We start from the raw sequence: 110436 nt of genomic DNA on the forward strand, positions 1-110436 counted from the left end.
GCAATGGCTCTGGACTTACAACAATGAGCGCCCCAACATGGGCATCGGCGGCATAACACCCGCTATGAAACTGAAAACAGCTGCGTGATTTCTACGGCTGGACCCCATTGAAAATGGGGGGATTACCGCGGCACCTTAGGTTAAGGGTCTGAGGAAATTGGAGAATACAATGGCCATCCGAGCAAAAACACCCGATCATGTGACCGTGAAACCGGCTGAGGCGCTGCCAGAGTGGGTGACGGCCTATTTCACACCCTCGGCCCCCGCAAACCGGGCTGAACCACCACATCAGAGCGCGCTGGAGCAGATGTACGCCTATTACGAGGCCTGAGCGCCGTCACACCCCCGGCCAAAACGCCGGGGGGTTCGCGTTTTATGGGCTTTCCATTTGGTGTGCGCTGCTTGAGGATTGCGCAACCCTGAAGGAGCCTTGCCATGCTGATCGTTGTCGGAGTGATCATTGCCTTTATTCTGGTGCTGATCCTGTCAAACCGGCGCACGCGGTCGTGCCGGTGGCGGGCGGATCGGCGTCAGGATGGCGAGGCGGGGTCTTGTTTCAACTGTATGACCTGCGGCGCGCAGGTCTTTACATCGACGGGAAAACCGCCTTTGGATTGCGTGGCGAACACGCCGAAATCCTGAGAGGCCCAAGATGACCCAACCCGCCGATGCCGATGTCCGCCGCGCTGTGCGCCCGGTGATCTGTTACCCCAATGACACCCTGCCACGCCCCGACATGGCGCTTTACGGCGCTGCACGGGCAGGGGCCAGGAAGGTGTCAGAGGTGATCGTGCCGGCGCGCGAGGCGGCGTGCTTTCGCGCCGATGCGGGGCAGTTCTTTCGCATCTCAAGCGTTGAGGGCTCGCAGGTGGGCGATCTTAACCTGTGGAACGCGCGCGACCTTTCAGAGCGATTTTATTCCGGCAAATCGCGCGCCCTGCACGGCACGCATCTGAGTGTGGGCGAGAGGATGTGGTCAAGTTTCCCCTATCTGCGCCCGATGGCGACGATCACCGGCGATACTCTTGGCTGGTATGGCATCGACGAATTTGGCGGCTCGGTGCATGACGTGATCGGCACGCGCTGCGATCCCTATACCGGCAATCTTCTGGCGGGCACGCAGTATCACCATTGCTGTCATTCCAACCTGGCCCGCGCGCTCGCCGATGAAACCGGCCTTACCCTCGCCAAGGCCGAAGCCCACGTGCATGACGTTCTGAACGTGTTCATGTGCACCGGATTTACCCGCGACACCGGGCAGTATTTCATGAAGGCCAGCCCGGTGCGCCCCGGTGATTACCTTGAGTTCTTCGCCGAAATCGACCTGCTTGGCGCGCTAAGTGCCTGTCCGGGCGGGGATTGCTCGACTGAGCATTCCAGCGACAGCGCGGCGTGCTATCCGATGCTGATCGAGGTCTTTGCGCCCGACCCCGCCGCTCTGTCGGGGTGGCAGAGCCCGCCGGTGAACGGCTATGACCAAAGCCACGGGCGCTAGAGCATGTCGCATGTTCGAGAAGCTCAAAACCGGTCCCCACTTTTGAGCAACATGCTCTAGATACAAAAACGCCCCCCTGCGCAAACAGAGGGGCGTTTTCTTAGGCTTGGGCCGGGGTTAATGAACCACGGCATCCTGTGGCGGTTCCTGCCGGGTGGTGCCGACACGATCCCCGATGATAAGCCCTTCGGCACCGGCCGTGACCGGCACGGTGGAGCCGTCAAGGATATCACCGGCCAAAAGCGACTCGGCCAGAGGATCCTGCAAGGCGCGCTGGATCACCCGCTTGAGCGGGCGGGCACCGAACACCGGATCATAGCCTTCATCGGCCAGCCATTTGCGGGCATCTGCATCCACATCCAGCGTGATCTTGCGCCCCGCCAGACGTTTCATCAAAAGACCAAGCTGAATGTCGACGATGGCCCCCATATCGCCCCGGCTGAGGCGGTCAAAGATGATCGTTTCATCCAGACGGTTGAGGAATTCAGGCCGGAAGTGGGCCCGCACCGCATCCATCACGTCACGCTTGGCGTCCGACGCATCGGCGCCTTCGGGCAGTTGGCTTAGCGCCTGTGCCCCAAGGTTTGACGTCAGGATGATCAGCGTCTGCTTGAAGTCGACGCGATGCCCCTGACCGTCGGTCAGAACGCCATCGTCAAGCACCTGCAACAGCACGTTGAACACATCCGCATGGGCCTTTTCGACCTCGTCGAACAGGATCACCTGATAGGGGCGGCGACGTACCGCCTCGGTCAGAACCCCGCCTTCGTCATAGCCGACATAGCCCGGAGGCGCACCGATCAGACGCGAGACCGAGTGTTTCTCCATGAATTCCGACATGTCGATCCGCACCATGGCGTTGTCGTCGTCAAAGAGGTACTCGGCCACCGCCTTGGTCAGCTCTGTTTTACCCACGCCGGTCGGCCCGAGGAACAGGAACGATCCCAGCGGGCGGTTCTCGTCGTTAAGACCCGCACGCGCCCGGCGCACGGCGTTGGCCACGGCCTTGACCGCAAGGTTCTGACCGATCACCCGCTTGTGCAGGTTTTCTTCCATCCCAAGCAGCTTTTCGCGGTCACCTTCGAGCATCTTCGAGGTCGGGATGCCGGTCCAGCGTTCGACCACCTGCGCGATCTGTTCGGGGCGCACGGCCTCTTCGACCATGACGCCTTTGTCCTCGGCCTTTTCGGCCTCGGCCAGCTTTTTCTCAAGCCCCGGAATGACGCCATAAGACAGCTCGCCGGCCTTGGCGAGGTTGCCTTCGCGTTTGGCGTGATCGAGTTCAATCCGCGCGCGATCAAGCTGTTCCTTGAGATCGCGGGCCCCGGCAAGCACATCGCGTTCGGCCTGCCATTGGGCGGTCATCTCGGAGGAGCGTTCCTGCAACTCGGCCAGCTCTTTTTCCAGCTTTTCAAGCCGGTCCTTGCTTGCCGCATCGTCTTCTTTCTTGAGGGCTTCTGCCTCGATCTGCTTTTGCAGGATATCGCGGTCAAGCGTGTCGAGTTCCTCGGGCTTGCTGTCGACTTCCATGCGCAGACGGCTTGCGGCCTCGTCCATAAGGTCGATCGCCTTGTCGGGCAAAAAGCGGTCGGTGATATAGCGATGGCTCAGCGTCGCCGCCGTCACCAGCGCCGAATCCGAGATGCGAACGCCGTGGTGAACCTCGTATTTTTCCTTAATGCCGCGCAGGATCGAAATCGTGTCCTCGACCGTGGGTTCTTCGACCAAAAGTGGTTGGAACCGACGGGCAAGGGCCGCGTCTTTTTCGACGTGCTTGCGGTATTCATCAAGCGTGGTCGCGCCGATACAATGCAATTCGCCGCGCGCAAGCGCCGGTTTGATCAGGTTGGCGGCATCCATCGCGCCGTCGCCTTTACCGGCGCCAATCAGGGTGTGCATCTCGTCGATAAAGAGGATGATTTCACCGGCGGCGGCGGTTACTTCGTTAAGCACGCCCTTGAGGCGTTCCTCGAATTCGCCGCGATATTTCGCGCCGGCAATCAGCGCGCCCATGTCGAGCGACAACAGCTTTTTGTTGCGCAGGCTTTCGGGCACGTCGCCATTGATGATGCGCAGCGCAAGACCCTCGGCAATCGCGGTTTTACCGACGCCGGGCTCGCCGATCAGAACGGGGTTGTTCTTGGTGCGGCGGCTCAGGATCTGCATGGCGCGGCGGATTTCATCGTCGCGGCCAATGATCGGGTCGATCTTGCCTTCTTCGGCGGCCTTCGTCAGGTCGCGCGCGTATTTCTCAAGTGCCTCATAGGTATCCTCGGCGCTCGCGCTGTCAGCGGTGCGGCCCTTGCGGATATCGTTGATCGCCTCGTTGAGTTTCTGCGCGGTAACGGCACCGGCCTCAAGCGCGTCCTTGGCGGGCGATTTGACAAGCGCGAGCGCGGTCAGAATGCGTTCCACCGGCACAAAGCTGTCACCGGCCTTTTCGGCCAGCTTTTCGGCCTCGGCCAGAACCTTGCCGGTTTGCTGGTCCATGTAGGTCTGTCCGGCATCACCAGAGACCTGCGGGATTTTGCCAATTGCCAGATCAAGCGCCTGCACCACACGCTCGGGCGCGCCACCGGCCCGGCGGATCAGGTTGCTGGCAAGCCCCTCGGGGTCATCCATCAGCGCCTTCAGGATATGTTCGGGGGCAAGTTTTTGATGGCTTTCGCGCATCGCGATGGTCTGGGCGGCCTGAATGAAACCGCGGGACCGTTCCGTGAACTTGTTGAAGTCCATGGGTCTTCTCCTTTTGTTGCAAGCGTTACCCCGCTTGCGCACCCAGCATTAGGCATGCGCGATTGGGAACCTCATGACCGAGATGGGTTTGTTGCGCCACCTATTCAAGCCCAAGGGTCACCGATTCGTCACAGGGATGCGATGATTTGCGTCAATTCCGCACATTTTCGTGACCAGCCCTTGGCGTAAGCCGTTGGGATCCCGATCTGTATCAAAGTTATCCACAGGGCCCAAATGGCCCCGAGCACAAAGGATGCAGGCAATGGAAACCCGGAAACTGACACTGGACGACATCAGATATAACCCCGAGCGCGGCGCATTTGAGGCGCAGGTTCGTATCCGGCAGGGCGATGATTGGTTCAGCTATCCGGCGCAGGTCAGCGCGCCGATTCATGCGGATTACGCGCATGTAATGCGCGGGTTGGTCGAGGATGCCGAGGCCGCACATCGCGGCAAGGGCGCCGGTCTGCGTCTTCGCCTCGCGGCAGGAAATGCGGCCTCTGCGGCGCGGGCGAGCACCATGGTGCAGGTGCAACGATTGTTGCGCGGCATCGCCGCCTGAAGGTTCGGCGGGTCGATTTTGAGCGATCAACCGCCGATTGAATCGCTGATTCAGGCGAGCCCCTGCTTATGGGAGCGGTCGGGGTATTTTCACCCTAGTCGACCAATAGTTTACGCCTACATGCTGTCCGATAGTTAAATAGTAAAACGGTTGAGCCAATGAATATTACGAAAGTAACTGTGTGTGCTTTGAAAAGTGAGGTGGTCAAGCGCTGCCATAGCGCCGTCTTCCTGCTTGAAAATGAGGGTGGTCGGGTCACCATGCAGTCCACCGTTACCGCCGAAGAGGGCGTTGATCCGGCGGCCCTTGCCGAGGCCCTGCTTGCGGATGCCATCCGGCAATTGGCGCGCCTGCCAGAGTATCGGACTGGCGAAACGCCGATCACCGTGGCCGACGGCGCACTTGAAGGCGCCTTGCAGGGGGCTTGACGTCACGCCACGGCACCGCGACAAGGGCGCAGGTTTTTCCTGTCCTCAAGCCCCGGAGCGCCCCCATGACCGATGACCGTCTGATTGTTGCCCTTGATGTGCCAAACGCCATTGCCGGGCTTGAGCTGGCCCAAAAGTTGGGTGATCAGGTGTCGTTCTACAAGATCGGCCTTGGTATGCTGACCGGCGGCGGGCTTGCGCTTGCGGATGAGTTGAAGCGCGAGCATGGCAAGCGCATTTTCCTTGATATGAAGCTTTTCGATATCGGCGCGACGATCGAGGCGGCGGTGCGCGGGCTTGCGCAGTTCGACCTTGATTTCCTGACGGTGCATGGCGATCCGCACGTTGTACGTGCCGCGAAAGAGGGCGCATCGGGCAAGCCGCTCAAGATCCTGGCGGTGACGATCCTGACCTCGCTGGACCGCGCCGATCTTGATGCCGGATTGATCCGGGCGGGGGATATCCCCGATCTGGTGGCCGAACGCGCGGGGCGGGCCTTTGATGCCGGCGCCGATGGTGTGATCGCCAGCCCGCAAGAGGCCGCGATGATCCGGGCGCTGCCGAATGCGGCGGGCAAGTTGATCGTGACGCCGGGCGTGCGCCCGGTTGGCGCGGCGCTTGGCGACCAAAAGCGCGTGGCCACCCCGGCGCAGGCGATTGCCGATGGCGCCGATCACATCGTCGTCGGCCGACCCGTCTGGGCCGCTCCCGACCCCAAGGCCGCTGCCGCCGCGATCCTCGACGAATTGCGCGGCTAGATCAGCAAGGTTTCCGGCGGCCAGTCCAGTGGCATGCCATGCGCGCGGGCGATATCGACCTCGGCCTCGGTTCCGGGGCGATAGGACACGAACTCGCTTGCCGAGCAGGGCGGCAGGCCAAGCGCGTCGATCAACGGCCCGTCAAAATGGCCGGACAAAAGCAAAATCCCCTCGCGCGCCAAAAGATCGCGCGTGCCGCGCCCGTTGTCCGAGCGAATGCGGCGCATGAAGTCGTGTTGCTGGGCCACCGCCTCGACCACATCGCGGGTAATGGCCAGCTGTTGCAGCTCGCGAAACAGCGTGGCCATGCGTCGGTTGCCCGATGCCCCGGCAAAGATGCGCTCGACGACCTCGGGCGCCACACCGCGCCAGAAATTCGCCGGATAGAGGTGATCGCGCAGCAGCCAAAGGATGTGCGCAAAGCCGCTGGCAGAGACTGTTTTCTTGGCATCCTTGTTCTGGCCCAGGGTCAGATATTCAGGCCGCGCCATGATCAGCCCAAGGTAACAGCGCGCCCGCGCCTCGTCGGCGGCGACAAGAATGCAAGGGTGATCAACCGCCTCGGTCGGGATCATCCAATTGCTGCCCATGGTGTTCTTGATGTCGACGTCATGGCCCAGAATAAGCGTATCAAGCCGCCCTTTGGGCAGGTTCAAAAGCGCGCGCAACTCGATCTCGACCCGCGTGCCGATATAGGTCTTTTCGGTCTTTTCAAGCTCGTCATAAGAGCGCCGTCCGGTCTTGGGCGTCATGATCACATCGTCGATGCAGTGCCGGAGCATCGCCGGAAAGTTGGTGGCCAGAGCCTCGGCCCCGCCCGCGCGCTTGGTGATCTCATCGGCGAGGGCCGCGAGCAGCGGGTGATCGGGGTGCCCGGTCTCGACAATGCTGTCTGGAATGGTCTTTTTCAAATGCGCCGCCCCGGCAAACCGCTGTGTCGTCTCTCCCTGTCACGGGAGGGCTGATTTGAAAAGTTCAGGCGCTCACCGCACGCAGCACGCGCTTGCGCAGCGCCTTGGCGATTTGCGCCGAGACCGCCTGTGCCACGGGGGGCGGAAAGGCGTTGCCAACCTGGCGATAGGCGTTGGTTTTCGCGCCGGTAAAGTGCCAGTCATCGGGAAAGCCCTGAATGCGCGCCACCATCGGCACGGTCAGGCGCGGCATGCCGTTGTGGCCCGGATCGGGCGCCTCGGGGGCAAGGGTGCGCCCCTCAACGCCCAAAGTGGCCCATGCGGCGCGCGCACGGGTCGGGCCAAGATCGGGGCCACCGTGCTTTTTCGACCCACCAACGATGGTCGGAGCAATTTCATCGGCCTTTGCGGCCCAATCCTCGGCCCCGCGCCAGCCGCGCGCCGCCATCAGGTCGCGCAGGGTTTCGCCGACGGTCGGCGGGTTGTGCGGGTGCGCCTCGGGCCAGTCAAACAGGTCGGCGCGCTCCTTTTGCACGGCGACGATCACCACGCGCGGGCGCAGTTGCGGCACGCCAAAGTCGGAAGCGTTCAACAGCCGCCAGTCGGTCTTGTAGCCCAGCTTGTCGAGCTGCGTCTTGAGCCGCTCGCGGTAATCGTGGAACACCGCATCGAGAAAGCCGCGCACGTTTTCGATCATCACCGCGCGGGGGCGGGCGGCGTCGATAATGTCGAGGGCGTCATTGAACAGGTTGCGTTCGTCCTGTTCGCCAAGCTGCTTGCCGGCCACCGAGAACGGCGGACAGGGCAGACCGCCGGCGAAAAGGTCCATGCCCCTGTAATCAGCCGCGCGCTCTTTGAAGAGGCGCATATCTTCTTCCAGCACGTTCCATTCGGGGCGGTTATGGCGCAGGGTGTTGCAGCAATGCTTGTCGATCTCGACAAGCGCGGTATGGGCGAATCCGGCCTTCTCAAGCCCAAGCGCCTGACCGCCGGCACCGGCACAAACCTCCACTGATGTCAGCATCTCATCCGCCCCATTTTTGAACATAAAACCCCGTCCGCCCGCCCGGATCAACGCCAGAGTTGGGGGGCGGATTTGTTCTTAATATGTTCTTACAGAGCCTCGGCTTTTCGATCAAGCCTGAACCTGCGCGGCTCGTTCGCTGTTCTGGCTGTTGGGGAGTGTCTGGAGCGGGTAACGGGAATCGAACCCGTAACTGAAGCTTGGGAAGCTTTCGTGATACCTTTTCACCATACCCGCGTCTGAGCCGGTGAAATATGGCTTTGCAGCGGCGCGGTCAAGGGCCGATGCGCGGCCGACATGCGATTCCGTCAAGGGCAGGCGTAGGGTGGGTGAAACCCACGCTGGTAAAGCGCGGCAAAAGAAAACGCCGCCGACCCGGGGGGCAGCGGCGCTTCATGTCGTCCCTCGCAGGCGACCGGCTTATTGTGCCAGTGCGTTTTGCGCCTGGGCTACGATCGCGCCAAAGGCGGCAGGCTCGTGTACGGCCAGATCGGCCAGAACCTTGCGGTCCACTTCCACACCGGCCAGGTTCAGCCCGTTGATGAAGCGCGAATATGTCAGCGCCTCGTCGTGGCTGCGCACGGCGGCGTTAATCCGCTGGATCCACAGCGCGCGGAAATTGCGCTTGCGGTTCTTGCGGTCGCGTGTGGCGTATTGGTTAGCCTTGTCGACGGCCTGTGCGGCCACCTTGAAGGTATTCTTGCGGCGGCCATAGTAACCTTTGGCGGCCTTGATGACTTTCTTGTGACGGGCGTGGGTAACTACCCCACTTTTAACGCGTGACATTGATCAGATCCTCCTTAGCGCGCGTAGGGCATCATTGGCTTGATGATACCTTCATCAGCCTTTGACAGCGTTGTCGTACCGCGAGCGTTACGAAGGAATTTGTTGCTGCGTTTGATCATGCCATGGCGCTTGCCTGCCTGACCGGCAACAACACGGCCGCTGGCCGTCACTTTGAACCGCTTTTTGCAGCTCGATTTGGTCTTCATCTTGGGCATTTCCGGCTCCTCTTAGATCGGACGGTAAAGGCGCGACTCGGCATGCCACTTTCGGCCGGTCGCGCATTGAGAGGCGCCGTATACGCGCCCCATAGTGAAATCGCAAGGGGTCTTGGCGCGGTTTGATCCGCTTTAGGTAAGATAGCGCGCGATCACCCGCACAAGAACGTCGGGCAAGTCGCTGAAGTTATACCCGCCCGGCTTGTTGGTCAGCGCCCACAGGATAAGAGCACCGGCGGCGATGATGGTAAAGGCGGCGACACGCGGCGCGCGCCCGTCAGAGATGGCCGACATGATCGACGGAACGGTAAACACGCCGAGCACGACGCCAATCGCCATGGCAAGATCAGGGTCCATTACATGTCTCCGGTAAACCCATAAGGGCAAAACTATTCGAGTTTAGCCCGGATCGGTGGCGTAAATCAAACTTTCCTGACAGGGTGCAACCCTAAGGATGTTGGTGGACCCGGGCACGTTGAACGGCACGCCGGCAATCACCACGATCTGATCGGATTCTTCGGTGTACCCCTGCGCACAGGCGGCGCGGGCGGCGTTGATCACGGCAAGCTTGAAGCGGGTCAGCTCGCCCGTCATCACACAATTCACCCCCCAGGTCAGCGCAAGTCGGCGGGCGGTGCCGCGCAGGCTCGTCAAGGCGATGATCGGCACGCGCGGGCGTTCGCGCGCAGTCAAAAGCGCCGTGGTGCCCGATTGGGTGTAACAGCAGATCGCCTTGATATCGGTGGTTTCGGCGATTTCACGGGCGGCGGCAACGATGCCGTCAGCGACGGTTTGGCGGTCGGCGCGCCGACTTGCCTCGATCACCTCGCGATAGGTCGGATCGCTTTCCACCTCGATGGCGACGTTGTTCATCGTGCTCACGGCCTCGACCGGGTAATCGCCGGCCGCTGATTCTGCCGACAGCATGATCGCATCGGCGCCTTCATAAATCGCCGTGGCCACGTCGGAAACTTCGGCGCGGGTTGGCATCGGCGATTCGATCATCGATTCAAGCATCTGCGTCGCCACGATCACCGGCTTGGCCACGGCGCGACACCGCCGCACAAGACGTTTCTGGATCGGCGGCACGTTCTGCACCGGAAGCTCGACCCCAAGATCGCCCCGCGCCACCATGATGCCGTCGCTGACCGCCAGAATGTCGTCAAAGCATTTCACCGCAGCGGGCTTCTCGATCTTCGACAGGATCGCTGCCCGGCCACGGGCGAGGGTGCGTGCCTCGTTCACATCCTCGGGGCGCTGCACAAAGCTGAGCGCAAGCCAGTCGATGCCAAGCTCGCAGACAAACTCAAGATCGGCGCGGTCCTTGTCCGACAGCGCCGCCAGCGGCAGCACCACGTCGGGCACGTTCACACCCTTGCGATTCGAGATCGTACCGCCGGTCACCACCGTGCAATTGGCGAAATCCTTGCCGCAATCGGTGACGGCCAGACGGATTTTGCCATCGTTGACCAAAAGGTTCGCGCCCGGTTCGAGCGCCGCGAAAATCTCGGGGTGGGGCAGGCAGACGCGACTCGCGCTGCCCTCGGTCTTGTCGAGGTCAAGCCGGAACGCCGCGCCCTCCTCAAGCTCTTCCTCGCCATTGGCAAAGACACCGACCCGCAATTTCGGCCCCTGAAGGTCAGCCAGAATGGCAATCGGGCTATCGAGGTCTTCTTCGATCTGGCGAATGATGCGATGGCGTTCGGCGATCTCTTCATGGGCACCATGGCTCATGTTGAGGCGAAACACATCTGCGCCGGCCTCATGCAGGGCACGGATCGTCTTGTAATCCGACGATGCGGGGCCAAGGGTGGCTACGATCTTGACGTTGCGGTGGCGTCTCATGTGGTCGTCCTTATCTCTTCGCGGCATATTGTGAGTGTTATCGCTAACAAAACTCTTGCTCGCCTTATTGCGTAATTCACATCCCGTCGCAACTGTCCTAGAGGAAGTTCAGAGGAAAAACCAACCCGATGATGTATCAGCCATATGACATAGAAGGGGCCACGCGCCCGGGCCGCTGGCTTGTGACCTGCGATCACGCCACCAATACCGTGCCGCCGTTCGTGAATGGCGGGACGCTTGGTCTCGGGGCCGAGGATATGAACCGCCATATCGCCTATGATGTCGGCGCGGCCGGGGTGTCGCGGGCGCTGGCGGCGGCGCTTGACGCGCCTGCGATTCTGTCGAACTTTTCGCGCCTGGTGATTGATCCCAACCGGGGCGAAGACGACCCGACCCTGTTGATGAAGCTTTATGACGGCACGATCATTCCCGGCAACCGCCACGCCGGGCCCGAGGCGCTGCAAGAGCGGCTGAACCGCTGTCATCGGCCCTATCACACGGCGCTCTCCGAATTGGCGGCGCGGCGCTCCGATACGGTGATCGTGTCGGTCCACAGCTTTACGCCGCGACTAAAGACCGGCCCGGCGCGGCCCTGGCATATCGGTCTGCTTTACGCGGCGGACGCGCGGCTGGCGCGCCCGCTTCTGACCCGGCTGCACGCCGAGCCCGATCTTTGCGTCGGTGAGAACGAGCCCTACGGTGGCCATTTGCCCGGCGATGCGATTGCGCGCCATGCGATCGCCCATGAGCGGCTCAATATCCTGATCGAGTTGCGCAACGATCTGATCGAGACGCCGGAACAACAGAGCGCCTGGGCCGCCCGGCTTGCGCCGATCCTGCAAGCGGGGCTGGCCGACACCGGCCTGTGACGCCCGCCCCTTGCGCCGCGCGCGCCGCCATCACATCTTGACCCCAGACGAAGGAGACACGCCATGGATGACCAAACCCGGATCGAACTCGAGGCCGCCGCTTTTCGCGCCCTGCGCCACCACCTGATGGAAAAGCGCACCGATGTGCAGAACATCGACATGATGAACCTGACTGGCTTTTGCCGCAACTGCCTGTCGCGCTGGTATCAGGAGGCCGCCAATGAACGCGGCATCGAGATGACCAAGGACGAAGCGCGCGAGATTTATTACGGCATGCCCTTTGACGACTGGAAAGCCCAGAATCAGACCGAAGCCAGCCCCGACAAACAGGCCGCCTTCAAGACCGCCTTTGCCGAGAATGTCGGCGACAAGAGCTAGGCCCGCCTGACCTTTCATCGTTCTCTAAATACTCATCCGCGATGCAGCCTCCGGATGCGCATCAGAAGTGTGCCATGACAAAGACCTATCGTCTGCACTACGCGCCCGACAACGCCTCGCTGATCATCCGGCTGGCGCTGGAAGAGCTGGGCCTGCCCTATACTTGCGTGCTGGTTGATCGCGCCGGGGCGGCGCATAAATCGCCCGCCTATCTGGCGCTCAATCCGAACGGGTTGATTCCGGTGCTGGAAACGCCTGAGGGGGTGATGTTTGAAACCGGCGCGATCCTGCTCTGGCTGGCGGATCGGCATGGGCGGCTTGCCCCGCCGGTCGATAGCCCGGAGCGGGGCGATTTCCTGAAATGGCTGTTCTTTGTCGCCAACACGCTGCACCCGGCACTTCGGATGACGTTTTACCCGGCTCAGTATGTGGGCGACGAGCCCGGCGCGCATCTCGCCCTGCGCCGTCACATGCAGGTCGAGATTGCCCGCCACCTTGATGCGCTGAACCGGTTGGCCGCCTCTGGACCGGCGTATTTTTGCGCGTCCAAGGCGTCGGTTCTTGATCTCTATCTGGCGCCGCTGTTGCGCTGGATGGTGCTTTACCCGGCGCCCGAGGGCGGGGCGGGGTGGTTTTCGCTCGCCCGCTGGCCGCACCTGCGCGATATGGCGATCCGGCTTGAACAAAGCCCATGCGTCGCAGCTGCGATCCGGGCCGAGGGCCTCAATACCGCGCCCTTCACCGCCCCGGAATACGCCAATCCCCCCGAAGGAAGCGCCACGTGACGGCCCCGCCGGAAGGCAACTCGGCCTGAGCAATTCTCTGTCTGCACTGGCAACTGGCCGCGCATGCGCGATTTCACGACGCGTCTGGACCATTGTTGGGCTATGCTAGCTGCGATAAGGGCCAAAAGCCGGGGCAATCCACCCGGTTCGGCCCGACAAACCCCAAGCCACCAGAAGGTAGTGCCCCCTGATGTTTCTTTCGGTTTTTGACATGTTCAAAGTGGGCATCGGCCCGTCATCCTCGCATACCATGGGGCCGATGGTGGCCGCGGCGCGGTTTCTGGACAAGATGCGCGCGGCGCCGTTTCACTATGGCGGTTTGCGCGGTTCGCTGCACGGCTCGCTGGCCTTTACCGGGGTTGGCCATGCCACTGACCGGGCTACCATTCTGGGGCTGGCCGGGTTTTTGCCCGACACCTATGACAACGAAAAGGCCGAGGCGGTGCTGGCGCAGATCCGCGAGACCGAGACCGTGACGCCGCCGGGCCTGCCCGAGCTCAAGTTTCACCCCAAGGATGATCTCATCTTTGATTTCGGTCCCAACCTGCCGGGCCATGCCAATGGCATGATCCTGATGGCGACCGACCTTCAGGGCGACGTGATCCTTCAGGATACCTATTATTCCATCGGTGGCGGTTTCGTGATGACCGAGGCCGAGCTTGCGGCCGGCAAGAACACCGACGAGGGCGATCCTGTACCCTATCCGTTCAAATCCGCCGCCGAGATGCTTGAGATGGCCGAGACCAGCGGCAAGACCATTGCCCAGATGAAAAAGGCCAACGAGATTGCGCGCGGCGGGCCGGAAAACCTGCGCTCGGGCGTGGCGCGGATCTGGCAGGTGATGGATGATTGCATCGAGCGCGGCCTTAGCACCGATGGCATCCTGCCCGGTGGCCTGAACGTCAAGCGCCGTGCCAAGGGCATCCGCGATGCGCTGATCGACGAGCGCGGCACCAACCTGAATGCGCCGCATAAGATCAACGACTGGATGAGCGCCTATGCTATGGCGGTGAACGAGGAAAACGCCGCCGGCGGGCAGGTGGTGACCGCCCCTACCAACGGTGCGGCCGGCGTCGTGCCCTCGGTGATCAAATACTGGCTCGAGCATGTGCCGGGCGCCAGCGAAGACCGGATCGAGGATTTCCTTCTGACCGCCGCCGCGATTGGCGGGCTGGTCAAGTTCAACGCCTCGATTTCGGGTGCCGAGGCGGGATGTCAGGCCGAGGTCGGCTCGGCCGCGGCGATGGGCGCGGCGGGGCTTTGCGCGGTTTTGGGTGGCACCCCGGCGCAGATCGAGAACGCGGCGGAAATCGCGCTTGAGCATCACCTCGGCATGACCTGCGATCCGGTAAAGGGCCTTGTTCAGGTGCCCTGCATCGAGCGCAACGGGCTTGGCGCGATCAAGGCGGTTTCGGCGGCGTCATTGGCGCTGCGCGGCGATGGCACGCATCTTGTGCCGCTTGATGCCTGCATCGAGACCATGCGCCAGACCGGCGCCGACATGAGCGAGAAATACAAGGAAACCTCACTCGGCGGTCTGGCCGTCAATGTGCCGAACTGCTGATCGCGCTTGATGGATAGCCCGGCGCGCACCAGCCTTGGAATTCTGCTGATGGTGGGGTTCGCCATCATCGCGCCGATGATGGATGCCTGCGCCAAGCTGATTGGCGATGCTTTGGCGGTGGGGCAGGTGGCGGCGACCCGTTTTGCCGTGCAGGTGGCGCTTTTGATGCCCCTGGCGGCGTTGGCGGGGTGGCTGCATCGGCCGCGCTTGGGCGAACTCGGGCTTCATCTGGTGCGTTCGGGGCTGATGCTTGTGGCAACGGGTTGCTTTTTCACGGCGCTCAGGGCGATGCCGATTGCCGATGCTATCGCGATCTTTTTCGTCGAGCCGTTCATCCTGACCATTCTTGGCGGGCTTTTGCTGGGCGAGCCGATCGGCCCGCGCCGCTATATCGCCTGCGCCATCGGTTTTGTCGGCGCGATGATGATCATCCGCCCCAGTTTTCAGGATGTCGGAGCGGTGGCCCTCTTGCCCTTGGTGACGGCGGGGTGTTTCGCGGTCTACATGATCCTGACGCGAAAGATGGCGACGCGGATGCATCCGATCACCCTACAGGCCTATACCGGGCTTGCGGCGCTGGGTCTTGCCTTGCCGGTGCTCTGGATATTCAACGGCTCGGGCGTTGGTCCGCTTGATCCGTCCTGGCCCGAGGCAAGAGAGTTGCGCCTGTTGATGGTCCTCGGGCTGTTTGCCACGCTGAGCCATGTCTGCATCAGCTATGCGCTGTCGTTTGCGCCTGCGTCTCTGCTTGCCCCGCTGCAATACCTCGAGATCGTGGCGGCGACGGTGCTTGGGTTCTACATCTTTGACGACCTGCCCGATGGCACAAGCTTTGCCGGGATCGCGCTGATCGTGGCCTCGGGGCTTTTCGTGTTCCTGCGCGAACGTCACCTTGGGCGGCGGCCGCGCCGTCCGGTGCCGCCGGTCTAGCAACTAGAGCAGGTCAAGCACCTGTTCGGGGGGGCGGCCAAGGACGGCGCGGGTCGTGGTGATCGCGATGGGCCGCTCGATCAGGATGGGATTGTCGACCATCGCCGCCAAAAGCGTCTCGGCGTCGCTGTCGCGGGTCAGGCCAAGCTCTTTGAAGCGCGCCTCACCGGGGCGCATCATGTCGATCACATCCCCGCCCAAGAGGGCCTGCACGCGCCGGAGTTCGGCCAGATCGGGGGTGTCTTCGAGATAACGACGCAGGCTAAGCGGCGCGCCCGCCTCTTGCAAAAGCGCAAGCGCGGCGCGCGATTTTGAACAGCGCGGATTGTGCCAGAGCGTGATCATAGCCAGTCGCCCCGCTTGCTGCCAACTGCCTCTGCGACGCTGGCGAAGCCATCCTTGGCAAGCAGGGCATCAAGCCCTTGGGCAATCTCGCCCGCCAGCGACAGGCCCTGATAGACCAATGCCGAATAAAGCTGAACCGCGCTCGCCCCGGCGCAAATCTTGGCATAGGCTTGGTCAGCGCTGGCAATGCCGCCGACGCCGATCAGGGGCATTTCGCCGCCCGTCAGCTCTGACAGCCGCGCCAGAACGCGGGTGGATTTTTCAAACAGCGGCTGACCAGAGAGCCCGCCCGCCTGATCCCTCATCGGGCTTTGAAGCCCGTCTCGGGAAAGCGTGGTATTGGTGGCAATGATCCCGCTCAGCCCCGAGGCGCGCGCCACATCGGCGATCTCGGACAGCTCGCTGTCGTCAAGATCAGGCGCGATCTTGAGGAAGATCGGGATCGGATTGGGCAGCCAGTCGCGGGTTTCCATCACCCCTTTTAGAAGCGCGGCGAGCGCTTCGGCCCCTTGCAGATCGCGCAGCTTTTCGGTGTTCGGGCTTGAGACATTGACCGTGGCAAAATCCAGATGCGCGCCGCAATGGCCAAGCACGCGGGCGAAATCTTCGGCGCGGTCATCGCTGTCCTTGTTGGCGCCAAGGTTAAGGCCGATCACCGCATCCTTGGGGCGCATCGCCAGACGGGTGGCGGCGGCCTCCATCCCGAGGTTGTTAAAGCCGAAACGGTTGATCACCGCGCGGTCTTCGCTCAGGCGGAACAGGCGCGGCTTGGGGTTGCCCGGCTGCGGGCGGGGGGTGACGGCGCCGACCTCGATAAAGCCGAAACCCGCACGCGAGAGCGGGGTGAGGGCCTCGGCGTTCTTGTCAAACCCCGCGGCCAGTCCCACCGGGTTGGGCAGGGCGATCCCCGCCAGATCGGTCCTGAGCCGCGCCGAGGTGACCGGGCCGGGCTGGGGCGCAAGCCCTAGGCGCAGCGCCTTGATCGCAAGGCCATGCGCGGTCTCGGGATCGCACCGGTGCAGGGCCGCAAGGCCGATCCGCTCCAGCGGTGTCATGCGAGACCTGCGGGAAACTGATGCGCGCCGCCCACAAGTGGAAGCGGCTGCGCCCAGGCCACATCGCTAAGGCGCAGGTTGCGGTATAGATGCGGAAACAGAGCCCCGCCGCGCGATTCTTCCCATTTTAGGTCATCGCCAAGCCGGTCCACCTCGATCGCGACAAGCATCAAGCCGTCTTCGTCGGCGAAATGCTTGGCGGCGGTCTCAGGCGCCTGTTCAATCGTCGAGAAATGCACAAAGCCATCGGCCACATCCACCGGCGCGCCGGGCGTTTCGCCCTTGGCGCGCAGGTCGGCCCACTCGGGGGCGCGGAAAATCTTGTAAATCTGCATGGCCGTGGTGATGCCTTGCCAATCCATCCGGGTCAAGCGTCAAGCGATGCTTGAGCCTTTGGCGGCAATCGGCTAGCTAGATGGCCCGGGAAAAAGAGGATGGCACCGATGGCCTTTACCATTGCGATAGACGGGCCTGCGGCGGCGGGCAAAGGCACGATTGGCCGGGCCGTGGCGGCGCATTTCGGCTTTGCCCATCTTGATACCGGGCTTTTGTACCGCGCCACCGGTCGGCGGATGGTGCAGGGGCTGGATGCGGTCGAGGCCGCGCAAAGCCTTCAGGCGGCGGACCTTGAGGCCGATGATCTGCGCACCCCCGAGGTCGGACAGGCCGCCAGCCGCGTCGCCGCCATCCCCGAGGTGCGCGCCGCGCTGGTGGATTTTCAGCGCGCCTTTGCCCGGCGTTCCGGCGGGGCTGTGCTTGACGGGCGCGACATCGGCACGGTGATTTGCCCGGACGCCGAGGTCAAACTCTATGTCACCGCAGGCGACGACGAACGCGCGCGCCGCCGCCACAAGGAGTTATGCGAAAAGGGGCACGAGATCACGGTCGAAGAGGTGCTGAACGACCTGCGCACCCGCGACGCCCGCGACAGCGCCCGCGCCACCGCGCCCTTGAAACCCGCCGATGACGCGATCCTTCTGGATACCTCCGCCATGTCGATCGAGGCAGCCGTGCAAGCCGCGATTGATCTTGTCACCAAAGGCCTTGCCGCAGCCGATCAGGCGCAACATGGCACAGAATCCGGTCAAACGTGAGAAAATACGCGCCGTTAGCTCAACCCCATATTGTAAAATAGCCTTGCAGAGCAACTGGGCGTAGGCAATCATCTGGCAGTAATATTTTGCCAAAGAGTTATTTAGATGAATGCAACTTTACCGCTGGACCCTTGGAGTGAAGACCTTCTGGGCTACACGGCAATCGGCGAGACGTTCGGCAACCTCATCGCGTCGATAGACGAGGCCAAAGTCATCTCGATTGAAGCGGGCTTTGGGCGCGGTAAGACATTCTTCCGCAAGGCTTGGGCCGAGCATCTGCGCCAGATGGGCGAGATTGTTGTCGAGATTGATGCACAGCAATCCGATCACTCCGGCGATCCGGTCGTTAGCTTTGTCGGCGCTCTCATCAATGTGTTGCCTGTTGAAGACAAGACAGCGCGGCAAGATGCCTTTGAACGCGGCAAAAAGATTGCGGGCCTCGGCGCGCGGACCGTTGCGCGCATGCTTGCGCGCAGTGCTGCGGATGAGGTGATTGAATATGTCACGGACACTGCCGCAGATCAGGTGGAAGGCATTTCAGCGCTGGAGAACGTGGTAGAGGATGTCGGCAATGGCATGTCAAAGCTTGCCGGTGATTTGATTGCCGCACAGCTTGCCTCTGAACAGGTGCGCCAAAAAGAGCTTCCGGAACAGCTTTCTGCCTTGCATGCCGCTTTGACCAACGACAGCGACACAAAACGCATCGTGATCCTCATCGACGAATTGGATCGCTGTCACCCGGAGTATGCAATTGCCTTGCTTGAGGCGATGAAGCTGGTGTTTGATCATAAGGGCTTTGTGTTCTGCCTCATGGTGAATGCCGATTACCTTGAAAACGTGGCCGCCAAGAGATTTGGGTCATTTGTCGAGGGCGAGCGCTATCTCGACAAGTTCGTCGATATTCGTCTGCAGCTGCCGCAGACAGATGCAGCGATAGCGGCGGCGACCAAGCACCTTGTGGCGCAATTGCCGTTGGAAATTCCTTATGGCGTGCATCAGGAGTTCAGCGTGGCGCGGGCCGCCGATCTTGCCGGAGAATTGGCCCCGGTCAGCAAACTGTCGATGCGCCAGATCAAGCGGGTGTTGTTGAAGGTTGAACTGGCATTGCGGTGTTATCGCCATGAACCTCTGGATTGTGCGCTATTGGTTTTCTTGGCTTTCAAGGATGCATCTGGACGTCAGCCTAATGGCCGGGAATTGATTTCAGAAAGGTTTCTCTCGCGTGTTAGACTTACGCCTGATGTAGCACAAAATTTCTCAGAGCCGTTTGATATTGGCGATGATCACGCTGAAAGAAGGCGGGGCCATCAAGCGAACAAGTTCATTGATGACAACTGCCAAGAACTTCGCGGTTTACTTGAGGATAGATATAAATCGCCGCCTTTGGGAAATGGCCGAACCTATTTCAAGTGGGTTCCGGTCTGCGTTCATTTGGCAGAACACTATGTTCCGGGTCATCAGGCGATACTGGACGCTGTGCACCGGTTAGAGGTCACTGAGCCGCCCGCTGCTTAGGCGCAGGAATGGCTTGATTGTCGCTCTGCCAGGCGCTATAGACGCCTCGTCGAGAAGGTGGAAACCACCGCAGCACATTGAGATTGAGCAGGGTCGGGACAACCGGCCCTCTTTGTTTTGCGTTCCGTCTTTGACCAATGAAACACCAAGACCTGCGGAGACAACCGCGCGGCCAGAAAAATTTTGTAAAGGAAACCAGAGACCACATGGCTCAGAACACAACGATGGAGGAATTCGAAGCCCTCCTGAACGAAAGCTTCGAAATGGACACGCCCGACGAAGGGTCCGTTGTCAAAGGTAAGGTCATCGCAATCGAAGCGGGCCAGGCCATCATCGACGTAGGCTACAAGATGGAAGGTCGCGTCGATCTTAAAGAATTCGCAAATCCCGGTGAAGCCCCTGAAATCGCCGTTGGCGACGAGGTAGAAGTCTTCCTGCGCTCGGCCGAAAACTCGCGTGGCGAAGCTGTCATTTCGCGTGAAATGGCCCGCCGCGAAGAGGCCTGGGATCGTCTCGAAAAAGCCTATGCCGACGAAGAGCGCGTTGAAGGCGCGATCTTTGGCCGTGTCAAAGGTGGCTTTACTGTTGATCTGGGCGGCGCTGTTGCGTTCCTTCCCGGTTCGCAGGTTGATGTGCGCCCCGTGCGCGATGCCGGCCCGCTGATGGGGCTCAAGCAGCCCTTCCAGATCCTGAAAATGGACCGTCGCCGTGGCAACATCGTTGTGTCGCGTCGCGCCATCCTGGAAGAAAGCCGCGCCGAACAGCGCGCCGAAGTCATTGGCAACCTGACCGAGGGTCAGAACGTCGAGGGCGTGGTCAAGAACATCACCGAATACGGTGCGTTCGTTGATCTGGGCGGTGTTGACGGCCTGCTGCACGTGACTGACATGGCATGGCGCCGTGTGAACCACCCCAGCGAGATCCTGGCGATTGGCGAAACCGTCAAGGTTCAGGTCATCAAGATCAACAAGGAAACCCACCGTATCAGCCTTGGTATGAAGCAGTTGCAGGAAGATCCGTGGGATCTGGTTGCTGCCAAGTATCCGCTGGAATCGGTGCACACCGGCCGCGTGACCAACATCACCGATTACGGTGCATTTGTTGAGCTTGAGCCCGGCGTTGAAGGCCTTGTTCACGTTTCGGAAATGTCCTGGACCAAGAAGAACGTACATCCCGGCAAGATCGTTTCGACGAGCCAGGAAGTCGAAGTCATGGTTCTGGAAATCGACGGTGCCAAGCGCCGCGTCAGCCTTGGTCTCAAGCAGACCATGCGCAACCCGTGGGAAGTGTTTGCAGAAACACACCCCGAGGGCACCGAGGTCGAAGGCGAAGTCAAGAACATCACCGAATTCGGTCTGTTCATTGGCCTCGAAGGCGAAATCGACGGCATGGTTCACCTTTCGGACCTGAGCTGGGACGAGCGCGGAGAAGAGGCCATCCAGAACTATCGCAAGGGCGATATGGTTCAGGCGGTTGTCTCGGAAGTCGATATCGAGAAAGAGCGTATTTCGCTGTCGATCAAAGCGCTTGGCGGTGACAAGTTCGCCGAAGCCGTTGGTGGCGTGAAGCGTGGCTCGATCATCACCGTTGCCGTGACCGCGATCGAAGATGGCGGGATCGAAGTGGAATATGAAGGCATGAAATCCTTCATCCGCCGCTCCGACCTCAGCCGTGACCGTGCCGAACAGCGCCCCGAGCGTTTCTCGGTCGGTGACAAGATCGACGCCCGCGTGACCAATGTCGACGCCAAGACCCGTCGTCTTGGCCTGTCGATCAAGGCGCGTGAGATTGCCGAAGAAAAAGAAGCAGTCGAACAGTATGGCTCGTCCGATTCGGGCGCCTCGCTGGGCGATATTCTTGGCGCGGCCCTGAAGGCCGACAAAGACTAAGGCCACCCGGCTTTGGTCAGAGATTGGACGGTCCCGCCTTGATTGGCGGGGCCGTTTTTCTTTGCGAACCCGGCGCATCGGTCCAAGCGCGTTGACTTTTGCCTGTCGCTCGCCAAGCTGGGGCAAAAGCGGGGCAAAGGCGGGCAGATGGACAAGCGGAAAACAGGGCAGATGGCCGGGATCGACGTCGGCGGCACCTTTACCGATCTGGTCCAGCTCGACCCAAAGACCGGCACCGTGCGTCTTGCCAAGGTGCCAAGCACCACCGACAATCAGGCCCATGGCGTGATCGAGGCGCTTGCCGCCGCTGACTGTGATCTGGGCACGCTCGACCTTATCGTGCATGGCACGACCACCACCACCAACGCTGTGCTTGAACGCAAGCTAAGCCGCACCGGCATGATCACCACCGCCGGGTTTCGCGATGTGCTTGAACTGGGCCGTCGCACCCGACCACAGCCCTATGGCATGACCGGGCAGTTCACCCCGATCATCCCGCGCGACCTGCGCCTTGAGGTGCCCGAGCGTGTCGATGCGGCCGGTGCGGTCGTGACGCCGCTTGATGAGGCCGCGGTTCTGGCCGCCGGGCAACAGCTGCTGGATCAGGGCTGTATCTCGGTGGTGGTGCATTTCCTGCACGCCTATGCCAACCCCGATCACGAACGTCACGCTGCCGAAATTCTTGCGACGATCTGGCCGAATGATCACATCACCATGGGCCATGCGATCCTGTCGGAAAGCCGCGAGTTTGAACGCGGCGTGACGGCGGCGGTCAATGCCAGCGTCCAGCCCATCCTTGCGCGTTACCTGACCCGGCTCACGAATGAGCTGGCGGCAGGGGGCTATGCCCGCGATGTGTTGGTGATGAACGGCAATGGCGGCATGGTGTCGGCGCGCACCGTCGCGCGCGAGGCGGCCAAGACGGTGATGTCGGGTCCGGCCTCTGGCGTGATGGCGGCGGCCTATACCGGGCGATTGGCGGGGATGGAGAACCTGATCACCTATGACATGGGCGGCACCTCGACCGATGTGGCGCTGATCCGGGGGGCGGAACCGGCCGTGTCAAACGAGATCGAGATCGAATATGCCATGCCGATCCATGTGCCGATGGTCGATGTGCGCACCGTTGGCGCGGGCGGCGGATCAATCGCGCGCGTGAATGCCGCCGGTCTGCTTGAGGTCGGTCCCGAGAGTGCCGGCGCACAGCCCGGCCCGATCTGTTACGGGCGCGGCGGCAAAGAGCCGACGATTTCGGATGCCAATCTGATCCTCGGGCGGCTTAATCCGGCGCAGCTTGCCAAAACCGGGGCTATCGCGCCCGATGCGGTGGCGCGGGTCTTCGCGGCCCGCCTTGGCGATCCCCTGGGCCTTGACGTAACCGCCGCCGCCGAGGCGGTGATCCGTATCGCCAACACCAAGATGGCCGGGGCCATTCGCATGGTGTCGCTGTCGCTTGGGGCCGATCCGCGCGATTTTGCGCTGTTTGCCTTTGGCGGCGCCGGGCCCTTGCATGCCGCCGCCCTTGCGCGGGAATTGGGGCTGCCGCGCGTGCTTGTGCCTGCGCGCCCCGGCATCACCAACGCCATCGGCTGTGTCGTGGCCGATCTGCGCCATGATTTCGTGCGCACGCTGAACACGCCGCTTGATGCCCTGCCAAAGGGCGCCTTGGCCGAGGTCTTTGCCACGCAGGCCGCCGAGGGGGACCGGTTGATCGACCGCGAGACAATTGATCTCAGCGGGCGGCGCTATCTCTATTCGGTGGATATGCAGTTTATCGGCCAGACGCATTTGCTCCGGGTCGATCTGCCGGGGCCTTCGGTGGACAATGCGACGCTTCATGCACTGTTCGAGGCGGCCTATTTCAACCGCTTCCGGGTCAGGCTTGCCGACATCCGCGCCAACCTTGTCAACGCCAACTGCTCGGTGATCGGCGCGCGCGCGCCGCTGGACCTCTCGACGCTGATCGACCCGACGAGCCGCCGCGCCACGATGCAAGAGGCCGAGACCGGGCGGCGGCAGGTCTATTTTGACGCCGCTTGGCACGAGGCGCCGATTTATTGGCGCGATCACCTGCCGCTGGCGTTTCAGATGCCCGGCCCGGCGGTGATCGAGCAGATGGACACCACCACCCTGATCGAGCCGGGCGATGTGGCCACCGGCGACGCGCATGGCAATATCATCATTCATATCGGGGGGCAGCGTCATGACGCTTGATCCGATCACCCTGTCGGTCATTCAGGCCGGATTGCAGCAGGTCTGCGACGAGATGGATCTCGCGTTTTCGCGCGCCGCCTTTTCGCCGGTGATCGCCGAGGCGAATGACCGCTCTGACGGGATTTATGACGCGGTTGATGGCGCGTTGATTGCCCAGGGGGTGGGCGGCTTGCCGGTCTTTGTCGGGACGATGCAATATTCTACCCGCACCCTGATCTCGATGATCAAGGAGGGCCGCGCCGGTGCGCCGGAACCGGGCGATATCTATATCGTCAACGACCCTTACCTTGGCGGCACACATCTGATGGATGTGCGTTTTGCGCGGCCCTATTACCGCGATGGCGCGCTGTTTTGCTGGCTGTCCAATACCGGGCACTGGCCCGATACCGGGGGCGCTGTGCCCGGCGGGTTTTCGGCCTCGGCCACGTCGGTCGAACAAGAGGGGCTGCGCCTGCCGCCCGTAAAGCTGTTCAAGCGCGGGGTGATGGACGCCGAGATTTACGCCATCATCTGCTCCAACATCCGCGTCGCCGATCAGAGGATTGGCGACGTCACGGCGCAGGCGGCGGCGCTTGATCTTGGCGCGGCGCGGCTTGATGCGCTTTTGGATCGCTATGGCGATGATGTGGTTGCGGCGGCGATTGCCGAATTGCGCAGCCGCGCGGCGGCGCAGATGCGCAGCTTTATTGACGGGATCGCGCCGGGAACGCACCGTGCAACCGCCTATGTCGATAGCGACGGCGTGGTGAACGAACCGCTTGAAATCCAGCTCACCGTGACCCGCGAGGGCGAGGATCTGTTGTTTGATTTCACCGGCTCAAGCGCGCCCTGCCGGGGGCCGATGAATTCGGTGCGCGCGACGACGCTTAGCTCGGTTTACCTGGCGATGCGCCATATCTTCCCCGAGGTCCCGATCAGTGCCGGCGCGTTCGAGCCACTGCGCGTGACGGGGATCGAGGGCACCTTTCTCGACGCGCGTTATCCGCGCCCGGTCTCTGGCTGTGCCGCCGAGGTCAGCCAGCGGATCGCCGAGGCGGTCTTTGCCGCGCTTGTGGCCGCTTTGCCGGAGCGGGTCACTGCCGCCCCTGCGGGCACCAGCGGCAATTTCGCGCTTGGCGGGCATGACCCCGAAAAAGGCCGCGATTTCGTGATGTATCAGCTGTCTGGCGGCGGCTATGGCGGCTCTGTCATGGGCGACGGGCTTAGCAATGGCTGCTCGACGATCGGCATATCCAAGGCGCCGCCGGTCGAGGTGATGGAACAGGCCTTTCCGGTGCTCTATCACCGCTACGCGCTGCGCGAAGGATCGGGAGGGGCGGGGAAGCATCGCGGCGGTTTCGGCCTTGAATACGAGGTCGAGTTGCGCCGGGGGGCCGCGCAGGCCAGTTTCGTGATGGATCACGGGCGCTTCGGGCCGCAGGGCGCGCTTGGCGGGTCTGATGGCGCGGTCAATGAGGTGACCGTCTGGCAGGCGGGTGCGCCGCATGTGCCGGTGCACCTTTCGAAGGAACAGGATATTCCGCTGGCGCCGGGTGACAGGGTCTGCGTGCGTACCCCCGGCGGAGGCGGCTATGGCAACCCCTTTGCCCGCGATCCATCGGCGGTGTCCGAAGATGTCAGGCTTGGGCGGTATACCCGGGCCGAGGGCGAGGCCTTGTTTGGCGTGGTGTTGCAGGATGGCCCTGCCTGCGCCGTTGATGTTGAGGCAACGCGAGTGCTGCGATCTGGCCGGTCGGGTTAAGGCGTAGAGTGGGTGAAACCCACGTCTGCTCTGATGACACAGACGCAGCTCTTGTTGGCGAGGCGACCGCCCGGGATAAAGACGGCGAAGGTGAGTGGTTGGATTGGTCTGTGTATGAGCCCCTGAAATCTCAGTATTCGTTGTCCAAAGGTCTGTTGTAATACGAAACTAAATACGGCGAGGTGACCGTTGAAGTGCCAGATCGGGGCAGCGATTTTCTGATGGTCGAGCGCAACCAGTGGAAAGGCTACAAGTGGTTGATCGTTGTCGAGCCGGACGAGCAGATACCGCATCGGTTCAGCTTTGTGGTCCATTCGGTCAGTCGACATACTTATACCAAGAATATCGAAGGATGCCGTTTGCTGGCAAAGCAGGGCGAAGTCTGGCAGTTGACGCACAGGCTGGAAAATGGCGAGAGCGTGAAGAGGTCAAAATATATGCTCTAGACCAGAGCCACGCCGAATGATGAAGCAGAGTATGCGGTTGTTCGGCAGGGCATCGCCAGAACGGTGTTCAGTTGCAAACTCCCTGAGAAAAAACATGTGTGGGTAGTGCGAAATTGGGCCAAGCTTTGCTTCGCGTATATGCGCAGGAAAACGCTATTTCCGCCTGGCCTGCGATAGAAGGCCGGATTGCCGATCGTCTGAAAAATATTTTTCAGTTTGAAGTGTATGGGGTGAGATAATGGCGGATTTCAAAAAATCGAAAGATGGCTGCCCGTCGTCAGAGTTTTTGGCACCACTGGCGGCCTAAACTAAGAGAGGGTTCGGCTCATCTGGTTGGTTGGGATTAAGGGGTTAATTTGTAATGGAGTATTATTTCAACAGGCTGAGATCAGGTCGGCCTGTTAGCGGACCAGCCGTTTCATTCGATATGCGACGCGTTTTGTCGCAAGGCTGGCGGCATGATGCGCGGGCCGTTCAAGGCGCTGAGCGCAAGTATGATGTGCGCGGTGAGGCGGTTGTCGCCGATCTGGGTGACGGCCGATACCTGTTTGCACTTATCGGCAGCAATGAGATGGCCGAGCGCGCCTATTGGGATCTGATGGGCGATGACCATGATCGCGGCGCGCTGCTGCGGGCAATCCGCCGACAAAAGGGACTGTGCTTTCCTACCGCGGCACCGACAGCGGCATCGACCTCCTGCGCGGCTGGTTTGTTGGTACAGGCGATATCCTAACTGGCACTCAGGCCGGTCACGCGCTGGATTTCTATAACCGGATCGCTGCCAATCACGACGAAAATGGCCCGGATAACAACCTCGTCCTTACAGGCCATTGCCCTCGGCAACGAACTGGCCGAGCTGACACACGCGCTTTTTGTGCCGCGATACCTATCCTGCTAATGTAGGGTGGGTGAAACCCACGCGCATTGGCGGTCAGATAGGGACAGGTCAGATCGCGGTTTTGACGGCGCTCACGACATCGTTGATCACCCGGTCAAGCAGGGCCGGGTCAATCGCCTCGGCCATCACCCGGATCAGCGGCTCGGTCCCGGATTTGCGGATAAGAAGGCGGCCGTCGCGCCCCAGATCCTTTTCGGCCTTCGCAATCGCGGTCTGCACGACGTCGGTTTCCAGCGGCGCGGTGCTGGCGGAATAGCGCAGGTTGATGAGCTTTTGGGGAACCGGCTGAAACACGCGGGCAAGTGCGCTTGCCTTTTCGCCGGTTTCCACCATGCAGGCCAGAAATTGCAGCGCTCCGATCAGGCCGTCGCCGGTGGTGGCGTAATCGGTCATCACGATGTGGCCCGATTGTTCCCCGCCCAGGTTGTGCCCGTCGGCGCGCATGGCCTCGACAACATAGCGGTCGCCCACGGCGGTGCGCTTGAGGCCAACGCCCTGACCCTCAAGATAGCGCTCAAGCCCGAGGTTGGACATCACCGTGGCCACCAGAGTATTGCCCGCAAGCCGCCCCTCCTGCGCCCAGCGGCTGGCGATCAGGCCCATGATCTGATCGCCGTCGGCGACGCGCCCGGTTTCGTCGATAAGGACCACGCGATCCGCGTCGCCATCCAGACAGATGCCGATATCTGCGCGGGTTTCCACAACCTTGCGCGCTGCCGTTTCCGGGTGGGTCGAGCCGCAATCGAGATTGATGTTGCGCCCGTTTGGCTCAACCCCGATGGCAATGACCTCGGCGCCCAGCTCCCAGAGGACCTCGGGGGCGGTGCGATAGGCCGCGCCATTGGCACAATCCAGAACGATGCGCAGCCCATCCAGACGCTTGCGCTGCGGGAAGGTGGTTTTGGCATATTCCACATAGCGCCCGCGCGCGTCCTCGATGCGCTTGGCGCGACCGATGTTGTCGGGGACGGCAGGGGTGACACCCGTGTCCAACAGCGCCTCGATGCCGGCCTCTGCCTCGTCGCTAAGCTTGAAGCCGTCGGGACCGAACAGCTTGATTCCATTGTCGCTTGCGGGGTTGTGGCTTGCAGAGATCATCACGCCGACATCGGCGCGCATGCTATGGGTGAGATACCCGATTGCGGGGGTGGGCACCGGGCCAAGCAACAGGACGTTCACACCGGTCGAGGCGAAACCTGCGGTCAGCGCGTATTCGATCATATAGCCGGAAAGCCGCGTATCCTTGCCGATCACGACGCGGTGCTCGTGCTGGTCGCGGCGAAAATAGCGCCCCGCCGCAGCGCCAAGACGCAGCGCCATATCGGCGGTCATCGGCCAGCTGTTCGCGCGTCCGCGCACGCCATCTGTCCCAAAGAGTTTCTGACCCATAAATCCGCTCCTGAGCAATGTTTTGATAGGGCCAGTGGCCCGGCGCTAGTCTTGCCCTCTTACAACGCCGCGCCTGTTCTGTCCAATAGCTGCGTCCTTGGCGATTTGCCGCGTCCTGTCGTCGTTGACACTTTTGCCAGTGCACCGCATTACAGGCCAATATCAGCGGCGAAAGCGAGGGGTGGTAAACATGAAAATTGCAATGATCGGGACCGGTTATGTCGGGCTTGTGTCCGGGGTTTGTTTTTCGGATTTCGGGCATGATGTGGTTTGCGTCGACAAGAACCCTGAAAAGATCGCCATGCTGGAGCGCGGCGAAGTGCCGATTTTCGAGCCGGGCCTTGATACGCTCATGGCCAAGAATGTCGAGGCGGGGCGGCTGACCTTTACCACCGATCTTGCGGCGGCCATTGACGGCGCCGAGGCGGTTTTCATCGCCGTGGGCACGCCGACGCGGCGCGGCGACGGGCATGCTGATCTGACCTATGTGATGGCCGCTGCCGAAGAGATCGCCCATGCGGCGAAGGATTACGTAGTGATCGTCACCAAATCCACCGTGCCCGTCGGTACCAATCGCCAGGTCAAGCAGGTGATCAAAAAGGCCCGTCCGGACCTTGATTTTGATGTGGCCAGCAACCCCGAATTCCTACGCGAAGGGGCCGCGATCGACGACTTCATGAAGCCCGACCGCGTGGTTGTCGGCGTGCAGACAGAGCGCGCCGCAGAGGTGATGGCCGATATCTATCGCCCGCTGTACCTGCGCGAATTTCCGATCCTGACCACCGATCTGGAAAGCGCCGAGATGGTCAAATATGCCGCCAATGCGTTTCTGGCGGTCAAGATCACCTTTATCAACGAGATTGCGGCGCTGTGCGAACGCACCGGCGCGGATGTGAAACAGGTCAGCAAGGGCATGGGCCTTGATGGTCGCATCGGCAATAAATTCCTGCATGCCGGGCCCGGTTATGGCGGGTCGTGCTTTCCCAAGGATACCAAGGCCCTTGCCCGGATCGGACAGGACCACGGGCTTCCGATGCAGATCACCGAAACGGTCATCAAGGTCAACGAAGAGGTCAAGCGCCGGATGATCGACAAGCTTCTCGATCTCTGCAACGGAAGCTTTAACGGCAAGACCATCGCCGTGCTTGGCGTGACCTTCAAGCCCAACACCGACGACATGCGCGACGCGCCCAGCCTGACGATCATTCCCGCCTTGGTGGGGGCCGGCGCCAAGGTGCGGGTCGCCGACCCGCAGGGGCAGCGCGAAGGCGAGGCGCTTTTGCCCGGTGTGGTCTGGCAGGAAGATCCCTATAAATGCGCGCATAACGCCGACCTTCTGGTGATCCTGACCGAGTGGAACGAATTTCGCGCGCTCGACCTCAAACGCATTGCGCGCAAGATGAACACCCCCTGCCTTGCCGATTTGCGCAATATCTATTCGATTCAGGATGCCAAGCGCGCCGGTTTTGAAGCCTATGAAAGCATCGGTCGCGCAGGGTTTGCCCGCAAACCGGCAGAGGGCGATAGCTGATTTCGGCGGGTCACCGCAAAGGTGGCGGTAACGTCTGAAAACCGCGCGTTGCCGCCCCCGAGGCCGGATGTCAAAGGATGACATCCTCGATCGTCTTGGGATGCTCGGTGATCTGTTCATAGCCGTCTTCGGTGATGATAAAGCTATCACCCACCTGCGCGCGGAAATCCGCGACGCTGACCGAGCCATCGACCGCAAGAACCATGCCCGGTTGCAGGATCGTGCTATCGCCGGTCACAAGCTGTGGCTTTTCGAGAAAGCTGTACCCTGTCGCGCGCCCGCAGCGGAAGGGATAGTCGTAGCCCGCGCCCTGAATGACCTCGCCATAGGCGGCATGCACGCTTTCGGCGCTTACGCCGGGGCGCAGGGCGGCAAGCGCGGCCTGTTGGCTGGCAAGGGCGACCTCATAGACGGCGGCCTGTGATTTATCCGCGATCTCGCCGATCCAGAAGGTCCGGTCAAAGCCAAGCTTGAAGCGGTGAAAATTGGTCATCCCGCAAAAGCACAAAAATACCGGCTCGCCGCGTTGCATCACCCGCGTGCTGGCGCGGTGGTGGGTTTTGGTGATCTCGGGACCAGAGGCCATGATCTGGAGGAAATGCGTGTTGGGCGACATATCGGCATCATCGTAATGCGCGGCGAGCAAGGCGGCGGCGGTGCGCGTGCCTGCCTCTGTGGTGGCAAGGGCGACCTCGAATTCCGCCACGCCTGCGCCAATCGCGGCGCGCCCGGCGGCCATCATCGCGGTAGCGACTTCTCCGGCGTGGCGGGCAAGTTGTAACTCCTGCGGTGTCTTGATCATCCGCATGTCGGCCAGCAAGGGAGTGACATTGCCCAGCGTTGCGCCCTCGACCAGCGTGTCGACATAACCGCGCACAAGCGGCGGCATTTGATCGGGCTCGATTCCCACGCGCGTCGCGCCGCGCAGGGCCGCGGGCAGTTCGGCGCGCCACTCGTCGCCCGCGCCATCGTTCCAGGCGGCAATCCGGTCGACCTTGGCGGCGGCTTCGGCCATCACAAGATCAATCACCGGCGTGATCAAAAGCGTGTCGCCCTCGCGCGGCACCACGAGGATCGTCGGGCGGCCAAATTCCATATGCAGGTAATCGTAATACCCGGTGAGGTAATAAACGTTGTCATCGTCCGTGATCAGCGCCACGTCGATCCCGGCGGTTTTCATCCGCGCACGCAGCGCATTCATGCGGGCATCATACATCGGCCTCACCTTTCAATTGCTGCTCGACCAGGGCGACCCAAAAGGATGATCCGGGCACAAGGGCGGCATCGTTGAAATCATAATCCGCCGAGTGCAGCGGTTGCGCATGGCTGCCCTCAACCCCGTTGCCCATCAGCACGAAAGCCCCCGGCACGGCCGCTGCCATATGCGCGAAATCCTCTGAGAAAAGCTTGGGCGGGCAATCGCCGTCCACCACATTTGCGATCCTCTTTGCGGCCTCGGTGGCGGCGCGGGCCGCTTGCGGCGCGTTGATGGTGGGCGGAAACAGCGTGTTATAGCTCACCGTGGCGGTGACGCCATGCGCGGCCGCGATGCCCGCCGCGATCTGGCGCATCGCCGCCTCGATCGCGGTGTTGGTGTCGGGGGTCAGGGCGCGGCAATCCCCGCGTAGTGTGGCACGGCCGGGCAAGACATTGCGCCGCCCGTCGGTGACGAATTCGGTGACCGAAACAACGCCATTCTGTGCCGGGTCAAGCTTGCGCGCGACGATGGTTTGCAGCGCGCCAACAAGCTCGGCCCCCACGGTGATCGCATCGACCCCCATATGCGGCAGGGCGGCATGACCACCGCGCGCGGTGATTTCGATCTCAAACAGCGATTCCGCGGCGGTGATCGGCCCGGCACGGGTCGCGAAGGAGCCGACCGCCAGCCCCGGAATATTGTGGATGCCAAAAACCTCATCCACCGGGAAACGGTCAAAAAGCCCATCGGCGATCATTGCGGCGGCGCCTTCGCCAAATTCTTCGTTCGGCTGAAAGACGAACACGGCGCGCCCGCTGAAATCCCCTGTTTCGGCAAGGTGTTTCGCCGCCCCAAGCGCCATCGTCATATGCCCGTCATGGCCGCAGGCATGCATCTTGCCGGGGTTGGCCGAGCGATGCGCAAAGCCGTTCGCCTCGGCGATCGGCAGGGCATCCATATCGGCGCGAATGGCAATGCTGCGCGGGCCATTGCCCTTCTGCAGCACGCCGACAACGCCGGTCTGGCCAATCGCGGTATGCACCTCAAGGCCAAAGCCTCGAAGCAACTCCGCGACCCGCGCGGAGGTATGGTCGAGATCGAACTCCAGCTCTGGATGACGGTGAAAATCATGCCGCCAGCCGATCATCTCATCACGCAGGTTTTCGGTTTTATGCATCACGGGGCCGCCCTTTTTCCCGCCACCCTGTCGGATTTCGCAATTCCGCTCAAGCCTTATGGTCAAGACCTGCAAATCCGGCGTAAGCTCCGGGGCAATGAGACCACCGGAGGGGCCAGTCATGAAAACCGTCATCGTCACAGGGGCCGCCCGTGGGATCGGCCTTGCCACCACAAAGCAGTTTCTCGACCAGGGCTGGCGTGTGGTCATGGTCGACCGCGACGAACCGGCGCTTGAACAAGCCGCCCTTGGGCTTGTGGGCGTCGATCCGGTGGTTTGCGACGTGTCACAGCCCGATCAGGTGGCGCAGATGGCGGCGCATGTCATGGCAACAAGCGAGAGCGTTGATGCGCTTGTGAATAACGCAGGGGTTGCCGATTTCGGCCCCATCGCCGAGACCGATTTTGCCCGCTGGCGGACGGTCATGGAGACCAACCTTGATGGTGTGTTCCTGACAAGTCAGGCCCTGCGCGAGGGGCTATGTGCCGCGCGCGGCGCGATCGTGAATATCGCCTCGATTTCGGGTCTGCGGGCCTCGACCCTCAGGGTGGCCTATGGCACCTCGAAGGCCGCCGTTAAGCATCTGACCCAACAGCAGGCGGCGGAATTGGGCGAGTTTGGCGTGCGCGCCAATTGCGTCTGTCCGGGGCCGGTGGCGACCAAGCTTGCTATGGCGGTGCACAGCCCGGCGATCATCGCGGCCTATCACGACGCCATTCCTTTGAACCGCTATGGCACTGAGGATGAAATCGCCTCGATGATTACCTTCCTTTGCTCAGAAAAGGCCAGCTATGTCACCGGTCAGATCATCGCCGTCGATGGCGGCTTCGAGTCGACCGGTATCGGCCTGCCCGACCTGCGCTAGGGGCGGATCTTCGCGCCTGACAGCGCGTCTCGCGGCGGTGTCACCATTCGATCTGTTTGCCCGTCAGGACCTCGAAGGTTTCAAGCCGGTCACCGTTGACCCAAGCATAGCTGCCGTCATCGGTGTGCACCAAAAGATAGGGCGTCCAGCCGGTGCTGCGCCACCAGCTCTCGTATTCGTTGGTGTCCGGATTGACCCGCCAGCGGCCATCATCAGAGCGCCCGCCTTCGGTTGAATAGGTGGTGGTCCCATTGGCATCGAAATACTGGCGATAGCGGGTGCCCGACCAAGTGCCGACAATCGTATTGCCGGTCAGAAGGCTGGCAATTTCCTCTGCCGTGGCAGAGGTAGGAGCCGCCGCGACAGGCAGGCAGGGCGCCAGCGTGGTGGCCAAAACAGCGGCGACGAAACATCTGCGGCGCATGGGTGGTCCTCTTGCTTAGACTGCCTCAGTGTTGCAAATCCCGCAGCGGGACGCGACTCAATTTTACCGGGTCGCGCGCCAAGCGCCCCAACGTCAGGTCGGCGAAATCAGGATGGCCCTAAAATCGTTGACATTGGTCAGGGTCGGGCCGGTCACCACCTGATCGCCAATCGCGCCGAAAAATCCGTGCGCGTCATTGGCCGCAAGCGCCTTTTGCGCATCGCATCCCACCCCGCGCGCCTTGCTTAGCGTATCAGGCCCGATCATCGCCCCGGCCACCTCTGCGGCGCCATCAACGCCGTCGGTGTCACAGGCAATCGCGTGAATGCCCGGCGCGCCGTCAAGCGCGAGGGCCAATGCCAGCGCGTATTCGGCGTTCGGCCCGCCGATCCCGTTGCCGCGCCGGGTTACGGTCAACTCGCCGCCAGAGAGCAAAAGCACCGGCGTGGCCCCTGCGCCAAAGCCTGCCTGTATTTTCAACGCCTCTGCGGCATGCGCGCGCGCCACGTCGCGGGCTTCACCCTCAAGCGCGTCGCCGAGACTCTGCGCCGTGATCCCGTGCTCGCGCGCCAGATCGGCGGCGGCGGCAAGAGATTGCGACGGCGCGGCGTAAATCACGTTCTTCACCTTGCTCAGGCGGATGTCATCCGGCGCGATCACTCCGCTTTGCCCCGCGAGAGCCACCTGCGCCGCCTCTGGTACTTCGATCTTGAACCGCTCAAGAATGGCGCGGGCGTCGGCGGGGGTGCTGGTCTCGCCCACGGTCGGGCCCGATCCGATCTGACCCGGATCGTCGCCCGGCACATCCGAAATCATCAAGGCCATCAGCCGCGCAGGATAGGCCGCCGCGGCCAACTGCCCGCCCTTGACCCGGCTCAGATGTTTGCGCACCACGTTCATCTGGCCAATCGGCGCGCCGGAGGATAGAAGTGCTGCGTTCACCGCCTGCTTTTCGGCCAATGTCATCTCGCCCGCAGGTTGCACCAAAAGCGCCGAGGCCCCGCCAGAGATCAGCGCAAGCACCATGTCGCCCTCGCCAAGCCTCGCCACCAGATCAAGCATCCTTGCGGTCGCGCCAAGTCCTGCCTCGTCCGGCACCGGATGCGCGGCCTCGACGATCTCAATGCCCTGACAGGGGCGCGCGTAACCATAACGCGTGATCACCAACCCCTCGCAGGGGCCATAGACCGCCTCGACCGCCTCGGCCATGCGCGCGCTTGCCTTGCCGGCGCCGATCACCACCAGCCGCCCCTCGGGGCGTGGCGGCAGGGCGTGGTGCAGGCTCTGCATCGGGTCGGCCACCGCCACGGCTCGGTCAAACAGGTCGCGCAAAAAGGTCAGCGGCTCAGGCAGCTTGGTCATGTTCATATCCTCAAAGGCATCTCTCCGGGCGCACCCTAGCGGCCTTGGATCATGGGCAAAAGGCCCCGCTCGTCCGGCGCGCGCATTTTCATCGTTCCAGAAGTACTCCCGCCGGAGGCATCCTGCCCTTGCCATGCGCGCGCCGCAGACGCAGAGCGCGTTCAGCTTGACAATCAAGGGCGCGCGCGCGACAGACGCGGCCATGATGACAAGCTTTCTTCAGGTGGCGATTGGCGGTGCGTTCGGCGCCAGCCTGCGCTATGGTGCGACCCTTGCGCTGTTGCGCGTGAACGGGCCCGGCTTTCCCTTGGGCGTGATCACTGTCAATGTTCTGGGCTCTTTCCTGATGGGGGTTTTCATGGTCCTTTCTTTCCACCGCGATCTTGGTTATCTCAATCCGCTTGTGATGACCGGAATTCTTGGCGGTTTCACGACGTTTTCCGCCTTTTCACTTGAGGCCTATACCCTTTTCGAGCGGGGACAGTTCGGCGCGGCGGCGGCCTATGTGCTGTTGTCGGTCACACTGTCTCTGGCGGCGCTCGTTCTCGGGGTCTGGCTGGCACGGATGGTATGGGCATGAGCAGCGTACAGATATTGACGGTCGCGGTGGATGATGGCGATCAGCGGCTGGATCGCTGGTTGCGGCGCATATTCCCGCATCTCGGGCAGGTTCAGATCGAAAAGCTTTGCCGCAAGGGCGAGTTCCGCGTCGATGGCGGGCGGGTCAAACCGGCCACGCGCCTTGTCGCGGGCCAGCAGGTGCGCATTCCGCCGCTGCCAAGACCGGGCGACAAGCCCGAGGTTTATACCTCGCGGGTCAGTGCCGCCGACGCGCGCATGATCCAGTCCTGCGTGATTTACCGCGACGATCACATTATCGCGCTGAACAAACCCCCCGGCCTGCCGGTGCAGGGCGGCAGCAAGCAGTCGCGCCATGTCGATGGCATGGCCGAGGCGCTGACCTTCGGGATGGAGGAAAAGCCGAAACTGGTGCATCGGCTCGACAAGGACACATCGGGCGTCTTGCTTCTGGCGCGCACCCGCGAGGCGGCGCGCGGGTTGACGGCGGCGTTCCGGCATCGCGCCACGCGCAAGATCTACTGGGCCGCTGTCGCAGGCGTGCCCAACCCGCGGATCGGCACGATCCGCTATGCCCTGGTCAAGGCGCCAGGGCATGGCGCCAAGGGCGAGGGGGAAAAGATGATCTGCGTGCATCCGCGCGATGTCGACGCCACCCCCGGCGCCAAGACAGCCACTACCGATTACGCGGTGATCGAGGCCGCAGGCGGGCGCACCGCCTGGATGGCGCTTATTCCGGTCACCGGGCGCACCCATCAGCTTCGCGCGCATATGGCCGAGATCGGGCATCCGATCATCGGCGACGGCAAATACGGCGGCTCGGGGCAGGAAAACCTTGGCGATGGCTGGGGCGCACAGCTTGGCGGCGATATCAGCCGCAAATTGCACCTGCATGCCCGCTCGCTCACCATCGAGCACCCGGTCAGCAAGGCGGTACTGCATATCACGGCGCCCTTGCCCGAGCATATGCAGCGCACCTGGGACATGTTCCAATGGATCCCGAGCGAGGCCCCCGATGACCCGCTTGAGGATATGGCATGACGGCACCGCTGCGGCTTGTCATCTTTGATGTCGACGGCACGCTGGTCGATAGCCAGGGCGATATCGTGGCGGCGATGACCCATGCTTTTGAACGCGCGGATCACCCGGCGCCGGATCATTCGGCGGTTCTGGGGATTGTCGGGCTGTCGCTTGACGTGGCGATCCCGCGTCTGGCGCCGGATTTGCCCGCGACGATCCATGCCGAGATCGTGCAGGCCTATAAGGATGCCTATATGGGCCTTCGGGCGCAATCGGGCGTGGCGGTCTCTTCGCCGCTTTATCCACATGCGCGCGACACGCTTGAGGCGCTGCATGCTGTGCCCGAAACCCTGCTTGGCGTGGCCACGGGGAAATCCATGCGCGGGCTGGACAAGCTTTTGGACGGGCATGACCTGCGGCATCTTTTCGTCACCCGCCAGGTCAGCGACCACCATCCATCAAAACCGCATCCCTCGATGATTCAAGCCGCCCTCTCGGAGACCGGGGTTGCGCCTGAAAACGCGGTGATGATTGGCGATACCAGCTTTGACATGGAAATGGCGCGCGCCGCCGGGGTGCGGGGGATCGGGGTCACCTGGGGCTATCACGCCCCCGAGGCGCTTGGCGCAGCGAGCACGATCCTGAGCGATTTTCGCGATTTGCCCGGCGTGCTTGACCAGCTTTGGAGATAACGAGATGAGCGCATGGAAAGCCAAGCGGTTCTGGAAGACCGCAACCGTGACCGAGGCACCGGGCGGTTTTGCCGTGCATCTTGACGCGCGCCCCGTGCGGACCCCCGCCAAGGCGCCGCTGGTGGTGCCAACCCGCGCGTTGGCCGAAGAAATCGCGCGTGAATGGGATGCGGTGGACGAGAAGATCGACCCGTCGAAAATGCCCTATACCCGCTCGGCCAATGCGGCGATCGACAAGGTCGCGCACCAGCACGCCGAAGTGGCCCAGATGATTGCCGATTACGGCGATGCCGATCTTGTATGTTACCGGGCTGAAACGCCCCAGGAATTGACCGAGCGTCAGGCCGAGGCCTGGGACCCGCTCTTGGATTGGGCCGATTCGGTCCTTAAGGTTAAACTCCTTCCGGTTGTGGGTGTTGTGCATTCTCCCCAGGATCCGATCGCGCTTGCGCATCTGCATCACCGGGTGGAAGCGCTGGATTCTTGGGCACTTACCGCGTTTCACGATCTCGTGAGCCTCAGCGGATCACTGGTGATTGGCTTTGCCGCTTTGCATGATCTGCACCCGGCTGAAACGCTCTGGGGGCTGTCCCGGGTGGACGAAACCTGGCAACAAGAGCAATGGGGTAGCGATGAAGAGGCGCTATTCATGGCGTCGCGGAAAGAAAGTGACTTTCTGCACGCCAAGCGCTTTTATGACATTTCGCGGGCCGGTGCCGCGCCACGCCAGTCTAGGTTTACCTAGGGGAAACACTTGGTTTTGCCAGTGTTTTTCGTGAACTATGACTTGACGTTTCGTGATGAATCCACACAAACTTGCGGGCACTGATAGGGGCACTCACCCCTTTAACAGTATGACACCGGCCAATCGGGGCCGAACGAACCACCCTTTAAGGGTGGAAAATCAGGAAGAGGTAAACATGAAAAAAACCGTATTTTTGGGTGCGCTGACTGTCGCTGGCCTTGCGGCTGGCGCTGCTGCTGCCGGCACGTTGGATGACGTGAAAGCGCGCGGCAAGCTGAACTGCGGCGTGACCACAGGTCTGGTTGGCTTCGCAGCCCCCGACGCCAACGGCGTTTGGGAAGGCTTTGACGTTGGCGTATGCCGCGCCGTTGCCGCCGCCGTTCTGGGCGATGCCACAGCCGTCGAATTCGTGCCGACAACCGGCAAGACCCGCTTTACCGCTCTGGCGTCGGGTGAAATCGACATGCTGGCGCGTAACACCACCTGGACATTCTCGCGCGATACCGATCTCAAGTTCGATTTCGTCGGCGTGAACTATTACGACGGCCAGGGCTTTATGGTTCCAAAGGCGCTTGGCGTGACATCGGCCAAGGATCTGAACGGCGCGACCGTTTGTATCCAGACCGGCACCACAACCGAGCTTAACCTTGCGGACTTCTTCCGTAAGAACAACATGGAATACGAGCCCGTTCCGATCGAAACAAATGCTGAAGGCCAGCAGCAGTACCTTGCCGGTGCCTGCGACACCTACACGACAGACGCGTCGGGCCTTGCCTCGACCCGTGCGGCATTTGAAAACCCGACCGAGCACGTCATTCTGCCCGAAATCATCTCGAAAGAGCCGCTTGGCCCGCTCGTGCGCCATGGCGACAACGAATGGGGTGATATCGCGCGTTGGACTTTGAACGCTCTGATCGCGGCCGAAGAACTGGGTATCACCAGCGCGAATGTTGCTGAACTCGGCGCAGCCGCTGGCGGCAGCCCGGAAGTGAACCGTATCCTTGGCACCGAGGGCAACCTTGGCGAGATGATCGGCCTTGACGCCCAGTGGGCCATGCGCGCGATTGCCGCTGGTGGCAACTATGGCGAACTGTTCGAAAAGAACATCGGTGAGAAAACCCCGATCGGTCTGGCCCGTGGCCTGAACGCTCAGTGGACCGATGGCGGCATTCTCTACACACCGCCGTTCCGCTAAAACCTGACCACAAGAGGGCGCGGACATTCCGCGCCCTCTGCATTTCATGGCAATGCAGTGCGGTGCCTCTAGCAAGACGACCAAAATGAACCGGACATGCATCACCAAGATGCGCCTATAAAAAGTTCGGGACACAGGGAACATTTCAATGACAACTCTCACCGACCCTCCTCAGGAGTCGTTCAAGCTCTCTATGCTGCTGAACGATTCGCGTTACAGGTCCATCACGATGCAAGTCATCGCGTTGATCCTTTTGATCACGGCGTTCTGGTATTTGGGTTCAAACCTGATGGCGAACCTACGGGCGCAGGGTCTGAACATTTCTTACGAGTTTCTGAACAGCGCGGCTGGATATGACATCAACCAGACGCTTATCCCCTACACAAGTCAGTCGACCAACCTTCAAGCTGCGCTTGTCGGGATAATCAACACGCTGCTTGTTGCCTTCCTCGCCTGTATTACGGCGACGGTGTTCGGGGTTCTGGCCGGTGTTCTGCGCCTGTCCAACAACTGGCTCGTGCGCAAGCTGATGTCGGTTTACGTCGAGATTTTCCGTAATATTCCCGTGCTGATCTGGATCCTGATCATCTATACGGTCATGACAGTGTCGATGCCGGCCCCGAATGCGTTTCGCGGCGAGACCCCGACAGCCACGATGCTGTTTGACGCCGTGGCGTTTACTAACCGTGGCGTCTATATTCCCGCGCCCATCTGGGGCGCAGGGTCTATGGTGGTCGTTGCGACCTTCTTTGCCTCGCTGATCGGTGTCTTCGCCTATCGGCGCTACGCGACCAAGCTGCTTTTCGATACCGGCCGCCTTCTGCCGATGCTGTGGCCGTCCATCGCGATCCTGATCGTACCGACAGTTCTGATGTTTTTCATCATGGGCTCGCCGATTGGGTTGGAATATCCTGCGCTCAAGGGTTTTAACTTTCGCGGTGGCACACAGATCGGCGCGCCGCTGATTGCGCTCTGGTTCGCTCTGTCGATCTATACCGGGGCCTTCATTGCCGAAAACGTCCGCGCCGGCATCATGGCCGTCAGCCGCGGGCAGACCGAAGCCGCCTCGGCCCTTGGTCTGAGGCCCGGTCGCGTCATGAACCTTGTGGTCCTGCCGCAGGCACTTCGCGTGATCATCCCGCCGCTGATTTCACAATACCTCAACATCACCAAGAACTCGTCTCTGGCGATCCTTGTCGGATACGCCGATATCACCGCGACCCTGGGGGGCATCACCCTCAACCAGACCGGCCGGGCGATTGAATGCGTGCTGTTGCTGATGTTGTTCTATCTCATCATCTCGCTGCTTATTTCGGCGGTGATGAATGTCTACAACAATGCCACCAGGCTGAAGGAGCGCTGAGCGATGTCAGATACACACGCAAAATCCGTTGCCTTCGTGCGCGAAACGACGATCCCGCAATCCGCGCCGCCAATGGCCGCCAGTGGCCCTGTGCTCTGGATGCGGACCAACCTCTTTGCCACGTGGTCAAATACGCTTTTGACCATTGCGGCGCTTTACGTTCTCTATCTGGTGCTGACGGCGACGATGCCCTGGATGCTGAACGGTGTCTGGAACACCGAGAGCCTGCGGGCCTGTCGCGAAGTGCTGGACGGCACCAGCGGCGCCTGTTTCTCGGTCCTGACCGAACGATGGAACCAGTTGTTGTTCGGCTTCACCTATCCGAGCGAACTCTACTGGCGTCCGGGATTGGCCTTTGCGCTGTTGTTTGTTGCGGCGGCGCCGGTGCTGTTTTTCGATCTGCCGCGCAAGTTGTTGTTCTTTACGGCGATATATCCGTTCCTGGCCTACTGGCTGATCTGGGGCGGCAGCGTGCTTTATCCGCTGTTGGCATTGGCTGGCGTGGTCGTGGGCTACCTGGTCTATAGCAAACTTGTCGCTCGCAACTTTGCGGCAGGTTTCTTTGGGGGCATTGCCGCAGCTGTGGCTTTCATTTGGATCGGCGGGCTTCTTATCCCCGAAACCGCATCCGACAACGCGATGCTCGAGGCCGTGCCAAGCCGCGACCTCGGGGGCTTCATGCTCAACATGATGTTGGGCGTGACCTGTGTGTCGCTGTCTGTGCCGATCGGCATTGCGCTGGCTTTGGGGCGGCAATCGGATCTGCCGATCGTCAAGATGATCTGCGTGGTTTTCATCGAGTTCATCCGTGGCGTGCCGCTGATTACCTTGCTGTTCGTGGCAAGCGTGATGCTGGCGTATTTCTTTCCGCCTGAATCCACCGTCGACCTTTTCCTGCGGGTTGTGATCATGATCACCATGTTCTCTTCGGCCTATATCGCCGAGGTGATCCGCGGGGGTCTGGCCGCTCTGCCCAAGGGGCAGTACGAGGCGGGCGATTCACTGGGGCTCGATTATCCGCAAAAGATGCGGCTGATCGTTTTGCCGCAGGCCTTGAAGATTTCGATCCCCGGCATCGTGAACATCGCAGTGGGCCTGTTCAAGGACACGACCCTGGTCTCGGTGATTTCGCTCTTTGATATCATCGGCATGATCCGCGGGCCGATCCTTGCCTCGACCGATTGGGCCGGGGTGTACTGGGAGTTGTTCATGTTCGCCGGCGCGTTGTTCTTCATCGTGTGCTACGGCATTTCGCAATATTCGCAGTGGCTGGAACGCCGCCTCGCGACAGATCATCGTTAAGAAAGGGCTAAGACATGGCCAAGGCTGCAGAGATGAAAGTATCGGACGAGGTCGCGATCTCGATCCAGAAAATGAACAAATGGTACGGCACCTTCCACGTGCTGCGTGATATTGACCTGACGGTTTATCGCGGCGAGCGGATCGTGATCTGCGGGCCGTCGGGGTCGGGTAAATCGACGCTGATCCGCTGTATCAATGCGCTGGAAGAGCATCAGAAAGGTTCGATCGAGGTGGATGGCACGGTTCTGTCGTCGGACCTCAAGAACATCGACAAGATCCGCTCCGAGGTCGGGATGTGCTTTCAGCATTTCAACCTGTTTCCGCATTTGACGATCCTCGAAAACTGTACGCTGGCCCCGATCTGGGTGCGCAAGACGCCCAAGAAAGAGGCCGAGGAAACGGCGATGCATTTCCTTGAAAAGGTGAAAATCCCGGATCAGGCCGACAAGTATCCCGGTCAGCTTTCTGGTGGTCAGCAGCAGCGCGTGGCGATTGCCCGCAGCCTGTGCATGCGCCCGCGGATCATGCTGTTCGACGAACCGACATCGGCGCTTGATCCAGAAATGATCAAGGAAGTTCTCGACACCATGATCGAGCTTGCCGAAGAAGGCATGACAATGCTTTGCGTGACGCATGAAATGGGCTTTGCCCGTCAGGTTGCAAACCGCGTGATCTTTATGGATCAGGGCCAGATCGTCGAACAGAACGAACCGGAAGAGTTCTTTAACAACCCGAAGTCCGAGCGGACCCAGTTGTTCCTGAGCCAGATTCTGGGGCATTAAATCACAACGGTCGCGCCGTTTTGCGGTGTCGGATCGAGTATTTTTGCCAAGAAGAAACAGGGGACCGGTTTTCGTGCCGGTCCCTTTTCTTTTGTCCGTTGAAATGGCGGGATGGGGGACGTTTCAGTCGCGCATCGCCACGGCCTGATAAATCGTGCGCGCGGGCGGGTTTGTGAACAGCGCGCCATAAAGCGCGTTTATGGCCGCGACGTCGCGGGTCATGTCGATAAAGGCGATGTCCACATAAACGATATCAGAGCGTTCAAAACCGGCATGTTCGGCGATACGGAACAACAGCTCGAACGCGTGCTCGGCCTCTTCATGCGAACTGCCGGGGCGATAGCCGTCGTCGTAGGTCGCGAGCTGTCCCGAGATGTGACAGGTGTTGCCAACCACCACAGCCTGAGAAATTGGCGAGAGCGGGATCGGCGTGCCGGGAACCTGAGTGATAAAGTGTTTGGCCATGCGCTTTGGGTTACCTTTTTTGGGGGCGCCGGACATTCCGGCGCTTGACAGCGCCAGTCTGGATGAAATCAGGTGATGGCGGAATAACGAAAACATATCAAAATCGGACAGCTTCTGATGCATGACGCCTATCCTGTCACCGTTGTTACCTTTCCGCAGGCGTTGCTTTTGGATATCGCCGGGCCGGTGCAGGTCTATACCACCGCGAACACGCTTGCGGGAAAGCCGCTCTACCGGGTGCAGCTTGCGGCGATGCCGGATGTGCCAAACCCCGTCACCGATAGCGGCCTGTGCCTGTCGCCGACACTGGATTTCACCGGGACCTTGCCGCGCGGCGATCTTTTGGTGCCGGGCGGGCCGGGGGTGGATGCGCTGATTGGCGACAGCGCCTTTATCGCCACAGTGGCCAGACAGGCGGCGCGCCAGACCCGGCTTGTCTCGATCTGCTCGGGGAGCCTGCTGAGTGCGGCGGCGGGCCTGTTGGATGGCAAGGAGGCCACCAGCCACTGGGTGCGCGGCCCTGACCTTCATACGCGATTTCCGGCGGTTCGCTGGCGTCCCGATGCGATCTTTACGATTGACGGCGCGACCTGCTGTTCGGCTGGGGTAACTGCGGGGATTGATCTTATCCTTGCCCTGGTCGAGCGTGACCACGGCAGCGCCCTTGCGCTTGAGATCGCCCGCGAGATGGTGGTCTATCTGCGCCGTTCGGGCGGGCAAACGCAATATTCCCGCCCGTTGCAGGCGCAACAGGCCACCGGGCCGCGCATTACGCCGCTTTGCGCGGCCATTGCCGATAACCCCGGCGCCGATTGGACCGTGGGGCGTATGGCCGCGTTCGCCAATATGACGGATCGCACGCTGCAACGGCACTTCCTGCGCGATCTTGGTCAAAGCCCGTCAGCCTATGTGATGACCTTGCGCCTTGACCTTGCCCGGAGCCTTCTTGATCAGGGCGCACGCAATGTGGCGCAGGTGGCCCGTACGGCGGGGTTTCGCAACGAACAGGCCATGCACCGCGCGTTTTCACAGGCGCTTGGCACGCCTCCGGGGGCTTACCGGGATCGCTTTGGCGGGCGGGGCGCAAGGGCGGATTAAATCCAGACCTTCTGGCGCGCCTTGAGCTCTGCGATCTGGTGGCGGAGATCATCGTCAATCTTGCCCTCGCGTGGGGCATCGCGCAGGGTCTCTAACAAATGGTCGCCTGGAACCCTTGGTTGGCGCGTCCAGCTCAGGGCAGCGAGAACCGCGCGGGCGGGTTCGGGCAGCCGGGCAGGTATCTCATGCCCGTTCAGCGTAGCCCAGACCCCGGCCCAGAGCCGCCCCACAGTCCAGGGGTTATAGCCGCCCCCACCGAGGACCAAAAACCGCAGCGAGAGCGCACGCAGCGCAGCCACCGTGGCCCAATGGGCGTTGTTGGACAGCTCAAGCCGCGCCAGCGGGTCCTCAGTCACCGCATCGGCCCCGCATTGCAGCAGGATCGCCTCTGGTCGCATTACCTGAAGCGCGGGCAGGATCACCTCGTGAAGGGCCATGGCAAAGCCGCTGTCGTTGGTGCCGCGCGCCAGCGGCAGGTTGATCGCCTGACCGCCTGCGCGGTCGTCAAGCGCGCCGGTAAAGGGCCAGCGACGCGCCTCGTGGGTCGAGATCATCAAAACGCGCGGTTCGCCGTGAAATGCCGCCGCCACGCCATCACAGTGATGCGCGTCGATATCCACATAGGCCACGCGGGTAAGGCCCTGCGCGAGGAAGGCCTTGATCGCCAGAACAGGGTCGTTGAGATAGCAAAACCCACCGGCGTGATCGGCCATGCCATGATGGGTGCCGCCGCCGGGATTGTAGGCCACGCCGCCCTGCGCCAAAAGCGCTGCGGCCAGCAGAGAGCCGCCCGCAGCGGTCGCCGGACGGCGAAACATTTCGCCAAAGACCGGGTTGGAGAGCGTCCCAAGGTGATGGCGTGCGCGGGTCGCTGCATCGACCGCGCCGTCGGTTTCGGCGGCTTGCAGGGCCGCGATATAGCGCGGAGTATGAAAGGCCATCAGGGCGGCGGGTTTGGCACGGGGGCTGTTGATGTACTGGGCTTGCGTGAGCCAGCCCATCGCGCGGCACAGGTCGATCACGGTGGGCACGCGCGGGATGCTCAGCGGATGGCGCGCGCCATAGCTTGAGCCGCGATAAATCTCGGATCCGATGAACAGCGGTGCCTGCATCGCGCGCGGGATCTCAGATCAGGTCGCGGGGGATCACGAAGGCCTCGACCTCTGCGGTGCAGGACCTGAGTTCGGCCCAATCGGCAATCTCAAACCGCAACAGAAGGGTCGCGCCGGTGGGATAATCGCCAAAGCGCTCGTGGTCGGGCGGCTCGGCCACAAGATCTTCGGCAAATTCCGCGATGCCGGGATTGTGGCCAATCATCAGGACGGTCTTGCCGGTTGCGCCTTGCAGGACTGCAAGCATCTCTTGGGCTTCGGCAAGGTAAAGCGATTTCAGGAGTGTGGGCGGCGTCGATAGCCCCAAAAGGCTACAGGTTTCCTGCGTGCGCTTGGCCGAGGAACACAGGATCTCGTCGGGGAGGAGCTTGCGCGCCTGCAACCACTTCCCAAGCGCCTTGGCCGAGGCCCTGCCGCGCGCGTTCAGCGGGCGGTCATGGTCGCGCTGTCCGGCGCTTCCCCAGTCGGATTTTGCATGCCGCATCAGGATCAGGTGACGTGTCATCGAAAGGCCCTCATGTGAAAGGCGGATTGCGCGGGCTGGCGGCCATAGTTCTGGCTAAGCGGACAGGCGCGACGCACCGCGCAGCCTTGATCCATACAGTCGTTTGCGCGCCGGTCCAGATCATTCTTGCAGAGCGGCACGTCATAATGATCGCCCTTGAGGGCATTCACCGGACAGGCGCCGCGACAGGGCTGTGTTGCGCAGGTGCCGCAGGGCGACGCGGCGGCGGGCGGCAGCGCAATGCGCTCGGCAAAGGCAAGGGCGCCGCGATAGGACACCATAAGCCCGGCGCGGTCATGCACCAACAGGCCCACAGGCGAAAGATGCGCCCGCCCGCTGCGCCTGGCCCAGTCAATGAAGGGCTGATAGGGTGCCCCGCCAAAGGGAAAGACGGCGCGCGCGTCAAGGGTGCGTGCCAGATCGCCGATCACCCGCTCTGACCAGCGGTTCATCGGGTCGGGCGCGCCGTCATTATATTCGGGCGAGGCGGTGAAATGCGCCCAAAAGCCGGGCTCGTCGGGGCCAAGCAGGATCAGGCTCTGCATGCCGGGCAGCTCGTCGGCGCGAAGGTGCAGCGCGCCGAAGGGCGCAAGGCGCACATCGGCGGCAAGGGCGCTTAGCTTTTCAAGCATCATGGGCACCGAAATGGCACTTGGGTTTCGGGGGAAGGGCGTTGGTTTCCATAAGCCGGAACCTAACCCAATGGCGCCCCCGCACAAGGCCTCTGCACAAGGCCAGGGCGCGCGCCGTCGCGCGAATGACCGCTTTAGGCGCGAATCAGCGAGCCGGCGCCATGTTCGGTGAACAGTTCGAGCAGCGTGGCATTGGGCGCACGCCCATCAAGGATCACCACGGCGCGCACGCCGCCCTCAATCGCGGCAAGCGCGGTTTCAGTCTTGGGAATCATGCCGCCGGCGATCACACCATCGGCGGTCATATGGCGAATCTGTTCCGGTGTAAGCTCGGTTACGACACGCCCCGAGGCATCGCGCACCCCGTCGATATCGGTCAAAAGCAAGAGCCGATCCGCCTTGAGAGCGGCGGCTATCGCGCCGGCGGCGGTGTCGCCGTTGATATTATAGGTCTCGCCATTGCGCCCCGCACCAAGCGGCGCAATCACCGGGATGGCATCATCGTTGAACAGGGTATGAAGGAAATCGACATTGATCTCGCTCGGCTCACCCACAAGCCCAAGATCGGGGCTGGCAGGGTCACAGGTGATCATATTGGCATCCTTGCCCGAGAGGCCGACCGCCTTGCCGCCCTGACGGTTGATCGCCTGAACGATGCGTTTGTTGACCCGACCGGAGAGCACCATTTCGACCACTTCCATCGTGGCCTCATCGGTGACGCGCTTGCCATTGACGAATTCGGATTTGATATCGAGCTTGTCGAGCATCTGGTTGATCATCGGCCCGCCGCCATGCACGATCACCGGGTTCACGCCGACCTGTTGCATCAGCACGACATCGCGCGCGAAGGTGTCCATCGCCTCGTCGCTGCCCATGGCGTGACCGCCAAGCTTGATGACGACAATCGCATCCGTGTAGCGCTGCAGATAGGGCAGCGCCTCGGACAGGGTGCGGGCTGTGGCGATCCAATCGCGGTTCATATCTCTGGTCTTCATCTCTGTTGTCCCTTGGCCCTTGCGGTTATCCCCGCAAGTCGACCCTCATGCAAGTGCCCGCGTGCGGGCGCTATTCCAGCGTGGCGATGGTGGCGCGCAGGGTGGCGATCCCCTCGCCCTTTTCGCTTGAGGTCAGGATAAGTTCGGGAAAGGCCGCCGGATGCGGGGCCAAGCGGCTGCGCACCTGCGCCAAAAGCGCCTCGCGGTCACCGTCTTTGATCTTGTCGGTCTTGGTCAAAACGCATTGAAAGGTCACGGCGGCGCTGTCGAGCAGGCTCATGATTTCTTCGTCAACGGGTTTGATGCCGTGGCGCGCATCCACAAGCACAAAGGCCCGGCGCAGGGTTTGGCGCCCGGACAGGTATTGCTTGAGCAAGGCCTGCCATTTTTGCACGACGGCCACCGGCGCATTGGCAAAACCATAGCCCGGCAAATCGACAAGATAGTGGCTCTCACCCATGGTGAAATAGTTGATTTCCTGGGTCCGGCCGGGGGTGTTTGAGGCCCGCGCAAGCGCCTTGCGCCCGGTCAGCGCATTGATCAGCGTCGACTTGCCGACATTCGAGCGCCCGGCAAAGCAGACCTCAAGCCGGTCGGCGGGCGGCAGGCCGGACATATCAACCACACCCTTGAGAAAGTTGATCTCGCCGGCAAACATCTTGCGGCCAAGCTCGGATGTGGCGTGATCTGGCTCGTCGGCGATGGGAAAGGGAAGCTGCTGCATCATAGCACCTGAACGCTGTCGCCCACGGTGATCCGGCCCGTGGTCGTGACCTCGGCATAAATGCCAAAGTTCTGATGATCCCAATGGGTGTTCAGCGCGGCCAGCGTTTCCAGATCACGCAGGCCGGTCTTGGGGTTGGCGGTGGTGGCGAGGCAGCGCACGATAGGTTCCTTCACCGCAAGCTCTGCGGTGCCGATCCGAAGGGTCTTGCCGATTAAGTCGAATTCCTGCCAGGGCTCCAGCCCGTCAAGATGCAGGTTGCAGCGCCACCGCAGGACAGAGATGTTATCCGTACCCATCTTGTCGGCCAGATCGGCGTTTGACGCCAGATTAAGCAGGCTGATCGAAGGGTAATCGGTATCGGTCAGGCCGCGACCTTCGAGCTTGAAAAGGCGGGCAGGCTGTGCGCGGTCGGCATCCACCAGCGGGCGCACCCAGTCGAGAAACCTGTCCTGCTCCTGATCGGGGTCAAAGGCGAGGTCGGGGCGTTCGGGATGGGTGAGGGTCACCCGGCTGGTCTCCTCGTCGCAGGTGGCACTGATCGCCATCAGCGAGGCGGATTTCGACCCGCGCGAGAAATTGACGCAAGGGCCCCATTTACCATCGGTGAGCTTGGCCGCCTCATGCGCCACGCCCCAACGGCGATCCCACGGCATCGCCTGACCCTTGGCGAGGGTCACGGTGCTCAGCGCCTCACGTCCATGCGATTTGATGGGGTGGCGCCAAAGGGCGCTGACCGTTGCCATTACTTCTTCTTGTCCGCTTCGGCCTTGGCCTTCGCCTCGCCGCGCTTGAAGCTTGAGGTGATATTGCCAAACACGTCCGGCTTATATCCCTGGCTACGCATGATCAGGTACTGCTGGGTGAAGGTGATCGTGTTGTTGGCGATCCAGTAGATCACCAGCCCGCTGGCAAAGCTGCCGAGCATGAACATGAACACCCAAGGCATCCAGGCGAAGATCATCTTTTGCGTCGGATCGGTCGGCGCCGGATTTAGCTTTTGCTGAAGCCACATCGACACACCAAGGCAGAGCGGCAGGATACCGATGAAGATCAGCGCCAGGATCGAACCCGGTTCCGGTGTGCCCCAAGGCAGGATGCCCCAGAGGTTATAAAGCGACGAGGTGTCGGGTGCCGAGAGATCCTTGATCCAGCCGATCCATGGCGCATGGCGCAGTTCGAGCGTGACGAAGATCACCTTGTAGAGCGAGAAAAAGATCGGGATCTGCAACAGGATCGGCAAACAACCCGAGGCGGGGTTTACCTTTTCCTTCTTGTAGAGCGCCATCATCTCTTTTTGCAGGGCCTGACGGTCGTCGCCTGCGGTTTCCTTGATCTTCTCCATCTGCGGCTGAAGCTCTTTCATCTTCGCCATGGAGACATAGGATTTATAGGCCAGCGGCAGAACGAGCGCCTTGATCAGCAAGGTCAGCCCGATGATCGCCCAGCCCATGTTGCCGATCACGGCATTAAGCCAGTGCAGCACGGAAAAGATCGGCTTGGTCAGGAAAAAGAACCAGCCCCAGTCGATCGAATCAACGAAGCGGTCAACGCCTTCCTCGTCCTGATATTGCTTGATCGTCGCCCATTCCTTGGCGCCGGCAAACAGGCGGCTATCGGCGCTCGCGGTTGCGCCCGGTGCAACGGTCTGCGTCGCAAGCACGGTCTCGGTCTGGTAAATCCCGCGCTGTGGGTCAAACTTGGTCACGGCCTTGTAGGGCGACCCGGGGGCGGGGATCAGCGTGGCCATCCAATAATGGTCGGTAAAGCCGATCCAGCCACCTTCGGCGACTTGCGTCACATCGGCGGGCGCGCCTTCGCGCGGGTTGAAGGCGTAATCCTCGACATCGTCATAGTCGGTTTCGCTCAACTCGCCATCGGACAGCGCGATCAGGCCTTCATGCAGGATGAAGAAATTCTTGATGTCAGCAGGAATCCCGTGGCGCGCCAGAATGCCGTAGGGCGCAAGGCTGACCGGGGTGCTGCCGGTGTTTTCAACCGATTGGTGAACCGAGAACATGAAATCCTTGTCAACGCTCAGCTCGCGACGGAACTTGAGGCCCGCGCCATTGTCCCAGCTGAGGATGATCGGGCTGTCGGGTGCAAGGGTTTCACCGCTCTCGACGCTCCAGATGGTGTTGGCGCCGGGAACGCTCTCGCCGGTCAGGCCGGCGCCGGGCGCCCAGCCATAAAGCGCGTAATAGGGCTCATCGCTGCCCACCGGCGCCAAGAGGCTGACGATGTCAGAGTCTGGTTCGATGGTTTCGCGATAGTTTTTCAGGAACAATTCGTCGATACGACCCCCCTGAAGGGAAATCGAGCCCTGCAGGCTCGGCGTGTCGATGGTCAGACGCGGCGCGCTTGCCTCGGCTACGACGGCTTCGGTGCTTGCGGCATCGGCCGTGGTCACGTCACCTGAGGTGGCCACCGGTGCAGTGGCGTCCTGAGGGGCGGTGGCGACCGGCGCGTTCGGATCGACTGCCGGTGTTTCGGGCGGTGGAAACACCACGAACCACACCAGAATAACGATGAAACTTAGCGCAGTCGCAAGGATTAGGTTCTTGTTCTGATCATCCATGTCCATTGACCACTTCTTTGTTGCATGTCAGGGGCGGTTCAACAGAGTGCGGATCAAAAGGTCAAGCGGATTCCGGGTTTTGGGCCGAATGCGCGGGGATTCATCGCAGGCTTTAGCCGGAGATGCGGCCAATAACCGGCGGCGCGTGAACTTTGGCCTGATGGGTGGCGATCCAATCGGCGGTTTCATCAAGCGGCATCGGGCGGGCAATGCCATAGCCCTGAACGTGACCACAGCCAAGCTGCGCCAGAATCGTGTGCTCGCCTGCGCTCTCTACGCCCTCGGCAAGGGTTTCGAGCCCCAAACGCTCTGCCATCGAGAAAATCGCCGAAATCATGCGCTGTTGTTCGACGTCGCGGTCGACCTTCATCACGAACGACCGGTCGATCTTGAGGCGGTGAACCGCAAAGCGGCGCACCGAGGAAATAGAGGCGTGGCCGGTGCCGAAATCATCCAAGTCAATCATACAGCCCATCTCGGCCAGGGCATTTATGTTGCGTGTGATTGTGTCATCCGGCGATGTGGCCACAACGGTTTCCAAAATTTCGACGGTCAGTCGCTTTGGCGCGACGTTGCAACGGTCAAGTTCCCATTCAATCTTTTCGGCCAGACGCGGATTACGCAGCTCTTCAGGCGAAAAATTCACGCCGACATGGGGGATGTCAAAACCAATTTTATCCCAGGTCTGGATCGCCTTGAGGGCATTGCGCAACATCGCATCACCAAGTTGTTCCAGCCGCCCGGTAGAGGCAAGCACCGGGAGGAATTCCGCCGGCAGCATCAGGCCAGCCCGCGGATGAACCCAACGCGCCAGTGCCTCAAAGCCGCTGATCTGGCCGGTGTCGGTGGAAATCTGAGGCTGAAACCAGCTTACGAACTGGCCGCTTTCAAGAGCTTTTTCTAATTCATCGGCAATCCGGTGGGGCGCGGTGCCGCGCATGCCCCGGCTGTAGGCACGCACCTTTGACGGGCCGTGGCGCGAGGCGTCTTTCAGGGCCGTGATGGTGGCATCAAACATCGATTTGCCGCTGTTGTTGGGGGCTTGCCCGTCAAGGCAAAGACCGATGGAGACCGAAATATAGGCGGTCGTGGTGCTGATCGAAATCGGCTCTTCGACCGTGGATTGCAGACGCTCGGCCAGTTCCAGGGCGGGTTCAAGCCCGAATTGGCGCACTGGGGCAAGCAGAATGCCGATCTAGCCGTTTGCCAGGTTGAACAGCTGATCAGAGCTGCGCAGCGCGCGGTCCAGCCGGTCAAGACAGCGGGTGGTGATCATATCGGCTGTGGCGCGGCCATAGCGGTTCAGCAGCATATCAAAGTCGTCTATCTGAATGGCCATGCATGCCGATTGAAGCGATTTCTGGCGCGCCCGCGCCAGAACACGGTCAAGCTCGTTTCGCATCAGGTTGGTGTCGCCGCTATCTGGCACCTGAAGCTCAATTGTCTCGCCGATCGTGCGATGGCTGGGGTAAAATGCCAATAATATCAGGGGTATAGCCAAAATAATCGCCGCCGCCCCAAGCCAATAGGCGGCCAAGACAGAGGCGGATAAAAAGGCCACCGATTGCGGCCCGCGAGAGGCCTGCGAAAACGCGAGTCTTGCGTTGTGAAACAGGGACTTGAGATAGATGTGCATCGCGGATCCTGAGCTTTTGCAGATCAGGTTAGCGTGCATCGGTTAATGAAGTTTGGGCATCGCCTCGGGATTTGCGTCAAGTTTTATCGAGTTGGTCTCGAGTCCTGCAAAATCAAACAGCTTCGGATCAAGAAGATGCGAGGGGCGCGCATTCATCAGCGCGCGGAACATTACCTGGCGGCGACCGGGCGAATTGGCCTCCCATCCGTCAAGGATCTGCTTGACCTGCTGGCGTTGCAGGCCGTCTTGCGAGCCGCAGAGATCGCAGGGGATGATCGGATAGTTCATCGCGCGGGCAAAGCGGTCGCAATCGACCTCGGCCACATGCGCCAGAGGGCGATAAAGGAACAAATCGCCCTCTTCATTGACCAGTTTCGGCGGCATCGTTGCAAGACGCCCGCCGTGAAAGAGGTTCATGAAGAACGTCTCCAGGATATCGTCGCGATGATGGCCCAGTACCACCGCCGAACAGCCCTCTTCGCGGGCAATGCGGTAAAGGTTGCCGCGCCGCAGCCGCGAACAGAGCGCGCAAAACGTGCGCCCGGCGGGGATCTTGTCCATGACGATAGAATAGGTGTCCTGATATTCGATCCGGTGGGGCACGCCGCGCGCTGCAAGGAACTCTGGCAGAACCGTCGCGGGAAAGCCGGGCTGGCCCTGATCAAGGTTGCAGGCCAGAAGATCGACCGGCAACAGGCCGCGCCATTTCAACTCGTAGAGCACGGCCAGAAGGGTATAACTGTCCTTGCCGCCGGATAGGCAGACCAGCCACTTAGGTGTTTGCCCGCCTTCGGCGTGACGCGCGCCGGGCTCGATCATGCCATATTGCTCGATCGCCTCGCGGGTCTGGCGGACAATGCGTTTGCGCAGCTTTTTGAACTCGGTGCTTGAGGGCGTCCCGGCAAACAGCGGATGGATATCGTCGTTATCGTCTAACATGGGCTGGCTTTAGGGGGTTTGCGCGCGTCACACAAGGGTCGTGAGGGGCCCTCAAGGGCGCTATGGGTAAGGAATGGAACGGGTGCGGACCCTTTCAAAGGGTCCGGTCCGTTTTCTTTTGAAGAAAACGGGGGCGCGGGGTGAGAGTGGGCTGGATGTCGGAAGTGGCGGCTCTGATGCCAGCGTCGCCGCGATTGACATCGTGCTTAAGCCACCTGATGTTCTAAATCCCGAGATCGATAGTGTCGTAGCGCTGTCAAACGGCGGGCACTTGATGAAATGGGAAGGGCCGCTGAAACATGACCGCTTTCGTAATTGGCCGGATGCAGATCCATAGTCGCGGCTGGATGGAGGAATATTTTTCCAAAATCCCGACCGTCGTTTCTGATAACAGAGGGACGTTCTTGGTACGTGGTGGCGATCCTGAGCATTTGGAGGGCGAAGATCCGATGCCAGACGCGGCCTTTATTATCGAATTTCCGGACAGGGATCATGCGCGAAAATTCTGGAATTCTGATGACTTTCAAAAACTTGCCGTTCTGCGGCGTTCAGGCTCTTCGCTTAACGCCCTCTTGGTTGATAAATTACCCTAGGCGAAAGTCAGGACGGTTCTGCAAAGCTGCCACTCCGGAACGGGTCTTATGCCCTCAACTCTCACCAACGCCGTCAATGAGGGCCTGAAGAATCGCCTTGGCGCTATCGGAATCCCAATGCGCATCGCCTTGCAGACGCGCTATTTCGCGCCCGTCAGGGTCGATGATCAGGGTGATCGGCAGGCCGAAGATGCCCAATTGTCGGGCAAGCGCACTTTTGGGGTCACGGTGAAGCGGCAGGTTTTCAACGCCGATTTCGTCAAAGAACTTTGTCATCGCTGTGGGTGCGTTGCGGCCCGTAGCGATGGTGACGACCTTGAAATCATCTCCGCCCAAGGCGGTTTGCAGATTCGACAGCGTCGGCATTTCCACCCGGCAGGGGGCACACCACGTGGCCCAGAAATTCAGCAGGATATATTGCCCGCGATAATCGGCCAGCGTGCCGGTGCCGCCCTCGCCGCGTTCAAAGGCGGTGTCGGGCACGGTTTTGGGCGCGCTGTGGAAATTCAGCTTTTTCATGTCACCATCGCGCAACGCCTCTAGCGCCGCGGTTGTCGGGCTTTCGGCAAAAGCGGCATTTGCACCAAGAGCGAGGGCCATATAAAGGACGATCTGACGAATGATTTTCATAAATCCCTCCGAAGGGCGTGAACGATGACTGACAAGACCTCGAACCAGATGTGGGGTGGCCGCTTTGCCGCCGGACCGGATGCGATCATGGAAGCAATTAATGCTTCGATCGGGTTCGACAAGCGGATGGCGGCCCAGGATATCGCCGGCTCAAGGGCCCATGCCGCGATGTTGGCGGCGACGGGTATTGTCAGTGATAGTGATGCAAGCGCCATGAGGGAAGGCCTTCTCACGGTCTTGTCAGAGATCGAGGGCGGAAGTTTTGAATTTTCCACCGCGCTTGAGGATATTCACATGAATGTCGAGGCGCGCCTCAAGGATATCATCGGTGAACCGGCGGGGCGGTTGCACACGGGCCGGTCGCGCAACGATCAGGTGGCAACCGATTTCAAACTCTGGGTGCGTGATCAGCTTGACGCCGTGGCTGGCGCGCTAGAGGCGCTGATCCGGGCGCTTTTGACTCAGGCCGAGGCGGGCGCCGATTGGGTCATGCCGGGATTCACCCATTTGCAGGTGGCCCAGCCGGTGACATGGGGCCATCACATGATGGCCTATGTCGAGATGTTTGGCCGTGACCTGAGCCGTGTGCGCGATGCGCGCGCGCGGATGAACGAATGCCCGCTTGGGGCGGCGGCCCTTGCAGGCACGTCCTTTCCGATTGATCGTGAGATGACCGCGCGCGAGCTTGGCTTTGATCGGCCCTCGGCGAATTCGCTTGATGCGGTGAGCGATCGCGACTTTGCGCTCGAATTCCTGGCTGCGGCCAGCATCAGCGCCATGCACCTGAGCCGGATGGCCGAGGAATTGGTGATCTGGTCCAGCGCGCAGTTTCGCTTTGTGATGCTGTCGGATAGGTTTTCAACCGGGTCGAGCATCATGCCGCAAAAGAAGAACCCCGATGCCGCCGAATTGATCCGCGCCAAGGTGGGCCGGATTTTCGGGGCCAACGTGGCCTTGATGATGGTGATGAAAGGGCTGCCGCTGGCCTATTCCAAGGACATGCAGGAAGACAAGGAACAGGTGTTTGACGCCGCCGACAACCTGATGCTGGCGCTCGCGGCGATGGAGGGCATGGTCAAGGATATGGCCGCCAACCGCCCCAGCCTTGAAGTGGCGGCGGCCAGCGGGTTCAGCACTGCAACCGATCTTGCCGATTGGCTTGTGCGGGTGCTGGATATGCCGTTCCGAGATGCCCATCACGTCACCGGAAGCCTTGTGGCCATGGCCGAGGCCAAGGGCTGTGATTTGCCGGAACTGAGCCTTGAGGACATGCAATCGGTGCATGGCGAAATTAACGCATCGGTCTATGATGTGCTCGGGGTGCATAATTCGGTGGCCTCGCGGCAAAGCTATGGCGGGACAGCGCCGGTGCGCGTGCGCGAACAGATCGCGCGCTGGAAAGAGAGGGTGGGATGACAAAGTTATTCGGTGCGGCGCTTGCGCTTTTGGTGCTGGCGGGATGCGGTGTTGATGGCGAGCCGCTGCGGCCCAAGCTGAACACCACCCTGAAGGCTGGCAGCGGAGGTCATGCCTCGGTCGGAGTTGGAGTCGGCGTTGATGTGGGCAATGTGAACATCGCCACCAACGGCAGCAAGGTGAACGTCGGCATGGGCCTTGATCTTTGAGGTGGCTGTTTCTGGCGCTGGCGATCTGGGGGGCGATCCACCCGATGGCCTATTTCCTGCAGTGGTTTGGCGAAAATGGCTATGACCTGATGGGCATGGTGGATGCCTGGCATGCGAATGCGGCGTCAAGCGGGCTGGTCTGGGATCTGACGATTGCCGCGATTGCCCTGACGGTCTGGATCGTGGCCGAGGTGGTCCAGCGGCGCATGTGGCTTGGCCTGATCGCCATACCGGCGACGTTTTGTATTGGCGTGAGCTGTGGCTTGCCGCTCTATCTTTTTCTGCGGGCACGGCCCGGCGGACAGGGCGGAATTTGAGTATTTTTGGAAAGATGAAAGTCAGCATTGGGCCGATGCGGCCGGGCTTGGCGAAACGAATGCGGGCTGATCAAGGGCGATGGGTCACGTGATCGGCGAGACCTGATTTGTAACCACGGTTGTAGGCATCCGTTGCGAGGAGGGATAGGAAAAGGTCTCTGGAAATAGGCATGAGTTACTCCTAAAAAAGCTCTATCGCGAATAAAACTTCCGCGAGATCAGCCTTTGCCAGCCGGTCTTCAGCGGAGATCGCACTTAACCTAAGACCGTCCAACAGCCCGCCACCAAGCGCCGCCGCCACCCCCCAACACCCATCGACCACACCCGTCGTCGTCGGCGCATCGGTGATCTCAAGGGTCACCTCGCGCAGCGCATAGCCCTGGCCGAAGCTGGCCGCGAGGTCATCGGGGGCCACCTGCCTCACACTTGTCGGGTCTGCGATATCGCCGAAGGTCACCAACATCGGTAGCGCTTTGAGCGGCACCGGCGCTGTGTCGCACAGCTTGGACAGTGCACGCGCCTTGTCCGTCGGGGCATCGGTCAGCCGGTCCTGAAACACCCGGCACGCGAAGGCCTCGCCATTGCCGGACAGCAACGCAAGGAGATACCGACCCGTGCCCAGATCGACCACAGTCGCCTGGTCGCAGAGCAGCAGCGCGATCCGCAAAAACCGCTCCATAGTGCCAGCCTTGCGGCAAAACGCGTCGCATTTCGAATGGAATGCTTGGTCGGCAAACCGGCAGAGCGGATTGGAGACTCACACAACGAGCAGGCCTACCAGGGTTTCTTGTGGCGACGGGCCGTGGGCTGACGCGCGCAATCGAAGATTGCCGAGCTTAACCGGCTGTTTGAACGTTGCAATCCCAAAGGGGCTTTCTTTCAGGTCTGACACGGCTGGAATTGCATTGTCGTCAGGCTTTGATATTAGGCAGAGGCGGACATGAAGGGCGCTGGACATGGATCATTTCAATTATCAAAGCGGTGAGTTGTTTGCCGAGGATGTGCCGGTGGCCGAGATTGCGGCGGCCGTGGGCACGCCGTTTTATTGCTATTCCACCGCCACGCTGGAGCGGCATTTTCGCCTGTTTGACGAGGCCCTTGAGGGCATGCCGCATCTTGTGTGCTATGCGATGAAGGCGGCAAGCAACCAGGCGATCCTCAAGACGCTGGCGGCGCTTGGGGCCGGGATGGATGTGGTGTCGGGCGGCGAATATGCCCGCGCGCGCGCCGCCGGTGTGCCGGGCGAGCGGATCGTGTTTTCCGGTGTCGGCAAGACCCGCGACGAGATGCGCATGGCGCTCACGGGCGGCATTCGCCAGTTCAACGTGGAAAGCGAGCCCGAGATGGTGGCACTTAATGCCGTGGCGCTTGAGCTTGGTGTCAAGGCGCCGATCACCATTCGCGTGAACCCGGATGTCGATGCCAAGACCCATGCCAAGATCGCCACCGGCAAGTCGGAGAACAAGTTTGGCATTCCGATTTCGCGCGCCCGTGCCGTTTACGCCGAGGCCGCCGCGATGCCGGGGCTTGAGGTGATCGGGATCGACGTGCATATCGGCAGCCAACTGACCGAGCTTGAGCCGTTCCGGCAGGCCTATGAGAAGGTGGCCGAATTGACCGAGACCCTGCGCGCCGACGGGCATGATATCCGGCGGCTTGATCTCGGTGGTGGCCTTGGCATTCCTTATACCCGGAGCAACGATGCGCCGCCCTTGCCGACGGATTATGGCCGGTTGATCAAGGAAACGCTGGGCCATCTTGGCTGTGAGATTGAGATCGAGCCGGGGCGCCTTGTGGTGGGCAATGCCGGCATTCTGGTCAGCGGTGTGATCTATGTGAAATCCGGCGAGGGGCGCGATTTTCTGATCCTCGATGCGGCGATGAACGATCTTATCCGCCCGGCGATGTATGACGCGCATCACGATATCGTCCCGGTGGTCGAACCGGCACCCGGCGTCGAGCAGGTGCCTTATGACGTGGTCGGCCCGGTCTGCGAATCGGGCGATACCTTTGCCAAGGGGCGGATGATGCCGCCGGTCAAAGATGGTGATCTTGTGGCGTTTCGCAGCGCCGGCGCTTACGGCGCGGTGATGTCGAGCGAGTATAATACGCGGCCTCTGATCCCCGAGGTTCTGGTGAATGGGCGTGAATTTGCCGTGATCCGCGCAAGACCAACCTTTGACGAGATCATAAATCGAGATACCATTCCCGAATGGCTGTGACGCGATTGGCGCGTCGGGACGAGGAATGGTGCGGCGCATGGCAAAGACGCAAAACCCCCTGACGCCGGTTCTGGCCCGGTTGCGACGGCCCCTTAGCCTGACGTGGGCGGGGCTGATCGCAGAGCGGCTCGTGCGGGCATTCTGGCCGGTCTGGAGCCTTTTGGCGGCGGGCGCGGCGATGCTTATGCTTGGCCTTCAGGACATGGCGCCGGTCGAGGTGGTCTGGTCGGCTCTCATGCTGGGCGGGCTTGCGGTGCTGGCGTTTGCACTGCAGGGCGCGCGGCGGTTTCGCTTTCCGCGCCGGAGCGAGGCGCTTGCGCGACTGGATGAGGCCCTGCCGGGGCGACCCTTGGCGGCACTGGCGGATGAACAGGCGATTGGCGCCACCGATCCGGGATCGCAAGCCCTGTGGCGTGCGCATCTTGCGCGGATGGCGGTGCGTGCCGCAGAGGCGAAAGCGGTCGAACCCGATCTGAAACTGTCCCGGCAAGACCCGTTTGGTTTGCGTTACATCGCCCTTCTGGGGCTGGTGGTGGCGCTTTTGTTCGGCTCGGTCTGGCGCGCGGGATCGGTGGCGCAGATGGTGCCGGGCGGCGGCAATGGCGCGGCGCTTGCCAGCGGCCCCACGTGGGAGGGTTGGGTTGAGCCGCCCGCCTATACCGGCCTGCCGAGCCTTTATCTCAACGATCAGGACGAGACCCTGCGCGCGCCGGTTGGCAGCCGCATCACGCTAAGATTTTATGGCGAGGTCGGCGCGCTGAGCCTTGCCGAAACGGTGTCACAGCGGACCGAAAATATCGGTGCGGCAACCGATGCGGAGCACCGCTTTGAGCTGCGCCAGAGCGGCGAAATGCGGATTGATGGTCCGGGCGGTCGCGCGTGGCAGGTCGAGGCAACGCCGGATATGGCGCCGATGGTGAGCCTGTCGCAAGAGGGCGCAAAGACCGCCTTTGACGGGCAGATGAGCCAGCCGTTTCAGGCCAGCGATGATTACGGCGTGACCGGCGGCCGCGCGGTTTTTGCGCTTGATCTGGCGCAGGTTGATCGCCGCTATGGCCTTGCCGTCGCGCCGGAACCGCGCGCGCCGATCGAGCTTGATCTGCCGATGCCGATTGCAGGCGACCGGGCCGAGTTTGGCGAAACCCTGATCGAGAACCTGTCAGAGCATCCTTGGGCGCATTTGCCGGTGGTGCTTGATGTGCGGGTCGAGGATGCGATTGGCCAGCAGGGCATGGCCGAACCGATGCAGATGACACTTCCGGCGCGGCGGTTTTTCAATCCGCTTGCTGCGGCGGTGATCGAACAGCGCCGTGATCTTCTGTGGTCGCGCGAAAACGCGCCCCGCGTGGCGCAGGTGTTGCGCGCGGTATCCTACAAGCCGGGGCCAAGCCTGTTTCGCTCCGAGGCGGCCTATCTGCGGATGCGGGTGATCCTGCGGCGGCTAGAGGTGATGACGGCGAGCGATGGTCTTGACGGCGATGAGCGCGACGAGATTGCACAGGCGCTCTGGGATCTGGGCGTGTTGCTTGAGGATGGCGATGTCGGTGACGCGCTGGAGCGGATGCGCGCGGCGCAGGAACGCCTGAGCGAGGCGATGAAGAACGACGCCAGCGAAGAGGAAATCGCCCGCCTGATGCAGGAATTGCGCGATGCCACGCAGGATTATCTTCGTCAGAAGATGCAGCAGGCACAGCGCGAAAACCCCGAACAGGGTGATCAGCAGAGCGCCGAGAACACCATGCAGATGACCCAGCAGGATCTGCAGGACATGATGGACCGCATCCAGGAATTGATGGAACAGGGCCGCATGGCCGAGGCGCAGCAGGCGCTGGAAGAGTTCCAGCAGATGATGGAAAACATGCAGGTCACCCAGGGCCAGACTGGCCAGTCGCCGGGGCAAGAGGCGATGGAGGGGCTGGCCGATACGCTGCGCGAGCAGCAGGGCCTGTCGGATCAGGCGTTCCGCGATTTGCAGGAACAGTTCAACCCCGGTGCCCAATCGGGTCAGTCGCAGGGCAATGAGGGCCGCAATGGCGGGCAAGGCCGCGGCCAGAGCCATGACGGCCAGCAAGGCCAGGGCGGCGGCGAAGGCGGCGAACAACCCGGCCAGCAGGGCGAAGGCCAACAGGATCAGGCCGACGAACAGGATCAGGCCGGATCGCTGGCCGAGCGGCAAGAGGCGCTGCGTCAGGAATTGGAGCGCCAGAGCCAGGGCCTGCCACAGCTTGGTGGCGAGGCCGGAGATGCCGCGCGTGAGGCGCTTGGGCGCGCCGGTCGCGCCATGGAAGGTGCCGAAGAGGCGCTGCGCAATGACGATCTTGCCGATGCCATCGACAATCAGGCCGAGGCGATGGATGCGCTGCGCGAGGGCATGCGCAACATGGACGAGGCGATGGCCGAACAGCGAAATCCTGGCGGGCAGGGCGAAGCCTTTGGCGAGGCGGGCAAGCAGCAGTCCGACCCCTTGGGGCGCAACCCCGGTCAGGGCCGTCAGGCGGGCACGCAGGATGATCTGTTGCAGGGCGAGGATGTCTATCGGCGCGCCCGCGAATTGCTTGACGAAATTCGCCGCCGCTCTGGCGAGGGCGCGCGACCCGATGTCGAGCTAGAGTACCTCAAGCGGCTGCTGGAGCGGTTCTAGCGCCGCGCGATTACCGCAAGCCGGGCGCCAAAACGAAAACGGCCGCGCAATGATATGCGCGGCCGATGTCTTTTGCGATCTCGGGGTTTACTGAGTGGCGGTGTCGACGATGGAGCGCCAGCTTTCTTCGTTGGCAGCGATCCAATCGGCAGCCACATCGGCCACCGGGCGGCCATCACGCTCGACTTCGACCATCAGCGCCTGCTGTTGCCCGTTGGTCATCTGATAGGCTTCGAGGATCTTGTAGGCGGCCGGCCATGTCCGCTTGAAGTCCTTGACGACGGCCTTGATCACCTCGGTGCTGACGAAATCACAATCGCCAACCTCGTTCGGGTTCTCGCCCCATGCCGGGTTCTCATGGCACTCGGCCTCGCCTGCGGGCATTTCGACAAAGCGCAGGTCATAAGCGGCAACGGCCCAATGCGGGCTCCAGAATGTCGCCAGAATCGGCGTTTCGTTTTTGCTGGCGTTGACCAGAGCATCGACAAGCGCCTCTTCCGAGGCTGCAGGAGTGGCGGTAAAGGGCAAATCGAACGCCGTCATCAAATCGGCGCCGGGGCCTTCCCAATCTTCGGGGTAGTCGAGCAATTCCGCCGCGCCATTGGTGGCAAAGGCATCGGCGCAGTTGCGCAGCGCGTCCCAATTGGGCAGGCCGGGGCATTTTGCCTCCATGTGGGCGGGATAGGCCAGACCCTCTTTCGGGGCAATGCCAAGGTCGCCGATCTCGACGATATCCTTCGAGCGCACGTAATCGGTAAAGCGGATCACCGCGGTGGCGCGCCAGATTTCAAGCGCGCCGTCGACATTTTCCTTGATCATTTCGCGGAACATCGCGTCGTATTCGACCGGAACATATTCAACTTTGTAGCCAGCGGCCTCAAGCATATCTCCTGCGATATGGGTGGTGATCTGTTGCCCGGTCCAATCGTTGATCGCCAGTTTGATCGCCGAATCGGTATCGCCCAATTCAACCGCAAAGGCGGGCAGGGCAAACCCGGTGAGGGCAATCGCGAGACAGGTGGATTTCATTATAAACTCCTTAGTGAATATCTTCCGACGATAATTGTCGGCGTTTTAATTGGTCTGATCGGGCAACGTTGTTCAGAGTAAACGTTTTGTGAGTAATGTGTTTGCGCAGCCCGATTCCCGCCAAAGGATAGCACGTCCAACGGCGGGTGCATCCTTTTTAGCTGTCGATTTCAAGTCGTTGAAGGGTAATACCCTTCGCAATCCCCGGATTATCCGCCGCTGGCAGGGGCGCCCATATCCGAGAGCCATCCGGTGACAGAGCCGATCAGATCATTCAGCCCAAGCCGGAGCCCATTCACCGCAGTGACAAAAGCATCGAGCGGCGCCTCGGCGGCGGGGAGCATCGCGGCGATCTGCGGGGCGAAGGCATATGCTAGAGTGCCAAGCACAAAAAGCAGCAATGAGAGCCGGAAACCGGTGCGAAACCCGCTGCGCCGCTTGGGCAGGGGGAGGCCATCCGGCATCGGGGCGGCCGTCGGTTCATCGTGATCATTGACCGAGGTAAGCGACGAATTGATTTCCTCGATATCGGGCAAAAGATTGCGCCGCGACGAGGGGTCAATGTCGGGGTGATCATCGGTCTCGTCCGAGGTCACGCCATCGGGGGCGGGGGCCTCGCCGCGCAAGCGTTCCATCCGGGCGCGGGCCTGTTGGCTGCGCTCGTCCGGGGCCGTGGGGGGCTCTGTCAGGCCAAGGTCGGGCTGTGTTTCAAGGCCACCCGCGCTTTCGCTGGCGCGGACCTGTTGTTCATGCGCGGCCTCTTGGCGCAGGATATCGGCGACACCGGGATCAACCGAGCGGCGGGTTGGCGGCGGCGGGGCCTCGGCGGCCTCTTCGCTCTCGGCGCTCGGCTCATCCTCGTCGGGCGCGTCTTGGTCTGGCCCGTCTTGGCCCGACTCGACTTGGCCCGACTCCTCTTGGTCTCGTTCATTGGCGGCGGTGACGGGCTCTTCGGGTGTTGGTTCTTGCTCGGCGGCGGGCTCTGAGCGCGCGGGTGCGGTCTCGGGCTTTTCCCACTCGCGCGGCGCATCCTGTTCATCATCGTCGGAGGGCGCGCCGCTCTTCAGATGGTTCTGAAACCATGTGTCACCACAATTGGAACATTGCACATCCCGTCCACCTGTCGGGATGACCTCATCGGGAACTTCGTATTGCGCCCCGCAATTCGGACAAATCAGCCGCATTTTGCCACCTGTATCCTGCCGCCGTTAACCGGCTCCTATCATTATCCTATACCATAGGCTGTTCTTCGCCTTGGGAAAAGAGCAAAGGAATTCACCGCAAGGATCATTGCACATATGTGACCTCTGAGGCATTTAGGGGCTGTATGCATGAAGGGGACGGCCGTGATCGAGCTTGAAAACGTGGCCTATAGCTATGGCGGGGGTGAATTGCTTAGCGATCTGTCGCTAAGTCTGAGCCCCGGATCGTTTCACTTTCTGACCGGGCCGTCGGGCGCCGGTAAAACCACGCTGTTAAAGCTGTGCTACGGCGCGCTTGTACCGACCTCTGGGCAGGTGCGGCTTTTCGGGCAGGACCGGCGCACGATGGAGCGCGACGATATCGCCATGGCGCGGCGACGGATCGGAGTGGTGCACCAGGATTGCAAGTTTCTCGATCACCTGAGCGTGTCAGACAATATCGCCCTGCCCTTGATGGTCTCGGGGCGTGATCTGTTGAACGAGGGGGCAAACCTCAAGGAACTTACCGGCTGGGTTGGCCTGCGCGAACGCGCCGGGGCCCTGCCGCCGGAATTGTCGGGCGGTGAACGCCAGCGGGCCGCTCTTGCGCGCGCGGTGATCATGTCGCCGGACGTGGTGCTGGCCGACGAGCCAACCGGCAATGTCGATTGGGAAATGTCGCAGCGCCTGTTGCGCCTGTTGATCGAGCTGAACCACATGGGCAAGACCATCATGATCGCCACCCATGACCTTGCGCTGATCCGGGCGGCCAAAAGCCAGGTTCAGGCGCGGGTCTTGCGGATTGCCTCGCGGCGTTTGCATTTGGCGGGGGCTGATCTGTGAAGATTGAGCTGTCGCCCGTGACCGAATTCCTGCTGGCCGATGCTCAGGCTGACCGGGTGGTTCCGCCGACCGGCTTTACCGCCTGGCTGACCCTGTTCAGCGCGGCGGCAATGGGGTTTCTGGCGGTTTTCGCTCTGGCGCTGTCGCTGGCCACCGGGCGGCTTGCGGATCGGTGGGGAAATGAGCTTGCGCGCAGCTCGACCATCCGGATTTCCGCGCCCGAGGGGCAGATGGCCGCACAGACCGAGGCCGCGCTCCGCCTGCTTGAGACCACTGCCGGCGTGGCCAGTGCGCGCGCGCTCAGTTCCGAGGAAGAGGCCGCGCTTTTGGCGCCCTGGTTCGGGCCGGACCTTCCGATTGACACGCTCCCGATCCCGCAGCTTATCGAGGTGGTCGAGGAGGGGGCCGGGTTTGACGCCGAGGGCCTGCGCCTGCGGCTTGCGGCCGAGGTGCCCGGTGCGGTTTTGGATGATCACACCCGCTGGCGGCGCCCGCTGGTGCGCGCGGCCGAACGTCTTCGCCTTCTTGGCTGGCTGTCGCTTGTGCTGATCGGTGCGGCGGTGGCGGCGATGATCACGCTTGCGGCCAATGCGGCGCTTGCGGCCAATAGTCAGTTGATCGGCGTGCTGCGCCTTGTGGGCGCGCGCGACACCTTCATTGCCCGCGCCTTTGTGCGCCGCTTTACCCTGCGCGCACTTGGTGGCGCGGCGCTTGGGGTGGTGCTTGGCTGTCTGGCGGTTCTTATCTTGCCCGGCGCCGAGGCCGAGGGCGGGTTCCTCACCGGGCTTGGGTTTCAGGGCTGGCATTGGCTCTGGCCGCTTGTGATCCCGCCACTGGCGGCGATGGTGGCGTTTTTCGCCACCCGAATGGCGGCCCATAAAACGCTAAAGGATATGCCATGAGATATGCGGTGCAATGGCTGCGGTCGCTGGTTTTTGTCGGGCAGATGTATGTGATGCTGCCGGTGATCGGGCTTCTGTACATGCCCGGTGCCATTGTTAGCCGCAAGGGTGCGGTGCGGGGCTGTAAGGCCTATTGTCTCTGGGTGCGCTGGACCGCGCGCTGGATGATTGGCTTGCGCACCGAAGTGCGCGGCACGCCGCCCGAGGGGCAGGTTCTTATTGCCTCCAAGCATCAGTCGTTTCTCGATATCCTGCTGATCTACGCCGAGCTTCCGGCGGGGCGCTTTATCATGAAGCGCGAAATCCTCTGGACGCCGGTGGTCGGGCTTTACGGCATGCGGATCGGCTGTGTTGCGGTCAATCGCGGCAAACGTGGGGCGGCGATCAAGAAGATGGCTCAGGATGTGGCGCGCGGCGCTCAAAAGCCCGGACAGTTGATCATTTACGCCCAGGGCACCCGCGTCGCCCCCGGTGTGAAGGCGCCCTACAAGATTGGCGTCGGCGTGCTTTATGAACAGATGGGCGTCACCTGCGTGCCTGCGGCGACCAATGTCGGGGTGTTCTGGCCAAAGCGCGGGATTTACCGCAAGCCGGGCGTGGCCGTGGTCGAGTTTCTAGAGCCGATTGATGCGGGCCTTGGCAAAGAAGCCTTTATGGCGCGTCTTGAGGAGGAGGTTGAAACCGCCTCTGATGCGTTGTTGCAGGAGGCGGGATTTCCGGTTGATCGACGCACCTGAGACCGGGGGCGGCATCCGGCGATTCCACTACGCCGTTTTCTCTATCATTTGAGCGACCTGCCGCGCAGGTGAAAGGCGGCAGACCCGAGGTCAGCCACCCTTTTTTGTGGCGAGATTACTGCCTGCGGCAAGGGCGCGTTGCCCGCCGCCGTTACGCGTGGATGGCCCCGTCGCCGCAAGCCAGGGCCGCTTCGCGCACGGCCTCGGAATAGGTCGGGTGGGCGTGGCAGGTGAGGGCCAGATCCTGCGCGCTTGCGCCGAATTCCATAGCAACGCAGATCTCGTGGATCAGGTCACCCGCAGCAGGCCCGATGATATGCGCCCCCAAAATGCGATCGGTTTCCTTGTCCGCCAGGATTTTCACAAAGCCGTCTCCGGCAAAGACAGCCTTGGCGCGACCATTGCCCATGAACGAGAATTTGCCGACCTTATAGGCGCGACCGGCCTCTTTCAGGGTCTGTTCGGTCTCGCCGACATTGGCGACCTCGGGGTGGGTGTAGATCACGCCGGGGATGACGCCATAGTTGACGTGGCCATGTTTGCCCGCCAGAACCTCGGCGCAGGCCATGCCTTCGTCCTCGGCCTTATGGGCCAGCATCGGGCCGGTGATCGCGTCGCCGATGGCATAGATGCCCTTGACGCTTGTCTGCCAGTGGTCGTCGGTCTTGATCTGGCCGCGATCGGTCATCTCGACGCCAAGATCGGCAAGGCCAAGCCCGTCGGTATAGGGTTTGCGCCCGGTGGCCAGAAGCACGATATCGGCGTCGATGGTTTCTTCCTTGCCGGTCTTGCGCAGCTTGTAGGTGACCTTGGCCTTGGTCTTGAGCGTCTCGACCGATTGCACGGCGGCGCCCATGACAAAGTTTAGCCCTTGCTTTTTCAGCATGCGCTGGAAGGTTTTCTGTACTTCGGCGTCCATGCCGGGGGTGATCGCGTCAAGGTATTCGACCACCGTGACCTGCGCGCCGAGGCGGGCATAGACCGAACCCATTTCTAGGCCGATCACGCCGGCACCGATCACCACCAGAGATTTCGGAATTTTGCCAAGCTCAAGCGCGCCGGTCGAGGTGACGACGATTTTCTCATCAACCTCGACACCGGGCAGGGACGAGGGCACGGAGCCGGAGGCGATGATGATGTTCTTGGCCTCGTGCACGTCGTCGCCGACCTTGACGCGGCCCGCTTCAGGGATCGAGCCCCAGCCCTTGAGCCAGTCGATCTTGTTCTTCTTGAACAGGAATTCGATGCCCTTGGTGTTCTGGCCGATGACGTCATCCTTGTAGGAGAGCATCTGTTTCCAGTCGACCGAGGGGGATTTGCCCTTGAGGCCCATGGCGGCAAAGTTGTGCTCGGCCTCGTGCAGCATATGGCTGGCGTGGAGCAGGGCCTTGGAGGGGATGCAGCCGACGTTGAGGCAGGTGCCACCAAGGGTGTCGCGGCCCTCGACCACGGCGGTTTTCAGGCCCAGTTGCGCACAGCGGATGGCGGCGACATAGCCGCCGGGGCCTGCGCCGATGATGATCACGTCATAGTTTGCCATTGGGTATCCTTTTCGTTGCAGGAGTCGTTGGGGGCGCTGCCCCTCTGGCCCGTTCCGGGCCATTCACCCCGGAGTATTTTGGCCAAGAAGAAGATCATAAGAGCGCGGCCAGAAGCATCAGTGTGGTCGCGAAGAACCCCACGGCCCAGATCAGCGAGCGCCAGGGGTGCAGGCCAAGGTAATAGGCCGGGATATAGAGGATGCGGGCGCCGAGATAGGTGAAGGCACAGGCGGCAGTGAAGGGGCTGGAGCCGTTCGAGAGGGTGATCACCCCGCAGGCGATGGTGAAGAGGGTCAGCCCTTCGAAGTGGTTGTTGAGCGCGCGTTGCAGGCGCGCGGTCTTGACCGAGAGCTCCCGCGAGGGCGCGCGGTCGCGCGCGGAGCTGGTATAGCCGGGGCCAAGTTCAAGGTTCGCGGGAATCGCGAAGAGGATGAACTGGACCACTTGCAGCAGCGCGGCGAGAGTGAGGGCGGTGAGTTCGGGTGTCATGTGCGGATATGCGGTCGGTCGCCACCCACCCTGCGCGCAAAGCTGCACGCAGGGTGGGTGCAACCCACCATTCCCTTAGAGGTCCATCAGCAACCGGCGCGGATCTTCGAGCGCGTCTTTGACGCGCACGAGGAAGGTCACGGCGCCTTTGCCGTCGACGATGCGGTGGTCATAGCTGAGCGCGAGATACATCATCGGGCGGATCACCACCTGGCCGTTGATTGCCATCGGGCGGTCCTGGATCTTGTGCATGCCGAGGATACCGGATTGCGGCGGGTTCAGGATCGGCGAGGACATCAGCGAGCCGTAGACGCCACCGTTCGAGATGGTGAAGGTGCCACCCTGCATTTCGGCCATCGAAAGCTTGCCATCACGGGCGCGGGCGCCTTTCTCAGAAATGGCCTTTTCGATATCGGCAAAGCTCATCTGGTCGGCGTCGCGGATCACCGGCACCACAAGACCGGTTGGCGTGCCGGCGGCGATGCCCATGTGGACGAAGTTCTTATAGACCACATCGGTGCCGTCGATTTCGGCGTTCACCTCAGGGACCTCACGCAGGGCGTGACAGCAGGCCTTGGTGAAGAACGACATGAAGCCAAGTTTGACGCCGTGTTTCTTGTAAAACTCGTCCTTGTATTCGTTGCGCAGGGTCATCACCCCGGTCATGTCCACCTCATTATAGGTGGTGAGCATGGCGGCGGTGTTCTGGCTTTCCTTGAGGCGGCGCGCGATGGTCTGGCGCAGGCGGGTCATTTTCACGCGTTCCTCGCGCGAAGCGTCCTCGGCCGGCGAGGGCGCGCGCGGTGCGGCGGCCGCGGGGGCCGGGGCAGAGGAGGGAGCGCTTGCGGCTTTTGCGACGTCTTCTTTCATGATGCGGCCGTCGCGGCCGGTGCCGGTGACCTGATCGCGGCTGATGCTGGCTTCGGCCATCGCCTTTTTGGCCGACGGCGCGTCTTCGACGTCACGGCCCGCAGGAGGCGTGGTGTATTGTTCGCCACCAGAGCTTTTGGTGGGTTCGCTGACCTGTGCCTTTTGTTCGGCGCCCTCGCCCGAGGACAGCAGGGCAAGCTTGCCGCCGGCCTGAACGGTGTCGCCCTCATTGGCGAGGATTTCGGTCAGGACGCCGGCGGCGGGGGCGGGCACTTCGACCGAGACCTTGTCGGTTTCCAGCTCGCAGAGCATCTCATCGGCCTCGACGCTATCACCGACCTTCTTGAACCAGGTCGAAACGGTGGCCTCGGAGACGGATTCGCCAAGGGTGGGCACCATCACATCAACGCTTGCACCGCCAGAGGCGGGGGCGCTTGACGCGGGCTTCTCGGCTTTCTCGGCCTTTGAGGGCGCGCTTTTGGCCTCGCCTTCGGTGATCGTCGCCAAAAGCGCGTCGACGCCGACGGTCTCGCCCTCTTTCGCGACGATCTCGCCCATGGTGCCGGCGGCGGGGGCGGGCACTTCGACGGTGACCTTGTCGGTTTCCAGCTCGCAGAGCATTTCATCTGCGGCGACAGGATCGCCGGGTTTCTTGAACCAGGTGGCCACGGTGGCCTCGGTCACGGATTCGCCAAGCGTGGGGACGCGGACTTCGGTTGTCATGGGTTATTTCCCTTCGATGGTCAGCGCGGCATCGACCAGCGCTTCTTGTTGTTCTTTATGCATTTTTGCGAGGCCCGTGGCCGGCGAAGCGGCGGCCGGGCGACCGGCATAGGCGGGGCGAGAGTGCTTGGCCTTGATCCGGGTCAGCACCCATTCGATATTGGGCTCGATAAACGACCAGGCGCCCTGGTTCTTGGGCTCTTCCTGGCACCAGACCATTTCGGCGCCCTTGAAACGTTCGAGTTCCTTGACCAGCGACATTGCAGGGAACGGATAAAACTGTTCGATGCGCATCAGGTAGACATCGTCTATGCCGCGTGCGTCGCGCTCTTCCAGAAGGTCGAAGTAGACCTTGCCCGAGCACATGACGACGCGCTTGATCTTTTTGTCGGCCACAAGCTTGGTCTCGGAATTTCCGTATTGCGCATCATCCCACAGAACCCGGTGAAAGCTTGACCCGGTGGTGAATTCCTCGGTCTTGCTGACGGCCATCTTGTGACGCAAAAGCGATTTCGGCGTCATCATGATAAGCGGCTTGCGGAAGGTGCGGTGCATCTGGCGGCGCAGGATGTGGAAATAGTTTGCCGGCGTGGTGCAATTGGCCACGATCCAGTTGTCGCCGCCGCACATGGTCAGGAACCGCTCAAGACGCGCCGAAGAGTGTTCGGGCCCTTGCCCTTCATAGCCATGCGGCAAGAGGCAGACGAGGCCGGACATGCGCAGCCATTTGCTCTCGCCGGACGAGATGAACTGATCGAACATGATCTGGGCGCCGTTGGCGAAATCGCCAAACTGCGCCTCCCAGAGGGTCAGGGCGTTCGGCTCGGCAAGGCTATAGCCATATTCAAAGCCCAGCACGGCGTATTCCGACAGCATCGAGTCGATGACTTCGTATTGCGCCTGCCCCTCGCGGATATTGTTGAGCGGATAGTAACGCTCTTCGTTGTCCTGATTGATCAGGCCGGAATGGCGCTGGCTAAAGGTGCCGCGGGTGCAATCCTGGCCCGAAAGACGCACGGGGAAGCCTTCGGTCATCAGCGAGCCAAAGGCCAATGCCTCGGCGGTGGCCCAGTCAAACCCGACGCCCGTCTCAAACATCTTGGCCTTGGCGTCAAGCAGGCGTTCCACGGTTTTGTGCAGCGGAAAGTCGTTGGGAGCGGTGCTTAGCGCGCGACCGACCTCGGCCATGGTTTCGGGCGAAATAGAGGTTTCGCCGCGCTCGTATTTGCCGCGATGGGCGGCAAGATCGGACCATTTCCCGTCAAGCCAGTCAGCCTTGTTGGGGCGGTATTCCTTGCCTGCCTCGAATTCATCCGCGAGATGGGATTGAAAGGCGGTCTTCATATCTTCGATCTCGCCCTCGGGGATCAGGCCGTCTTTCACAAGCCGCTCTGTATAAAGCGAAAGAGTTGTCTTTTGCTTTTTGATCTTCTTGTACATCACCGGGTTGGTGAACATCGGCTCGTCGCCTTCGTTATGGCCAAAGCGGCGATAACAGATCAGGTCGATCACGACGTCCTTGTGGAACTTCTGGCGGAATTCGGTGGCGACGCGGGCGGCGTGAACGCAGGCCTCGGGATCATCGCCGTTGACGTGGAAAATCGGCGCCTCGACCATCAGCGCGATATCGGTGGGATAGGGCGATGAGCGCGAGAAATGCGGCGCGGTGGTAAAGCCGATCTGGTTGTTGACGACCACATGCATGGTGCCGCCGGTCTTGTGCCCCTTGAGACCCGACAGGCCAAAGCCCTCGGCGATGACGCCCTGGCCGGCAAAGGCCGCATCACCGTGCAGCAGGATCGGCAGCACACGTGTGCGGTCGGTATCGCCAAGCTGATCCTGCTTGGCGCGGACCTTGCCAAGAACGACGGGGTTTACCGCCTCAAGGTGGCTTGGGTTCGCGGTCAGCGACAGGTGAACCTTGTTGCCGTCGAATTCACGGTCGCTTGACGCACCGAGGTGGTATTTCACATCGCCCGAGCCGTCGACCTCTTCGGGCTTGAAGCTGCCGCCCTGGAATTCGTTGAAAATCGCGCGATAGGGTTTGCTCATCACGTTGGCGAGCACCGACAGGCGGCCCCGGTGGGGCATGCCGATCACGATGTCGCGCACGCCAAGCTGGCCGCCGCGCTTGATGATCTGCTCCATCGCGGGAATAAGGCTTTCGCCGCCATCCAGACCAAAGCGCTTGGTGCCCATGTATTTGACGTGCAGGTATTTCTCGAACCCTTCGGCCTCGACCAGCTTGTTGAGGATCGCCTTGCGGCCCTCGCGGGTAAAGGTGATTTCCTTGTCATACCCCTCGATCCGCTCTTTGAGCCAGGCGGCTTGTTCGGGGTCAGAGATATGCATGTATTGAAGCGCGAAGGTGCCGCAATAGGTGCGCCGCACGATGGCAAGGATTTCGCGCATTGATGCGATCTGAAGGCCAAGCACGTTGTCGATAAAGATCGGGCGATCCATGTCGGTTTCGGTGAAGCCGTAGGATTTGGGGTCAAGCTCTGGGCGGGTCGACTGTTCGCGCAGGCCGAGCGGATCAAGATCGGCGGCGAGATGGCCACGGATGCGATAGGCGCGGATCAGCATGAGGGCGCGCACAGAATCAAGCACGGCGCGTTTGACGTCTTCATCGGTAAGCTTGATGCCCTTTTCACCGGCTTTGGCGGCGATCTTCTTGCCGGCATCCTTGGCCTCTGGTGCGGCGGGATATTCGCCGGTCAGCGCGCTGGTCAGGTCGTCGTTGGGCACAGGCGGCCAATCGGCACGCGCCCATGACGGGCCAGCGGCCTCGGCCCGGACATCATCCTCACCGTCGCCCAATTGGTCGAAAAACGTCTTCCACGCCTCATCGACCGCATTCGGGTCATTGGCATAGCGCGCGTAAAGCTGTTCGAGATATTCGGCATTATGCCCCTGCATGAAGCTTGAGGCATGGAACTGGTCGTTGGAGGATTGATCGGTCATCTCTGGTTCTCCCTGAAGGCGCGCGCCCGGATGTGGTAGGGCGCGCCCCGGTCATGATGCCGGGACGCGCCGAAGGGTCTTAGCCAATCGCCTCAAGCACGGCTTCGCCGAGACCTGCGGGGCTTTCGGCGACGACGATACCGGCGGCTTTCATGGCCTCGATCTTGTCATCTGCGCCGCCTTTGCCGCCCGCCACGATGGCACCGGCATGGCCCATGCGACGGCCCGGAGGAGCGGTGCGGCCAGCGATGAAACCAGCGGTCGGTTTCCAGCGGCCGCGCTTTTTCTCGTCAGCGAGGAACTGTGCGGCTTCTTCTTCGGCGGAGCCGCCGATTTCGCCGATCATGATGATCGACTGGGTCTCGTCATCGGCCAGGAACCATTCAAGCACGTCGATATGCTCGGTGCCCTTGATCGGGTCGCCGCCGATGCCGACGCAGGTCGATTGGCCAAGGCCCACATCGGTGGTCTGTTTGACCGCCTCATAGGTCAGCGTGCCCGAGCGCGACACAACACCGACGCTGCCGCGTTTGTGGATGTGGCCGGGCATGATGCCGATCTTGCAGGCGTCAGGCGTGATGATACCGGGGCAGTTGGGCCCGATCAGGCGGCTTTTGCTGCCTTCCAGCGCGCGCTTGACGCGCATCATGTCAAGCACCGGGATGCCTTCGGTGATGCAAACGATAAGCTCCATTTCGGCGTCGATCGCCTCGAGGATCGAATCGGCGGCAAAGGGCGGCGGCACGTAGATAACAGAGGCGTTGGCCTCGGTCACATGCTTGGCCTCATGGACCGAGTTGAAGACCGGCAGGTCAAGATGGGTGCTGCCACCCTTGCCGGGGGTCACGCCGCCGACCATCTTGGTGCCATAGGCGATCGCCTGTTCGGAGTGGAATGTGCCCTGCGAGCCGGTGAGGCCCTGACAGATCACCTTGGTGTTTTCGTTTACGAGGACTGCCATTTTGGCGTTCTCCTTAAATAATTCGTGGGGAAGGTGCGCCATGAATGCGCACCCTACGGGATCAGCCTTTGACGGCTTTCACGATCTTCTGGGCGCCATCCTTGAGGTCATCGGCGGCAATCACGTCGAGGCCAGAGGTCGAAATGATCTCTTTGCCTTTTTCGACGTTGGTGCCTTCGAGACGTACCACCAGCGGCACCTTGAGGCCCACTTCTTTCACCGCGGCAATCACGCCCTCGGCGATCACGTCACAGCGCATGATGCCACCGAAGATGTTGACCAGGATGCCTTTGACCTGCGGATCAGAGGTGATGATCTTGAACGCCTCGGTGACCTTTTCCTTGGTCGCGCCACCCCCCACATCAAGGAAGTTGGCCGGCTCGGCCCCGTAAAGCTTGATGATGTCCATGGTCGCCATCGCAAGACCGGCACCATTCACCATGCAACCGATTTCGCCATCGAGGGCGATATAGTTGAGGTCGTATTTGGAGGCCTCAAGTTCCTTGGGGTCCTCTTCGGTGGTGTCGCGCAGTTCGGCGATGTCGGCATGGCGATAGGTCGCGTTGCCATCAAAGCTTACCTTGGCATCAAGCACCTTGAGATCGCCCTTGTCGGTCACGATCAGCGGGTTGATTTCCAGCATCTCCATGTCTTTTTCGACGAAGGCCTTGTAGAGCATGCCCATCAGCGCGACGCACTGTTTGATCTGTGCGCCGGTCAGGCCAAGGTTGAAGGCGATGCGGCGGCCGTGAAAGGCCTGATAGCCGGTCGCGGGATCAACGCTAAAGCTGAGGATCTTTTCGGGGGTCGCCTCGGCGACTTCCTCGATGTCCATGCCGCCCTCGGTCGAGCAGACGAAGGACACGCGGCTTGTGACGCGATCAACCAGAAGCGCGAGGTACATCTCGGTCTCGATGCCCGAGCCGTCTTCGATGTAGATGCGGTTGACCTGCTTGCCGGCGGGGCCGGTCTGTTTGGTCACAAGGGTGCGGCCGAGCATGCGCTTGGCTTCTTCGGCGGCTTCCTCGACGGATTTGGCAAGGCGCACACCGCCTGCTTCGCCGGCGCCGGCCTCTTTGAATTTACCTTTGCCACGGCCACCTGCGTGGATCTGGGCTTTGACAACCCAAAGCGGGCCGTCAAGGGCGCCTGCGGCGGTTTTGGCTTCTTCTGCGCGCAGAACCACGCGGCCGTCCGACACCGGGGCGCCGTAAGAGCGAAGCAGTGCTTTCGCCTGATACTCATGGATATTCATGAAATTGTCCCGTTTTGCTACGATTGGAACAGGTATAGGCATATATTTAAGGGCGTATTAAACGGTTTCTTCCGAATTGCAGCTTTTTCGGCAATTTTTCCGGATTTGTGATCACAGGATTAAAACGTGTGATCACAAATCCGGATTGGACCGACCGCAGAGGCCAAAAAGAATCGGGGCCGGATGTGATCCGGCCCCGTTCGATACTGTGGTTTATGGCGATCAGGCCAGCGAGGGGTCGATTTCCTTGCACGCCTTGACCAGACCTTTGACCGCATCAACCGATTTGTCGAACATTGCCTGCTCGTCTTTGTTCATGTTGATGTCGATAACTTTTTCGATGCCGCCCGCACCGATCACGGTGGGAACGCCAACGTAAAAGCCGTTCAGGCCAAAGGCACCGTCCACATAGGCGGCACAGGGCAGAACGCGCTTTTGGTCTTTCAGATAGGCCTCGGCCATTTCAATGGCACTGGTCGCCGGGGCGTAGAACGCCGAACCGGTTTTCAGCAGGCCAACGATCTCTGCGCCGCCATCGCGGGTGCGCTGAATGATGGCATCCAGCTTGTCCTGTGTGGTCCAGCCCATATCGACCAGATCCGGCAGCGGAATGCCACCAACGGTCGAATAGCGCGCCAGCGGCACCATGGTGTCGCCATGCCCACCAAGCACAAAGGCGGTGACATCGCGCATCGACACGCCGAATTCCAGCGAGAGGAAGTGACGGAAGCGTGCGCTGTCCAGAACACCGGCCATGCCGCAGACTTTCTCATGCGGCAGACCCGAGAATTCGCGCAGCGCCCAGACCATCGCATCAAGCGGGTTGGTGATGCAGATGACGAATGCGTTCGGCGCGTGGGCGGCAATGCCTTCGCCAACCGATTTCATGACCTTGAGGTTGATCCCCAGAAGGTCATCGCGGCTCATGCCCGGCTTGCGGGCGACACCGGCGGTGACGATGCAGACATCGGCGCCTGCGATATCGGCGTAGGATTGGGTGCCGCTGAGGGTTGCGTCGAACCCTTCCGAGGGGCCGGATTCGGCGATGTCGAGCGCTTTGCCTTCGGGGGTGCCTTCGGCAATGTCGAACAGAACGATATCGCCCAGTTCTTTAAGCGCGGCGAGATGGGCGAGGGTGCCGCCGATCTGTCCGGCGCCAATAAGCGCAATCTTGGGTCTGGCCATCGGATGTATCTCCAGTCGGTTGAAAAGTTGCGCTTGGGCCTAGTCCTATTTTCTGTCGCTGGCAAGGGTGCTGCAACGCGGCAAAAAGGGATGTCCGGGGTGTCGCACCGGCCTCCGGGTGGCTAAAGTGTTTGTGGCAGAGGGATTTACGGGATGCAGACCATGGGGCTTGAAGTCTTTGCGATTGGTGTCTTTGCGGCGCTTTTCGCGGGTATTTCCAAGGGTGGATTCGGCTCTGGTGCGGCGTTTGCGGGGGCGGCGATTCTGGCGATCGTGATTTCGCCCGGCGTAGCGCTCGGGCTCATGCTGCCAATCCTGATGTTGATTGATCTGGCCAGTTTGCGCGCCTACTGGCGGCAATGGAGCGGTCGCGATGCGGCGCTGCTTGTGGTCGGTGGGCTGCCGGGGGTCGCGCTTGGGGTGGTTCTGCTTCAACGCACCGATGCGGATGTGTTGCGGCTGTTGATCGGGGGAATCGCGATTGGCTTCGTGCTCTGGCAGCTTGCCATGCGGGCCGGTCTCCGGCGCCGCTCAACAAGGCCGATGCCGGTTTGGGGCGGGGCGCTGGCCGGGATGGTCGCCGGATTCACCAGCTTTGTCAGCCATGCCGGCGGGCCACCGGCCGCCGTGTACCTCTTGTCGCGCGGTCTTGACAAAACCCGCTATCAGGCGACGACGGTGCTTGTCTTCTGGGCGCTCAACATGGCCAAGGCGGTGCCCTATGCGATGCTGGGCCTGTTCACCCGCGACACGCTGCTGTTTGCTCTGGCGCTGGCGCCCTTCGCGCTTTTGGGGGCCTGGATCGGCGTGCGCGCGCACCGGCGGGTGCCGGAGCGCGTGTTTTTCGCCATCACCTATATCCTGCTGGTCGTGACCGGGGTCAAACTTGTCTGGGACGGTCTAAGCTAGGCGTCATTGCCAAGGGCGGGCAGGCTCTCTGCCATCGCCTCGAAGGCCTGACCGCTGGCGACAAGGCAGGTGATGCCATTGGTGCCGGTCACGGTGATCGTCCAACTGCCGGATTTGTCCGAGGCGAAGACCTCGATCACGGCATTATTGGCGCCAAGCCCCATGGATTGCCGGGTTTCTCCGTAAGAACTTGCCAGCCGTTCGACAACGGCGTCACGCGGGGCACAGTTCGCGGCTTGCGCAAGCGCCGGGCCGGTCAACAGCATCAGGGCCGCAGTGGCGCCTGTCAGCAATCGTTTGATCATCGTCATAGCCTTTCCTGTGGTGTGGTCCCTGCCGTCACAGCTGAAGGATGCCGACTCAGGCGTGAAAAGATGGTTAATGGAGCGCACCGAGGCCTTTTACGGGGTGAAAAGTGATCAATTGCTGCAATGCGGCGATAAAGTGCTTGAACATTTCCACCGAAAAATGCCATTCCTGCGCAAGATTATTACAAAATAGAATCCACGCGAGGGCAGATCCATGGACAGCAGCATGCACCCCTACCGTTCGGTGCTTTACATTCCCGGCTCGAAAGAGCGCGCGTTGGACAAGGCCCGAAGCCTTCCCACCGACGCCATCATCTTTGATCTTGAGGATGCCGTTGCCCCCGATGCCAAGGCCGAGGCGCGCCACCTTCTTGTCGCGGCGCTGCGCCAGGGCGGCTATGGCAAACGCTCCAAGATTGTGCGCATCAACGCGCTGACCACCGAATGGGGGCTGGAAGATGCCCGCGCGCTGCGCGATGCGGGAGCGGATGCGATCCTGTTGCCCAAGGTCAATACATCGTCTGACATCGACAACCTGTCGGATGTGATTGGCAGCGACCTGCCGATCTGGACGATGATGGAAACCCCGGTAAGCGTGTTCAACGCCCGCGAAATCGCGTCGCACGCGCAGGTGGCCGGGCTTGTGGCGGGGACCAATGATCTGACCAAGGATCTTGGCTGTCGCGCCCGCGCGGATCGTCTTCCGCTTATGATGGCGTTGCAGATGATCGTGATGGCGGCGCGCGCCGCGCGTATCGTTGCGGTGGACGGGGTTTACAACCGGTTCCGTGACGGCGATGGCCTCAAGGCGGAATGCGAGCAGGGCCGCGATCTTGGGTTTGACGGCAAGACCCTGATCCACCCGGCGCAGGTCGAGATTGCCAATACCGCCTTTGCCCCGACCAATTCCGAGATTGAACTGGCCGCGCGCCAGATCGCCGCCTATGAAGAAAGCCGCGCCTCGGGTCAGGGGATCGCGGTTGTCGACGGGCAGATCGTCGAGAACCTGCATGTTGTGGCAGCGCAGCGTATCCAGGCCAAGGCGCAGGCAATTGCGGAAATGGCAGCGGAGTAACCTGCGATGATTTATCTGATCCTTGGTCTCGCCCTCTGGGTGGCGGCGCATCTTTTCAAACGTGTGGCCCCCGATCTTCGGGCGCAGATGGGCAATGTCGGCAAGGCCGTGGTTGCGTTTGGCATTCTGGCCGGTCTTGGCCTGATGATCCTTGGGTATAAACAGGCCGAGGTCGTCAACCTGTGGTACCCGCCGACATGGGCGGTGCATGTCAACAACCTTTTGATGCTGGTGGCGGTGTTCGTCTACGGGATGAGCGCGACGACGGGCCGCTTGCGCGGTCGCATGCGCCATCCGCAGCTGACGGCGGTCAAGATCTGGGCGGTGGCGCACCTGCTGGTCAATGGCGATCTGGCCTCGGTTGTCCTGTTCGGCGGCATGCTGATCTGGGCGGTGCTTGAGGTGATCGTAATCAACCGCTCGCAGGATTGGGATCGCCCCGCGCCGGGCCCGGCGAAAAAGGATATCATCCTGGTGATCATCACGCTGGTCATGTTCGTCGTGATTGCGGGCATTCACATGTGGCTTGGCGTGCGGCCGTTTCCGGGGTGAAGCTTATGAAGCTCTATCGTTTTCTCTCGGCCGATGACACGTCGGAGTTTTGCCACAAGGTCACCCAAGCGCTGAACAAGGGCTGGGTGCTGCAGGGCGATCCGACCTATGCCTATGACCACGCCAAGGGCGTCATGCGCTGTGGTCAGGCGGTGGTGAAAGAGACCGAGGGCACCTATACGCCCGACATCAAGCTAGGAGAGCAGTAAGCATGGCAAAGACCAATCCGGGCCGGTTTTTCGAGGATTACACCCTAGGCGAAACCATCCAGCATGCCGTGCCGCGCACAGTGTCTGGGGGCGAACGCGCACTTTACCACGCGCTTTATCCGGCGCGTCATGCGCTTTATTCCTCGGATGAATTTGCCCGCGCCTCTGGTCTGCCTGCTAGCCCGATTGACGATCTGGCGGCCTTTCATCTGATCTTTGGCAAGACGGTGCCGGATATCTCGCTCAATGCGCTGGCCAATCTTGGCTACGCCGAAGGGCGCTGGCGGCTGCCGGTCTATCCCGGTGATACGCTTAGTGCCTCCTCGACCGTGATCGGGCTCAAGCAGAATTCGAACGGCAAGTCGGGCGTGGTTTATGTGCGCACCAAAGGCATCAATCAGCGCGACGAGGTGGTGATCGACTATGTGCGCTGGGTGATGGTGCGCAAAGGCGATCTTGACGCGCCCGCGCCCGAAACGGTGATCCCCGATCTTGCGCCCGCTCTGAGCGCCAAGGATCTCACGATCCCCGAGGGCCTTGATTTCACCAGCTATGATTTTGACCTTGCGGGCGAGCGGCATCGCTGGGGCGATTACGCGGTGGGCGAACAAATCGACCATGTCGATGGCGTCACCGTCGAAGAGGCCGAGCATATGATCGCCACCCGCCTCTGGCAGAACACGGCCAAGGTGCATTTCGATGTGGGCTCGCGGCCTGATGGGCGCCGTCTTATCTATGGTGGGCATGTGATTTCGATGGCGCGCACCCTGTCGTTCAACGGTCTGGCAAATGCACAGATGGTGGTCGGGCTCAATGCCGGGGCGCATGCCAATCCCTGTTACTCCGGCGATACGATCAAGGCCTGGTCCGAGGTGATCGACAAGGCCGAGACCTCCGCGCCGGGCGTCGGCGCGCTGCGCCTGCGGCTGGTGGCGACCAAGGGCGGCGAGCCGTTCACGCTCAAGGGCGAGGATGGCAAGTACCTGCCGCATGTGATGCTTGATCTGGATTACTGGGCGCTTATCCCGCTCTGATCGCGATTGCCCAGACACGCGGTTTGTGTGTCTCTCGCGCCTGTCCGGTTGAACAGAGTGGCGGGCACATGCATCCGGTCGTGCCTCTGATTTGCTTCAGCTCGCCTCACGACGGCACCCCGAGGCGCATGAGCGCCTCAAGGGCAGACGTCAAAGACGCAGCTAGGCCTTAGAGCGTCTCGAACATGCGACATGCTCTAGGCGCTCAGGCTGTTGAGGATATAGAAGATCACCGCAGACATCAGCGCGGCGGCGGGCACCGTGATCACCCAGGCCGCGATGATCGTCATGAAGTGGCTGCGGCGCACAAGCTTGCGGCGGCGGCGTTCTTCGGCGGCGATCTTGACCTTGGGGGCGACGGGCATGTTCTTGCGGCGGCGATTTTCCATGTGCCATTCGCGGAAAAACCCGACACCAAAGACACCGCCTACGGCGATGTGGGTCGAGCTGACCGGAAGGCCAAGCCAGCTTGCCACGATCACCGTGATCGCTGCGGAAAGCGCCACGCAATAGGCGCGCATCGGGTTGAGCTTGGTGATCTGGCTTCCGACCATGCGGATAAGTTTCGGGCCAAACAGGAACAGGCCGAACGAGATGCCAAAGGCGCCGATCACCATGACCCACATCGGGATGGCCACTTTGCTGGCGAAATCCCCGGCCTCGGCGGCGTGGACGATGGCGGCCAGCGGCCCCACAGCATTGGCCACGTCGTTGGCGCCATGGGCAAACGACAGCATCGCGGCGGAAAACACCAGCGGCAGGCCGAACAGAACCTTCACCGACTTGTTGCGGTTTTCAAGGCCCTCGGACTGGCGGCGGATCATCGGGCGGGTGATGAAATAGGTCGCCATGCCCAGCACGAGGCCGATGAGCAGGGCCGTCTGCATGTCGATCTTGATGAGCTTCTTGAAGCCCTTGAGCGCAAGATAGCTTGAAAAGGCGGCGGCCATGATGGCGACCAGGATGGGCACCCATTTGCGCGCGGCGGCGATCTTGTCGTCCTGATAGATGATGCGGCTTTTGATCAGCGCCAGAAACGCGGCGGCAATCACCCCGCCCAGCACCGGGGAAATCACCCAGCTGGCGGCGATCGCGCCCATCGTCGGCCAATTGACGGCGGCAAAGCCGGCGGCGGCAATGCCCGCGCCCATCACACCGCCCACCACCGAATGGGTGGTCGAGACCGGCGCGCCGACCTTGGTGGCAAGGTTGACCCACAAAGCGGCACTCAAAAGCGCGGCCATCATCGCCCAGATGAAGGTTTGGATTTCGGCCATGCCCGAGGGATCAATGATGCCCTTGGAAATCGTCGATACCACGTCGCCGCCGGCCAAGAGCGCGCCTGCGCTTTCGAAGATGGCGGCGATGATGATCGCCCCACCCATGGTCAGCGCATTCGCGCCAACCGCAGGGCCCATGTTGTTGGCGACGTCATTGGCGCCAATATTGATCGCCATATAGGCACCGATCACCGCAGCCGCGATGACGATCATGTTGACCGGAGAGGCCTGAAAAAACAAAGCGGCGGCAAGGCCGGCCAAGACCATGAAGGCAAGCGCTATGCCCGGTCCTACCAGTGGTCGCGAGACATAAGCCGCCGCATATTCGACCTGAGAAATCCGCCCGAGGTCGCGGTCAAGGGTGGTCCAGTGTTTGCTGTCTAATTTATCGGCCATGATCATCCCCGGATTCTACGCGCTCATAAAGCGGGTACCGGGGGTGGCCCTTCGTTTCAACCGACTTTTGTCTGAGAGGCGCGGATTAAGGTCAGATTTGGCGCAGGATGTCGCGCAAACCCGGCTCGTTCACAAGATTGGCGGCCTCTGCGGGGCTGAACCACTGACGTTTGCGCTCGCCGACTTCGGGATAGGTATCCTCAAGTTCATCGACCTTGACCTTGAACACATGCGCCTCGACCGGGGTTTCATAGCCCGCGTCGATCCATTTTTCGTACTCAAAGCTGCCAACGGCCTCGGCGGTGTGGGCAAAGGCTCTGACGCCGGCCTCTTCCCAGGCCTCCTGCAAGGCGGCCTCGATTGCGTTCAACCCGTCGATCGGCCACCCCTTTGGCACGATCCAGCGACCAGTGCCGCGGCTGGTGATCAAAAGCACCTCGCGGCCGGGGTTGTTGTCGCGATAGCATAGCGCGGCGACCTGAAGCCGACGCGGGCGGCGCAACAATGGCTGGACCAGTTCGGCCCATGTTTTTCTAAATCCGTCTGTCATGTTTACGTCTGACCTGCTCGTGTTTTTCTTTTTATTATCGCGCTAATATAATGTGATTTTGGAATATTACAATTCGCACCTGTGTTTAGAGGCGTGTCACCGGGGTTTGCGCGGCTTGGCGCGCAGGGTCGGATCGGCCTCGGTCGGGTCCTCGGGCCAGGGGTGTTTGGGATAACGTCCGCGCATGTCCTTGCGCACGTCGGCGTAGGAATTGGCCCAGAAACCGGGAATATCCATCGTGGTCTGGACGGGCTTGTGCCCCGGCGACAAAAGCGTGACCCGCAAGGGCGTGCGTCCGACCATCGGGTGGCTGGTCTGGCCGAACATCTCTTGCAGGCGCAGCGCGATTTCCGGGTGCTCGCCGCTGTAATCAATCGGGATTTTGCGCCCCAGCGGGGTGGTGAAGGCGCCGGGAACGGAGCGGTCAAGCGCCTGCATCTGGTCCCAGCTGAGCCGCGCGCGCAGGGCCTCGAGCATCTCGAAGCGTTTCCAGTCCTGCGCGGTCTTGACCCCCTTGAGAAAGGGTAAAAGCCACTCTTCCAGACTGTCGAGGAGGGCGGCGTCGGTCATATCCGGCAAATCCTCGCCCGCGTCGCGCATCAGCGATACCCGCGCCACGAAGCGGCGCGCAGGGGCGGACCAGTTCAGCCCGAGATCGCGCACCCCGTCCAGCATGGCGCGGGCGATGGCCTCTGGCGGGGCGTCTTTCCAGTGGCGGTCGTCAAGCACCAGGGCAGCGAGACATTCCTGTTGCCGGGCGATCACCCGGCGCTCGCGCCTTGACCAGTCGCAAACATCGCGCCAGGCGATCTGATCGGCGTAAAGCGCGCGAATTTCGCCCTCGGTGATCTGGATCGCCTGACGGATGCGGGCCTCGCGCGGGTCGCCATCAAGGTCGGTGGCGATGATCAACCGGGCCGTGGCCAGCGTGTCATCCTCGGGCAGGATCGCGCCCTTGCCGCCCGAAAGCACATAGCGCGGCTGATCGCCCTTGCGCCGCAGCCCGATGCGATCAGGATAGGCAAGCGCGGCCATTTCGGCGTCGCTCATCGCGCTCTTGGGTGCGCGCCTCGCTTGGCGGGCAAGGCGCCTGGCCTCGGTCTTGATCCGCTCGACTGTCCCGCGATTGGCGACATGCGGCGAGCGTTCGCAGAAGCCTTGGAAATCGCGAATGGCCGCCAGCCGCAAGGTCAAATCCACCGGTGCGCCGCGCGCCAGCGGGTCGCGGTCGGCCAGCAGGGCGGCCATCGGCGCCGCGTCGGGCCCGGCAATCGCAAGCATATGCGCCAGGCGCGGGTGCAACGGCAGGGCCGCAAGGGTGCGGCCATGATCGGTGATGCGCCCCTGTGCATCAAGCGCGCCAAGCATCTGCAAAAGCGCCTGCGCTTCGCCAAAGCTGGCGGGATTGGGCGGCGTCAGAAACGGCAGGTCGTCTGGCCCGGCGCCCCAAAGGGCAAGCTCAAGCGCGAGAGCACTCAGGTCGGCGGCCTCGATATCGGCCGGGGGAAAGGGCCGCAATGCGCCTTCTTCGCCCTTGGTCCAGAGCCGGTAACAGGTGCCCTCGGCCACGCGCCCGGCGCGCCCCATGCGTTGGGTCGCCTCGGCGCGCGTGACCGCTTCGGTCACCAGCCGCGACATGCCCGATCCGGGATCGAAGCGCGCCCGCCGCGAGCGTCCGCCATCCACGACCACGCGGATATCCTGAATGGTAAGCGAGGTTTCGGCAATCGCGGTGGCGAGTACCACCTTGCGGCCCTGCGACGCCGGGGCAATCGCGGCCCGTTGCGCGGCAAAATCCATCGCCCCGAACAGCGGGCGGATATTGCAATCGGGCGGCAGGCGGCCCTTGAGCCGACCCTCAAGGCGGCGAATTTCGCCCTCGCCGGGCAAAAACACCAGAATGCCGCCGGTGGTCTCGCCCGCGGCCCGCGCCACAAGGTCGGCAAGCGCCTCTTCAAAGCGTTTGCCTTTTGGCAAGGGCCGGTCAAGCCATCGGGTTTCCACCGGATAGCTGCGCCCTTCGGAGGTGATCACCGGCACATCGCCCATCAGTTCCGCCACCGGCTCGGCGTCAAGCGTCGCCGACATCGCCACAAGCAGCAGATCGTCGCGCAGCGCGCCCGCCACCTCAAGGCAAAGCGCCAGCCCGAGATCGGCGTTGAGCGAGCGTTCGTGAAATTCGTCAAAGATCACCACGCCGACGCCCGAAAGCTCTGCGTCGGATTGAATCATCCGGGTCAGAATGCCCTCGGTGACCACCTCGATCCGGGTTTGGGGCGATACTTTGGCCTCGCCCCGAATGCGATAGCCGACGGTCTCGCCGGGGTGTTCGCCCAAGGTCTGTGCCATGCGCTCGGCGGCGGCCCGCGCGGCAAGGCGGCGTGGTTCCAGCATGAGAATCCGCCCGGTGGTCAGACCTGCACGCAAGATTTCGAGCGGCACGACTGTGGTTTTCCCAGCCCCCGGCGGCGCCTGCAACACCGCGCGCCCACGCCCCCGCAGGGCATCAAGCAGCGGGGCAATCGCATCATGAATGGGCAATAGGGGCGTCATTCCCGTCTTATCGGCCATCGCGGGGCGGAATTCCATAGCCCACGCATCTGGACAAGCCTGCCCCGCCCAAGGCATGTAAGGCGCAGGATAATGATCACAGAACAGCGGGCCGCGCGCATGGATATCTCAGACCTCAAAGACCGGATTGTTGCCGGTGACCGCCGTGCCCTGTCCCGCGCGATTACCCTGATTGAAAGCACGCGCGCCGATCACCGCGATCAGGCGGCGGCGTTGATCGAGGCGCTCAAATCCGTGGATCGCGAGGCCATTCGCATCGGCCTTTCGGGCACGCCCGGGGTGGGTAAATCGACCTTCATCGAAAGTTTCGGCATGATGCTGACTGCGCAGAGATTGCGGGTTGCCGTGCTTGCGGTTGACCCAAGCTCGACCCGGTCGGGCGGCTCTATTCTGGGTGACAAGACGCGCATGGACCGGCTGAGCCGCGATCCCAATGCCTTTATCCGCCCCTCGCCAAGCCGGTCGCATCTCGGCGGCGTGGCCCGGCGCACCCGCGAAGCGGTCACCCTGTGCGAAGCGGCTGGATTTGACGTGGTGCTGATCGAAACCGTCGGGGTAGGGCAGTCCGAAACCGTGGTGGCAGAGATGTCTGACCTGTTCATCCTGTTGCTGGCACCGGCGGGCGGCGACGAATTGCAGGGCGTCAAGCGCGGCATCATGGAGATGGCCGATATCATCCTTGTGAACAAGGCCGATGGTGATCTCAAACCGGCGGCAATGCGGACCTGCTCGGATTATGCCGGCGCGCTTCGGCTCTTGCGCAAACGTCCGCAGGATCCAGAAGGGTTTCCCAAGGCGACAACCGTTTCCGCGCTTCACGAAGAAGGGCTGCGCCAGGCCTGGGACGAGATGATGACATTGGTCAACTGGCGGCGCGACCATGGCCATTTTGCCGGGCGGCGGGCCGAACAGGCGCGCTATTGGTTCGGCGAAGAGGTGCGTCAGGGCTTGTTGGCCCAGCTTGCCACCCCCAGCGCGCAGGCCGTGATGCAGGATTACGCAGAGCGTGTGGCCAAAGGCGACATGACCCCGACCATCGCCGCGGCGGAGGTTCTGGAGAGGTTGCACAGCTAAGACGCGCAGGCTTGCGTTACTTTTTCGGGGCCTGCATGTAAACGCCCTCGGGCAGATCAAGCGCCGCCCCCAGGTCGCGCAGTTGCGCCATCGACAGGGTGATCACATGGGTCTGATCGGTGCGCGGATCGTATTGTTCGACCGTGACGCATTCTTGAAACGCGTTCACGATCACATCTTCGCCAAGAGGGGCGGGCCCCTCATCGACCAGCGTGATCACGGTTGCGTCGAATTCGTGTTCAATTGAAAACATGGCCTCAGCCTAGCGGGTTGGCGGGTCTTTGCAAGTCCGCAGATCAAGCCGGTGCAAGGGGCTGTCAGCATGACGAAACCCTGCTAAACACGAGGGGAGAAATCGTTGGATAATGAGGTGCGTGATGCGTTTGATCCCCATTCTTGGCCTGCTTGCGATGGCGGGCTGTGTCTCGACGGTCGAGTCAGGACAGGCAAGCCGCCCGGCCCCGGCGCAGGCTGTGCAAAAGGCGCCGTCAACGCCAACGCGTAATAATATTCAACAATTCCAAAGTGTTGTAAGCACGGTAGAGCCGGTGGCAGAGCGGGAATGCCGCGCGCGGACCTCTGGGGCGAATTGTGATTTTCGGATCGTCGTGGATGATCGCAAGGGCCAGCCCTCCAATGCCTATCAGACCGTTGATAAGTCCGGGCGTCCGATTCTGGCCTTCACGCTTGCGCTGATCGCCGACGTGCGCAACCGCGACGAGCTTGCCTTTGTGATGGGGCATGAGGCCGCGCATCACATCGAGGGGCACATCCCGCGCCAGCAACAAAATGCGGCGGCGGGAGCTATATTGCTGGGCGGGCTTGCGGCCTTGACCGGCGCCAGCTCGACGGTGATCGACCAGGCGGTTGATATCGGTGCGGGCGTTGGCGCGCGCAGCTATTCCAAGAACTTCGAGCTTGAGGCCGATGCTCTTGGTACGGTGATCACCAAGCGGGCGGGCTATAACCCGGTGAAGGGCGCCGAGTTCTTCACGCAAATCCCCGATCCGGGTGATCGTTTTCTTGGCACGCATCCGCCCAACTCCAAGCGGATCGAAACCGTGCGGCGCGTCAACGCCGGGCTCTGACATGCGCCAATTGCGCGGCGTGATCAGCGACCGTGGCTCAAGCTATGCGGTTTCCGGCGGGGCGGTGCGCAGCCGCGCGGATGTCGAGGCCTTTTTGAAAGAGCTGAAACGCGACAAGAAATTCGCGCGGGCCACGCATAACACCTGGGCGGTTTTGCTGGCGGACGGCACGGCGCTTAAGGGTGATGATGGTGAATCCGGCGCAGGCATGGTGATTTTGCGGATGCTGGAGCGCGAGGGTTTGAGCGATCACGTGATTGTTGTAACCCGTTGGTACGGTGGTAAAAAGCTTGGCGGTGACCGGTTTCGCCATGTACAGGATTGCGTGCGCGCGTATTTCGAGGATCGCGCTGCTTGATCTAGGTCAAAGTCAAAAACTCCAAAGCCCCGCATCCTGAGGCCAGCAACAGGAGAACGGGCATGCAAAGCACCAGCACATTAAAGCGCCACGCCGATCTGGTTGACCGGATGGCCAACACGATGGGTGTTGATCTGGAAGAAAAGATGATGGCCGGGCAGTTGCGCCCAAGTGATCTGGGCGATGCGATTCTGGCCTGCACCGGCTGCGCCAATCCCGAGGCCTGCGGTCATTGGCTGGCGGAGCAGGGCGGCTCGGCAGAGCAAGGCCCAGACTATTGCCGCAACACCGATCTGTTCTCGCTTTTGAAAGCGGGCAAGCGCGCCTGAGTGCATTTCAGTTCTGGATAGGGTGCCAAGGTAACTTGGGCGCCCCATTCATGATTGCCCCTCAGAGGGTCGTCGCCAGAGCACCCGAAATCCCAAGGAAAAAGCAGGTCGAAGCCAGGGCCACGAAGACATGCCAGATCGCATTGGCAAAGCGCAGGCTTTCCCAAGCGTAAAATACCACCCCAGCCGTATAAAGAAGCCCGCCCGACGTCATCAGCCAGATGCTCGTGCTCGGCAGGATGTCCATCAGCGGAACAAACAGCGCCACACCGAACCAGCCAAGCGCCACATAGGGCAGCCAGCCCGTGGTCATCTGGCCCCGTTTCGCCAAGAGTTTGGCCGCGGCCCCGATCAACGCCAGAACCCAGACCAGCGCCAGAATGACATAGCCGAACCCGGTTCCCAAAAGCACGCTCAGCGGGGTGAAAGTCCCCGCAATCTTAAGGTAAATCGCCGCATGATCGAGCCGCCGCAAAATCGGGCGCGCGGTGGTATGAGCGGCGAGGTGATAGACGGCCGAGGCGGCCAGCATCAGGATCAAAGCGCCGGAATAAACGATGGTCGAGGCCAGCGTGACCCCATCCATCCGCAGCGCCCACATGGCAAACAGAACGCTGACACCGGCGATGGCGGCCAGAAGGCCCACGATATGAACCGCGCCATCGGCCACACGTTCGGCCCGTGAGTAGTTTGGATAAGACATATCAATCATCGCTCCTGTTTGGCAGGAAAACGTTTACAAACTCATGATGCCAGAAATTTTTGGCTTTTATAGGGTGACGTTGCGGCAATTGCGGCGCTCGCGCGCAAGGTGGCGGGCGTAAAGCCGGGGCGCAAGAATGCGGTTATAGATCACCCCTGCGAGGTGTCGCAGCCCCGGCAGCGCAACCACACGCGCAACAAGCCGATAGCGCGGCATCGCCGTCCAGAGCATCACAAAGGCCTCAACCCCGGAAGTGACGCGCCCGCCTTTCCGCACATGCAACCGGCGCGCGGCCGCATCGGCGCTTATCTCCCAATGCTCAAGCGCATCGGAGTTGAGGTCATGAAACGTAATCGGCAGATCATGTCGCCGCGCATAGCCCGCATAATGCTCAATCTCGGCCCGGCAGACGGGGCAACGGGCGTTATAAAGGACTTGGGTTTCGCGGGTCATATCGGGGCCTCCTTTGAGGTGGTAGATAGCGCGGTTTTGGGGTTGGGGTAGGGAGGAAACCATTTAAGGTTGAATGATCATTCAACGTTGGTCTAACGTTGAGAGGCATTTCAAAGGAAATTAGCCATGGATCGCCCAGAATATTTGACACAAGGCGAGGCGGCACGGCTTTTCCCCGTTCTTGCAACGACTTCCAAGGAGGGACGCACAACGTCCATCGTACTTGCCTGTATCTCTAAGATAGAAGAATTCGGCACGGAATTGATGATGTCGCTGGGGCAACGTGTCGGTAAGAGAACCAAAATCGAGACATATACAGAGATCGTTTTCAAGAACGAAAAGATCAAGATGAAGGACCGTCCGGATGGTCTTGTCATATTGCGCAACGGCCCAAAGGAATGGCGTGCTCTGGTCGAAGCCAAGGTCGGAAGTAATGATCTTACAGCGGATCAAATAGAAAAATATCGGGAAATTGCAAAAGAGCAGAGCATTAACTGTGTCATCACTATTTCCAACCAATTTTGTACAACAGCCGCGAACCACCCTTTAGAAGAGGTTCGAAAAAGTCGATCCAAAATCCCAGTTTATCATTGGTCATGGATGTCAATTTTGACGGTATCCGACTTGCTTCTTAACCGAGATGCAGTCGCAGATGAGGATCAAAAACTGCTTTTGCACGAATTGCGGCGGTTTCTGACCCATGAAAGCGCCGGGATTAAGGGCTTTGATCGGATGCCCCCAGAATGGGCGGAAATAAACCGATTGGTTTCAGCCGGTGGAAAGATCCCCGCAAAATCCAATGATGCTGTCATCGTTTTGGATGCGTGGCATCAGGAGACGCGCGATCTTTCTTTAATTCTGAGCCGTCAAACCGAAGCAGCCGTTCAGGAAAGGTTGCCGCGAAAGCACCGCGGCGATCCGGCCGAGCGGCGCAAAGATGAGATTCTAGTGCTGCGCGAAACTGCTCAATTGAGGTCAGTTTTGGAAATTCCAGACGCTGCTGCCCCTTTAGAGGTTGTCGCCGACATTGCGCGACGCACAATTGACGTTGGAATGACTTTGCGCGCGCCTGAAGATAAAATGTCTTCAAAGGCGCGATTGAACTGGCTCTTACGTCAAATTAAAATAGAGCCCGACCCCGATGTCTTCGTAAGGCTCAATTGGCCAGGAAGAAGTGACGCAACGCAGTTTTCGTTAACCGAGCTCATTGGTGATCCAAACCTATGTGAAAAAGACAAGTCCGGGCTACAGGTGATTAGCTTTCATGTGTTTATTGCACGCCGTCTTGGCGCAAAGTTCACTCAGCAAGTCAATTTCATCAAAGAGTTGGAGGATGTTGTGCCCTTCTTTTATCACCAGATTGGTCAGAACCTTTTTGAGTGGAGGAAACCGGCACCGCGTATCAAGCCCGATAGGCTCTCGGCAGGAGATGTAAGTGTTGCAGCTTTGCAAGAAGAGACTGAGGAGTGGCAGGAAGAATGATAACAGCGACGGGGCTACGCCCGTCCATCCCGGAAACGCTCCCCCGGAGCGTTTCTATTTCGGGATGCACCCCCACAAATCATACTCCCCAGCCTCATCAACTAAAACGCTAACGATATTGCCGACCGACAACCCCCCTGTCCCCTCATCAATAAACAGGTTCCCGTCGATCTCGGGGGCATCTGCCTTGGTGCGGCAGGTGGCGATGCCGTCGCTGTCGATGTCGTCGATGATCACGTCGATGCGCTGACCGACCTTGGCGGCCAGCTTGGCCTCGGAGATGGCTTGCGCCTTTTCCATGAAGCGGTCCCAGCGGTCCTGTTTGACCTCATCGGCCACGTGATCCGGCAAATCGTTGCTGCGCGCGCCGGCGACATTTTCGTATTGAAAGCAGCCGACGCGATCAAGTTGCGCCTCGTCTAGCCAATCCAGAAGGGTCTGAAATTCGGCCTCGGTCTCGCCCGGATAGCCGACGATAAAGGTCGAGCGCAGCGTCAGGTCGGGGCACACACTGCGCCATGCGGCGATCTCATCAAGGGTGCGGGCCGCCGCCGCCGGGCGGGCCATACGGCGCAGCGTCTCGGGATGGGCATGCTGAAACGGGATATCGAGATAGGGCAGCACAAGTCCCTCGGCCATCAGCGGAATAAGGTTGCGCACATGCGGATAGGGATAGACGTAATGCAGCCTCACCCAGGCCCCGAGCGAACCAAGATCACGCGCCAGGTCGGTGATATGCGCACGGTGCCCGTTGGCCTCGGCATGTTTGATGTCAACGCCATAGGCGCTGGTGTCCTGTGAGATCACCAAAAGCTCTTTCACGCCATTCTCGACAAGCTTTTCCGCCTCGCGCAGCACCGCATGGGCCGGGCGCGACGCAAGGCGGCCGCGCATGTCGGGGATGATGCAGAACTTGCACTTGTGGTTACAGCCCTCGGAAATCTTGAGATAGCTGTAGTGGCGCGGTGTCAGGCTTACGCCCGAGGCGGGCAACAGGTCGATGAACGGATCGGGCGAGGGCGGCACGGCGGCGTGCACGGCATCGAGCACCTGTTCGTATTGATGCGGCCCGGTGACGGCCAGAATTCGCGGGTGATGCTCGCGGATATAATCCGGCTCGGCACCAAGGCATCCGGTGACAATCACCCGCCCGTTTTCCGCCAGGGCCTCACCGATGGCATCAAGGCTTTCGGCCTTGGCGCTATCGAGAAAACCGCAGGTGTTGACGATCACCGCATCCGCCCCGGTGTAGTCGGGCGAGATGCCATAGCCTTCGGCGCGCAGCCGGGTCAGGATACGTTCGCTATCCACAAGCGCCTTGGGACAGCCGAGGCTGACCATGCCGATGGTCGGCTGGCCCTTGCGGGGGGTGTCGGTCAGTTTGGCGCGGGGCGCCAGATCCGGGCGGAGGCTGGGTGGGTTCTGTGACATGCCCGCCTCATACCGCTTGCGCGCGCCGGGGGGAAGGGGATCTGGGAAGAGGATTGCGCGCGCCAAGACGTGATCCAAAAGCGGTTGCCCCGGTGCGCGCGGCGGGCCTACACTTGAGACGAGGCAAAGAAGGGGTTTTTACCATGCGTTGGGTGTTTCGGCTGATCGGGCTTTTGATTGTGATCGTGGTGGTCATCGTGGGGTCGCTGTTCCTGTTGCCTGGCGACCGGATCGCGCGGATCGCGGCGGATCAGATCACCAGTGCCACGGGTCGCAAGGTAACCATGCAGGGCGACACCAAGATCAGCTTTTACCCGGTTCTGGGCGTCAGCACCGGCGTCGTTGAGGTGGCCAATGCCGAGTGGTCCGACGCGGGGCCGATGCTGCGCGCCGACAGCCTTAAGATCGGGGTTGAGCCGAATGCGCTTTTTGGTGGCGATATCCGGATTACCGGGCTTGAGATGGTCAACCCCGAAATCCAGCTTGAGCGCGCCGCCAATGGTCGCGTCAACTGGGAGCTTGGGGTTGAGGGCGTCGCGCCCTCTGGTCAATCCGGCGGGAGCAGCGGCGCACCGGCGCAATCCAAGCGGCTTGCCCTGACGCTTGACCGGGCTTTGATCACCGGCGCGTCGCTGAAATACACCGATCACGGCACCGGCGAGGTGCAGGATTTCCGCAACATGGATTTCGAACTGCGCTGGCCAAGCTATGACGGCACCGCGACGTTCGAGGCCACCCTGCGCCCGGCGGGCGAGGCGGTGCGCATCTCTGGCCAGCTTGAGCAGGTCGGCCAATTCATCGACGGCGCGGTGACCGGCGTTGCGGCCAAGCTGACCTCGCCGGGGGGCAGCCTTGGCTTTGCCGGGCGCGCCGGGTTGCAGCCACAGCTTGAAGGCCGCCTTGACGTCGATATCGCCAGCACGCCGGGCTTTATGGCGGGGCTTGGCCTTGGCGCGGTCGATGTGCCCAAAGGCTTTGGCCGCAGCATCAAGGGCAGCAGCCAGATCACCCTGACCGACGACATGCGCCTGTCACTGCGCGATCTTGCGCTTGCGCTTGGCGGCAATCAGATCGCGGGCGGGGCGGATATCATGCTTGGCGAAACGGTGCCGCGGATCAATGCACAGCTCAATGCCGGCGCGCTCGACCTGTCGTCGCTTGCCGGGGCCGATAGCAATGGCGGCGGTGGCGGAAGCGGTTCGGGCGGCGGTGGTGGCGATAGCGGCTGGTCCAAGGCGGCGATTGATGCCAGTGCCTTGGCGCTTGCCAATGGCGAAGTGGCGCTTGTGGCCGATAGCGTCAATCTGGGCGATCTCAAGCTCGGCAAGACCCGGACGTTGATGACGCTCGACCGCTCTCGCGCGGTCTTTGGCCTGCGCGAATTACGCGCCTATGACGGGCTGATCACCGGCGAATTCGTGGTCAACAACCGCTCTGGCCTGTCGGTGGGTGGCAATATGAACGTCAGCGGCATCAACCTTGAGACCTTCCTTGCCGATGCGATTGATGTGAGCCGGTTTTCCGCGCGCGGCGACAGCACCCTCAGCTTTCTGGGCTCAGGGCGCTCGGTGCATGCCATCATGAACAGCCTGAGCGGCAAAGGCTCGGTCAAGACCGGGCGCGGGGTAATCAGCGGCTTTGATCTTGATCGGTTGATGCGCTCGGGCGACATGACTGGCGGCACCACGGTATTTGACGAGATGAGCGCCAGTTTCACCATGGACAAGGGCAACCTGTTCAACAGCGACCTGTTGATGAACCTGCCTCTGGCCAAGGCCACCGGCAAGGGGCGTGTCGGGCTTGGGGCGCGCGATATCGACTATCTCTTCACGCCGGTTCTGCTTGAGGGCGAGAACAGTCGCGGCCTTGCCATTCCGGTGCGCATAAGGGGGCCATGGGCCAATCCGCGGATCACGCCCGATCTGGAAAAGGCACTTGATTTGAATCTCAAGGAAGAGCGCAAGAAGCTTGAAACCAAGGCCAAGGAAGAACTTAACCGCGCGGTCGAGAAAAAGCTGCGTGTGACGCCGGAAGAGGGGCAATCGGTCGAGGATGCGGTGAAAGACAAGCTTGAAGAGCGCGCCAAACGCGAGTTGCGCAAGCTGTTCAAGTGAGACCGTCGCCAGTTCCGGACTTAGCTTAGGTGTCCTGACGATCTGCAAGCTGTTTTGCGCCGCGATCCGCCATCGGCCCGGTGCCGTCTTTCCAGCGGCGGTGAATCCAGAACCACTGATCCATGCGTTCGCGTACCTGGCGTTCCAGCCGGTCGTTGACCTCTTGGGTCATGGTGACGGGATCACTCGGCTCCACAGGCTCTTCGACGAGAATCTCAAAATCCAGCCCATTTTCCGAACGAATGCCCCATGTCGGGACAAGCGGCGCGTTGAATTTCAGGGCAAGTTCGGCGGTGGCCAGAGGCGAGAGCGCCGGCTTGCCGAAGAAATCGAGCGGCACCCCGTCGTGAGCGTTGAGATCGGTGAGAATCGCCAGAACTCCACCGCCGCGCAGGTGCTTGACCATCTGCATCATGCCGCGTCGCCCCTGTTCAAACATCGGCTGGCTTAGCGCGGCCATGGCGGCAATGTAGCGGGTGTTGAACCATTTGTTTGCCATCGGGCGATAGAACACGCCCATCTCGAATCCCTGTTCGATCATCGCGATGCGCGCGGCATTGAAGCTTCCGAAATGGCCGGTGACAAAGATGATCGGGCGACCTTCGGCCTGGGCCGCGCGGATCGCCTCGACGCCTGGGCCATAGACCCGAGACTTGCGGGTGCGGGCGATGAACTCTGGTGTCGAATAGAGCTCTGCCATGTTGCGCCCGGCGTTGTTGGGCACGGCGCGCATCAGGCGGCGCACCTCGGCTTCGGGCAGGTCGGGCAAGACATGCGCAAGATTGTCGCGCACGCGCTTGTCATAGCCTGCGATCGGCGCGATCACGCGCGCGGTCAGCCAGCCCATGAACGGAATGCGCAGGTGGTATGGCAAAATTTTTGCCAGCGCGATCGGCCCGTACATGGCCATGCCAATGGCGGTGTCGGTGATGCGTTTCAGGATCGGGGCGGGTGTGTCGCTCATGCAGGGTGCCTTGGTTTTGACCGCCAGACATACGCCGCCGCGCGCCCGATCACAAGCCTGTCAGGGGGTGCGCGCCAGTCCCGTGCCGATCATCGCGTCGCGGGTGACGAGGTTGGCCAATTCGACCTCGGTCATCTGCTCGGTGCCCTCTGGTCGGGCGGGCAGCACGATATAGCGCATGTCGGCGGTGCTGTCATGCACGCGGATCCGGGTGCTGTCAGGCAGATCAACGCCAAACTCGCGCAACACGGCGCGCGGTTCGCGTACGGCGCGGCTTCGGTACTCACGGGTTTTGTACCAATCGGGCGGAAGACCCAACAGATTGCGCGGATAGCAAGAGCAGAGCGTGCAGACGATCAGATTATGAACGGTCTCGGTGTTTTCCACCGCGATCAGGTTGAGCGGGCCGATATCAAACCCCATTTCGCGGCTGGCCGCCCCGGCGTCGGCCAAAAGCCTCGCCTTGAAGGCCGGATCGCTCCAGGCGCGGGCAACCACGGCGGCGCCGTTGGCCGGGCTGCGGGCATCCATTGCCTCGATCTGAGCGGCGATTTCGGCCGGGCTGATCTTGGCCTTTTCGATCAAAAGCTCGCGCACCGCGATTTCCATGCGCTGCCAATAGGTCAACGGTTCGTCATTGTCGGCGCGGTAGGGATGGCCAGAGGGGCTTAGACCGTGATCGTGGTCATGCGTATGGTCGGGGTGGTCATGGGGCATCTTTCAGAGCCTTTCGAGCCAGTGATCATAGAGTTCCGCATCAAGCGTATCGCCGGGATTTTCCGCCGCATCGCCCCAAAGTTCATCCATGCGAAAGCGCACCCGGTAGAGGGGCTTTTTCTCGGCAGGCAGACCATAGGCCAGCTGTTCCGGATTGTGAAAGGCGCCGAGCGGGCGCTCAACGACGCCTTGCTTGCCGCGCAGATAGGCCGGTGCGCGCACATGGCCCGGCGGCATCATCGCCTTGACGCGGACCCGTTCAACCATCTTGCGCCTCGCCATAGGTCGGCCCGCGTGCGGCAATCTCTTCCATCCGTGCGCCAAGCTCTTCGAGGTTGTAAACCCCGGCCTCGATCAGGTTCTGATTCACGGCGGCGATCCAGCGCTCGTAATAGCTGTGTTTTTCAAAGGCATCTTCGCCCATGTCTTCCAGCGCACGACGCAGTCCGTCAACGGTGAAAAACCCCTTGGACCCGCACAAGACCATCAGCGCATCCACGCGCTTTTCCCAGAGGGCAAAGTCATGCCCCTCCATCGGCACAGGCCCTGCGGCCTGTCCACCCATATCATGCCAGCGGCGTCCGTCCGTATCACTCATGGGGTGGATCGTAGGGCGCAGCTGCGCGCCTGTCTAGCGCCTTTGACCTGATCTAATCGTCTTCGTCCTCGCTGTCCTCCTCGGCCACCACGAGGGTGATTTCGCCCCCGGCTTCGAGGGTGCGAACGGCATTGACCACGGCCGTCATCGCCTCTTCGCCATCACGCCCTTTCACGCGGCCAAGCTCTTGCATCTCTTCGCGGATCGCTTCGGCCATCCGCTTGCTCATATTCTCAAGAATGAACTCGGAAACCGGTGCCAGTGCCCCGGCCGAGGCCGCCGCAAGCGCCGTGACAAGAACCGGTTGATCGACCTCGCGGATCACACGCGGGATATCGACGGCATTCACCCGCTCGGGAATGTGGACAAAGGTAAAGATCGCGCGCCGCACGAGGGCGGCAAAATCCTGATCGGTTTCATCCAGCCCGATCAGAACATCGTCGCGCGTTGCCGCAGGCGACGAATTCAGGATCGCGCCAACCCGTTCCACGGCGCCCTGGGCAAAGGCGGTCTCGGGGACGTCATGCAACTGTGCCGCAAGCGCAAGCCCGATCCGGTCCACCGCTGCCGGGCTGACTGACCCGGTTTGCGACACGGCATAGGTGATCCGCCGCGCCTTGTCGCCCGGCAGTTTGCCAAGCAATTCGGCCGCGCGGGCGACATCCAATTTGGATAACATGACCGCCGCCACCTCGGCACTTTCGGTTTCGACGATCGGTATCAGGTCTTTCAGATCAGCCTGTCTGATCAACTCCCAGGGGTCGCCATACTGGCGCACACCCGCCTCTTTGCGTAGCCTCGCGGCGGTTTGCGGGCTGATCCGCCCATCAAGCGCCGTCAGCGCCCCAGACATGCCACGCGGAAAGGTAAGGCCCATCCCCTCCAACTCCTGCGCGAACTCGGCAACAACATCGGCAAGGGTTGACCGGTCAACATAGCGCATCGAGCCCATTTCCGTCGTAAGCTGCGCCTGAAGCGGCTCCGGCAAATCGGTCAACGGCACGTCCGCGCCTTCGTTCAGCAAGAACCGCACGATAATGGCCGCCTTCTGGCGACGTGACAAATGGCTGGTTGCACCTGCACGCGGTGATGCAGAAATGCGCGCCAATGGTGTGGAATTGCTCATGCCGTCCCCTTATCCGAAAGCTTTCCGGATCATAGGGCGGCAAGAGTGAAGAAATATCTAAGCGTCCCGGATTTTTGCAGGCCCGTTTCTTCTGGCCATAAATATCCCCGCGCGGAGCGCATCCCGCACTCGCCAATTGCGCAGAGGGGACGAGCCGACAAAACTGCCGGTCCCCCACGCGCCAATCAGGAAAACAGCGCGCGCGTCACCGCGCACCACTTTTTCAAACGGGTCAGGCGGGATGTTACCGCTTGCGGTCGCGGCGGCTGCTCATCGGCTGAAAGGCGACGCCGACATGGGCTTCGCAATAGGGCTTGCCCGATTGCACCGGCAGACCACAGAACCAGAAATCCGGCGTCGCGGGGTCGCCCACCGGCCATTTACAGGTCCGCTCGGTCAGCTCCATCAAGGTCAGGCGCTTGGCCTTCTTCTCGACTTCGCTCACCTTGGCAAGGGCCGCGGGGTCGATCTCATTGGCCGAGGGCTGCGGCGGCAGGGGCTGGCCTGCGGGAATGATCGCCTTGATCCGGCTAACCGGCGCGGGGGCCGGGGGCGCTTCGACAGCGGCCTCGGGTTTGGGCGCGGGCTTTGGCGCGGGTTTCGGGGCGGCGGGTTTCGCCTTGGCCTTGGCCTCTGGCGCGGCTTTCGCCTTGGCATCAGACGCGGCACCCGCAGTGGTGGCGCTGCCCCCTGATCCGTTGCGGTTCGACAGGCCAAGACGATGCACCTTACCGATCACGGCATTGCGGGTCACTCCGCCAAGCTCTTTTGCGATCTGGCTGGCCGACTGACCTTCCCCCCACATCTTTTTCAACAGTTCAACGCGTTCGTCGTTCCAGGACATCGGGGCTTCCTCATGTCAAAAGGCGGCCCGGGCCATCGGCCCGCCGCCTTGCAAATTCGATCAAGGCCCTATTCTAATCACTGGCGGCTGAGTTACAAGGCATCGAATCGACCCACGACGCGCCAATTTCGGCCTGCAAGGGGCCGAAAGCGGGCCCGGCCCGGACGGGCGCAGCAAAAGCGCCACCAGAAATGAGGATAACGAGATGACACAGGCAAGCGGTCAGGACCGGCCATCCCCACAGATGACAATGGGCACACGGCGCTTTGGCCGGGTCAACTGGCTTGGGCTGGCAACACTGGCCGAGCGCGAAGTGCGCCGCTTCCTGGCGGTCTGGACCCAGACCTTGCTGGCGCCGCTCGTCACGGCCGGCCTGTTCCTTTTGATCTTCAGCATCGCCATCGGCCCGCGCCGGGGCGATGTGATGGGGGTCAGCTTTACCACCTTCATCGCGCCGGGCATCCTGATGATGACGGTGATCCAGAACGCCTTCGCCAATGCCTCTTCCTCGATCGTGATTTCCAAGGTTCAGGGCAATATCGTCGACACGCTGATGCCTCCGCTGAGCGGCGGCGAGCTGGTGCTGGGCTATCTTGCGGGAGGAACCGGGCGCGGCCTGTTGGTGGCCTTTGCCATCGGTTTTGGCCTGTTGGTGTTCCTCGGCATCGGGGTGCAGCATCCGCTCTGGGCCCTGGCCTTTGTCTTTCTCGGAGCGGCCTTCATGAGCGGCGTTGGCATCATCGCGGGCATCTATGCCAACAAGTTTGATCAAATGGCGGCGATCACCAATTTCATCGTCACGCCACTCGCGTTCCTGTCAGGCACGTTTTACTCGGTTGATGCCTTGCCGCCGGTGCTCAATACGATCACCCATTTCAACCCGATCTTCTATCTGATCGACGGCGCACGCTATGGTGTGATCGGCGTCTCGGACAGCTCTCCGATGCTGGGTCTTGCGGTTGGTGTCGGCTCCACGCTGGCGGTCTGCCTTGTGGCCTGGCGGATGCTTGCGACGGGCTATCGCCTCAAGGCCTAGCCTTGGATGACCTAGCGACAGATCCGCTCCGCGCGCTCTGAATAGGCCTTGTAAGAGCGCCAGAACCGTTCGTCACCCGGACGATCCGACTGGCGGACATCCTGCGCCTCTTGCGGGTCGCGATAAAACCGGACCGCGCGGCGCTGTTCAGAGCCGGAAAGGGTCTGGTTTGCCACAGCCTGAATACAGCCGCACAATGCGCGCGAGCGGGCCTTGCGATCTGAACTCATGCAGGCATTGCTGATCGGGCCAGAGGCCATCGGCGCGGCGCGCGGCACATTGCGCGTGTCACTCTTGAAGCCGTTCGCCCCGCCACAGCCTGCCAGGAACAGCATCATGCCAAGGGTTGAAAGTCGTTTCATCACCGCGCCTCTTGTTTGCCTATAGGCCCTGACGGCCATTTTTTATGTGCTCGTTACACCGATCAATGCCTGATCACGGCCGGATTTTCAATTCACATCGTGACCAAGGCCTGCGACAGTTGCGCAAAGCGCCCGACGGGCGGTCATCGTTTGAAAGAAAGAAGTATCCGCGTTATGGATTTCAACCTCTCGACCGTTTTCTTCGTGTTTTTCCTGATCATGGTGCTGCAACCGATCCTTATGGGGCGGATGTTTGCCCTGCGCCGGGCGCAGGCGATCCGCGCGATCGAACGCAAGCGGGGCTCGCGGGTGATCACCATGATCCACCGACAGGAAAAGCGCAGCCTGTTCGGCTTTAGCATGTCGAGCCAGATCGGGCTGGAAGATGCGCAAAGCATCATCTCGGCGATCAAGGCCACGCCGGACAACACGCCGATTGATATCGTTCTGCACACGCCCGGCGGGCTTGTGATCGCCTCAATGCAAATCGCCCGCGCGATTGAGGCGCACCCCGCAAAGGTCACGGTGTTCGTGCCGATCTATGCCATGTCCGGCGGCACCCTGATGGCCCTCGCCGCCGATGAAATCGTGATGGGCGAGTTTTCGATGCTGGGGCCGATTGACCCGCAGATCATGGGAATTTCCGCCGCCTCGATCATCGCTGCACGCGATGCCAAGCCGATAGAACACGTCTCGGATATCGCCCTTGTGCTGGCCGATGTCAGTGACAAGGCCACCGCTCAGGTGAAACGCGGCGCGGTCGAGATCATGACCCCACGTCTGGCGCGCGACAAGGCCGAGGCCCTGGCCGAAACGCTGACCTCAGGGCAATGGACCCACGATTACGCGCTTACCCCGGTCGAGGCCACCGATCTCGGCCTGCCAATCACGGTTGGCTTGCCACAAGGGGTGCTTGATCTGATGACGCTCTATCCGTCTCCGGTCAAGCAGTCTGCGGTGGAATTCCTGCCCTTCGATCCGCCGGGTCGGCGCATGGGCTAGCGGACCCGGCGCGTGTATGTCAGGTTTGAGCCTATTCCGTTGAAAAACTCGCCTGATCGCTCGAAAGGGCAAGATCAGCAGAATATTGTCCCGCTAAAACGCCATTCTGGAAGTACCGTTTGTCAATTGGCCTGTGACGAGAACAGTGTTCCAAGTTTCCGAGGCGATTTTGGCGTAGCGGAGTTTTTCAACAGAATAAGCCCTTACCAGACCTCAGCCGCAACCGAAGCATTAGGCACTTCGGGCGAAGAGGTGCCGTTCGCTTAGTCAGCACTGAACGTCAGATCATTCAGGTGTAAGGGTGACACTGCGTCATAATCTTTGGTGGATGTGGAGGATGCATCGATGGTTACGAAGCCTAAAGCTTTTCCAACTGTCCTTCTTTGTTTTGGGCAAGGCGATTTACCATCAATCGCGTCAGAAATAGAGCGAATTCAGGGTTGTAGCTGCATACACGCATGATCGTATCGCGGTCGATCCAAGTTAATTTGACCGGGCCTAAGGCACGTACGGTCGCTGTACGATTGCCATCTGCGACGAAGAAGGCAATTTCACCAAAGATTGATCCCTCTTGCAAAATCCGCCCAAATTCCTCTACGACAACCGTACCTTCAGCTAAGACATAGAATCTGTCAGCAGCTTCACCCGAACGGAAGATGACAGCACCGTCCGCATAATTCGCACTTGTCATGAACGGCAGGAGAATGGTGAGGTTCGGCTCCTCCATAAGGGCCGCGCGCATACGTTTGCGAGTTTGCAGTTGTTCGAAAATACGCCACAAATTCATAGGTAAAAGGAGAAGGTGCAAGGCGAGTATGGGCATGAGCCCTGCCGCGATGCTGTAGGTGATGAAGAAGAGGTTTGATGTAATCGCGACGAGACGCAGGGGCAGTAGTGTGCGCATGCAGAACGTCAGGAATACAAGCGCCGACGCGGCATAGCCAATGATGTCGACGATTGAGAACATATCAGTCCCAGCTAATGTTTCGTGCTATGCATGCATGTCTTGCAACTGCGCAGAAAACGCAAAACGAATCCTACTGTAGCGACTTGTGTATAGCTACACGCGCCGGAAGTGTTAAAAAATCCTTCTGTGCCGAGAGGTATGGTAAATCGCGCGTAAGCCAAGGTCCGCAAAGTCCGCAAAATGGGCATTGACCATCCCAAGAATTTGCAATGAAAAGGCGCCCTGCGCTGTCTTCATCAGTAGCGGCTCTTGCCCTTCAGGGCGTCGCGAGCCCGTTTTGCATCATCTACTGCAAAGGGCTGGGCTGAAACCGGATCACCTCGCGGCCTTGTGCCGTTGTGCTGCGATAAACGATCTGATCAGGCAGGCGCAGGGTGATGGCCTTTCCCGAGTTATGCGCCGACCAGGGGCGGCCGGTGTCCAGACAGGTTGCATCGACGCCGGAGTACTCCGCGCGCGTCCGCACGCGCCGCAACCCGCTCAGATCGCTCAGCACGGTCTTGCCCGCCTGTCGCACGGTGGCGCGGCGCAGGATCTCGCGGCCAAGCTGCGTGGTCCGCTCGCTCTGTCCCGCCAGATCAGACCACACCCCGCACACATGCGCGGTGCCATTCACCGACACCAATTCGGCCGCCACGCGCACCCCGCCGCCCGAGCTATAGCGCCCTTCGGCGATGCTGGCACCGGGCGCGAGGCGCACGAGGCGGCTGTTGCGGGTCAGGAACGGCACCACCTCAAGGCCGTGGCCCATGGCGCCATTGCCGGTCTGGCGAAAGGTGATGTGGGGATCGCTGCCGCCGCCATTGCCGCGGCTGATCGTCTGGCGGGGCAGAAAGACCTCGGGGATGCGCCCCGCGCGCCAAGGCAGGTCGGTCAGTACACAGCGCGCGGGCGCGCCGGCGTAATCCAGACGCGGCGCGGTTTGCGCCATAAAGCCGAGGTCCTGATAAATCCGCTGCCCTTCGACATAGACACTGGCCAGTTTCACGATGTTGCGCGCGGTGCCCGATTTATAGCTCGACTGGCTTTCGCTTTGCGCCCATGTGCCGCAAAGCGCGGTGCGGCCATCCTTGGGGCGCAACTCGGCGGCGATGGTGATGCCGCCGCCCGAAGTATAGCTGCCATGGCTCAGGGTGACCCGCTCGGAGAGCGTATTCTGGGCCTGTGCCGAGGTGGCAATCCCAAGGATCAGGGCAAGAACGAACGCGTGTTTCATGGCGGGCCTCCGGGGCTGTTTCATCCAGCCTAGCAGGGCTTGCGCCAGGGCTCAATTCACGGCTTTGCGTATGCGCGTCAGGTGGCGTCAGACAGCCACCTGCAAAAGCTGATCTTCGATCATCCGGTCGGCAACACGCGCGGGGCTGAGGTCTTCGCCTTCTGCGCGGGTCAGGATTTTCGCCATGGTGGCCTGCATCGCGTCAAGGCGTTCGGCGACCCATGGTCCGCTATCGGGGATCTGCAAAATCTCGGCGGCAACATTGATGATCCCGCCGCCATTGGCCACGTAATCGGGCAGATAGAGAATGCCGCGCGTGTGCAGTGTGGCGGCGTCTTCGGGCGTCGCAAGCTGATTGTTGGCGGCGCCGGCCACAAGGCGGGCCTGTATTTCCGGGATGGTGCGGGCGTTCAGGATGCCGCCAATCGCGCAGGGCGCGAAAATATCGGCCTGGGTGGCGTGAATGCGGCTCAGGGGTACGACGTTTGCGCCAAGCTCCCTGACGGCCCTGGTCACGCATCGCGCATCCATATCCGCCACGCTCAGCCGCGCGCCCACCTCGTGCAGCAGCCGACACAGATGCCAGCCGACATGGCCAAGCCCCTGAACGGCGACGTGACGTCCGGCCAAATCGTCGCTGCCAAAGACCTGCGCCGCCCCGGCGCGCATGGCGTTGAACACGCCCTTTGCGGTGATCGGCGAAGGGTCGCCGCTGGCGTATTGCCCGTGATCAAGCCCGGCGACAAAGCGCGTCTCGCGGGCAATTTCGGCCATGTCCTCGGGGGCCATGCCCATATCTTCGGCGGTCCAGTAGCGGCCCTGCAAGGCATTGATCGCCCGGCCCATGGCGCGCAGCATTTCGGGGGTCTTGTCGCGGCTCGGATCGCCCATGATCACGGCCTTGCCGCCCCCCAAAGGAAGGCCCGCCGCGGCATTCTTATAGCTCATGCCGCGCGACAGGTTGAGCACATCGTCAATCGCCGCCGCGTCGCTGTCATAGGTCCGCATCCGCAGACCGCCCGCCGCCGGCCCAAGCCGTGTGGAATGCAGCGCGATATACCCGCGCAGGCCGCTGTCACGGTCCTCGACCCGGTGCAATTCTTCGTGGCTGGTTGACGCAAGACGTGTGAGCATGGTGGTATTCTCCTTTGCACTAGCGTAATGGCTCGCCTGCGCGGAAAAACAGCAAACTTTGATCACTTGCACGTGACATTTGGGGGAACCCCCTAAACTGGCCCGGGATTTTAGGCGAATGGACAAGATAGACCGTCAGATCATTTCTGCCCTGCAACGCGATGGTCGGATAAAACTGGCTGACCTCTCAGAGCAGGTTGGCCTGTCGACGACGCCACTGGCCCGGCGCATTGCCCGGCTTGAAACCTCGGGCATGATCACCGGATATGCCGCGCGCGTGGATCAGGAAAAGCTTGGGCTGCCGCTCAACGTGTTCATCTTTGTCGAGCTGGAGCATCATACCCGCGACGCCATTTCCAAATTCGAGACCTGGCTGCGCCGGTTTGACGAGGTGATGGAATGCTATTTGTTGACCGGCACGCGCGATGTTCTTATCCGGGTCGTGGCCGCTGACCTTGCCGACTTTGACCGGTTTCTGGAAGATGGGTTGATGCAAACCCCCGGTATCCGCTCGATGCGGTCAAGTTTTGCCTTGCGCACGATGATCCGGCGCGATGCCCTGCCCGAGGTGTGATGCATGAAACCAGAGTTCGACATCGTTGTGATTGGCGCGGGCCCGGCGGGTGGGGCGGCGGCGTTCACCGCCGCCAAGGCCGGGTTGCGGGTGGCGCTGATTGATCGCAATACGTTCCCGCGCGACAAGCTCTGCGGGGGGCTGATCACCGGGCGGGCACGGCGTCATTATGCCGAGATTTTCGGCCATGAAATGCCGTTTGATCCCGAGGATCGCAAGACAACCGTCGATTTCCGCTTTCGCGGTGCGCCGATGGGCGTGATCAGTCATGCGCCGCCGCTTTGCACGACCATGCGGTTCGATATGGATGCGATGATCTGCGCGCAGGCGCTTGGCGCCGGGGCGGCGGATTTTACTGGGGTGAGCGTCGCCGAGATTGACCCCGAGGTCAAATCCCTGACCCTCAAGGATGGGCGGCGGATCGGGTTTGGCGTGTTGATCGGGGCCGATGGCGCCAATAGCCAGGTGGGCAAGGCCCTGTTCGGTGAGGCCTTTGATCGTGCCGAGGTCGGCTTTGGCCTTGAGATCGAGGCCGTGGGCGAACACGTCGACCCAAGCGCGCCCATTCGGATTGATCTTGCGGCGGCGAAATGGGGCTATGGCTGGTCCTTTCCCAAGCGCTGTTCGACTACGATTGGGGTCGGCGGGTTGCTGGCCAAGAACCCCGACATGAAGGTCGCCATGGCCGAGTATTGCGCGCTTTTGGGGGTTGAGGCCGAGGCCAGCACCTTCAAGGGGCAGTTCCTGCCGTTCGGCGATTTTCGCAAGGTGCCGGGGCGAGGGCCGGTTTTGTTGGCTGGCGATGCCGCGGGGCTTGTCGATCCGATCACCGGCGAGGGCATCGGCTATGCGATGCAAAGCGGGCATCTTGCCGCGCAGGCCGGGATCGAGGCGCTGCGCACCGCGCGACCCGAGCGCGCGCTATCGCTTTATCGTCGTGGCCTTCGGCCCGTGCACCGGGCGTTGCGCATGGCGCGGCTGATCAGGCCGGTCATCTTTCTGCCCGCGATGGAGGCCGGATTCGCGCGGGCCTTCCGGCGCTCATCCACGCTTCGGATGCAATACCTGCGCCTGATGGCAGGCGAGGTGGAATATGGCGATATCCTTGCCCGCGTTATCCTTCGCCTGCCGCGCCTGACGGTGCTGGCGATCCGGGCCAAGCTTTGACGGCTCGGCCCGGATCAGGGAAAGGATGGGGGACGCTGTCCCCCAAGCCCCTGGGATATTTAAAGCAAGAAGAAGCCAAAACGAGGCTTGGTTTCAGAGGGCGGCCTGAAACAGCGCCGTCAGGTTGGCCTCGGTCAACTGGACCGGGTTGCCGCCACAGCTTGGGTCAGTGAGGGCGCCCGCGACAAGATCGGGGATCGAGTCAGGCGTGACGCCAAGATCGGACAGTTTGCGCGGAATGCCGAGGCTGTCGTTGAACTCCTGCACAAAGCTTCGAAAGCCGTCGAACCCGCCCGCTATGCCAAGATAGCCGGTCGCGCGGTCAAACCGCTTGGCGATTACATCGGCGTTGAGGTCAAGCACCGCTGGCATGCAGACCGCGTTGGTCGTGCCGTGATGGGTGTTGAAATAGGCGCCGATGGGGTGGCTCATGGCGTGGATCGCGCCAAGGCCTTTCTGGAAGGCAGTGGCGCCCATGGCGGCGGCGCTCATCATTTGGGCGCGGGCCTCGATATCGGTCCCATCACTATAGGCGCGCGGCAGGTAGTCGATGACAAGGCGCATGCCCTCAAGCGCAATGCCCTGGCTCATCGGGTGGTAATGCGGGCTGCTGAAGGCCTCGACGCAATGGGCAAAGGCATCAAGCCCGGTGCCGGCGGTGATGAATTTCGGCATGCCGACGGTCAGCTCTGGATCGCAGATCACCACGGTGGGCAGGACCTTGGGGTGGAAGATGATCTTTTTCACATGGGTCACGGAATTGGTGATCACCGATGCGCGGCCGACCTCTGATCCGGTGCCCGCAGTTGTGGGTACGGCGATGATCGGGGCAATGGCATCGCTGTCGGCGCGGGTCCACCAATCGCCGACATCCTCGTAATCCCAGACGGGCCGGGTTTGCCCGGCCATGAAGGCCACCATCTTGCCAAGGTCGAGCCCCGAGCCGCCGCCAAAGGCGATCACGCCGTCATGGCCACCGGCCTTATAGGCTGCGACACCGGCGGCAAGGTTGATCTCATTGGGGTTCGGGTCAACCTCGGAAAACATCGCGCGGCCAAGGCCTGCGGCCTCGATGATATCAAGCGTCGCTTGGGTGACGGGCAGGCCCGCAAGTCCTTTGTCGGTCACCAGAAGCGGGCGCTTGATCCCGGCCTGGGCACAGGCGGCAGGCAGTTCAGATATCCGGTCGGCGCCGAATTTGATTGCGGTCGGGTACGACCAGTTTCCTGTCAGGCTCATTGTGTCACCTTCTTGAGATGGTAGGATTTGGGACGTGTCAGATTGTGATAGCCGATGACCGAGAGGCCGCCGCCGCGCCCGGTATTCTTGCACCCGGTCCAGCACAGGCCCGGATCAAGGTAATCGGCGCGATTAAGAAAAACGGTGCCGGTCTCGATCTGGTCACCCACCCTTTGGGCGCGCGCAAGATCGGCGGTCCAGAGGCTGGCGGTCAGTCCGAATTCGCTGTCGTTCATAAGAGCGATGGCCGCGGCGTCATCCTTGACCGGCATGATACCCACGACGGGGCCAAAGCTCTCGTCGCGCATGACCCGCATCTCGTGGCTGACATTGGTCAGGATCTGTGGCGTCAGGTAAGCCGCACCATCATCGCCCGGCATGGTGGCGATATGCGCGACCGCCCCCATCTTCAGCGCCTCGGCAATCTGGCCGCGCACCTCATTGGCAAAGCGCACATTGGCCATCGGACCGATCGTGGTCTCTGGGTCCAGCGGATTGCCAAGGCGATAGCCCTGCACAATCGCCACGGCCTTTTCGACAAAGGCGTCAAACAGGCTCTCGTGGACATAAATCCGTTCGATCCCGCAGCAGCACTGGCCGGAATTGAACATCGCTCCGTCAATCAGCGTATCAACCGCGGCGTCAAGATCGGCGTCCTCCATGACATAGCCGGGGTCCTTCCCGCCAAGCTCAAGGCCAAGACCGGTAAAGGTGCCTGCCGCGGCCCGCTCCATCGCGCGCCCACCGCCGACCGAGCCGGTGAAGTTGACGAAATCAAACGCGCGGGCAGCGATCAGGGCGCTGGTGGTGTCGTGATCCAGAAACACGTTCTGAAAGACATCCTCTGGCACACCGGCGGCGTGAAAGGCGCGCGCCATGCGCTCGCCCACCAACAACGTTTGCGTGGCATGCTTCAACACCACCGTATTGCCGGCGATCAAGGCGGGCGCGAGGGTGTTGATCGCGGTCATATAGGGGTAATTCCACGGCGCAACGACAAACACCACGCCATGCGGCACGCGCTTGATATAGCGCAGAAAGGTCTCATCCTCGCCCACGGCGATATCGGCAAGCGCGTCCTTGACAATAGCGGCCATGTGACTGGCGCGCTCGTTAAAGCCGCCAAACTCGCCGCCATAGCGCATCGGGCGCCCCATCATATGGGCCAGTTCCGGCACGATTTCGTCGTTCATTGCGCCCACGGCGGCGACGCCTGCCATGACAAGGTCGATCCGCTCCTGAAGCGGTCGCGCCGCCCAAGCGGATTGCGCCGCCCGCGCGCGCGTCGCGGCGTCCTGTGCCGCCTCGACACTCAAAACCTCGCGGGTGGCAAAGACCGATCCGTCGATGGGGGATATACAGTTCAATGTCTGCATGATTGCATCCTTGGTCACGGGCAAGCGCACTCGCCCTGCTTCTTCTTGGCAAAAATACTCAAATCCTGCGGCGCGGTTGTCACGCCCGCTCGAACCCGCGTGCCACCTCGTAGTCTGTCACGACGCGGTCAAAATCCTCGATCTCGACCTCGGCGGCGCGGGCATAGTGGTCGATCACATCATCGCCAAAGGCCGCGCGCAGCATATCCGAGGCCTTGAGCGTCACATAGGCATCGCGCAGGGTTTGCGGGATAAGCCCGGTGTCGCCCGCATAGGCATCGCCCACCGTGGGTGGAGCAAGGTCAAGCGCGTCCTCGATGCCCTTGATGCCCGCCGCCAATTGCACGGCCATGGCGAGATAAGGGTTCAGGTCGGAGCCGCCAACCCGGCATTCGACGCGCACGGCCTTGCTGCCTTCGCCACACAGGCGGAATCCGGCGGTGCGGTTGTCCACGGACCAGATCGTGCGCGTGGGCGCGAATGTGCCCTTTTGAAAGCGCTTGTAGCTGTTGATATAGGGCGCCAGGAAATAGGTGTAATCGGGCGCGTATTTCAGCAGGCCGGCCATGTAATGCTTCATCAGCTGGCTCATGCCAAGGCTGTCGCTCGGGTCATAAAACGCGGGCTTGCCATCCTTCCAGAGCGATTGGTGCACGTGGCTGGACGAGCCGACACGGTCGTGATCCCATTTCGACAAAAAGCTCACCGCGTGCCCCTTGGCCCAGGCGATTTCCTTGATCGCGTGCTTGGCGATGGTGTGGTAATCGGCGGTATCAAGCGCGGGGGCGTATTTGATGTTCAGCTCTTCCTGACCGGCCTCGGCCTCGCCCTTGGAATTCTCGATCGGCAGTCCGGCGTTCCACAGATGATTGCGCACCGGTCGCATCACGTGTTCTTCCTTGGTGGTCTGGAAGATGTTGTAATCCTCGTTATAGCCCGAGATCGGCACAAGGTTGCGATAGCCAGATTTGCGCAGCTCTTCAAAGCTTTGCTCGAAGAGGAAGAACTCTAGTTCGGTCGCCATCATCGCGTCAAAGCCAAGCCCCTCAAGCCGTTTGATCTGTGTCTTGAGCATGGCGCGCGGCGAATGCGGTACATCCTCGTGGGTGTGGTGATCAAGCACATCGCAGAGCACCATAACCGTGCCCTCAAGCCATGGCATCGGGCGCAGGGTGCTCAGGTCGGGCTTCATCACGTAATCGCCATAGCCCTTTTCCCAGCTGGTCGAGGCAAAGCCCTCGGGCGTGCTCATTTCAAGGTCGGTGGCCAGCAGGTAGTTGCAGCAATGGGTTTCTTCCCAGGCGCTGGCGATGAAATGGCCCGCGTGAAACCGTTTGCCCATCAGGCGGCCCTGCATGTCGACAAGACAGGCCAGAACGGTATCTACCTCGCCGGTCGCGACTTGGGATTTTAGGGTCTCGAAACTGAGCGGGCCTGACATGGGGAATTTCCTGTATGGTTGGTAGCATCATTATCGGTGCGCCCCGGCGCGGGTATTGCGCCGGGGCAAAGGGCTTAACCGAAGGTATAAGGCGGGCCTGCCTTGCTTGTCACTTCGTTATAATCGCGGAAGATCTGGACGATTTTCGCGTGAATTTCGCCCTCTTCGGCGATTTCATCCCAGAATTTCACCGCCGCGTCTTCGACGGTCTTCCATTCTTCCTGCGGGATCGAGCGCAGCTTGAGTTGATCACCCGTCGAGCGCAGGCGCGCCTCGCCGCCCCAGTACCACTGGTTGCGATAGGTGTGGCTGGCCTCGATGCCGGCCATCACGATCGCCTTGAGATGCTCTGGCAGGTCGGCCCACATCTTCTGGTTCACGTAGAACGACCCGATCCAGGCGCCCGAGATATTGTTGGTCAGGAAATAGTCGGTCACATTGGCCCAGCCGACGGTGTAATCCTCGGTGATGCCCGACCATGCCATGCCGTCAAGCTCGCCGGTCTGCACGGCGACTTCGGCATCCTCATAGGGGATCGACACCGGCACCACGCCGAATTGCGACAGGAACCGCCCGGCCGTGGGGAAGGTATAAAGCTTGAGCCCGTCAAGATCGGCCAGCGATGTGATCTCTTTCTTGGTGTTGAAGTTGCACGGGTCCTGACCCGCCGCCGAGAGCCATGTCACGCCGACTTTTTCGTATTCAGAGCGCCAGATATCGGCCAGACCGTATTGCTGAAACAGCACCGGCACATCGAGCGCGTGCTTGGTGGCCAGCGGGAAGTAGCCGCCAAAGACCTGAAGCGGCGTCGGCGAGGCCATTGAATCGTCGTCGGAATGAACCGCGTCGATGGTGCCGCGCTGAAGCGCCTGGAAAAGCTCGCCGGTGGGCACGATCTGATCGGCGTAATAAAGCTCGATCTCCATCTCGCCATTGGCGGCCTTGTTGATGTAATCTACGACCGGCTTGGTCACGAATTCGCCCAATGCGGCGCCGGCATAGGTCTGAAAACGCCATTTGATAGGGGCCTGGGCGTGCACGATGGCCGGGCTGGCCAATGTCGCGGCGCCGCCCAAAGTTGCGGCGCGAAGGAATGAACGTCTGGTACTGGTCATTGATCTCTCCTTGGTTGGTTTGATGTCATGCTCCGTTGGCGGAGTTCTTGGGGTTATTTTCCGTAGACGTAATTCGGCAGCCAAAGCGCGACCTGCGGGAAGATGATCACCACGGCCAGCGCAAAACTCATCACGATCACGAA

The 110436-nt window shown here is 61.5% G+C and carries 113 protein-coding genes and 1 tRNA gene (1 of these 114 only partly in view); 53 read left to right on the forward strand and 61 right to left on the reverse strand.

Translation table 11 applies throughout. The features are described from left to right. Nucleotides 1-169: 169 nt before the first annotated feature. The 3 genes from ROG8370_RS20490 to ROG8370_RS04510 all read left to right on the forward strand — a co-directional run bounded on the left by ROG8370_RS20490 (nucleotide 170) and on the right by ROG8370_RS04510 (nucleotide 1495). The gene (locus ROG8370_RS20490; RefSeq protein ID WP_170925180.1) at nucleotides 170-331 is read left to right on the forward strand and encodes a hypothetical protein; all 162 of its coding nucleotides are present in this window, start codon (nucleotides 170-172) and stop codon (nucleotides 329-331) included. Between the two features lie 104 nt (nucleotides 332-435). After that, complete coding sequence (locus ROG8370_RS04505) at nucleotides 436-642, forward strand: hypothetical protein (protein ID WP_085825891.1); 207 nt, start codon at nucleotides 436-438, stop codon at nucleotides 640-642. Between the two features lie 10 nt (nucleotides 643-652). Then, entirely contained in the window at nucleotides 653-1495 is an 843-nt protein-coding gene (locus ROG8370_RS04510; RefSeq protein ID WP_085825892.1) for an urea carboxylase-associated family protein, read from the forward strand. 117 nt (nucleotides 1496-1612) lie between these two features. Here ROG8370_RS04510 and clpB read toward each other — a convergent pair whose 3' ends face one another. Continuing rightward, nucleotides 1613-4231: an ATP-dependent chaperone ClpB gene (gene clpB / locus ROG8370_RS04515; protein ID WP_085825893.1), complete on the reverse strand. Its 2619-nt coding sequence runs from the start codon at nucleotides 4229-4231 to the stop codon at nucleotides 1613-1615. Between the two features lie 262 nt (nucleotides 4232-4493). Here clpB and ROG8370_RS04520 point away from each other — a divergent pair, with 262 nt between their 5' ends. The 3 genes from ROG8370_RS04520 to pyrF all read left to right on the forward strand — a co-directional run bounded on the left by ROG8370_RS04520 (nucleotide 4494) and on the right by pyrF (nucleotide 5979). After that, nucleotides 4494-4793 (forward strand): hypothetical protein, encoded by a 300-nt coding sequence (locus ROG8370_RS04520; RefSeq protein WP_085825894.1) that lies wholly within the window; start codon nucleotides 4494-4496, stop codon nucleotides 4791-4793. Nucleotides 4794-4951: 158 nt separating this feature from the next. Next, a complete protein-coding gene (locus tag ROG8370_RS04525; RefSeq protein ID WP_139838041.1) occupies nucleotides 4952-5221 on the forward strand; it encodes a hypothetical protein in 270 nt (89 codons plus the stop codon). 65 nt (nucleotides 5222-5286) lie between these two features. Beyond that, nucleotides 5287-5979, forward strand: a complete 693-nt coding sequence (gene pyrF, locus ROG8370_RS04530) for an orotidine-5'-phosphate decarboxylase (RefSeq protein ID WP_085825896.1) — start codon at nucleotides 5287-5289, stop codon at nucleotides 5977-5979. Here the strand turns inward: pyrF and ROG8370_RS04535 are convergent. From ROG8370_RS04535 to pyk, 7 genes are all read right to left on the reverse strand, one after another. After that, the gene (locus ROG8370_RS04535; protein WP_085825897.1) at nucleotides 5976-6890 is read right to left on the reverse strand and encodes a NaeI family type II restriction endonuclease; all 915 of its coding nucleotides are present in this window, start codon (nucleotides 6888-6890) and stop codon (nucleotides 5976-5978) included. The two genes, pyrF and ROG8370_RS04535, sit on opposite strands and share 4 nt — an antisense overlap. A gap of 64 nt (nucleotides 6891-6954) precedes the next feature. Beyond that, entirely contained in the window at nucleotides 6955-7914 is a 960-nt protein-coding gene (locus ROG8370_RS04540) for a DNA cytosine methyltransferase (protein ID WP_085825987.1), read from the reverse strand. Nucleotides 7915-8077: 163 nt separating this feature from the next. Continuing rightward, nucleotides 8078-8151 (reverse strand) — tRNA-Gly (locus ROG8370_RS04545). Between the two features lie 183 nt (nucleotides 8152-8334). Then, a complete protein-coding gene (gene rplT, locus ROG8370_RS04550) occupies nucleotides 8335-8700 on the reverse strand; it encodes a 50S ribosomal protein L20 (protein ID WP_085825898.1) in 366 nt (121 codons plus the stop codon). A gap of 14 nt (nucleotides 8701-8714) precedes the next feature. Beyond that, nucleotides 8715-8915 (reverse strand): 50S ribosomal protein L35, encoded by a 201-nt coding sequence (rpmI, locus tag ROG8370_RS04555; RefSeq protein WP_073196644.1) that lies wholly within the window; start codon nucleotides 8913-8915, stop codon nucleotides 8715-8717. 132 nt (nucleotides 8916-9047) lie between these two features. Beyond that, nucleotides 9048-9272 (reverse strand): hypothetical protein, encoded by a 225-nt coding sequence (locus tag ROG8370_RS04560; RefSeq protein ID WP_085825899.1) that lies wholly within the window; start codon nucleotides 9270-9272, stop codon nucleotides 9048-9050. A 42-nt stretch (nucleotides 9273-9314) separates the two neighbouring features. Beyond that, entirely contained in the window at nucleotides 9315-10760 is a 1446-nt protein-coding gene (gene pyk / locus ROG8370_RS04565) for a pyruvate kinase (protein ID WP_085825900.1), read from the reverse strand. A 128-nt stretch (nucleotides 10761-10888) separates the two neighbouring features. On the opposite strand from pyk, the gene ROG8370_RS04570 reads away from it, so the two are divergent. From ROG8370_RS04570 to ROG8370_RS04590, 5 genes are all read left to right on the forward strand, one after another. Beyond that, on the forward strand, nucleotides 10889-11629 hold the full coding sequence (locus tag ROG8370_RS04570; RefSeq protein WP_085825901.1) for an N-formylglutamate amidohydrolase: 741 nt from the start codon (nucleotides 10889-10891) through the stop codon (nucleotides 11627-11629). Nucleotides 11630-11692: 63 nt separating this feature from the next. Next, complete coding sequence (locus tag ROG8370_RS04575) at nucleotides 11693-12007, forward strand: DUF1244 domain-containing protein (protein WP_085825902.1); 315 nt, start codon at nucleotides 11693-11695, stop codon at nucleotides 12005-12007. Nucleotides 12008-12081: 74 nt separating this feature from the next. Then, nucleotides 12082-12792, forward strand: coding sequence for a glutathione S-transferase family protein (locus tag ROG8370_RS04580; RefSeq protein WP_085825988.1), 711 nt, complete (start codon nucleotides 12082-12084; stop codon nucleotides 12790-12792). 190 nt (nucleotides 12793-12982) lie between these two features. Beyond that, entirely contained in the window at nucleotides 12983-14356 is a 1374-nt protein-coding gene (locus ROG8370_RS04585) for an L-serine ammonia-lyase (protein ID WP_085825903.1), read from the forward strand. A 9-nt stretch (nucleotides 14357-14365) separates the two neighbouring features. Then, the gene (locus ROG8370_RS04590) at nucleotides 14366-15286 is read left to right on the forward strand and encodes a DMT family transporter (protein ID WP_085825904.1); all 921 of its coding nucleotides are present in this window, start codon (nucleotides 14366-14368) and stop codon (nucleotides 15284-15286) included. A 3-nt stretch (nucleotides 15287-15289) separates the two neighbouring features. Here ROG8370_RS04590 and arsC read toward each other — a convergent pair whose 3' ends face one another. From arsC to ROG8370_RS04605, 3 genes are read right to left on the reverse strand one after another with little or no spacing between them, the layout of a single operon-like run. Continuing rightward, nucleotides 15290-15631: an arsenate reductase (glutaredoxin) gene (arsC, locus tag ROG8370_RS04595; protein WP_085825905.1), complete on the reverse strand. Its 342-nt coding sequence runs from the start codon at nucleotides 15629-15631 to the stop codon at nucleotides 15290-15292. After that, entirely contained in the window at nucleotides 15628-16686 is a 1059-nt protein-coding gene (locus ROG8370_RS04600; protein WP_085825906.1) for a quinone-dependent dihydroorotate dehydrogenase, read from the reverse strand. Before ROG8370_RS04600 ends, arsC begins: the two co-directional genes overlap by 4 nt. Continuing rightward, nucleotides 16683-17021 (reverse strand): DUF952 domain-containing protein, encoded by a 339-nt coding sequence (locus ROG8370_RS04605; protein ID WP_085825989.1) that lies wholly within the window; start codon nucleotides 17019-17021, stop codon nucleotides 16683-16685. The genes ROG8370_RS04600 and ROG8370_RS04605 overlap by 4 nt, the downstream gene beginning before the upstream one ends. Before the next feature lie 108 nt (nucleotides 17022-17129). Here ROG8370_RS04605 and ROG8370_RS04610 point away from each other — a divergent pair, with 108 nt between their 5' ends. The 7 genes from ROG8370_RS04610 to ROG8370_RS04640 all read left to right on the forward strand — a co-directional run bounded on the left by ROG8370_RS04610 (nucleotide 17130) and on the right by ROG8370_RS04640 (nucleotide 26318). Further along, nucleotides 17130-17780, forward strand: a complete 651-nt coding sequence (locus ROG8370_RS04610) for a (d)CMP kinase (RefSeq protein ID WP_085825990.1) — start codon at nucleotides 17130-17132, stop codon at nucleotides 17778-17780. A 105-nt stretch (nucleotides 17781-17885) separates the two neighbouring features. Beyond that, nucleotides 17886-19295 (forward strand): KAP family P-loop NTPase fold protein, encoded by a 1410-nt coding sequence (locus tag ROG8370_RS04615; protein ID WP_085825907.1) that lies wholly within the window; start codon nucleotides 17886-17888, stop codon nucleotides 19293-19295. A 137-nt stretch (nucleotides 19296-19432) separates the two neighbouring features. Then, nucleotides 19433-21184 (forward strand): 30S ribosomal protein S1, encoded by a 1752-nt coding sequence (rpsA, locus tag ROG8370_RS04620; protein WP_281252692.1) that lies wholly within the window; start codon nucleotides 19433-19435, stop codon nucleotides 21182-21184. A 147-nt stretch (nucleotides 21185-21331) separates the two neighbouring features. Beyond that, the gene (locus ROG8370_RS04625; RefSeq protein WP_085825991.1) at nucleotides 21332-23398 is read left to right on the forward strand and encodes a hydantoinase/oxoprolinase family protein; all 2067 of its coding nucleotides are present in this window, start codon (nucleotides 21332-21334) and stop codon (nucleotides 23396-23398) included. Then, entirely contained in the window at nucleotides 23388-25139 is a 1752-nt protein-coding gene (locus ROG8370_RS04630; protein ID WP_085825909.1) for a hydantoinase B/oxoprolinase family protein, read from the forward strand. The genes ROG8370_RS04625 and ROG8370_RS04630 overlap by 11 nt, the downstream gene beginning before the upstream one ends. Nucleotides 25140-25321: 182 nt before the next feature. Then, nucleotides 25322-25585, forward strand: a complete 264-nt coding sequence (locus ROG8370_RS04635; RefSeq protein ID WP_139838042.1) for a hypothetical protein — start codon at nucleotides 25322-25324, stop codon at nucleotides 25583-25585. A 361-nt stretch (nucleotides 25586-25946) separates the two neighbouring features. Continuing rightward, nucleotides 25947-26318, forward strand: a complete 372-nt coding sequence (locus ROG8370_RS04640; protein ID WP_139838043.1) for a hypothetical protein — start codon at nucleotides 25947-25949, stop codon at nucleotides 26316-26318. A gap of 213 nt (nucleotides 26319-26531) precedes the next feature. On the opposite strand, the gene glmM is transcribed toward ROG8370_RS04640, so the two are convergent. Then, nucleotides 26532-27872, reverse strand: a complete 1341-nt coding sequence (glmM, locus tag ROG8370_RS04645; RefSeq protein WP_085825912.1) for a phosphoglucosamine mutase — start codon at nucleotides 27870-27872, stop codon at nucleotides 26532-26534. A gap of 190 nt (nucleotides 27873-28062) precedes the next feature. Between glmM and ROG8370_RS04650 the strand changes: the two genes are divergently transcribed. Continuing rightward, nucleotides 28063-29403: a UDP-glucose dehydrogenase family protein gene (locus ROG8370_RS04650; RefSeq protein WP_085825913.1), complete on the forward strand. Its 1341-nt coding sequence runs from the start codon at nucleotides 28063-28065 to the stop codon at nucleotides 29401-29403. Nucleotides 29404-29473: 70 nt separating this feature from the next. Here the strand turns inward: ROG8370_RS04650 and ROG8370_RS04655 are convergent, their stop codons facing one another. Continuing rightward, a complete protein-coding gene (locus ROG8370_RS04655; RefSeq protein WP_085825914.1) occupies nucleotides 29474-30619 on the reverse strand; it encodes a M24 family metallopeptidase in 1146 nt (381 codons plus the stop codon). Continuing rightward, entirely contained in the window at nucleotides 30612-31901 is a 1290-nt protein-coding gene (locus ROG8370_RS04660; RefSeq protein ID WP_306372361.1) for an amidohydrolase, read from the reverse strand. The genes ROG8370_RS04655 and ROG8370_RS04660 overlap by 8 nt, the downstream gene beginning before the upstream one ends. On the opposite strand from ROG8370_RS04660, the gene ROG8370_RS04665 reads away from it, so the two are divergent. Continuing rightward, nucleotides 31900-32643: an SDR family NAD(P)-dependent oxidoreductase gene (locus ROG8370_RS04665; protein WP_085825915.1), complete on the forward strand. Its 744-nt coding sequence runs from the start codon at nucleotides 31900-31902 to the stop codon at nucleotides 32641-32643. The genes ROG8370_RS04660 and ROG8370_RS04665 overlap by 2 nt on opposite strands. A gap of 40 nt (nucleotides 32644-32683) precedes the next feature. Here ROG8370_RS04665 and ROG8370_RS04670 read toward each other — a convergent pair whose 3' ends face one another. Both ROG8370_RS04670 and ROG8370_RS04675 read right to left on the reverse strand, forming a co-directional pair. Further along, nucleotides 32684-33067: a hypothetical protein gene (locus ROG8370_RS04670; RefSeq protein ID WP_085825916.1), complete on the reverse strand. Its 384-nt coding sequence runs from the start codon at nucleotides 33065-33067 to the stop codon at nucleotides 32684-32686. A gap of 93 nt (nucleotides 33068-33160) precedes the next feature. After that, on the reverse strand, nucleotides 33161-34429 hold the full coding sequence (locus ROG8370_RS04675) for a glycerate kinase type-2 family protein (protein WP_085825993.1): 1269 nt from the start codon (nucleotides 34427-34429) through the stop codon (nucleotides 33161-33163). 202 nt (nucleotides 34430-34631) lie between these two features. Here ROG8370_RS04675 and crcB point away from each other — a divergent pair, with 202 nt between their 5' ends. The 8 genes from crcB to ROG8370_RS04715 all read left to right on the forward strand — a co-directional run bounded on the left by crcB (nucleotide 34632) and on the right by ROG8370_RS04715 (nucleotide 42107). Further along, complete coding sequence (gene crcB, locus ROG8370_RS04680) at nucleotides 34632-35009, forward strand: fluoride efflux transporter CrcB (RefSeq protein ID WP_085825994.1); 378 nt, start codon at nucleotides 34632-34634, stop codon at nucleotides 35007-35009. Continuing rightward, nucleotides 35006-36049: an RluA family pseudouridine synthase gene (locus ROG8370_RS04685; protein ID WP_085825917.1), complete on the forward strand. Its 1044-nt coding sequence runs from the start codon at nucleotides 35006-35008 to the stop codon at nucleotides 36047-36049. Before crcB ends, ROG8370_RS04685 begins: the two co-directional genes overlap by 4 nt. Continuing rightward, nucleotides 36046-36720 (forward strand): HAD-IA family hydrolase, encoded by a 675-nt coding sequence (locus ROG8370_RS04690; RefSeq protein WP_085825918.1) that lies wholly within the window; start codon nucleotides 36046-36048, stop codon nucleotides 36718-36720. Before ROG8370_RS04685 ends, ROG8370_RS04690 begins: the two co-directional genes overlap by 4 nt. A 4-nt stretch (nucleotides 36721-36724) precedes the next feature. After that, on the forward strand, nucleotides 36725-37465 hold the full coding sequence (locus ROG8370_RS04695; RefSeq protein WP_085825919.1) for an ATP12 family chaperone protein: 741 nt from the start codon (nucleotides 36725-36727) through the stop codon (nucleotides 37463-37465). A gap of 175 nt (nucleotides 37466-37640) precedes the next feature. Then, on the forward strand, nucleotides 37641-38660 hold the full coding sequence (locus ROG8370_RS04700; RefSeq protein WP_085825920.1) for an amino acid ABC transporter substrate-binding protein: 1020 nt from the start codon (nucleotides 37641-37643) through the stop codon (nucleotides 38658-38660). A gap of 148 nt (nucleotides 38661-38808) precedes the next feature. Beyond that, complete coding sequence (locus ROG8370_RS04705; protein WP_085825921.1) at nucleotides 38809-40023, forward strand: amino acid ABC transporter permease; 1215 nt, start codon at nucleotides 38809-38811, stop codon at nucleotides 40021-40023. 3 nt (nucleotides 40024-40026) lie between these two features. Further along, a complete protein-coding gene (locus ROG8370_RS04710) occupies nucleotides 40027-41325 on the forward strand; it encodes an amino acid ABC transporter permease (protein ID WP_085825922.1) in 1299 nt (432 codons plus the stop codon). A gap of 14 nt (nucleotides 41326-41339) precedes the next feature. After that, complete coding sequence (locus tag ROG8370_RS04715) at nucleotides 41340-42107, forward strand: amino acid ABC transporter ATP-binding protein (RefSeq protein ID WP_085825923.1); 768 nt, start codon at nucleotides 41340-41342, stop codon at nucleotides 42105-42107. Between the two features lie 123 nt (nucleotides 42108-42230). Here the strand turns inward: ROG8370_RS04715 and ROG8370_RS04720 are convergent, their stop codons facing one another. Beyond that, entirely contained in the window at nucleotides 42231-42572 is a 342-nt protein-coding gene (locus ROG8370_RS04720) for a RidA family protein (protein ID WP_085825995.1), read from the reverse strand. 117 nt (nucleotides 42573-42689) lie between these two features. Here ROG8370_RS04720 and ROG8370_RS04725 point away from each other — a divergent pair, with 117 nt between their 5' ends. Next, a complete protein-coding gene (locus ROG8370_RS04725; protein ID WP_085825924.1) occupies nucleotides 42690-43670 on the forward strand; it encodes a GlxA family transcriptional regulator in 981 nt (326 codons plus the stop codon). Here the strand turns inward: ROG8370_RS04725 and ROG8370_RS04730 are convergent. From ROG8370_RS04730 to ttcA, 10 genes are all read right to left on the reverse strand, one after another. Further along, nucleotides 43667-44782: an acetoin utilization protein AcuC gene (locus ROG8370_RS04730; protein WP_085825925.1), complete on the reverse strand. Its 1116-nt coding sequence runs from the start codon at nucleotides 44780-44782 to the stop codon at nucleotides 43667-43669. The genes ROG8370_RS04725 and ROG8370_RS04730 overlap by 4 nt on opposite strands. A gap of 13 nt (nucleotides 44783-44795) precedes the next feature. Further along, on the reverse strand, nucleotides 44796-45287 hold the full coding sequence (locus tag ROG8370_RS04735) for a SixA phosphatase family protein (protein ID WP_085825926.1): 492 nt from the start codon (nucleotides 45285-45287) through the stop codon (nucleotides 44796-44798). After that, on the reverse strand, nucleotides 45284-45919 hold the full coding sequence (locus ROG8370_RS04740) for a ferredoxin (protein WP_139838046.1): 636 nt from the start codon (nucleotides 45917-45919) through the stop codon (nucleotides 45284-45286). Before ROG8370_RS04740 ends, ROG8370_RS04735 begins: the two co-directional genes overlap by 4 nt. A gap of 134 nt (nucleotides 45920-46053) precedes the next feature. Next, the gene (gene argB / locus ROG8370_RS04745) at nucleotides 46054-46914 is read right to left on the reverse strand and encodes an acetylglutamate kinase (RefSeq protein WP_085825928.1); all 861 of its coding nucleotides are present in this window, start codon (nucleotides 46912-46914) and stop codon (nucleotides 46054-46056) included. Nucleotides 46915-46984: 70 nt separating this feature from the next. Then, a complete protein-coding gene (yihA, locus tag ROG8370_RS04750; RefSeq protein WP_085825996.1) occupies nucleotides 46985-47638 on the reverse strand; it encodes a ribosome biogenesis GTP-binding protein YihA/YsxC in 654 nt (217 codons plus the stop codon). Next, complete coding sequence (locus ROG8370_RS04755; protein WP_085825929.1) at nucleotides 47638-48384, reverse strand: MOSC domain-containing protein; 747 nt, start codon at nucleotides 48382-48384, stop codon at nucleotides 47638-47640. The genes yihA and ROG8370_RS04755 overlap by 1 nt, the downstream gene beginning before the upstream one ends. Further along, a complete protein-coding gene (yidC, locus tag ROG8370_RS04760; protein ID WP_085825997.1) occupies nucleotides 48384-50216 on the reverse strand; it encodes a membrane protein insertase YidC in 1833 nt (610 codons plus the stop codon). Before yidC ends, ROG8370_RS04755 begins: the two co-directional genes overlap by 1 nt. Before the next feature lie 112 nt (nucleotides 50217-50328). Then, complete coding sequence (locus tag ROG8370_RS04765) at nucleotides 50329-51390, reverse strand: putative bifunctional diguanylate cyclase/phosphodiesterase (protein ID WP_245827205.1); 1062 nt, start codon at nucleotides 51388-51390, stop codon at nucleotides 50329-50331. 21 nt (nucleotides 51391-51411) lie between these two features. Further along, the gene (locus ROG8370_RS20885; protein WP_245827207.1) at nucleotides 51412-51852 is read right to left on the reverse strand and encodes a diguanylate cyclase domain-containing protein; all 441 of its coding nucleotides are present in this window, start codon (nucleotides 51850-51852) and stop codon (nucleotides 51412-51414) included. 42 nt (nucleotides 51853-51894) lie between these two features. Beyond that, the gene (gene ttcA / locus ROG8370_RS04770) at nucleotides 51895-52791 is read right to left on the reverse strand and encodes a tRNA 2-thiocytidine(32) synthetase TtcA (RefSeq protein ID WP_085825930.1); all 897 of its coding nucleotides are present in this window, start codon (nucleotides 52789-52791) and stop codon (nucleotides 51895-51897) included. 299 nt (nucleotides 52792-53090) lie between these two features. On the opposite strand from ttcA, the gene ROG8370_RS04775 reads away from it, so the two are divergent. After that, entirely contained in the window at nucleotides 53091-53384 is a 294-nt protein-coding gene (locus ROG8370_RS04775; protein WP_085825931.1) for a DUF1330 domain-containing protein, read from the forward strand. A 54-nt stretch (nucleotides 53385-53438) separates the two neighbouring features. Here the strand turns inward: ROG8370_RS04775 and ROG8370_RS04780 are convergent, their stop codons facing one another. Beyond that, nucleotides 53439-54014 (reverse strand): TlpA family protein disulfide reductase, encoded by a 576-nt coding sequence (locus tag ROG8370_RS04780; protein WP_085825932.1) that lies wholly within the window; start codon nucleotides 54012-54014, stop codon nucleotides 53439-53441. Nucleotides 54015-54038: 24 nt separating this feature from the next. Here ROG8370_RS04780 and argH point away from each other — a divergent pair, with 24 nt between their 5' ends. From argH to ROG8370_RS04795, 3 genes are read left to right on the forward strand one after another with little or no spacing between them, the layout of a single operon-like run. Then, nucleotides 54039-55430, forward strand: a complete 1392-nt coding sequence (argH, locus tag ROG8370_RS04785) for an argininosuccinate lyase (RefSeq protein WP_085825933.1) — start codon at nucleotides 54039-54041, stop codon at nucleotides 55428-55430. Next, complete coding sequence (locus tag ROG8370_RS04790) at nucleotides 55427-55639, forward strand: hypothetical protein (protein WP_085825934.1); 213 nt, start codon at nucleotides 55427-55429, stop codon at nucleotides 55637-55639. Before argH ends, ROG8370_RS04790 begins: the two co-directional genes overlap by 4 nt. Further along, complete coding sequence (locus ROG8370_RS04795; protein WP_085825935.1) at nucleotides 55636-55956, forward strand: DUF2834 domain-containing protein; 321 nt, start codon at nucleotides 55636-55638, stop codon at nucleotides 55954-55956. The genes ROG8370_RS04790 and ROG8370_RS04795 overlap by 4 nt, the downstream gene beginning before the upstream one ends. 181 nt (nucleotides 55957-56137) lie before the next feature. Here ROG8370_RS04795 and ROG8370_RS04800 read toward each other — a convergent pair whose 3' ends face one another. Beyond that, nucleotides 56138-56635, reverse strand: a complete 498-nt coding sequence (locus ROG8370_RS04800; RefSeq protein WP_085825936.1) for a hypothetical protein — start codon at nucleotides 56633-56635, stop codon at nucleotides 56138-56140. A gap of 277 nt (nucleotides 56636-56912) precedes the next feature. Here ROG8370_RS04800 and lysA point away from each other — a divergent pair, with 277 nt between their 5' ends. Together lysA and ROG8370_RS04810 are read left to right on the forward strand one after the other, a co-directional pair. Then, on the forward strand, nucleotides 56913-58178 hold the full coding sequence (gene lysA / locus ROG8370_RS04805; protein ID WP_085825937.1) for a diaminopimelate decarboxylase: 1266 nt from the start codon (nucleotides 56913-56915) through the stop codon (nucleotides 58176-58178). A gap of 37 nt (nucleotides 58179-58215) precedes the next feature. After that, a complete protein-coding gene (locus tag ROG8370_RS04810; RefSeq protein WP_085825998.1) occupies nucleotides 58216-60819 on the forward strand; it encodes a TIGR02302 family protein in 2604 nt (867 codons plus the stop codon). Between the two features lie 87 nt (nucleotides 60820-60906). Here ROG8370_RS04810 and ROG8370_RS04815 read toward each other — a convergent pair whose 3' ends face one another. Beyond that, nucleotides 60907-61848: an ABC transporter substrate-binding protein gene (locus ROG8370_RS04815; protein ID WP_085825938.1), complete on the reverse strand. Its 942-nt coding sequence runs from the start codon at nucleotides 61846-61848 to the stop codon at nucleotides 60907-60909. A 209-nt stretch (nucleotides 61849-62057) separates the two neighbouring features. Further along, nucleotides 62058-63032: a zinc-ribbon domain-containing protein gene (locus ROG8370_RS04820; RefSeq protein ID WP_085825939.1), complete on the reverse strand. Its 975-nt coding sequence runs from the start codon at nucleotides 63030-63032 to the stop codon at nucleotides 62058-62060. Between the two features lie 162 nt (nucleotides 63033-63194). Here ROG8370_RS04820 and ROG8370_RS04825 point away from each other — a divergent pair, with 162 nt between their 5' ends. From ROG8370_RS04825 to ROG8370_RS04835, 3 genes are read left to right on the forward strand one after another with little or no spacing between them, the layout of a single operon-like run. Next, nucleotides 63195-63872, forward strand: a complete 678-nt coding sequence (locus tag ROG8370_RS04825; protein ID WP_085825999.1) for a cell division ATP-binding protein FtsE — start codon at nucleotides 63195-63197, stop codon at nucleotides 63870-63872. Next, nucleotides 63869-64774, forward strand: a complete 906-nt coding sequence (locus tag ROG8370_RS04830; protein WP_085825940.1) for a cell division protein FtsX — start codon at nucleotides 63869-63871, stop codon at nucleotides 64772-64774. The genes ROG8370_RS04825 and ROG8370_RS04830 overlap by 4 nt, the downstream gene beginning before the upstream one ends. Then, nucleotides 64771-65511: a lysophospholipid acyltransferase family protein gene (locus ROG8370_RS04835; protein WP_085825941.1), complete on the forward strand. Its 741-nt coding sequence runs from the start codon at nucleotides 64771-64773 to the stop codon at nucleotides 65509-65511. The genes ROG8370_RS04830 and ROG8370_RS04835 overlap by 4 nt, the downstream gene beginning before the upstream one ends. A 151-nt stretch (nucleotides 65512-65662) precedes the next feature. Here ROG8370_RS04835 and lpdA read toward each other — a convergent pair whose 3' ends face one another. The 7 genes from lpdA to mdh all read right to left on the reverse strand — a co-directional run bounded on the left by lpdA (nucleotide 65663) and on the right by mdh (nucleotide 75499). After that, entirely contained in the window at nucleotides 65663-67051 is a 1389-nt protein-coding gene (gene lpdA, locus ROG8370_RS04840; protein ID WP_085825942.1) for a dihydrolipoyl dehydrogenase, read from the reverse strand. A gap of 94 nt (nucleotides 67052-67145) precedes the next feature. Then, nucleotides 67146-67541, reverse strand: a complete 396-nt coding sequence (locus ROG8370_RS04845; protein WP_085825943.1) for an MAPEG family protein — start codon at nucleotides 67539-67541, stop codon at nucleotides 67146-67148. Between the two features lie 75 nt (nucleotides 67542-67616). After that, nucleotides 67617-69134, reverse strand: a complete 1518-nt coding sequence (gene odhB / locus ROG8370_RS04850) for a 2-oxoglutarate dehydrogenase complex dihydrolipoyllysine-residue succinyltransferase (protein ID WP_085825944.1) — start codon at nucleotides 69132-69134, stop codon at nucleotides 67617-67619. A gap of 3 nt (nucleotides 69135-69137) precedes the next feature. Further along, nucleotides 69138-72098 (reverse strand): 2-oxoglutarate dehydrogenase E1 component, encoded by a 2961-nt coding sequence (locus ROG8370_RS04855; RefSeq protein WP_085825945.1) that lies wholly within the window; start codon nucleotides 72096-72098, stop codon nucleotides 69138-69140. A 79-nt stretch (nucleotides 72099-72177) separates the two neighbouring features. After that, the gene (gene sucD, locus ROG8370_RS04860; RefSeq protein ID WP_085825946.1) at nucleotides 72178-73059 is read right to left on the reverse strand and encodes a succinate--CoA ligase subunit alpha; all 882 of its coding nucleotides are present in this window, start codon (nucleotides 73057-73059) and stop codon (nucleotides 72178-72180) included. A gap of 61 nt (nucleotides 73060-73120) precedes the next feature. Further along, complete coding sequence (sucC, locus tag ROG8370_RS04865; protein WP_085825947.1) at nucleotides 73121-74314, reverse strand: ADP-forming succinate--CoA ligase subunit beta; 1194 nt, start codon at nucleotides 74312-74314, stop codon at nucleotides 73121-73123. 222 nt (nucleotides 74315-74536) lie between these two features. Further along, nucleotides 74537-75499, reverse strand: coding sequence for a malate dehydrogenase (gene mdh / locus ROG8370_RS04870; protein ID WP_085825948.1), 963 nt, complete (start codon nucleotides 75497-75499; stop codon nucleotides 74537-74539). A gap of 153 nt (nucleotides 75500-75652) precedes the next feature. On the opposite strand from mdh, the gene ROG8370_RS04875 reads away from it, so the two are divergent. Further along, complete coding sequence (locus tag ROG8370_RS04875; RefSeq protein ID WP_085825949.1) at nucleotides 75653-76408, forward strand: sulfite exporter TauE/SafE family protein; 756 nt, start codon at nucleotides 75653-75655, stop codon at nucleotides 76406-76408. Here ROG8370_RS04875 and ROG8370_RS04880 read toward each other — a convergent pair. Beyond that, the gene (locus ROG8370_RS04880; protein WP_085825950.1) at nucleotides 76405-76713 is read right to left on the reverse strand and encodes a hypothetical protein; all 309 of its coding nucleotides are present in this window, start codon (nucleotides 76711-76713) and stop codon (nucleotides 76405-76407) included. The genes ROG8370_RS04875 and ROG8370_RS04880 overlap by 4 nt on opposite strands. A 217-nt stretch (nucleotides 76714-76930) precedes the next feature. Here ROG8370_RS04880 and ROG8370_RS04885 point away from each other — a divergent pair, with 217 nt between their 5' ends. Genes ROG8370_RS04885 through ROG8370_RS04900 form a run of 4 tightly spaced genes read left to right on the forward strand, consistent with a single transcriptional unit; the run spans nucleotide 76931 to nucleotide 79586 of the window. Beyond that, nucleotides 76931-77791, forward strand: coding sequence for an HpcH/HpaI aldolase/citrate lyase family protein (locus ROG8370_RS04885; RefSeq protein ID WP_085825951.1), 861 nt, complete (start codon nucleotides 76931-76933; stop codon nucleotides 77789-77791). Between the two features lie 6 nt (nucleotides 77792-77797). Further along, on the forward strand, nucleotides 77798-78343 hold the full coding sequence (locus ROG8370_RS04890) for an NnrU family protein (protein WP_085825952.1): 546 nt from the start codon (nucleotides 77798-77800) through the stop codon (nucleotides 78341-78343). 5 nt (nucleotides 78344-78348) lie between these two features. Then, complete coding sequence (locus ROG8370_RS04895) at nucleotides 78349-78552, forward strand: DUF1737 domain-containing protein (protein WP_085825953.1); 204 nt, start codon at nucleotides 78349-78351, stop codon at nucleotides 78550-78552. 2 nt (nucleotides 78553-78554) lie between these two features. Next, nucleotides 78555-79586, forward strand: coding sequence for a MaoC family dehydratase (locus ROG8370_RS04900; RefSeq protein WP_085825954.1), 1032 nt, complete (start codon nucleotides 78555-78557; stop codon nucleotides 79584-79586). Nucleotides 79587-79783: 197 nt separating this feature from the next. Here ROG8370_RS04900 and ROG8370_RS04905 read toward each other — a convergent pair whose 3' ends face one another. The 3 genes from ROG8370_RS04905 to hrpB form a co-directional block, all read right to left on the reverse strand. Beyond that, on the reverse strand, nucleotides 79784-81262 hold the full coding sequence (locus tag ROG8370_RS04905) for an inorganic phosphate transporter (protein WP_085826000.1): 1479 nt from the start codon (nucleotides 81260-81262) through the stop codon (nucleotides 79784-79786). Between the two features lie 91 nt (nucleotides 81263-81353). Then, on the reverse strand, nucleotides 81354-81812 hold the full coding sequence (locus ROG8370_RS04910) for an NUDIX hydrolase (RefSeq protein ID WP_085825955.1): 459 nt from the start codon (nucleotides 81810-81812) through the stop codon (nucleotides 81354-81356). Between the two features lie 96 nt (nucleotides 81813-81908). Beyond that, nucleotides 81909-84383 (reverse strand): ATP-dependent helicase HrpB, encoded by a 2475-nt coding sequence (gene hrpB, locus ROG8370_RS04915; protein ID WP_370738323.1) that lies wholly within the window; start codon nucleotides 84381-84383, stop codon nucleotides 81909-81911. Between the two features lie 99 nt (nucleotides 84384-84482). On the opposite strand from hrpB, the gene meaB reads away from it, so the two are divergent. Beyond that, nucleotides 84483-85457 (forward strand): methylmalonyl Co-A mutase-associated GTPase MeaB, encoded by a 975-nt coding sequence (meaB, locus tag ROG8370_RS04920; RefSeq protein ID WP_085826001.1) that lies wholly within the window; start codon nucleotides 84483-84485, stop codon nucleotides 85455-85457. A 16-nt stretch (nucleotides 85458-85473) separates the two neighbouring features. Here meaB and ROG8370_RS04925 read toward each other — a convergent pair whose 3' ends face one another. Further along, nucleotides 85474-85710, reverse strand: a complete 237-nt coding sequence (locus ROG8370_RS04925) for a DUF8831 family protein (RefSeq protein WP_085825956.1) — start codon at nucleotides 85708-85710, stop codon at nucleotides 85474-85476. A gap of 124 nt (nucleotides 85711-85834) precedes the next feature. Between ROG8370_RS04925 and ROG8370_RS04930 the strand changes: the two genes are divergently transcribed. The 3 genes from ROG8370_RS04930 (at nucleotide 85835) to ROG8370_RS04940 (ending at nucleotide 87232) form a co-directional block, all read left to right on the forward strand. Next, on the forward strand, nucleotides 85835-86545 hold the full coding sequence (locus ROG8370_RS04930; RefSeq protein WP_085825957.1) for a M48 family metallopeptidase: 711 nt from the start codon (nucleotides 85835-85837) through the stop codon (nucleotides 86543-86545). Between the two features lies 1 nt (nucleotide 86546). Next, nucleotides 86547-86903, forward strand: coding sequence for a YigZ family protein (locus ROG8370_RS04935; RefSeq protein WP_085825958.1), 357 nt, complete (start codon nucleotides 86547-86549; stop codon nucleotides 86901-86903). Between the two features lie 62 nt (nucleotides 86904-86965). Then, nucleotides 86966-87232 (forward strand): DUF6455 family protein, encoded by a 267-nt coding sequence (locus tag ROG8370_RS04940; protein ID WP_085825959.1) that lies wholly within the window; start codon nucleotides 86966-86968, stop codon nucleotides 87230-87232. A gap of 61 nt (nucleotides 87233-87293) precedes the next feature. Here ROG8370_RS04940 and trhA read toward each other — a convergent pair whose 3' ends face one another. Further along, nucleotides 87294-87935 carry a PAQR family membrane homeostasis protein TrhA gene (gene trhA, locus ROG8370_RS04945; RefSeq protein ID WP_245827209.1) on the reverse strand — a complete coding sequence of 214 codons (642 nt, stop codon included), beginning with the start codon at nucleotides 87933-87935 and terminating at the stop codon, nucleotides 87294-87296. A 66-nt stretch (nucleotides 87936-88001) separates the two neighbouring features. Further along, on the reverse strand, nucleotides 88002-88388 hold the full coding sequence (locus ROG8370_RS04950) for a thiol-disulfide oxidoreductase DCC family protein (RefSeq protein WP_085825961.1): 387 nt from the start codon (nucleotides 88386-88388) through the stop codon (nucleotides 88002-88004). A 126-nt stretch (nucleotides 88389-88514) separates the two neighbouring features. On the opposite strand from ROG8370_RS04950, the gene ROG8370_RS04955 reads away from it, so the two are divergent. Next, entirely contained in the window at nucleotides 88515-89870 is a 1356-nt protein-coding gene (locus ROG8370_RS04955) for a hypothetical protein (RefSeq protein WP_085825962.1), read from the forward strand. 54 nt (nucleotides 89871-89924) lie between these two features. Here the strand turns inward: ROG8370_RS04955 and rimO are convergent, their stop codons facing one another. After that, complete coding sequence (gene rimO, locus ROG8370_RS04960; RefSeq protein ID WP_085826003.1) at nucleotides 89925-91301, reverse strand: 30S ribosomal protein S12 methylthiotransferase RimO; 1377 nt, start codon at nucleotides 91299-91301, stop codon at nucleotides 89925-89927. 143 nt (nucleotides 91302-91444) lie between these two features. Between rimO and ROG8370_RS04965 the strand changes: the two genes are divergently transcribed. Then, a complete protein-coding gene (locus ROG8370_RS04965) occupies nucleotides 91445-93415 on the forward strand; it encodes an AsmA family protein (RefSeq protein ID WP_085825963.1) in 1971 nt (656 codons plus the stop codon). Nucleotides 93416-93440: 25 nt separating this feature from the next. Here the strand turns inward: ROG8370_RS04965 and ROG8370_RS04970 are convergent, their stop codons facing one another. The 6 genes from ROG8370_RS04970 to ROG8370_RS04995 all read right to left on the reverse strand — a co-directional run bounded on the left by ROG8370_RS04970 (nucleotide 93441) and on the right by ROG8370_RS04995 (nucleotide 97664). Then, the gene (locus tag ROG8370_RS04970) at nucleotides 93441-94379 is read right to left on the reverse strand and encodes a lysophospholipid acyltransferase family protein (RefSeq protein WP_085825964.1); all 939 of its coding nucleotides are present in this window, start codon (nucleotides 94377-94379) and stop codon (nucleotides 93441-93443) included. Nucleotides 94380-94439: 60 nt separating this feature from the next. After that, a complete protein-coding gene (nthA, locus tag ROG8370_RS04975; protein WP_085825965.1) occupies nucleotides 94440-95096 on the reverse strand; it encodes a nitrile hydratase subunit alpha in 657 nt (218 codons plus the stop codon). 3 nt (nucleotides 95097-95099) lie between these two features. Then, nucleotides 95100-95363: an SH3-like domain-containing protein gene (locus ROG8370_RS21240; RefSeq protein WP_085825966.1), complete on the reverse strand. Its 264-nt coding sequence runs from the start codon at nucleotides 95361-95363 to the stop codon at nucleotides 95100-95102. Further along, a complete protein-coding gene (locus ROG8370_RS21245) occupies nucleotides 95356-95694 on the reverse strand; it encodes an SH3-like domain-containing protein (RefSeq protein ID WP_281252693.1) in 339 nt (112 codons plus the stop codon). Before ROG8370_RS21245 ends, ROG8370_RS21240 begins: the two co-directional genes overlap by 8 nt. 52 nt (nucleotides 95695-95746) lie before the next feature. Beyond that, complete coding sequence (locus ROG8370_RS04990) at nucleotides 95747-96820, reverse strand: flagellar motor switch protein FliG (protein WP_085825968.1); 1074 nt, start codon at nucleotides 96818-96820, stop codon at nucleotides 95747-95749. A gap of 244 nt (nucleotides 96821-97064) precedes the next feature. Then, nucleotides 97065-97664 carry a GcrA family cell cycle regulator gene (locus ROG8370_RS04995; protein ID WP_085825969.1) on the reverse strand — a complete coding sequence of 200 codons (600 nt, stop codon included), beginning with the start codon at nucleotides 97662-97664 and terminating at the stop codon, nucleotides 97065-97067. Between the two features lie 250 nt (nucleotides 97665-97914). On the opposite strand from ROG8370_RS04995, the gene ROG8370_RS05000 reads away from it, so the two are divergent. After that, nucleotides 97915-98700 (forward strand): ABC transporter permease, encoded by a 786-nt coding sequence (locus ROG8370_RS05000; protein ID WP_139838047.1) that lies wholly within the window; start codon nucleotides 97915-97917, stop codon nucleotides 98698-98700. Nucleotides 98701-98711: 11 nt separating this feature from the next. On the opposite strand, the gene ROG8370_RS05005 is transcribed toward ROG8370_RS05000, so the two are convergent. Continuing rightward, nucleotides 98712-99062, reverse strand: a complete 351-nt coding sequence (locus tag ROG8370_RS05005) for a hypothetical protein (protein ID WP_085826004.1) — start codon at nucleotides 99060-99062, stop codon at nucleotides 98712-98714. Nucleotides 99063-99236: 174 nt separating this feature from the next. On the opposite strand from ROG8370_RS05005, the gene ROG8370_RS05010 reads away from it, so the two are divergent. Further along, complete coding sequence (locus ROG8370_RS05010) at nucleotides 99237-100064, forward strand: SDH family Clp fold serine proteinase (protein WP_085825971.1); 828 nt, start codon at nucleotides 99237-99239, stop codon at nucleotides 100062-100064. Nucleotides 100065-100422: 358 nt separating this feature from the next. Here the strand turns inward: ROG8370_RS05010 and ROG8370_RS05015 are convergent, their stop codons facing one another. The 3 genes from ROG8370_RS05015 to ROG8370_RS05025 form a co-directional block, all read right to left on the reverse strand. Beyond that, nucleotides 100423-101031: a cyclic nucleotide-binding domain-containing protein gene (locus tag ROG8370_RS05015; RefSeq protein WP_085825972.1), complete on the reverse strand. Its 609-nt coding sequence runs from the start codon at nucleotides 101029-101031 to the stop codon at nucleotides 100423-100425. A 286-nt stretch (nucleotides 101032-101317) separates the two neighbouring features. Further along, a complete protein-coding gene (locus ROG8370_RS05020; protein ID WP_085826005.1) occupies nucleotides 101318-102247 on the reverse strand; it encodes an orotidine 5-phosphate decarboxylase in 930 nt (309 codons plus the stop codon). Nucleotides 102248-102334: 87 nt separating this feature from the next. Continuing rightward, a complete protein-coding gene (locus ROG8370_RS05025) occupies nucleotides 102335-103381 on the reverse strand; it encodes a Glu/Leu/Phe/Val family dehydrogenase (protein ID WP_085825973.1) in 1047 nt (348 codons plus the stop codon). Between the two features lie 118 nt (nucleotides 103382-103499). On the opposite strand from ROG8370_RS05025, the gene ROG8370_RS05030 reads away from it, so the two are divergent. Both ROG8370_RS05030 and ROG8370_RS05035 read left to right on the forward strand, forming a co-directional pair. Beyond that, the gene (locus ROG8370_RS05030) at nucleotides 103500-103955 is read left to right on the forward strand and encodes an Lrp/AsnC family transcriptional regulator (protein WP_085825974.1); all 456 of its coding nucleotides are present in this window, start codon (nucleotides 103500-103502) and stop codon (nucleotides 103953-103955) included. Nucleotides 103956-103958: 3 nt separating this feature from the next. Further along, on the forward strand, nucleotides 103959-105122 hold the full coding sequence (locus tag ROG8370_RS05035; protein ID WP_085825975.1) for an NAD(P)/FAD-dependent oxidoreductase: 1164 nt from the start codon (nucleotides 103959-103961) through the stop codon (nucleotides 105120-105122). A gap of 93 nt (nucleotides 105123-105215) precedes the next feature. On the opposite strand, the gene ROG8370_RS05040 is transcribed toward ROG8370_RS05035, so the two are convergent. The 5 genes from ROG8370_RS05040 to ROG8370_RS05060 form a co-directional block, all read right to left on the reverse strand. Then, on the reverse strand, nucleotides 105216-106361 hold the full coding sequence (locus ROG8370_RS05040; RefSeq protein ID WP_085825976.1) for an iron-containing alcohol dehydrogenase: 1146 nt from the start codon (nucleotides 106359-106361) through the stop codon (nucleotides 105216-105218). Next, nucleotides 106358-107737 carry an aldehyde dehydrogenase family protein gene (locus ROG8370_RS05045; RefSeq protein WP_370738324.1) on the reverse strand — a complete coding sequence of 460 codons (1380 nt, stop codon included), beginning with the start codon at nucleotides 107735-107737 and terminating at the stop codon, nucleotides 106358-106360. The genes ROG8370_RS05040 and ROG8370_RS05045 overlap by 4 nt, the downstream gene beginning before the upstream one ends. A 79-nt stretch (nucleotides 107738-107816) precedes the next feature. Further along, nucleotides 107817-109178: a glutamine synthetase family protein gene (locus tag ROG8370_RS05050; RefSeq protein ID WP_085825977.1), complete on the reverse strand. Its 1362-nt coding sequence runs from the start codon at nucleotides 109176-109178 to the stop codon at nucleotides 107817-107819. 74 nt (nucleotides 109179-109252) lie between these two features. Continuing rightward, nucleotides 109253-110293, reverse strand: a complete 1041-nt coding sequence (locus tag ROG8370_RS05055; RefSeq protein WP_085825978.1) for a TRAP transporter substrate-binding protein — start codon at nucleotides 110291-110293, stop codon at nucleotides 109253-109255. Between the two features lie 53 nt (nucleotides 110294-110346). Continuing rightward, nucleotides 110347-110436 carry the 3' portion of a TRAP transporter large permease gene (locus ROG8370_RS05060; protein ID WP_085825979.1) on the reverse strand. Its footprint extends 1233 nt past the window's final position, so 90 of the gene's 1323 nt are visible here — the last part of the coding sequence; the start codon falls outside the window, past its right edge; the stop codon is at nucleotides 110347-110349.

It is taken from the genome of Roseovarius gaetbuli (genome assembly GCF_900172365.1).
Taxonomy (GTDB): domain Bacteria; phylum Pseudomonadota; class Alphaproteobacteria; order Rhodobacterales; family Rhodobacteraceae; genus Roseovarius; species Roseovarius gaetbuli.

Excerpts from the sequence above, each read along its gene's own strand:
- ROG8370_RS20490 (WP_170925180.1), top strand. The coding sequence starts at position 170 with ATGGCCATCCGAGCAAAAACACCCGATCATGTGACCGTGAAACCGGCT.
- ROG8370_RS04505 (WP_085825891.1), top strand. The coding sequence starts at position 436 with ATGCTGATCGTTGTCGGAGTGATCATTGCCTTTATTCTGGTGCTGATC.
- ROG8370_RS04510 (WP_085825892.1), top strand. The coding sequence starts at position 653 with ATGACCCAACCCGCCGATGCCGATGTCCGCCGCGCTGTGCGCCCGGTG.
- clpB (WP_085825893.1), bottom strand. The coding sequence starts at position 4,231 with ATGGACTTCAACAAGTTCACGGAACGGTCCCGCGGTTTCATTCAGGCC.
- ROG8370_RS04520 (WP_085825894.1), top strand. The coding sequence starts at position 4,494 with ATGGAAACCCGGAAACTGACACTGGACGACATCAGATATAACCCCGAG.
- ROG8370_RS04525 (WP_139838041.1), top strand. The coding sequence starts at position 4,952 with ATGAATATTACGAAAGTAACTGTGTGTGCTTTGAAAAGTGAGGTGGTC.
- pyrF (WP_085825896.1), top strand. The coding sequence starts at position 5,287 with ATGACCGATGACCGTCTGATTGTTGCCCTTGATGTGCCAAACGCCATT.
- ROG8370_RS04540 (WP_085825987.1), bottom strand. The coding sequence starts at position 7,914 with ATGCTGACATCAGTGGAGGTTTGTGCCGGTGCCGGCGGTCAGGCGCTT.
- rplT (WP_085825898.1), bottom strand. The coding sequence starts at position 8,700 with ATGTCACGCGTTAAAAGTGGGGTAGTTACCCACGCCCGTCACAAGAAA.
- rpmI (WP_073196644.1), bottom strand. The coding sequence starts at position 8,915 with ATGCCCAAGATGAAGACCAAATCGAGCTGCAAAAAGCGGTTCAAAGTG.
- ROG8370_RS04560 (WP_085825899.1), bottom strand. The coding sequence starts at position 9,272 with ATGGACCCTGATCTTGCCATGGCGATTGGCGTCGTGCTCGGCGTGTTT.
- pyk (WP_085825900.1), bottom strand. The coding sequence starts at position 10,760 with ATGAGACGCCACCGCAACGTCAAGATCGTAGCCACCCTTGGCCCCGCA.
- ROG8370_RS04570 (WP_085825901.1), top strand. The coding sequence starts at position 10,889 with ATGATGTATCAGCCATATGACATAGAAGGGGCCACGCGCCCGGGCCGC.
- ROG8370_RS04575 (WP_085825902.1), top strand. The coding sequence starts at position 11,693 with ATGGATGACCAAACCCGGATCGAACTCGAGGCCGCCGCTTTTCGCGCC.
- ROG8370_RS04580 (WP_085825988.1), top strand. The coding sequence starts at position 12,082 with ATGACAAAGACCTATCGTCTGCACTACGCGCCCGACAACGCCTCGCTG.
- ROG8370_RS04585 (WP_085825903.1), top strand. The coding sequence starts at position 12,983 with ATGTTTCTTTCGGTTTTTGACATGTTCAAAGTGGGCATCGGCCCGTCA.
- ROG8370_RS04590 (WP_085825904.1), top strand. The coding sequence starts at position 14,366 with ATGGATAGCCCGGCGCGCACCAGCCTTGGAATTCTGCTGATGGTGGGG.
- arsC (WP_085825905.1), bottom strand. The coding sequence starts at position 15,631 with ATGATCACGCTCTGGCACAATCCGCGCTGTTCAAAATCGCGCGCCGCG.
- ROG8370_RS04600 (WP_085825906.1), bottom strand. The coding sequence starts at position 16,686 with ATGACACCGCTGGAGCGGATCGGCCTTGCGGCCCTGCACCGGTGCGAT.
- ROG8370_RS04605 (WP_085825989.1), bottom strand. The coding sequence starts at position 17,021 with ATGCAGATTTACAAGATTTTCCGCGCCCCCGAGTGGGCCGACCTGCGC.
- ROG8370_RS04610 (WP_085825990.1), top strand. The coding sequence starts at position 17,130 with ATGGCCTTTACCATTGCGATAGACGGGCCTGCGGCGGCGGGCAAAGGC.
- ROG8370_RS04615 (WP_085825907.1), top strand. The coding sequence starts at position 17,886 with ATGAATGCAACTTTACCGCTGGACCCTTGGAGTGAAGACCTTCTGGGC.
- rpsA (WP_281252692.1), top strand. The coding sequence starts at position 19,433 with ATGAAACACCAAGACCTGCGGAGACAACCGCGCGGCCAGAAAAATTTT.
- ROG8370_RS04625 (WP_085825991.1), top strand. The coding sequence starts at position 21,332 with ATGGACAAGCGGAAAACAGGGCAGATGGCCGGGATCGACGTCGGCGGC.
- ROG8370_RS04630 (WP_085825909.1), top strand. The coding sequence starts at position 23,388 with ATGACGCTTGATCCGATCACCCTGTCGGTCATTCAGGCCGGATTGCAG.
- ROG8370_RS04640 (WP_139838043.1), top strand. The coding sequence starts at position 25,947 with ATGGAGTATTATTTCAACAGGCTGAGATCAGGTCGGCCTGTTAGCGGA.
- glmM (WP_085825912.1), bottom strand. The coding sequence starts at position 27,872 with ATGGGTCAGAAACTCTTTGGGACAGATGGCGTGCGCGGACGCGCGAAC.
- ROG8370_RS04650 (WP_085825913.1), top strand. The coding sequence starts at position 28,063 with ATGAAAATTGCAATGATCGGGACCGGTTATGTCGGGCTTGTGTCCGGG.
- ROG8370_RS04655 (WP_085825914.1), bottom strand. The coding sequence starts at position 30,619 with ATGTATGATGCCCGCATGAATGCGCTGCGTGCGCGGATGAAAACCGCC.
- ROG8370_RS04665 (WP_085825915.1), top strand. The coding sequence starts at position 31,900 with ATGAAAACCGTCATCGTCACAGGGGCCGCCCGTGGGATCGGCCTTGCC.
- ROG8370_RS04660 (WP_306372361.1), bottom strand. The coding sequence starts at position 31,901 with ATGACTGGCCCCTCCGGTGGTCTCATTGCCCCGGAGCTTACGCCGGAT.
- ROG8370_RS04670 (WP_085825916.1), bottom strand. The coding sequence starts at position 33,067 with ATGCGCCGCAGATGTTTCGTCGCCGCTGTTTTGGCCACCACGCTGGCG.
- ROG8370_RS04675 (WP_085825993.1), bottom strand. The coding sequence starts at position 34,429 with ATGACCAAGCTGCCTGAGCCGCTGACCTTTTTGCGCGACCTGTTTGAC.
- crcB (WP_085825994.1), top strand. The coding sequence starts at position 34,632 with ATGATGACAAGCTTTCTTCAGGTGGCGATTGGCGGTGCGTTCGGCGCC.
- ROG8370_RS04685 (WP_085825917.1), top strand. The coding sequence starts at position 35,006 with ATGAGCAGCGTACAGATATTGACGGTCGCGGTGGATGATGGCGATCAG.
- ROG8370_RS04690 (WP_085825918.1), top strand. The coding sequence starts at position 36,046 with ATGACGGCACCGCTGCGGCTTGTCATCTTTGATGTCGACGGCACGCTG.
- ROG8370_RS04695 (WP_085825919.1), top strand. The coding sequence starts at position 36,725 with ATGAGCGCATGGAAAGCCAAGCGGTTCTGGAAGACCGCAACCGTGACC.
- ROG8370_RS04700 (WP_085825920.1), top strand. The coding sequence starts at position 37,641 with ATGAAAAAAACCGTATTTTTGGGTGCGCTGACTGTCGCTGGCCTTGCG.
- ROG8370_RS04705 (WP_085825921.1), top strand. The coding sequence starts at position 38,809 with ATGACAACTCTCACCGACCCTCCTCAGGAGTCGTTCAAGCTCTCTATG.
- ROG8370_RS04710 (WP_085825922.1), top strand. The coding sequence starts at position 40,027 with ATGTCAGATACACACGCAAAATCCGTTGCCTTCGTGCGCGAAACGACG.
- ROG8370_RS04715 (WP_085825923.1), top strand. The coding sequence starts at position 41,340 with ATGGCCAAGGCTGCAGAGATGAAAGTATCGGACGAGGTCGCGATCTCG.
- ROG8370_RS04720 (WP_085825995.1), bottom strand. The coding sequence starts at position 42,572 with ATGGCCAAACACTTTATCACTCAGGTTCCCGGCACGCCGATCCCGCTC.
- ROG8370_RS04725 (WP_085825924.1), top strand. The coding sequence starts at position 42,690 with ATGCATGACGCCTATCCTGTCACCGTTGTTACCTTTCCGCAGGCGTTG.
- ROG8370_RS04730 (WP_085825925.1), bottom strand. The coding sequence starts at position 44,782 with ATGCAGGCACCGCTGTTCATCGGATCCGAGATTTATCGCGGCTCAAGC.
- ROG8370_RS04735 (WP_085825926.1), bottom strand. The coding sequence starts at position 45,287 with ATGACACGTCACCTGATCCTGATGCGGCATGCAAAATCCGACTGGGGA.
- ROG8370_RS04740 (WP_139838046.1), bottom strand. The coding sequence starts at position 45,919 with ATGCTTGAAAAGCTAAGCGCCCTTGCCGCCGATGTGCGCCTTGCGCCC.
- argB (WP_085825928.1), bottom strand. The coding sequence starts at position 46,914 with ATGAAGACCAGAGATATGAACCGCGATTGGATCGCCACAGCCCGCACC.
- yihA (WP_085825996.1), bottom strand. The coding sequence starts at position 47,638 with ATGCAGCAGCTTCCCTTTCCCATCGCCGACGAGCCAGATCACGCCACA.
- ROG8370_RS04755 (WP_085825929.1), bottom strand. The coding sequence starts at position 48,384 with ATGGCAACGGTCAGCGCCCTTTGGCGCCACCCCATCAAATCGCATGGA.
- yidC (WP_085825997.1), bottom strand. The coding sequence starts at position 50,216 with ATGGATGATCAGAACAAGAACCTAATCCTTGCGACTGCGCTAAGTTTC.
- ROG8370_RS20885 (WP_245827207.1), bottom strand. The coding sequence starts at position 51,852 with ATGCACATCTATCTCAAGTCCCTGTTTCACAACGCAAGACTCGCGTTT.
- ttcA (WP_085825930.1), bottom strand. The coding sequence starts at position 52,791 with ATGTTAGACGATAACGACGATATCCATCCGCTGTTTGCCGGGACGCCC.
- ROG8370_RS04775 (WP_085825931.1), top strand. The coding sequence starts at position 53,091 with ATGACCGCTTTCGTAATTGGCCGGATGCAGATCCATAGTCGCGGCTGG.
- ROG8370_RS04780 (WP_085825932.1), bottom strand. The coding sequence starts at position 54,014 with ATGAAAATCATTCGTCAGATCGTCCTTTATATGGCCCTCGCTCTTGGT.
- argH (WP_085825933.1), top strand. The coding sequence starts at position 54,039 with ATGACTGACAAGACCTCGAACCAGATGTGGGGTGGCCGCTTTGCCGCC.
- ROG8370_RS04790 (WP_085825934.1), top strand. The coding sequence starts at position 55,427 with ATGACAAAGTTATTCGGTGCGGCGCTTGCGCTTTTGGTGCTGGCGGGA.
- ROG8370_RS04800 (WP_085825936.1), bottom strand. The coding sequence starts at position 56,635 with ATGGAGCGGTTTTTGCGGATCGCGCTGCTGCTCTGCGACCAGGCGACT.
- lysA (WP_085825937.1), top strand. The coding sequence starts at position 56,913 with ATGGATCATTTCAATTATCAAAGCGGTGAGTTGTTTGCCGAGGATGTG.
- ROG8370_RS04810 (WP_085825998.1), top strand. The coding sequence starts at position 58,216 with ATGGCAAAGACGCAAAACCCCCTGACGCCGGTTCTGGCCCGGTTGCGA.
- ROG8370_RS04815 (WP_085825938.1), bottom strand. The coding sequence starts at position 61,848 with ATGAAATCCACCTGTCTCGCGATTGCCCTCACCGGGTTTGCCCTGCCC.
- ROG8370_RS04820 (WP_085825939.1), bottom strand. The coding sequence starts at position 63,032 with ATGCGGCTGATTTGTCCGAATTGCGGGGCGCAATACGAAGTTCCCGAT.
- ROG8370_RS04835 (WP_085825941.1), top strand. The coding sequence starts at position 64,771 with ATGAGATATGCGGTGCAATGGCTGCGGTCGCTGGTTTTTGTCGGGCAG.
- lpdA (WP_085825942.1), bottom strand. The coding sequence starts at position 67,051 with ATGGCAAACTATGACGTGATCATCATCGGCGCAGGCCCCGGCGGCTAT.
- ROG8370_RS04845 (WP_085825943.1), bottom strand. The coding sequence starts at position 67,541 with ATGACACCCGAACTCACCGCCCTCACTCTCGCCGCGCTGCTGCAAGTG.
- odhB (WP_085825944.1), bottom strand. The coding sequence starts at position 69,134 with ATGACAACCGAAGTCCGCGTCCCCACGCTTGGCGAATCCGTGACCGAG.
- ROG8370_RS04855 (WP_085825945.1), bottom strand. The coding sequence starts at position 72,098 with ATGACCGATCAATCCTCCAACGACCAGTTCCATGCCTCAAGCTTCATG.
- sucD (WP_085825946.1), bottom strand. The coding sequence starts at position 73,059 with ATGGCAGTCCTCGTAAACGAAAACACCAAGGTGATCTGTCAGGGCCTC.
- sucC (WP_085825947.1), bottom strand. The coding sequence starts at position 74,314 with ATGAATATCCATGAGTATCAGGCGAAAGCACTGCTTCGCTCTTACGGC.
- mdh (WP_085825948.1), bottom strand. The coding sequence starts at position 75,499 with ATGGCCAGACCCAAGATTGCGCTTATTGGCGCCGGACAGATCGGCGGC.
- ROG8370_RS04875 (WP_085825949.1), top strand. The coding sequence starts at position 75,653 with ATGCAGACCATGGGGCTTGAAGTCTTTGCGATTGGTGTCTTTGCGGCG.
- ROG8370_RS04880 (WP_085825950.1), bottom strand. The coding sequence starts at position 76,713 with ATGATCAAACGATTGCTGACAGGCGCCACTGCGGCCCTGATGCTGTTG.
- ROG8370_RS04885 (WP_085825951.1), top strand. The coding sequence starts at position 76,931 with ATGGACAGCAGCATGCACCCCTACCGTTCGGTGCTTTACATTCCCGGC.
- ROG8370_RS04890 (WP_085825952.1), top strand. The coding sequence starts at position 77,798 with ATGATTTATCTGATCCTTGGTCTCGCCCTCTGGGTGGCGGCGCATCTT.
- ROG8370_RS04895 (WP_085825953.1), top strand. The coding sequence starts at position 78,349 with ATGAAGCTCTATCGTTTTCTCTCGGCCGATGACACGTCGGAGTTTTGC.
- ROG8370_RS04900 (WP_085825954.1), top strand. The coding sequence starts at position 78,555 with ATGGCAAAGACCAATCCGGGCCGGTTTTTCGAGGATTACACCCTAGGC.
- ROG8370_RS04905 (WP_085826000.1), bottom strand. The coding sequence starts at position 81,262 with ATGGCCGATAAATTAGACAGCAAACACTGGACCACCCTTGACCGCGAC.
- ROG8370_RS04910 (WP_085825955.1), bottom strand. The coding sequence starts at position 81,812 with ATGACAGACGGATTTAGAAAAACATGGGCCGAACTGGTCCAGCCATTG.
- hrpB (WP_370738323.1), bottom strand. The coding sequence starts at position 84,383 with ATGGCCGATAAGACGGGAATGACGCCCCTATTGCCCATTCATGATGCG.
- meaB (WP_085826001.1), top strand. The coding sequence starts at position 84,483 with ATGGATATCTCAGACCTCAAAGACCGGATTGTTGCCGGTGACCGCCGT.
- ROG8370_RS04925 (WP_085825956.1), bottom strand. The coding sequence starts at position 85,710 with ATGTTTTCAATTGAACACGAATTCGACGCAACCGTGATCACGCTGGTC.
- ROG8370_RS04930 (WP_085825957.1), top strand. The coding sequence starts at position 85,835 with ATGCGTTTGATCCCCATTCTTGGCCTGCTTGCGATGGCGGGCTGTGTC.
- ROG8370_RS04935 (WP_085825958.1), top strand. The coding sequence starts at position 86,547 with ATGCGCCAATTGCGCGGCGTGATCAGCGACCGTGGCTCAAGCTATGCG.
- ROG8370_RS04940 (WP_085825959.1), top strand. The coding sequence starts at position 86,966 with ATGCAAAGCACCAGCACATTAAAGCGCCACGCCGATCTGGTTGACCGG.
- trhA (WP_245827209.1), bottom strand. The coding sequence starts at position 87,935 with ATGTCTTATCCAAACTACTCACGGGCCGAACGTGTGGCCGATGGCGCG.
- ROG8370_RS04950 (WP_085825961.1), bottom strand. The coding sequence starts at position 88,388 with ATGACCCGCGAAACCCAAGTCCTTTATAACGCCCGTTGCCCCGTCTGC.
- ROG8370_RS04955 (WP_085825962.1), top strand. The coding sequence starts at position 88,515 with ATGGATCGCCCAGAATATTTGACACAAGGCGAGGCGGCACGGCTTTTC.
- rimO (WP_085826003.1), bottom strand. The coding sequence starts at position 91,301 with ATGTCACAGAACCCACCCAGCCTCCGCCCGGATCTGGCGCCCCGCGCC.
- ROG8370_RS04965 (WP_085825963.1), top strand. The coding sequence starts at position 91,445 with ATGCGTTGGGTGTTTCGGCTGATCGGGCTTTTGATTGTGATCGTGGTG.
- ROG8370_RS04970 (WP_085825964.1), bottom strand. The coding sequence starts at position 94,379 with ATGAGCGACACACCCGCCCCGATCCTGAAACGCATCACCGACACCGCC.
- nthA (WP_085825965.1), bottom strand. The coding sequence starts at position 95,096 with ATGCCCCATGACCACCCCGACCATACGCATGACCACGATCACGGTCTA.
- ROG8370_RS21240 (WP_085825966.1), bottom strand. The coding sequence starts at position 95,363 with ATGGTTGAACGGGTCCGCGTCAAGGCGATGATGCCGCCGGGCCATGTG.
- ROG8370_RS21245 (WP_281252693.1), bottom strand. The coding sequence starts at position 95,694 with ATGAGTGATACGGACGGACGCCGCTGGCATGATATGGGTGGACAGGCC.
- ROG8370_RS04990 (WP_085825968.1), bottom strand. The coding sequence starts at position 96,820 with ATGAGCAATTCCACACCATTGGCGCGCATTTCTGCATCACCGCGTGCA.
- ROG8370_RS04995 (WP_085825969.1), bottom strand. The coding sequence starts at position 97,664 with ATGTCCTGGAACGACGAACGCGTTGAACTGTTGAAAAAGATGTGGGGG.
- ROG8370_RS05000 (WP_139838047.1), top strand. The coding sequence starts at position 97,915 with ATGGGCACACGGCGCTTTGGCCGGGTCAACTGGCTTGGGCTGGCAACA.
- ROG8370_RS05005 (WP_085826004.1), bottom strand. The coding sequence starts at position 99,062 with ATGAAACGACTTTCAACCCTTGGCATGATGCTGTTCCTGGCAGGCTGT.
- ROG8370_RS05010 (WP_085825971.1), top strand. The coding sequence starts at position 99,237 with ATGGATTTCAACCTCTCGACCGTTTTCTTCGTGTTTTTCCTGATCATG.
- ROG8370_RS05015 (WP_085825972.1), bottom strand. The coding sequence starts at position 101,031 with ATGTTCTCAATCGTCGACATCATTGGCTATGCCGCGTCGGCGCTTGTA.
- ROG8370_RS05020 (WP_085826005.1), bottom strand. The coding sequence starts at position 102,247 with ATGAAACACGCGTTCGTTCTTGCCCTGATCCTTGGGATTGCCACCTCG.
- ROG8370_RS05025 (WP_085825973.1), bottom strand. The coding sequence starts at position 103,381 with ATGCTCACACGTCTTGCGTCAACCAGCCACGAAGAATTGCACCGGGTC.
- ROG8370_RS05030 (WP_085825974.1), top strand. The coding sequence starts at position 103,500 with ATGGACAAGATAGACCGTCAGATCATTTCTGCCCTGCAACGCGATGGT.
- ROG8370_RS05035 (WP_085825975.1), top strand. The coding sequence starts at position 103,959 with ATGAAACCAGAGTTCGACATCGTTGTGATTGGCGCGGGCCCGGCGGGT.
- ROG8370_RS05040 (WP_085825976.1), bottom strand. The coding sequence starts at position 106,361 with ATGAGCCTGACAGGAAACTGGTCGTACCCGACCGCAATCAAATTCGGC.
- ROG8370_RS05045 (WP_370738324.1), bottom strand. The coding sequence starts at position 107,737 with ATGCAGACATTGAACTGTATATCCCCCATCGACGGATCGGTCTTTGCC.
- ROG8370_RS05050 (WP_085825977.1), bottom strand. The coding sequence starts at position 109,178 with ATGTCAGGCCCGCTCAGTTTCGAGACCCTAAAATCCCAAGTCGCGACC.
- ROG8370_RS05055 (WP_085825978.1), bottom strand. The coding sequence starts at position 110,293 with ATGACCAGTACCAGACGTTCATTCCTTCGCGCCGCAACTTTGGGCGGC.